The following is a 115,343-nucleotide window of genomic DNA, read 5'->3' as shown; positions in this document are numbered from 1 at the left end:
CCGAGGCGCCCGACCGCGCCCGGACACCGCTCCGCCCTGTTCACGCGTGCTCCCACGGAGTGAGCGACCACCCCGTGGCCGGATCAGGACAGGGCCCGAACGTGACCACAAGCGGTCAGGAACGGCCCCTGAGGCCGTCCTGAACTGGGGCGTTCGGTAGAGTTCCGGGACGGTTCGAACGGTGGGGGCGGGGGCACGGGTGGGCGTTTTCCTGAGTGCCGCGTTCGGATTCCCCACCGTCCTGTTCACACCGATGCTCGTCGTCGTGCTGGGCTACTGGATCCTCGTGATCGTCGGCGCCTCCGACACCGAACTGCTCGACAGCGTGGACTCCGAGGGCGACGCCGTCGGCCTGAGCGCGTTCCTCCGCAGGGCGGGCCTCGGCCGGGTTCCGGTGACGGTGGCCCTGAGCCTGCTGATCTGTGTCGCCTGGTTCGTGAGCATGATGGGAAGCATCTTGACCACCCTCATCGAGACCACCTCCACCCCCTTGGTGTACGCCCTCGGCGCCGTGGTGCTGCTCATCGCACTGGTCGCCGCCTGGGCGGTCACCAGCGGCGTGGTCATGGGCCTCCAACGCTTCCTGCCCCAGCGCCGCCGCGACTCCAAGCACGAGCTGGTCGGCCGCACCTGTGTGATCCGGATCGGTGAGGCCCGCGAGGACTTCGGCCAGGCCGAGATCACCACGGCGGGCGGCGCCGCCATCTCCATCCCCGTACGCACCACCAGCGGTGAGGTCCTGTCCCTGGGCAGCACCGCGCTGATCTTCGACCACAGCCCGGACGACGACGTCTTCCTGGTGACCGCCTTCGACGCCGCCCTGGACCCCGGGCAGTCCTGACCGCCCGACCGGGCACCACCCACCGCGCCGCCGTGCTCCCGGCTCGCCCGTGAGCAGGGACGATCTTCCCCGACCGTGGAACCGTTCGCGCCACGGTCGCGTCCCACACCATGACGAACGCTTCTCACCCCAGGTCGCCGCACCGCCAGCCCCGCGTCGCTCCCCCGGTGCCGGACCGACCACCTTCACCTCGCAGAAAGAGACCCCCACGTGTTGCTGAGCGCATCCTCCACCGGCGGCCAGGAGGCGGCTGACGCGGCCTTCCTGACCTTCGGAGTGGCCCTGGCCATCGGCCTCGTCGTCCTCATCGCCCTCCTGATCATGGTCACGCGCCTCTTCCGGAAGGTCGAGCAGGGCAAGGCCCTGATCATCTCCAAGGTCAGGGACGTCCACGTCACCTTCACCGGCTCCATCGTCCTCCCGGTCCTGCACAAGGCCGAGATCATGGACATCTCCCTCAAGAGCCTGACCCTGGAGCGCGGCGGCCGTGACGGCCTGACCTGCAAGGACAACATCCGCGCGGACATCAAGGTCTTCTTCTACGTCCGCGTGAACGAGACCGCCGAGGACGTCAAGAAGGTCGCGAAGGCGATCGGCACCGCGCGCGCCAGCGACCAGGACACCCTCCAGGAGCTCTTCAACTCCAAGTTCTCCGAGGCGCTCAAGACCGTCGGCAAGCAGTTCGACTTCGAGGAGCTCTTCACCCACCGCGAGCAGTTCCGCCACGCGATCGTGTCGCTGATCGGCACCGACCTCAACGGCTACATCCTGGAGGACGTGGCCATCGACGAGCTGGAGCAGACCCCGCTGCACCAGCACGACGCCAACAACATCCTCGACGCGCAGGGCATCTCGAAGATCACGGAGCGCACCGCCAAGGAGCACAAGCGCACCAACGAGTTCGAGAACGACCGCAAGAAGGAGATCGACCGCCAGAACACGGAGACCGCCGAGACCCTCGCCGAGCTGGAGAAGCGTCGCGAGGAGGCGGCGGCCAAGGCCAAGCGCGAGATCGAGATCATCCGCGCGCAGGAGGAGGCCGAGACCGCCCGGGTCCAGGCCGAGGAGCGGCTCAAGTCCGAGACCGCCAACCTGCGCACCTCCGAGTCGCTGGGTGTCCAGCACCAGAACCAGCAGCGTGAGATCGCGGTCGCGGAGAAGAACCGCGAGCGCGTCATCGCCATCGAGACCGAGCGGATCGAGAAGGACCGCCTCCTGGAGGTCATCGGCCGCGAGCGCGAGACCGAGCTGAGCCGCATCGCGAAGGAGAAGGAGGTCGAGGCCGAGAAGCGCGAGGTCGCCGACGTCGTCCGCGAGCGCGTGGCCGTCGACCGCACCGTCGCGGAGCAGGAGGAGGCGATCAAGAAGCTCCGGGCCGTGGAGGAGGCCGAGCGCCAGCGCCAGGCCATCATCATCCACGCCGAGGCCGAGGCCCAGGAGAACCTGGTCAAGGACATCAAGGCCGCCGAGGCCGCAGAGGCCGCCGCCAAGCACCGGGCCCAGGAGGAGCTCACGCTCGCGGAGGCCCGCCAGCAGGCCGCCGAGCTGGACACCCGCGCCAAGATCCGCCTGGCCGAGGGCATCCAGGCCGAGGCCGCCGCCGCTGGCCTGGCCGACGTCCAGGTGCGCGAGCAGGACGCCGCCGCCGTCGAGAAGCTCGGCCGCGCCGAGGCCGTCGTCGCCCGCGAGAAGGCCGACGTCGAGGCCGACGCGGTGGAGAAGAAGCTGCGCGCCGAGGCCGCCGGTCTGACCGACAAGGCCGCCGCCATGGCCGCCCTGGACCAGGTCAGCCGCGAGCACGAGGAGTACCGCCTGCGCCTGGACGCCGAGAAGGAGGTCCGTCTGGCCGGGATCGACGTGCACCGTCAGGTCGCGGAGGCCCAGGCCGCGGCGATGGCCGCCGGTCTGGAGAGCGCCGACATCAACATCGTCGGCGGCGACGGCGCCTTCTTCGACCGCATGGTCAACTCCATCGGCATGGGCAAGGCCGTGGACGGCTTCGTGGGCAGCTCCGACACCTTGCAGGCGCTGGGCAGCGGCTGGCTGAGCGGCGAGGGCAACTTCGCCGAGGACGTCAGGCGGGTCCTGGCTCAGGCCGACACGGAGGACGTCAAGAACCTGACCGTCTCCGCCCTGCTGCTGAAGCTGATCGCCTCGGGCGGCCCCGAGTCGGGCAAGCTGGACAACCTGCTGAGCACGGCCCGCTCCCTGGGCCTCGACCAGCTCCCCGTGAACGCCCTCGCCCCCGTGAAGCAGTGAGGTAGTCCTCCGTGACCGAGGCCCACTCCCAGGAGACCGAAGGCCCCGGACCCGACACCGAGGACGCGCGGACGCTGGACGCGGGCACCTACGAGGTGCTCCGCGCCCGGCTCCGCGAACAGACCGGTGAGCTGGCCCGGCGGACCGAGGAACTCAACGACCGCCGCCTTGGGGTGTTCGGCGGCACTGAGCTCTCCCTGCGCGGTACCGAGCGCATCCGCACCGAACACAACTGCGTGCCGCGCGACATCGTCAGCGTGGGGCGCTCCGTCGGGGACGACGCCGACGGGGACCTGATCCTCTTCGGCTACAACGTCTACATCGGCATGCAGAGCCAGACGCACGTCTCCGACGTGTTCTCCCTGCACCGGTACGAGCACGACGGTGACTCCTTCGAGTTCACCGACACCGCCGAGGACGCCGTTCCCGGCCTCCTCGCGGACGAGCGGTTCCGCCAGGAGTTCACCCAGCTCTACCGCTACTACCGCGACGCCCGCCTGCTCCAGCTGCGCCGGGTCGAGGACCGGCTGCTCGCCGTCTTCCAGACCGGCCCGCGCACCGAGGACGTGCGGGTGCTGCGGTGGTCGGTCTCGCCCACCGGCGAGCTCTCCTACCTCGACGACCGGGGCGAACGCGACCACGTGTTCCCGCCCTCGCACGACTTCACGTGGACGGAGGCCACCCGCGAGGACCACGTGCAGGGGCGGCACCCGCACATCTCGATCCGCGACGAGCTGTTCGTGGAGACGGTCGGCGGCGACCTCACCATCAAGGTGGAGAACAACACCGAGGTCGGGGAGGGCGTCTACAGCGAGCCCGTGGACGAGCCGTTGCAGAGCCTGGCCGACGCGTCGGTGTTCCACGCGCAGGTCGGCGCGCTGGTCCTGCTGAAGGTCCAGCCGTACAACGAGACGGTCTGGCGCCACCTGGTCTTCAACACGCGCACCAAGGGGGTCGAACGCCTCGACGGGATCGGCCAGTCCTGCCAGCGTCTGCCCGACGACCAGGGGCTCATCTTCCCCGGCGGCTACTACCTGTCCACCGGGGTCGCCCGAACCTTCGACACCGACGTCACGGACCTGGAGTTCGAGCGGGTGGTGCGCTCGCCCAACGGTGAGGACGTGCTGTACGTCTTCCACTCGCGGGCGGACGGCCGCAGCCTGCTGCTGTCGTACAACACCATCCGCAAGGAGGTCGCCAACCCGATCGTCTGCCACGGCTACTCGCTGTTCGACGACGGGACCATGACGGTCTTCCGCGACACCTCCGGTGAACCCACGCGGGTGCACCCCATGCAGGTGTGGCAGACCCCGTACGTGTCCGACGTGTACGCGGCCGCGCAGCCGGTCGGCACCGGGCCGCTGGAGCGGATCGGCAACGCCGAACTGGTCCAGGGCGTGTCCGAGTGCCTGTCGGTGGCGCGGATCTCCGAGGACATGAGGCCCTCCTCCGAGGTGTTCGAGGCGCTCATCGCGGCCTGCCGCCGGGTCCTGGACCGGTTCCACTGGCTGGGCGACGAGGCGCTGGGCGACCTCGCCACCCCGCTCAGCGAGGTGCGGTCCACGGCCGAGCGGGTCCTGGACGAGTTCGAGACCGTCCAGGAACTCACCCGGCAGGCAGACCAGAGCCTCACCGAGACCGAGGAGAGGGTCACCGCGCTCATCCGCCGGTCGCGGGGCGAGACCCCGCGCTCGGCCGAGGGCTGGGTCACCCGGCTGACCGACCTGCGCCGCGCCCAGGGGCAGGCCGCCACGCTGCGCGAGACGCGCTACGCGGACACCAGCCGGATCGACGCGGTGGAGGAGGCCCTGGGCGAGGAGATCGCCTCCGCCGGGCGCCGCACCGTCGCCTTCCTCGAACAGGACGACGCCTTCGACGGCTACCACTCCGAGGTGGAGCGGCTCGTCGGGGAGGCCGAGGCGCTGGAGGCGGTCAGCGCCGCCACCGCCGTGGGCGAGCGCATCGCGGAACAGACCGAGGGCCTCCAGGTCGTCACCGAGGTGATCGGCTCCCTCGACATCGGCGACGCCCAGGTGCGCACGCGCATCCTGGAGCGGATCAGCGAGGTGATGGCCGGGGTCAACCGGGCCCGCGCCACGCTGGAGTCGCGCCGGAGGGAACTGCTCGCCCTGGAGGGCCGGGCCGAGTTCGCCGCCGAGTTCGCCCTGCTGGGACAGGCCATCACCGGGGCGATCGCCGCGGCGGACACCCCGGACCGCTGCGACGAGCAGCTGGGCCGGATCATGCTCCAACTGGAGAACCTGGAGTCCCGCTTCGCGGAGTTCGACGACTTCCTCCAGGAGTTGGCGGACAAGCGCGAGGACGTCTACGAGGCGTTCTCCACCCGCAAGCAGGCGCTGGTGGACGAGCGCTCCCGCCGGGCCGACCGGTTGGCGTCCTCCGCCGCCCGGGTCCTGGAGGGCGTGCACCGGCGGGTCGCGGCCCTGACCACGCTGGAGGACATCAACACCTACTTCGCCTCGGACGCGATGGTGACGCGGCTGCGCCGCACCGCCGAGGAGATGCGCGCGCTCGGGGACACCGTGCGCGCCGAGGAGCTGGAGGGCCGGATCCTGGCCGCCCGCCAGGAGGCGGGGCGGGCGCTCCAGGACCGCACCGACCTGTTCGAGGGCGGTGCCGGCGGGGAGACCATCCGGCTGGGCAGGCACCGCTTCGCGGTCAACACCCAGCCCGTCGACCTCACCCTCACGCCGCACGACGGTCACATGTCGGTGGCGGTCACCGGCACCGACTTCCGGTCGCCGGTCCGGGACGAGGCCTTCCAGGAGACCAGCCACCTGTGGGACCGGCTGCTGGTCTCGGAGAGCCCCGAGGTGTACCGGGCCGAGTACCTGGCCACGTCGATCCTGAGCGCGGCCGAGGAGGGGACCGGCGGGTTCACGCTGGAGGCCCTCAGCGAGGCCGACCTCCACCCCGAGAACGGGGACTCCCTGGAGTCCCTGGTGCGCGGGGCGGCGGAGTCCCGCTACGACGAGGGCTACGAGCGGGGCGTGCACGACCACGACGCCACCCGGATCCTCTCCGCGCTGCTGCGGCTCCGCGCCGGAGCAGGTCTCCTGCGCTATCCGGGTCAGGTCAGAGCCGTGGCCCAGCTGTTCTGGGCGTACGGCGCGGACCAGGAGCGGCGCGGTGCCTGGCGGACGCGGGCGACCTCGCTCGCGCGGGCCCGGAGCGTGTTCGGGGCGCGCGGGTCGGCCGCGATCGACGCGTTGCGCGCCGAACTGGCCGGGGGCGTGGACGCCTTCCTCACCGACACCGGCCTGTACCAGGACGCCGACCTGGAGCTGGTGGGCGACTACCTCTTCGAGGAGCTGGCCCTGGACGGTCCCGCCGAGCGCGGGTTCGTCTCGGGTGCGGGCGCCCGTCAGCTGCTGGACCGGTTCCACCGGGCGCTGGGCAGCACCCGGGAGACCACCCGCAAGGCCTTCGAGGAGGACCTGCGGGGGCTCGGCGACGACCTGGCCGCCCGGCACCAGCTGGTGACGGCGTGGCTGGAGGCGTACGCGACCACCCTGGAGGAGCCGCCCGCCCCGGGCGACCTGCCCGAGGCCGCCGCGATCGCGCTGTGCGAGGTGGACCGGTACGAGTCGTCGGCGGCGGTCGGTGAACGCGTCACCGGGCTGCTGGGGTCGCACCCGAGGATCAGCGAGCGGTCGCTGGAGGTGCGGCTGGACGAGATCCTGCCGCGCACCCGGCGGTTCCGCACGGTGGAGGTGCCCGCCTACCGGGACTTCCAGCGGCGCCGGAACGCGCTGGTGGCGACCGAGCGCGAGCGCCTGCGGCTGGAGGAGTACAGGCCGAAGGTGATGAGCGGGTTCGTGCGCAACCGGCTGCTGGACGAGTCGTACCTGCCGCTGATCGGTGACAACCTCGCCAAGCAGCTGGGCGCGGCGGGGGACGACAAGCGCACGGACCAGAGCGGTCTGCTGCTGCTCATCTCCCCGCCCGGGTACGGCAAGACCACGCTGATGGAGTACGTGGCGAGCCGTCTCGGGCTGGTGTTCGTCAAGGTCAACGGCCCCGCCCTGGGGCACGCCGTCACCTCGTTGGACCCGTCCGAGGCCCCGGACGCCACCTCACGCCAGGAGATCGAGAAGATCTCCCTGGCGCTGGAGATGGGCAGCAACACGATGCTGTACCTGGACGACATCCAGCACACCAACCCGGAGCTCCTCCAGAAGTTCATCTCGCTCTGCGACGGCCAGCGCCGGATGGAGGGCGTGTGGGAGGGGCGGACGCGCACCTACGACCTGCGCGGGAAGCGGTTCGCCGTCTGCATGGCCGGTAATCCGTACACCGAGCAGGGCAAGCGGTTCCGCGTCCCGGACATGCTGGCCAACCGCGCCGACGTGTACAACCTGGGTGACGTGCTCTCGGGCAAGGAGGAGCTGTTCGCGCTCAGCTACATCGAGAACGCGCTCACCTCCAACCCGACCCTGGCGCCGCTGTCCACCCGGGACCGCGAGGACGTGTACACGTTCGTGCGGATGGCCCAGGGCGACGACTCGGTCGGCACGGACCGGTTGAAGCACCCGTACTCGGCGGCGGAGGTGGACCGGATCGTCTCCGTGCTCCAGAAGATGCTCCGGGTGCAGGAGGTGGTGCTGGCCAACAACCAGGCCTACATCGCCTCGGCCGCGCAGTCGGAGGACGCCCGCACGGAGCCGCCGTTCCAGCTCCAGGGCTCGTACCGGAACATGAACCGGCTGTCGGAGAAGATCGTGCCGGTCATGAACGAGGCCGAGGTGGAGGCCGTCATCGACGACCACTACCTGGGCGAGGCGCAGACCCTCACGTCCGGCGCGGAGGCCAACCTGCTCAAGCTGGCCGAACTGCGCGGGGTGATGACCCCCGAGCAGGAGGAGCGCTGGCGCGAGGTCAAGGCGGGCTTCCGTCGCGGCCGCGCGCTGGGCCGGTCCGACGACGACCCGATGACCAGGGCCATCGGCGCGATGGGCCTGCTGGCCGACCGCGTGGGTGAGATCGGCACCGCCCTCGGACGCGGCTCCGAGGGGTAGCCGCCCACCCGAAGGCCGAGGAGGGGCCGCCGACCCGCGAGGTCGGCGGCCCCCTTTCGTGTGTCACGGTCCGACGGCTCCCACGTACGCCACGGCCCTGGGGTGTCCGGCGCCCCCGCACGAGCCCGACATCGGATGAGCCATCCCGGGCCTGTGGAAAAGTCGTCCCTCGCCCCGTGCGTGGCCGTTGGGCTCCTCTAGAGTGGTCCAGGCATAGTGAAGCCAAGCCAGCCCAGGGGGCGCCGCACCAACCGGGGAGCCGAGAGCATGCTGCTGAGTTTTCGGGTGGAGAACCACCGGTCACTGCGCGACGAGCAGGAACTCATCCTCCTCCCCTCGGAGCAGAGCGAGAGCGGCTTCCCTGTACCTGACGAGATCACCCCTCTCCGGGTCACCGGCATCTTCGGTGCCAACGCCTCCGGAAAGTCCGCGCTGGTCAAGGCGCTCCAGTTCATGCGCCGCACCATGATCTACGGTTCCGTTCCCGGCTTCGGCGGGCCCCGCTCGAACTTCGGCACGGAGGACGACGACGAGGACCGCATCCCCCGGGAGCCCTTCCTCCTGGACGAGGACTCCGCCGCCAGGACCTCGGGGTTCGCCGTGGAGCTGCTGCTCCAGGGCATACGGCACTCCTACGGCTTCACGGTCAACGACTCGGAGGTCGCGGAGGAGTGGCTGCACCTCCAGACCGGGGACGGCGAAGAACACGTCGTGTTCGAGCGGGAGGGCCTCGCCTTCACCTACGGCGATCGCGACCCGGACGCGCCGGAACTGACCGACCTGCTCAATCTCGCCCCCAGCGCGCTCCTCATCTCGGTCCTGGCCAACGCCAGTCCGAACATGTTCCACTCCGAGACGGTCCGCGCGCTGAGCCGGGTCAGGAACTGGTTCCGCAGTTCGCTGCGGCTTCGGCAAGGGGACATGATGCGGGGAGGGACAGGCATGCGACGGGCCCCCTCGGACCGCCTCGACCGCCTCGACCGCCTCGCCCTGCTGGCCCAGGCGGTGGACACCGGTATCCGGGGCTACAGCGTCGAGGAGAACCCCCTCACCGAGGAGGAACGCGGGCGGATCGAGGAGACGGTCGGCAAGAAGCGGGCGTCCTCCTTCATCCGACAGCGCGAACGCGGCCGGGTGTCGTTCCACCACCGGGGAACCGGGCAGGACCGGCCCCTGGACTACGCGGAGGAGTCCTCCGGGACCCAGGCCCTCCTCGCTCTGGGGACGGTCATCATGGGCCTTCTGGAGCGCGGCGGCACCCTGGTCGTCGACGAGATCGACACGAGCCTGCACACCCTGCTCTCGGGGAGCCTCATCTCGTTGTTCAAGGACCCGGAGAACAACCCCCACGGCGCCCAGCTGATCTTCACCAGCCATGACACCAGCCTGCTCGGCAGGGTGCACGGGCGGGAGGTGCTCACCGAGGACGAGATCTGGCTGACGGAGAAGGACACCGAGGGGGCCACCTCCCTGTTCCCGATGTCCAGCTACGAGAGCGCCGGAGAGGAGAACCGCGACCGGCGCTACCTCGTCGGCCGCTACGGCGCTGTCCCCTTCGTGGACGAGGACCTCCTGATCCGGGCCCTCCGTCCGCGCACTGACGCACTGGAGAACGACGGCTCCGGAGAGGAATCCCCCCATGAGGAAGGGCCGTAGTCAGGGACGGCGACCGGGTCCGAGGCGCGAGCACGCCAAGGTGCTCATCCTGGGCGAGGGAGAGACGGAGCGCGAGTACTTCACCGGGCTGCGGCGGCACTTCAAGGAGCTCTCGGCGGGCGCCCCCGTCGGCCAGGGGCACGTGCCCGAACCCGTGTCGGTGGAGATCGCCGCCAGGACGGCGGCCAGCCTGATCGTGAAGGAGGCGCTGGACCGCCGGAGCGAGGGCTACTCCGAGATCTGGGCCGTCTTCGACACCGAGGGCGAGAACGTCCACCAGCTGAGGGCCGGTTCGGGACACCAAGTGCTCGAACGCCGAGGCGACCGTGCGCACCGCTGTATCCCATCCCGCGTTCGAGGTGTGGCTGCTGTTCCACCATCTGAACCCCGGTGCCCTGAGCGGCTGCCATCAGCCCAAGGACGCGGAGAGACTCCTGAGGAAGACCGTGCCGCAGTGGGCCAAGGGCCAGGTCAGGCGAGGCAAGACCGGTACGGCGTTCTCCGACTTCGGCAGTGGCCTGAACCGGGCTCGGACACGCGCCGCCAGCACGCGGGTCGACCACTACGACGGCCGTCCCTGGTCCGACGTCCACCAGGTCGTGGACGCGATCGAGCGCCAGTACCGCGAGGGGTCCGGCTGACCATCCGGGGTGCCTTTCCGAGTTGGAAGGCCGTTCGGGTGTTTTCCTCCTGACCACTCAGCCTGTGGAGTCTGGGAGGCGGCGTTCGAGTTCGGGGGCCAGGGTGCGCATGTAGGTGGCGGTGATGTGGCTGGAGTCCCAGTACACGAGGACGTTGCCGACCACCGGGCCGCACAGGTCGGGCTCGCACAGCAGGTCGGTCAGGTCCAGCGGCGTCACGTTGGCGGGGAGCTCCGCCCCTTCCAGGGGCGACTCCTCGGCCAGGGAGTCCGCGGGGCTGACCGCGCACCCCTCGGGGTCGGACTCCGCGAGGCACTCGGGGGCGTCGAAGGGCAGGCGCGGGGTGTCGCGGACCGCGACGACGTCGATGCCCAGGTCCTCCAGCTCCCGCCACCGGTCCACGTAGCCGTCCACCAGCACCTCCTGCCCGAAGCCCGCGCCGGTGTCCCGGCTCGTGGTGGTGCCTGTGGTGAACACCGCGTCCGGGCGCAGCGACCGGAGTTCGTCCATGACGTTGGCGTTCCACTCGGCGCACGCGGTGTAGGGCTCCCCCTTGTACAGCTGGGGCGCGTCGGTGAACAGACAGGCGCCCTTGGTGATGTTGACCAGCCGCCAGTCGCGGCGCTGCGCGATCTCAGCCAGGGCGGGGAACCAGTGGGCGGCGTGCGAACCGCCGACCAGGGCGACCGTACGGTCGGGGTCCGGAGGTCCGTAGGCGCAGGTGAGCGCCTCGGTTCCGGACGTGGACTGGTTGCAGCCGTCGTCGTAGGTGACCGGGAGGTCCAGGGCGGCGGAGGCCGGGGGCGGGTGGACCGGGTCGGGGTACGCTCCCGGGTCGTCGTGGGGCAGCGCCACCGCCCCGGGGTAGCGGGCCGGGTCCGCGAGCAGTTCCTCCAGACGGCGCTGGTCGGCGTCCATGCGGGCCGTCCACGCGCCCGTGGCCAGCAGGACGGGGACCAGGCAGGCGGCGGCGACCACCGGAGGACGCCACCGGGCCCCCGCCCGGCCGAACGCGACGATCCGGTCGGCCAGCGGAGTCGTCACCGCCGCAAGGGCGACCGACAGGGCGAGGACGAGGAAGCCGTCGAGCGGACCGGCGAGGTTCCGGCCGGTGGTCTCCAGGTGGAGGACCAGGATCGGCCAGTGCCACAGGTACAGGGCGTAGGAGAGCGAGCCCAGGTACAGCACCGGGCGGAGGGTGAGCCAGCGGTCCGCGCCCCAGGGGGAACCGGTGGCCCCGGCCACGATGACCGCCGCGGCGGCGAGGGTCGGCCACAGGGCCGCGTGGCCGGGGAAGACCGTGGACACCTGGAGGAGCACGCCGCACAGGACGAGCGCGGCCAGACCGAGCCAACCGAGGAGGATCCGCAGGGCTCGGGGCGGGTTCAGGTGCGGCAGGAGGAGGGCGAGCAGCCCCCCGAGCGCGAACTCCCACAGCCGCGCGCCGGTGTCGAAGTAGGCCCACGGCTGGTCTGCGCGGGTCATCAGCACCGAGTAGGCCAGGGAGAGCGCGAACACCGCGCCCAGGACGGCGAGGAGCGTTCGGCGGGCGGACCGGCCGCGAAGGGTCGCCCACCACGCGGCCACGCCGATCACCACCGGCCACACCAGGTAGAACTGGCCCTGGATCGACAGCGACCAGAAGTGCTGGAAGACGCTCGTGGTGTCGTCGCGGGCCAGGTAGTCGACGGAACCGAGCGCCAGGTGCCAGTTCATGTGGTGGAACGCGGCGGCCACGGCCTCCGCGACGGTGCCCCGCCAGCGGACCTCGGGCAGCAGCAGCCGGGCTCCCAGCAGGGACACCGCGATCACCAGGGCCGCCGTGGGAACCAGCCGCACGGCGAGCCTCCCGAGGAAGGCGCCGTAGCGGAACCCGCCGCGTTCGGCCGCGCGCACCAGGGATCCGGTGACGAGGAAACCCGTGAGCAGCAGGAAGACGTCCACGCCGCCGGAGACCCGGCCGAACCACACGTGGTACGAGGCCACGAGCAGGACGGCGACGGCGCGCAGGCCGTCGATCTCCGGCCGGTGTCCGGGCTGCGGGGGGAGGCGGGGCGTGTTCACGGGAACCCCAGGCTCGCGAGCCGGGGTGACCGCGCGGGGTACGCGGGTCGACCCCCACGGGAACCCGTGGGGAAGGGCGTTCTAGAGGCGGATGGTCTCGCGGGCGGGGTCGGTGATCATCTTCGGGTCGCGGTCGCGGAGCAGCGCCATGATCGGAGCGATCGTGTCGGCCTCCTGGGCGTACGCGCCCTCGTCGGCCTTGAGCCCCACGACCTGGAAGAACAGCACCAGGCCGTTGTCGGTGTCCAGGATGCGCATGTCGGCGTCGGGCACGATCGCGAGCGAGGTCATGTCGCCGTTGGCGCTCTCGCCGCCGAGCGGGGAGCGGGTGATGATCCAGTGACCCACGTCGAGCTGTGCCCCGGCGACGTACTGGTCGGCCAGCGCGTGCAGGACCCGGAGAATCCACGCGGGCACGGTCTCGTCGCCGTCCGCGCGCGGGATGCGGCAGGTGAACTCGAACCCGGCGCCGGAGACCCGCTTCTCCTCGCTGGTCTTCTCCCCCAGCTCGGTGAGGCCGAAGGTGACCAGCAGCCAGTGGCCCTCCATGGGGTAGGCGAGCACCCCGTCGATCCCCTGCTCGGACTCGCGGGCGGGGAACTGGATGGTCAGCGGGTGCACGTCCGGGTAGTGCTGCGCCCACCCCTCGTAGATCTGGGTGAGTCCGGGCAGCAGTTCCAGCATCGTGTGCTCTCCAGGTTCGTGATCGGTGCACCTCAGAGAATATGCGGCCGGGACTCAGCACCGTCCGGGGGCGAGGCGGGGGCGGCGGCGTGGTGGCGCCGCCCCCGCCCTGAGGTCAGACCCCCGCCAGCGCCCGACCGGTGTCGCGCGCGGCGTCGAGGGCCCTGGCTCGCTCCCGCTCCGCGAGGTCCCTCAGCCCCTCCATCCCGGGAGTGGTGGCTGCGAGGGTGAGCTCGCACTTGATCAGGGTGAGGTCGGCCTGCCAGAGGTCGCCGACGACCCGCTCCAGGTAGGGAGTGGAGTGGTCCCAGCCCTCGCGGGGGGTGCCGGGACCGTATCCGCCTCCGGCGGTGGTGACCAGCGCGGTGGGGGTTCCCTTCAGTACCGGGTTGGTGGGCCCGGCACCAGCGATGACCAGGTCGACCCAGGTCTTGAAGTGCTGGGAGACGCCGTAGTTGTACATCGGGACGGCCAGGATCACGGCGTCCGCGCTCTCCAGTTCCCCGGAGAGTCGGGCTGCCAGGGCCAGTGCCTCGATCTGGGCCGGGGTGCGCTCGGGCTCGGGGGTGGCGGAGCCCACGGTGGCCTGGACCCAGGCGTCGGCGGGCAGGGGGTCGGTCCCCAGGTGGCGGCGGTTCACGACGCCGCCCGGGTGCGCCGTCGCCCACTCGGTCTCGGCGCGGTCCGCGATCTCGGCGCTGGAGGACACGGACGGGAAGATGCTGGCGTCCAGTCGGAACAGGTGCATGATTCCTACTTCTCCCATGGGTTCGGTGTGCCGCTGGCCGGACGTGTGCCCGGGTCTCGCGGTGTAACGACAGCTTAAACGGACTATCCCCCGCTTAGTATTCCCGGGGTAGATTGACTCCGTGGATGTGCCAGTGGTCCCCTTCGGAAAGCCGCGCCCCGAACGGGCCGACGCGGCCCGCAACCGCGAGCACCTGCTGCGGACGGTCCGCGCGATGATCGACGAACTGGGGCCGGAGAACGTGACCATGGACGGCCTCGCGGAGCGCGCCGGGCTGGGCAAGGGGACGGTCTTCCGACGCTTCGGCACCCGAGCGGGCATCTTCCAGGCCGTGATGCACGACGACGAGCTGCGGTTCCAGGAGTCGGTGCTGTTCGGCCCGCCGCCGCTGGGGCCCGGCGCCGAGCCCGGGGAACGCCTGATCGCCTACGGCCTGGCCCGCTTCGAGATGCTCAGGACCAACCACGCCGTCATCCGCGAGGGCCTGGACCGATCCGCGCCGACCCCCGCCACCGTGAGCATGACCCCTCCGCACTTCCGGATGCTGCTCCGCCAGGTCAGGCCGTCACTCCCCCACCCGGAGGGCCTGGCACTCCAGCTCTCCGCCGCCCTGGAGGGACCGTTCCTGCTGTACCTGGGTACGGACGACCTCACCGGCCCGGCCGGGGAGCAGGGCTGCGAGCACCTGGCCGACAGCTGGCGGACCCTTGTCGAGCGGGTCCTCGGCGGCTGAGACCGCCCGCCCCGGGGCCGACCGACCGGGGCGTTCCGCCGTGCACACCCCCCTTGCCCCGATGCGGCCGGAGAAAGTGATCCGTCTTTACGCGGAGCGTCGCCCCCGGCGCCTAACGTTCTGTTCCACCCTTCTCAAAGGGACCGTGAACAGGAGCAACGAGTGAACGCCAATCTCGCCCTCGCGGCGGCCGAACCCACGGACGGATTCGTCGGGTGGGTCGTCGGACTGATGGAGGTCCTCGGCGGACCGGGAGTCGGTCTGGCCATCGCGCTGGAGAACCTCTTCCCGCCCATTCCGAGCGAGGCGATCCTGCCGACCGCCGGTTTCGCCGCGTCCCGGGGCGAGTTGGGCCTCGTGGAGGTCCTGGTCTGGGCCACCGTCGGCTCCGTGGTCGGCGCGCTCGCGTTGTACGGCCTCGGCGCCTGGCTGGGCCGGGAACGCTTCAGGGCGGTGGCGAGCCGCGTCCCCCTCGTCAAGCTCAGTGACATCGACCGGACCGAGGCCTGGTTCGAACGGCACGGGCCGAAGGCGGTCCTCATCGGCCGACTCATCCCCGTGTTCCGCAGCTTCATCTCCGTCCCGGCCGGGATCGAGCGCATGTCCCTGCCGCTCTTCCTGGGGCTCACCACCCTGGGCAGCGCCGTGTGGAACACCATCTTCGTCCTGGTCGGATACCACCTGGGCGAGCAGTGGCACGTGGTGGAGGAGTACGTCAGCGCGGGGTCCAAGGTGGTCCTGGCCGTGGTCGCGGTGGCCTGCGTGTGGTTCGTCGTCGCCCGGGTCCGGGAGCGCCGACGGGCCCGCAGGACGACCGGGACGGCCAGCCCGGACGACGAGGAGGACTCCTACTCCCGGCGCTGAACGTCCGGAGCGGTCGGGGAGGGGCCCTTGCCCGAACCGGGGCCGGGAGGTAACTTTCCTCCGAGTCAGACATCCACGTTGGAAACCACCGACAGTGACCCGGCCGGTGAGCCCCCTCCCCTCGAACCCGCTCCAGAGGTGGACACGTGAAGACCCCCCGACCGCCGTTCCGACGGCGTGCCCTGACCACCCTCACCGCCCTCGCCGCCGCCGCGCTGCTCTGCACCCCGCAGACGGCCCTGGCCGCGCCCGACGACCCCGTGGCGTTCGTCCCCACACCGGCCGACACCCCCGCCGAACGCGCCGAGGCGGACCGGGAGGCGGTGGAGGAGAAGCTCGCCAACGCCGCGATCCCGCCCGGACCGCTGAGCTTCGGCGCCGAACCCCTCGCCGCCGCCCGGAACGCCGCCGAGGGCGCGGCCGCCGGGGCCTCCTGCGCGATCACGGCGGAGTCCGCCACCGCGCTGGCCCTGGCCCCCGTCTGGCCCGAGGTCTCCGCGAGCTCGTCCCTGCCCCCGTCACCGATGACCCTGTCGAGGTACGACAACCAGTCCGGCCTGTACGACCCGGCCGGACGCGACGGCCTGTTCTTCAACCCGGGCGTCGGCCTGTGGCAGATGGACTCCGCCGGACTCGGGACCAACAACACGGCGGGCGAGGCGATCGACTCCGTCTGGGTCTCCGACTTCGTGGTGCCCTACATCGTGGACAAGTACTGCGCGGCCATCGAGCGAGGCTCCGCGGCGCCCGCCGCGCGCGCCACCGCGTGGGCCGACTGGAACGCCTGCGCCGGCGGCGACTGTGACACCGTGTACTGGCGGGCGATGAACACGGGGATCGGATCGGACCCGAGCGTGGGCCGCCACGGCGGAGCGCAGCCGCGCACCTGCGAGTTCGAGGGCGCCTCGTACGACTGCCTGTTCGTGGACGTCGCGGACGCCCAGGGAGCCGACTGGTGGACCCGACCGGAGAGCGGCCGCTCCCCGGTGCCGTCACCGTTCTACGTGCTCAGAGCCGGTTCGGGCGACGGCGTCCGGGAGGTGCGCGTGTGGCTCGCCGCCGACTCCGGGCACGGGGTCGACGTGACCGTCACCCGTCCGTTCGGCGGCAACGCGCGGGACTCGCTCTCCTGGACCGACGGTCTGGGACTGTGCGACACCACCACCGGGCGCGGCTCCTGCTGATCACGTTGAGTGTCGAATGAATTCGGGCTCTGGTTCCTCATGGGACCAGAGCCCGTTTCCTTTTCCGGTGTTCCCGCCGTGAAGCACAGAAGAACCAGCGGCCACACCAGGGAAAAGGATCAATACAACCTCTATCTACCCGCCGAAACGCATGTTACTTTCTTACCCGCCCGGGGGATCCGCTAGGAAGATTCAAACGAAGAGGCCACAATGCCCCATTCGACGGCACCCGAGATCGACCTGCCCGAGCTGGACTTCGACGACATGGAGGTGATGAGCGTCCGCGAGGCGGTCGCCGTCCCGGAGACCGGCGCCACCAGTGGCTCCAGCTCCTGCACCTCCACCTCGTGCTGCGGCTCCAGCAGCTGCTGCTCCGGTGGCTCCTGCGGCTGACGGAGTACTCCGGGAAGGCCCCCGCCACCGGAACGCGTGACCGCAGGAACAATGCGTGAATTCGGCAGGGGCGAGCTCCAACGTTTCACGTCAACATCCCCCTCACATCCAGAAGAAGGTGTCCGATGGCGTCGCAGGAAACCCCCACGATCGACCTGCCCGACCTCAACTTCGACGACATGGAGGTGATGAGCGTCCGCGAGGCGGTCGCCGTCCCGGAGACCGGCGCCACCAGTGGCTCCAGCTCCTGCACCTCCACCTCGTGCTGCGGCTCCAGCAGCTGCTGCTCCTCGGGTTCGTGCGGCTGACCCGCTGAACCGGGGCGGCCTCTCGCGGGGTCGCCCCTCCCTCCGCCCCCGAACCCCCCAGAAGAAGCACGACGAGGGCCGCACGTGTACGCGATCGACGCCACGGACATCACCAAGGACTACGGGAAGGGAGAGGTGCTCCACGGCATCTCCTACCAAGTGCCCACCGGACAGATCGCCGCACTGCTCGGCCCCAACGGGGCGGGCAAGACGACGCTGATCGAGATCCTGGAGGGGCACCGGGGACGCACCTCGGGCCGGGTGGAGGTGCTCGGCCTCGACCCCGGGAACCGCCGTGACTTCGCCCAGCTCCGCACGCGCATGAGCGTGGTGCTGCAACAGACCATGCTGGAACCGGGGCTGTCGGTCCGCGACATCCTGCGCCGCCACGCCTCCTACTACCCGGACCCGCTCGACGTGGACGACGCCCTCGCCCAGGTGGAGCTCACCGAGAAGCGGTCCGCCCTGGTCAAGTCCCTCTCCGACGGCCAGCGCCGCCGTCTCGACCTCGCCTTGGCACTGACCGGCCGCCCGGAACTGCTCTTCCTCGACGAACCCACCACGGGGCTGGACCCCGTCTCGCGCCGCCGCATCCGCGGCCTGGTCGCGGGGCTGCGCGAGAGCGGCACGACCGTGGTGCTGACCTCCCACGACCTCACCGAGGTCCAGGAGCTCGCGGACCGCGTGGACGTCATCCGCGACGGCTCCTTCATCGCCTCCGGGAGCCCCGACGACCTCGTCCGGGGCTCGGCGGCGTACACGGTGGTGGAGTTCGCCCGCCCCGAGGGGACGGACGACCGCCTGCCCGAGGGCGCCGAACTGGTCAACGGCAGGGTGCGCATCCTCACCGACGACCAGGACGCGGTGGTGGAGCGCGTGCAGGCCTGGGCCCGGGACGAGGGGACGCGGATCAGCGGCCTCACGATCGTGCCGCCCAGCCTGGACGACGCGTACGTGGCGATGTTGGACAACGGCGTGCTGGAAGCGGAGAAGAGCGAATGAGCGTCACGGGAACCGAACGCGCGCGGAGCACCCGCCGCCCCTCCTCCTTCTGGCTGCACGTGGACGGTGAGCTCAAGGAGTTCTGGCGCTCCCCCATCACCCTGGCGTTCATCGTGCTCATGCCGGTGATGTTCTACGTGGGCTTCGGGCTGGCCTTCCGCTCCCAGGCGGACGAGATCCGCCTCGTGGGCGAACACGAGGTCACCCAGGCCAACCTGAGCTTCGGCGGCATCCTCGGGTTCGCGCTGATGTCGGTGGCCTTCGCCAACGTCGCCATCGGACTGGCGATCCGCCGTCACCACGGCCTGTTCAAGCGCTTCCGCACCACCCCGGTCAGCCCGGCCACGGTGATGGGCGCCTACCTGGTGAACACACTGCTCACCGCCGTGATCGTGCTGGGCGTGGTGACCGCGATCGGCCTGCTCGGCATGGGCGTGACCATCGATCCGGCACGCCTGCCCCAGCTGCTGGCCGCCCTGGTGCTCGGCTTCCTGTGCATGGCCCCGCTGGGCGCCGCCGCGTCACTCCTGCCGCCGAACGCCGACGCCGCCGTGCCCATGGTGAACGGCATCTTCTTCCCGACCGCCTTCCTCGCGGGCGGGTTCGTCATCCTCCCGCTGGGCGACACCGTGGGCGCCGTCGTCGACCTCCTCCCCGGGCGACCGCTGACACTCCTCGTCCAGGGGGCCCTGTCCGAGTCCGGTCCCGTGTGGGACTGGTCCGCGGTGGCGCTGCTGCTGGCGTGGTCGCTGCTGGGCACCGTGGCCGCGCTGCGCTGGTTCCGGTGGGCCTCCGAGCGGGAGCCGCGCGGGTTCGGCTCGTCCCGGCGCAAGGGCGAGGACGAGGCCCCGAAGCCCGAGGAGACCGGGGCTTGAACACTTCCGACGAACCCTCACGGTCCTTCGAGGTCGTGGAGGGTCCCTACCTGGTCTCCCGGGTCAACCCCCACCCCCATCGGCAGCTGCGCGGCACGACGCCGACCGCGCCCCTGCTGCGCTCCCTCGCCCGGCTCGAACTCCAGCGCGAGGACCTGCGTGAAGGACTGCTGGACGCCCTGCACCGGGCCGCGCCCGAGCTGGGCGCCCACCGGAACGCGGCGCTGGCCGCCAAGCGCGCCGTGTTCAACCGCCGCCCTCCCCGGGAGGACCTGTACGACCACCCGGTCACCCGGGAGATCCCCCTGCTCGGCGCCTGGGCGGACCTCTGGCGGGAGTCGCGTGCCACGGCGGCGCTGGTGGACGCCGAACACGAGCCCGCGCTCCGGGCCGAGCGCGCGGCACTGACGGCGTGGGCCCGCGACCCCGGGGTGGACCGGGCCACCGCGCTGTCCAGCCCGGACCTGCACCGGGCGGTCGCCGCCCGCGCGGCCACGGACCGGGACCCCGACAAGCGGATGCGCAAGGCCGAGGCCGCCCTGGTCCGGTACTTCTCGCGCTCCACGGTGAAGGTCAGCCCGTACTCGCTCTACACCGCCGTGCACTTCTCGCCCCTGGAGGCCGAGGTGGCGGAGGACGCCGAGCGACCCCTGGAGCTCACCTCCCACGCCGCGCTCCGCCGTCTGCTCCCCCGGCAGGCGGCGCGGGCCCTGGCCGCCGACCCCGAGGCGCGCCTGGGCCTGGAGTGGGTGCTCACCGGCGGGGCCCGACGCGAGGTGACCGACCAGGGGGAACGCCTGGTCGTGCGCCGTCGCGTGTGGGCGCCCCCCTCCCCCGGTCTGCGCGCGGAGGCCTTCGGTGAGGAGGAGGTCCGCCTGCCCATGACCGGGAGCTGGGACCGCCTCGTCACGGTGCTGGAGAAGCGCGCGAGCACACCCGTGCGGCTGGCCGCCCTGCGCGACGCCGTCGCGGCCGACCTCGGCTGCGGCGCGGACCGGGCGCTGGGCGTGCTGGACCAGCTCATCGGGGTGGGTGTCCTGGTGCCGTGGTCGCCCGTGCCCGAGCAGTCCCCCGACTTCACCCGGCACTGGCACCGGCTGGCGCGCGCCCTGCCCGGCGAGGCGGCGGCCCGGGTGGCGACGGCCTTCGCGGAGACCGAGACGGTGCTGGCCGGGTTCGCCGACGCCGACGGGGCCGGTCGCTCCGGTGACGTGCTGCGGCTGCAACACCTGTGGTCGGCGGCGGTCGGCGTGGAGGGTTCGGCCACCTCGCCCGTGGTGGAGGACTGCCTGGTCTCCCGGGGCGTCCCCGTGGATCGGGCCCGCACCCGCGCGTGGTCGGCCGACCTCGGACGGCTCATGCCGCTGTTGTTCGCCCTGGACGACCAGCGGGTGCTCTCGGGCGCCCTGGAGCAGGTGTTCGTGTCCCGCTACGGCCGGGGCGGGCGCTGCTCCGACCTGGAGGGGTTCGCCCAGCACGCGCGGGCCGCCTTCCCCCTGACCCAGGAGCTCATGGGCGGCGCACCCGCCGCCCTGGCCGGGGCCGACCCGGAACTCACCCGGGTGCTGTCCGCGCGTCGGCGCGCGGTGGACCACCTGGTGGAGCTCGGCCGTTCCGGCGGGGACCGGGTGGAGGTCGACCCGGCGGTGGTGGACGAGGTCGCGGCGATGCTGCCGGACCGGGAGTTCGCGGCCCGCCGCTCCTTCGCGGTGTTCGGGCAGGCCGTCCCGGACGGCCTGGTGGTGAACCACCTCTACGGCGGCCGGGCCCGCTACTTCAGCCGGTTCCTCGGCCACCTGCCGGAGGAGGTCCGGGAGCGGGTCGCCGCGCACGTGCGGCGGCTGGGCCCGGCGGCGGCCGACACCGTGCACATGCGGTCGGCGCTGGGGTTCAACGCGAACCTGTCACCGGCGCTGGCCGACGAGGAACTGGCCCTGCGCGACGAACCCACCCTGGAGCCGGGGCCCTCCACCCTGGACCTCACCCTGGTGCACACTCCGCACGGGCTGCGGCTGGTCCGGGACGACGGCCGCGAGATCGACCCCGTCTACACCGGCTTCCTCGTGCCGCACGCGCTGCCCTACGACGAGATGCTCGTGGCGATGGTCGCGGACTCGCCGTTCTTCTCCTTCGCGGACCTCACCATCGACCTCCACGAACGCTGGACCCGGCACGGGTTCCAGGGCGGGACGCCCCGGATCGGGTTCGGCGCCCTCACCCTGTTCCGCCGCAGGTGGGGCATGGACACCGCCGATCTCTCCCTCCGTCCGGAGGAGTCCGCCGCCCAGCTGCACCGGCGGCTGAACGTGGACCGCGAGGTCCGGGGCATCCCCGAGCAGGTGTTCGTCCGCCCGCTCCAGGGCGGCAGGCTCGGTCCGCTGGAGCGCGCCATGGCGCCCAAGCCCCAGCACGTGGACTTCCTGAGCAGGCTGCACACCGGCACCGCCGCCAAGCGCCTGGCCCACCTGGGCCCGGCGCTCCTGGTGGAGGAGATGCTCCCCGGCCCCGACCACCACCGGGTGCGCGGCCCGGACGGCGCGCACGCCAGCGAGCTGTTCCTCGAACTCTCCACGGTGCCGCGCGCCGCGGGCACCGTCCCCGCTCCCCCTTCCCATCCCCCAGGCGAAGCGAGGCTGACCCCTTGACCGTCGGACTCAGAGTCAACTACCACGACAGCGACAAGAGCGCCCTGCTCGGAGACTGCCTCGTGCCAGCGGCCCGCACGGCCGCCGACCGCGAGGGCGTCACCGCCGCGTGGCTGCACCTGCACTGGCGGCTCGGTCCGCACTGCGTGCTCTACGCGGACGGCGACCCGACCGCGGTGGAGGCCGCCGTGGCCGAGGCCGAGGTGCGGGTCCGCGCCTTCCTGGGCGGCCACCCCTCGCGGCGCGGGCTGGACCCCGTCCGGTACGAGGCGTTCTCCCAGCGCATGGGACGCCTGGAGCTGGTGGAGGGCCCCTACGCGCCGATCGAGCCGGACAACAGCACGCGGCGGCTGGCGGGCGACCCGGTGGACACGTTCCTGCGCGGTCCCGAGGCGGTCGCGCTCAAGGGGCGGGTCCTCACCGACGGCCTGTCCCGGGTGGCCGACCAGGCGGGCGGGCGCGGCGGCGAGCGGGCGGTCTCAGCGAACGTCTTCGCCGGAATGGGCGCGATCGCCACGCGCTACCCCGAGTGGGGTCTGCGCTCCGGCTACCAGGCCTTCCTGTCGCACTGGAAGGAGTACTTCCACTGGTCCGACCCGCAGGGGGCGGCGCAGGAACGGCTGGCGACCGCCTACCGGGCGCAGCGCGAGGGGCTCGTGGAGTCGCTGCGCGCGGTGCACGAGGGAGCCGGAACGGAACCGTACGCCCTGGCCTGGGGCGCGTGGGCCGACCGGTGGCTGCCCGAGGCGATCGCCCTGGCCCGCCAGGAGCACATCCTGCCGTTCCCGCATCCGGAGCGGCAGGAGCAGGCGGCGAAGTTCGGTGACGACGTGCGGGTGCGCTGGAGCGGCTCCGACGACCGCTCGTACAGCGACTTCCACCGCGAGTTCCGCAAGCTCGACTTCACCCGGCTCGGTGACGGGTACGGGTTCGCGGCGTTCCGGTTCCTCATCAACTGCTTCTTCGACCTGCTGCCGCTGATGGGGGTCGCCCCCGTCCAGCGGTACTCGGTGGCGTACCTGTTCACCGAGGCCGCGCAGGAGGTGGTGGGCGAGGGCTGGGAGGAGACCGTCCGCCGGGTCGTCGACCACCAGAGCGCGGACCCGGAGCTGCGGCCGACCCTTCCGTGGGTGGGCGATGCCTGACACCACCGCGACCACCCCGGCGGTGCGGCTCAAGAGCGCCGTCCGCGCCCGATCGCTCGCGTCGGAGGGGGTGGCGCTCAGCATGGGCGCCACCGCCGTCGTCGTCCGGGGTTCCCGGGCCGACACCGTCTGGCGGGCCCTGGAACCGGCCCTGCGCGCCGGGTTCCACCGCAGCGAACTACTGGGACGCTTCCCCGAGGCGGGGCGTCCGTTCCTGGCGGGGATCCTCGACCAGCTGGAGGAGCACCGGTTCCTCCGCGACCTCGAACCCGAGCCCGCGTCCCTCACGGAGGCCGAACGGGCCGCCTACCCGCACCTGGAGTCGGTGACCCACCGCCCCTACGCCGCGCTGGCCGCGCTGCGCACGAGCGTGGTCCGGGTCCGGTCCTCGTGCCCGCTGCTGGAGGCACGGGTGCGGCGGGCACTGGCCCGGGCGGGGTTCGGGGAGGTGCACGCGGACACCGGGCCCGTGCCCGAGGCCCCGGTCCTGCTGACCGCCCGGCTGTCCCCCTCCGGCGACGCGGTCGGTGCCGAGGTGCACGCGGACACCGGGCCCGTGCCCGAGGCCCCGGTCCCGCTGACCGCCCGGCCGTCCCTCCCCGGGGACGCGGCCAATGCCGGGTCCGAACACGTCGTCGCCGCTGGCGACGGCCTCTGGCTGACCGGGCCGCGCGACCGTCCGGGCACCCCGGACCTGTCGGGGCGGTTGCGCGCCTGGTTCGCCGGGAGGGAGGAATCCGGCCCGGACCGCCCGGAGCCGGACGCCGAGGCGCTGGGGGTCACCCGCAGCCTGGTCGCCGCCCAGCTCACCCTGGCCCTGGTGGCCCAGGTGGCGCGCGGTGTGTCCGCGCCCGGGTCGGCTCCGGTGCCGGGGCCGGGCCCCGAGTTCATGGTGACCACGGACGAGTTGGTGAGCGAACCCCACACCCTGCTCGTCGCGGACCCCTTGGACCCGCGCGCGACCCGGCCGCTGCCCAGGACCGCACCGGAGGAGTTCGCCCCGGCGGAGCCGCTGGAGGTCCCCGACCGCCTGGACGCCGTCACCCACCTGTGGGACCGCGTGTTCGGCCCGGTCGGCGAGCCAGCACCGGGGGACCTGTCGCAGCTGCCCGTGGGACTGGCTCGGTCGGGACGACTCGCCGGGTACGGGCTGACCACCGCGCTCGCCCGTGAGAACGCCCTGGTCAACGCCCTGAACGCGGTCGTGTGGGACACCCACGAAACCACTGGCCCCGCTGACGGTGGAACCGACCCCGAGACTCCGGGAACGACCGACGGAACGACCACGACGGGCTCCGCCACGGGCGGTTGGGGACACCGTGCCGACGGGGTCGATCTCCGGGCCGGACACGGGTCGACCACCGTGCCCGCCCGCGAGGACGACCGGCACGAGGCCGTGTGGGCGGGGGCGGGGTCGGGCTCGGGTGGTCCCGACGCGGGACGCTCCCCGAGCGGTTCAGCATCCACCCCCGGCCTCGGGATCGGACTGACCCAGGCCGCCGCGATCGGCGCGGCCGTGGGCGACCTCGTCCTGCGCGCACCCGACACCCGGTGGAAGGACGTGGACCCCCCCTCCCCCTCCCCCACCGCCCGCCGTCTGTGGGCCGCGCTCACCCTGCGGTTCGGGGTGTCGGCCGAGCTCACCCTCCAGGAGCTCGACGGCACCGGTGTGTGGCGGGCCCGCGTGACCTCGGAGGGACGGCCGCTCAGCACGGGCGCCGCACCCGACCCCGTCACCTGCGTGGAGACGGCCCTCCTCCAGGCGGTCGCGCGCGTGCGCCTCGCGGAGGAGGCACCCGACGCGGTCCTTCCGCCCTTCGCCACCGGAGCACCGGGACTGGCGCGATGGGCCCTGGACACGGGTGCCGTGCGGGTGGAGGCGCCCGGCGGGGCCGACAGCTGGCGCGCCCTCGGGGTGCACTCGGCGGTGGCCGCGTGGACCTGATCCCCGACCTCGACGCCCCCTCCCCCGCTGGTGCCACCCTCGACCGGCCGCACACCGTGCGCGTCGCGGGCGGGCTCCTGCACTCCGCGATGAGCGGCGCCCTGGCGGTCCTCGGCCCGTGGACCCCGGACGGCGCCACGGGCTGCGCGCGGTGCGCCGGGCTCTGGCGCTCGGACGTGGAGGGCGAGACGGCCGACGCACCCTCGCCCTCGGACGGCCTCCTCGCCCTGTGGGCCGACGCGTTCGCCGCGCTGGCCGCCACCACCGACCCGGCCGACCTGCGCCTGCGCGTGGTCGCGCTGGACTGCCGCACCGGGGAGGTGACCCGGCACGGCCTGGTCCCCCACCCCTCCTGCGGCCACTGCTTCCCGGAGGGCCGGGGCCTCGGGGTCACGGAACCCGGCGACACCCTCGACCTCGCCGACCCGCTGCCCGTCGTGGGCGACGCCCTGCGCACCCGTGCCATGGACCGCGCCGCCCTCCGCGACCGGCTGCTGGACTTCCGGTTCGGACCGGTCGCGCACGTCTACCGGGACGAGGAGTCGCCCCTGGCCCTTGTGACCTGCGAGACCGTCGCCCCCGGGCACGCGTCCCGCGAGGGCGGATACGGCCGCTCCACCCGCTTCACCGCCAGCGAGGTGCCCGCCTTCCTCGAAGGGGTGGAACGGGTGACCGGCGGGCGGCGGCTGAACGGCGCCGCCACCGTCCACGGGTCCTACGCGGACGTCGCCGACGACGCCGTCGACCCCGCGCGCCTCGGCCTGCACGAACCCGAGTGGTACGGGCACCCCGCGTTCGAGCCGGTCCCGTACACCCCCGACACCCCCACCACCTGGGTGTGGGGCTGGTCCACCCGGGAACGGCGCCGGGTCCTGGTCCCCGAACACGTGGCGTACTGGCACGCGGGCCGCGCCGAGGAACGGTTCCTGTACGAGTCGTCCAACGGCTGCGCCGTGGGCGGGACGTTCGCGGAGGCCGTCCTGTACGGGTTGTTCGAGGTGGTGGAGCGGGACGCGTTCCTGCTCGCCTGGTACTCGCGCACCCGGCTGCGGCTGATCGAGGGCGCCGACGACCCCGACCTCGCGCACCTCACGGACCTGCTCACCGAGCGCGGCCTCACCCCGCGCCTGTTCGACCTCACCTCCGACCTGGGGATACCGACCGTCCTGGCGACGGTCACCGCCCCGGAGGAGGCGGTCCGCGAAGGCCGGGCTCCCGCGCTCAGCCTGGCCACCGGCACCCACCTCGACCCGCGCCGCGCGCTCATGGCGGCGGTGGAGGAGACCGCGACCAACGCGCTGATGTACCCGAAGTGGGTGCGGATGCGCCCGTCCGTCTCGGTGGAGCGGTGTCGGCCCATGCTCGACGACCCGACGCTCGTCCGCACCCTGGAGGACCACACCGGCCTGCACGGGCTGTGGGAGGCCCGACCGATGTGGGAGTTCCTGGAACACCCCAGCGGCGGCGTGCCCCTGGACCGGCTCACCGCCGGGCGGCCCCCCTCGTTCGCCGGAACCGACCTCGCCTCGGTGCTGCGGGACCGGCTCGCGGCCGTGCACGGACTCGGCCTGGACGTGGTGGTCGTGGACCAGAGCAGCGCCCCGTACGCGGCGGCGTCCGGAACCCGGGCGGTCAAGGTGATCGTGCCCGGGGCCCTGCCGATGACCTTCGGCCACACACACCGCCGGACCCGCTCCCTGGAGCGGCTGGCCCGAGCGTCGACGCTGTTCGAGGGAGGGGTTCCATGGGAAGCGCCCGGAAGGACGTACCCGGTTCCGCACCCGTTCCCCTGAGGACCGGGTTCGAGGACGCGCTCGCGCACTTCCACGCGCAGTCCCATGAGAAGGACGTGTCCCAGGTGGCGACGCTGTTCTTCGGCGCCGAGCCCTCGAACGGCCTGGCCCGGCCGGTCCCGGGGCAGGTGCGGACTCCGTTGCCCGCGCTGGGGCCGCTGCGCGACCTCGACGCCGCGACGCCCGCGCTGGGCGGCGGCTGGTCGCCGGTGGAGCGTCTGCTCGCCGCGTGCGTGGAGGCCGTGCGGGTCCGCCGGATCTCGGCGGCCGACCGGTATCCGGTGCACCGCGCCTATCCCTCTCCCCGGGGCCTGTTCGGGGCGGACCTCTTCCTCGTGGCTCCCGGGGACCCCACACCCGGCGGGGGTCCCACATCTCCCTTGGAGACCACCACGCCCGGAGACCCCACACCCCCCGACAGCCCCACGTGGTGCCTGCGGGTCGACCCGCAGTCGCACGCCCTGCAACCGGTCGGGGGTCCGGCGGCCCCCTCGAACCTGGAGGGGGCCCGCCTGGTCGTGGCGGTGGACCAGCACCGGTACCCGCCCGAGTACGGTCGGCTCCGCCCCTCCCTGGCCCGCTTGGAAGCCGGGCACCTCCTGGCCACCCTCGGCCTGACCCTCACCCGGGCCGGTCTACGACCCCGCACCCACCCCGACCCGGCGCACCCGGCCTGCACTGCGGCGGCCCCGCTCCTCCCTCCGGGCATGACCCCCATCGCCGCCGTGACCCTGGACGTGGGCGACCCGGGCACCACCGAGACCACTGCCCACCCGGGCACCTGCGCTCCCTCCGTCACCAGCGGAACCAGCCTCCCCGACGGCTCCGATGTCACCCACAACCCCGGTGGCACCGCCACCCACTCGGGCATTGATGTCTCCTCCGGCACTGCCGCCACACGCCCCCCGCACCTCACGCCCGGCTCCGAGAACGGGGACGGGAGCGCGAACGGAGACGGCCCCGGCGATGGGGTGACCCTCTCCCCCGAGGCCACCGCCCGCGTCGCGGCCTCCGTCGCCCCGGCGGGCCGCACCCTGCGGCGCTGGCTGGACGAGCGGACCAGCGGGGTCTCCACGGCCAACCTGGTGACCAGCGCGTACGTCAGCCCGGAGCAGGGAGCCACGATCACCTCCGGCCTGGTGCACGCGCTCGCCGCCGTCCACGAGGTCCTCCCCCGCAGCCACTCCCTACGGCTCTACCAGCACACGCTGGAGGACGACCGGGTGGACGACCGCGTCGTGCGCGAACTTCCCCCGGACGGACCCCCGGGACCCGCTCGCCCCGTCCCCCGCACCGGCGAGACCAACTTCTCCGCCACCCTCGGCCACACCCTCGCCGTGGACTTCCCCGCCTGGGCGCGTGCCCTGGGCCCGGACCACGCGGAGACGGTCCTGCACACCCTCCTCGGGTGGATCGCCCAGTGGGGGTGCCTCGGCGCCGCCGCCACCGACCTGTGCGTCCGCCCCATGCGCAACTACGCGGAGGCCGACTGGGCCGCCGCCCTCGGCCTGGACCCCGACCAGACCCCCGCCTACCAGCTGTGGGTGCGCGCGGAACGCGGCACCTACCTGGACACCCCCGTCGACGCCGCCCCGGAGACCCCATGACCCGCACCTGGTCCGCCGTGTACGTGTACCTGCACCGCAGCCGCGCCGACATCGACACCTTCCTCCTGGACCACCTGGCCCCCGAGGCGGAGCGGCTGGTCTCCTCGGGGCGCGCCGCCGCCTGGTTCTTCCTCCGCTACTGGGACGGCGGTCCGCACCTTCGGGTCCGGTTCCTGGACGCCGACCCGGACGCCGTGGCGGAGTTCGCCGAGCGTGTGCGGGCGCTGGCCAAGGAGACCTCGGCGGCCGCCCTGGACCTGGACAGCGAGGCCTACTACGCCGACCTCCCCCAGGCCGACCCCGCCCGCTGGTACGCCGACGGCGACGTCACGGAGGCGGTGTACGAGCCCGAGACCGAGCGGTACGGCGGCCCGCGCGCCCTGGAGGCGTGCGAGGACTTCTTCGTCGTGAGCACGCGCATCGCCCTGGCCGTGCTGCGGTCGGCGCCCCACCAGCACCAGCGGCAGGTCGTGGCGGTCGACCTCACCTCCCTGGCCTTCGGGGTGCTGGGCTTCGACGACGTGACGGCGGTCCGGCAGGCGCGCGGGTACTACGCCACCTGGGACTACTCGGCCGAGGTCGCGCGCGGCGGCACCCAGGCGCGGGCCGAGGCGGAGCGGCTGTTCCACTCGGCGCCCGCCCGGTGGTTGCAGCGGCGTCCGCAGGTGGCGCGGCTGGTGTCCGGTGACGGGGCCTCCACCCACCACCTGTGGAACCGGGGGCTGCGGGAGACCGTCGCGCGTCTGCGCCGGATCGACGCCGAGGAGGGGCTGGCGAACGGGCTGGACCGGATCGTCTGGTCGCTGCTGCACATGACGCACAACCGGCTCGGGCTGGACATCGACGACGAGCGCCGGATCGCCTGGCTGCTCTCCCTGGCCTACCCGCGTTGGGAGCCGCCGGGCGACTACTTCGACCCGGGTGTGGGCTCCCCGGACCGCACCTACCTGGAGGCCAGCAAGTACCTCCCGGACACCATGGCCGGGGACCACCTCCCCCGCGAGGTGCCGCCGGAGGGGGTGCGCGAGGGGGCCTCGTTGGCGCCCACGGTCCCGCTCCCCGCGCCCGCCCCGCTCAGCGCGTCCCTCGGTCGGGTGCTGGCAGAGCGCAACAGCGACCACGGTGACTACGGCTCCCACCTGGAGCTGGCCGCCCTCTCCGCGCTCCTCGGGCACGGAGCCGGGATCAGCCGCGTCCGCGCGGACCAGCCGGGCCGCCACGCGCCGCCGCGGACCCACCCCTCACCGGGGGCGGCCTACGCCACGGAGGTCTGGGTGGTGGCGCGGCACGTGGCCGACCTCGAACCGGGGGTCTACCGCTACCAGCCCGAGGGCCACCGGCTGCTGAGGGCGGACGGGGTCCCGGAGACCGACCGGCTGACCGAGCTCTCCCCGTTCCTCCGCGAGCACGCCGACGGCCGTCCCGGGGTCGAGGCGTCCACGACGGGCGCGCTGGTGTTCCTGGTGGGCGACCTGGGCCGGCTCCGCGAGGGGTACGGACAGCGTGCGCTGCGGCTGCTGCTCCAGGAGTGCGGCCACGTGGCGCAGAACCTGTCCCTGTGCGCCGCCGCCCTGGGTCTGCGCTCGCTCGTGGTCTCGGGGTTCGCCGACGACGCGGCCAACGCGCTGCTGCACCTGGACGGGGTGGATCGGACGGTGCTGACCCTGCTCCCGGTGGGCACCTGAGTCACTCGAACCACTCGCGAACTGCGCGGACGTTCGCTTTACCTGACCGTGGGGTGACAAGTGCCCACCCTCACTGGCATCTTGTTCTACTGGGTAGTAACATTGACTTGTTACTAGTCGGTAGATCCGCGTGTACAGACACCGCGGCCAGGGACACAGCGGAGCTGTCCATGACGCATTACAAGAGCAACCTGCGCGACATCGAGTTCAACCTCTTCGAGCTGTTCCGACGCCAGGACGTACTGGGCGACGGCCCCTTCGAGGAGCTGGACGAGGAGACCGCGCGCACCATCCTGGACGAGATCAACCGTCTCGCCACCGGTGTCATCGCGGAGTCCTTCGAGGACGCCGACCGCAACCCGCCGGTCTTCGACCCCAAGACCAACAGCGTCGCCCTCCCCGAGAGCCTGAAGAAGTCCTACCAGGCCTACATGGACGCCGGCTGGTACAACCTCGACCTCCCCCAGGAACTCGGCGGCCTCGGCGCCCCCCGCTCCCTGGTGTGGTCGGCCGCCGAGCTGATCCTGGGCTCGAACCCGTCCGTCCACATGTACTCCGCCGGTCCCGGCTTCGCCAGCATCCTGCACTCCGAGGGCAACGAGGCGCAGAAGAAGTTCGCGGAGCAGGCCATCGAGAACGGCTGGGGCGCCACCATGGTGCTCACCGAGCCGGACGCCGGTTCGGACGTCGGCGCGGGCCGCACCAAGGCCACGGACCAGGGTGACGGCACCTGGCACATCGAGGGCGTGAAGCGCTTCATCACCTCGGCCGAGCAGGACATGACCGAGAACATCTTCCACCTGGTGCTGGCCCGCCCCGAGGGCGCCGGCCCCGGCACCAAGGGCCTCTCGCTCTACCTCGTGCCCAAGTTCCTGGTGAACGAGGACGGTTCGCTCGGTGAGCGCAACGGCGCCTACGTCACCAACGTCGAGCACAAGATGGGCCTCAAGGCCTCCACCACCTGTGAACTGACCTTCGGCGACAAGCACCCCGCCATCGGTTACCTCGTCGGTGACAAGCACGACGGCATCCGCCAGATGTTCCTCGTCATCGAGTACGCGCGCATGATGGTCGGCACGAAGGCCATCGCCACCCTGTCCACGGGTTACCTGAACGCCCTGGAGTACGCGAAGAACCGCGTGCAGGGCAACGACCTCGCCGGGTCCAAGGACTCCCCGAAGGTCACCATCACGCACCACCCGGACGTGCGCCGCAGCCTCATGACGCAGAAGGCGTACGTGGAGGCCATGCGTTCGCTGGTCATCTTCACCGCCACCCAGCAGGACTCCATCCAGATCGCCCACTCCAAGGGCGAGGACGCCTCCCAGCTGGAGGCGATGAACGACCTCCTGCTGCCCATCGTCAAGGGTGTGGGATCGGAGCGCTCCTACGCGCTGCTCGCGGAGTCCCTCCAGACCCTCGGCGGCTCCGGGTTCCTCCAGGAGTACCCGATCGAGCAGTACATCCGTGACGCGAAGATCGACACGCTGTACGAGGGCACCACGGCCATCCAGGCCCAGGACTTCTTCTTCCGCAAGATCGTGAAGAACGGCGGCCAGGCCATCGGCACGCTGTCCGCCGAGATCAGGGCGTTCGCGGAGAGCGACGCGGGCAACGGTCAGCTCAAGGAGGAGCGCAGGCTCCTGCTGTCCGCCCTGGGCCAGGTCGAGAAGATCGTCGAGCTCATGGTCGGCCACGCGATGGGCTCCGCCGAGGACAGCCGCGAGCTGTACAAGGTCGGCCTCAACTCCGTGCGTCTGCTCTTCGCCTTCGGTGACGTGGTCCTCGCCTGGCTGCTGCTCCGCCAGGCCGAGATCGCGCTCGCCAGCATCGACGGCGCCAGCGACGACGACCGGAACTTCTACACCGGCAAGATCGCCGCCGCGCGCTTCTTCGCCGAGCAGTTCCTGCCGCGCGTGGAGTCCGAGCTGAAGATCGCCCAGACCGTGAACCTGGGCGTCATGGAGGTCCCCGAGGAGGCCTTCTAGCCTTCCGGAGGGTCATCAGCGCCTGAGGGGCGGGACGAGCGATCGTCCCGCCCCTTCGCCGTATCCCAGGCCCTGTTCCCCGGAGGTGACTGCCGCTGTTGCGGTGAAATGCGCGACCGGCCTCGACACGAAGACCGGTCAGCGAAGGCCTGGAGGAGGCAGGGCCCTTGCCCCTAGGCTCACTCGTGTCAGCAACGACGAAGGCGGATGCCGGTTTTGTCTGTTTGTCGAAAAGTTGGAAAAACGGCCGCTTGCCACTGGTAAGTTCGCAGGTGAAAGAGTCTGCTCCCCGCGCACGCGGGGATGGTCCCCCTCAGCGCTCACGGGGCGCCTCCTTCTCGTTGCTGCTCCCCGCGCACGCGGGGATGGTCCCGCCGACGCTGGTCTTGCAGCACTGCTTGGCCACTTCTCCCCGCGCACGCGGGGGCTCTCCTCTTACTGAGCGACGGCGACGCGGGCCCGACGGCGGACGAACACGACCAGCACGCAGGTGGCGAGGAAGGTGGCGACGGCCATCGGGGTGAAGGCCCACTGGTAGGCGGTCGGCCCCTCCGGCAGGGCCTGGAGGATGGCCCCCGCCGCGACAGTGCAGATCACGGCCGTGGTGAAGCCGCTCATGTTGACCAGACCGGAGGCGACGCCGGTACGGCTGGCGGGGATGCCGTCGCGGGCGAAGTCGAAGGAGACCGTGGGTGCCATGACCTGCCCGAGGGCGCTCACGGCCAGCACGGCGACGCCCACGGCCACGGGAGCGCCGCCGGGCCACGCCACCAGGAGCAGCCAGCCCAGTGTCAGGGTGCCGCTCAGGGCCAGGGCGAAGTACACCCGCACGCCCGGCCAGCGGCCGACGAGCGCGCCCGCGAGCGGGGCCAGCCACAGCGCCCCGGCGGCCAGACCGGTGAGGGTGAGGGCCGCGGTGCCCTCGGACAGCCCCAGGCCTCCCACGAGGAACGGGTAGCCCCACAGCACCATCATCATCGTGAACGGCGCCATGACGGCCGCGTGGTGGGCCATCCCGATCCGGGGGCCGTCCGCCCTCAGCGCCTCCCTGAGCGCCTCCCACACGGAGATGGGGTCCGCGACCGTGGACCGTCCCGCCGCGCCGACGGGGCGGTCCCGCACCACCAGGAGGACCATCAGGGCCATGAGCACAGTGACCCCGGTGGTGGCGAGGAAGGCCGCCTCCCAGCCGACGCCGTCCAGCGCCCAGGCGAGCGGGGCCGCACTGGCCACCTGGCCCGTACCGCCGACCACCCCGGTCAGGCCGCTGACCAGGGCGTAGCGCGAGCGCGGGAACCACAGGGCGGCGAGCCGGATGACGTTGAGGAACACGAGTGCGTCACCGAGGCCGATGAGGAACCGACCGGCCACGGCCAGTTCGATCCCCGGCGCCAGAGCGAACAGGCAGGAGCCGACGGCCATCGCGATCATCCCCATGCCCAGCGTGTACCGGGGGCCGAGCCGGTCGGCCAGGAGCCCGGCGGGCACCTGGAGGACGACGTACACCAGGAGCTGGAGCATCGGCAGGAGGGAGAGGAGCGCCGGCCCGACGTCGAACCGGCTCTGCGCCTCCAGAGCCGCCACGCCGAGCCCGTTGCGGTGCAGCATGGCGAGGAAGTAGCCGGCGACCGCGACACCCCATACCAGCCAGGCCCGCGCACCACCCACCGGCTCCATGGAAACTCGTCCTGTTACGGATGTCCTGTCACCGGATGTCTGGATTCGCGTCACTTGGCTGCTTCTCTCCTCGTTTACACCGCCTTCCAGTGTCCTCCAGGCCGTCGAGCGCTCATTACACCGGGGGTGACCAGGCGCGCAACCCGGGCGGGAACAGCCCGCGAGGGCGGGGATGCGGAAGTCGGCAAGGAACGGCAAAGACCCGGCAACGCACGCGTTGTCACCCTGGGTGACACGGAGTGCGCCAAGGGTTCCCAAAAGGGGTGAGACCCACGACAACCAGGACGGGACTACGGCCTCTTCTCCGCAAAATCACCACAGGTACAGCAGTCCGAAAAACCCCTTCCGAACTGCACGTTTCTGCTTTAAACAGGTCCATACGCAGTTGTTAACTGTGAGATGCGTCACTTGAGGAAGCCTCGACTACGAGGGGTCAGTTACTGCTAGCATCCGGAGCGCGAAGAATAACTACGAGGTAACGACACCGTTCGGGCCTCGCCAACTTCGCGGAGGGATGTCACCAACTCCGGACGACGGTGCGGTGAACGGAACTCACGCCGCGGCGACGTGGCCGCCACACGCAGCACACACGGTCAGTACACCCGCGGTTCCCGACACACACTGGAGACGACCTTGAGTCACTGGCGCCTGAACAATCCCCGGGCCTCCCGGGCGAAGTCGGCCCTCGCCAGACGAATCAAGCACAAGCCCCGTCACGCGTTCTGCGCTGAGCGCGCGATCACGGCTCTGCTGAGCGAGCTCGCCTCGGTCGCCTCCCGTCCCCTCTACTGGTCTGGCACCTCCGAGATGGCCGTCGCCTCCGTGATGCGCGACGTCAACGTCTGGTGCCGCGACGGCCGCTTCTTCTGGAACGACCTCTTCCAGGGCGGCACGATCTCGCACCCCGCGAGCGACCCCGTCGGTGCCGCCGCCCTCCTGAACCCGTTCGCCCAGGTTCCGGAGCCCGCGCACTACTACACGCACCGCCAGCCGGTCGCCGCCTGACGCCAGCCGCGTCCCTCTCCGCGCGCGACGCACGCGCGCCCTCCTTGGACACCGCCGACGGCGGCGCCCCACGCGTGCCCGCGCCGCTGCCCCGGCGCCGTCGTCCACACCGCACCCCACACGCACCCGTGTCCACAGGAGTGACCGCACGCCCGCACGCCTCCGTGGTCACGGCAGTGACCACACCCTGGCGCGTGCCCACAAGGCTGCCCCGGCGCCGCCCCACACCGCACCCCCGCGCACCCGTGGCCACGGCGGCGCCCCCACCTCTGACTGGTTCCCCTCCACTGCTCCGCACGATCGCCTCCACCACACCTCACGCACCCCGAGGTCGCGACGGTTCACCGTGCGAGCGACCGGTTCGGGCCACACGCCTGGGTGCTTTGTCGTGAACCGGCTACATTGGCGGAGTACACCGACTCCTGGGCCACCCCCGGACCTGCCGTGACACGGACTCCAACGCGGCAGTCGCACGCAGTTAGGACCCCGCCGCGGTGCAACCCCTCTCCTCCGACGACCCGAACGCCATCGGCCCCCACCGGCTGCTCGCCCGCCTCGGCGCGGGCGGCATGGGCCGGGTGTACCTCGCGCGCACCCCCGACGGTCACCTGTGCGCCCTCAAGGTGGTCAAGGAGGACCTGGCCCACGACGCCCAGTTCCGCGCCCGCTTCGCCCGCGAGGTCCGCACCGCCCAACGCGTGCGCGGCCCCTTCACCCCGGCGGTGGTCGACGCCGACCCCGAGGCGCCCGCGCCGTGGATGGCCACCGAGTACGTGCCCGGTCCCACCCTCAAGGAGGCGGTCCGCGAGAACGGCCCCTTCCCCGAGGAGTCGCTGCGGGTCCTCGTCCTGGGCCTGGCCCGCGCGCTGTCCACCCTCCACGCGGCGGGGCTCATGCACCGCGACCTCAAGCCGAGCAACATCCTGCTCTCGCCGCGCGGCCCCCAGGTGATCGACTTCGGCATCGCCCGCGCCGTCGAGGGCACCGTCCTCACCCGCACCGGCCAGACCTTCGGCACCCCCTCCTACACGTCCCCGGAGCAGATCACCGGCCGGAACGTGACCCCCGCCGCCGACGTCTTCTCCCTGGCGGGCGCCGTGGTGTTCGCCGCGAGCGGCGCGCCGCCGTTCGGTTCGGGCAGTCCGGTCAGCACCCTCACCCGGGTCATGAAGGGCGAACCGCACCTGGAGGCCGTTCCCGAGGGCCCGCTGCGGGACCTGATGGCCCGCTGCTTCGCGAAGGACCCGGCGGGGCGCCCGAACGCCGACACCGTCCTGCGGGAGATCTCCGCCCTCCCGCTCCCGTCCGCCGAGCACGGCTGGCTGCCCCCGCAGGTCAACCAGCAGATCAGCGCCAAGGCGAGTGAGACCCAGCGGGCCCAGGGGGCGGAGCGACCGCCGACGCCCGCCCCGGAAAAGGGGAGGAGGCGTGGCCGGACCGCCCTGGCCGTGGGAGCGGGCGCCGCGGCCCTGGTGCTCCTCGGCGGCGGCGCCCTGGCGCTGAACGCCCTCCCCCTCGACCCGGAGGACCCCGCCGAGGAGGCCGCCGAGGCGCCCTCCGGAGAGGCCGAGGACGCGGCGGCCCAGGGCGAGTGGAGCGAACTCGACGCGATCGCCCTCCAGGGGTTCCTCTACGACATCGACTTCTCCGCGGACGGCGAGCTGATGCACGTCTTCGGCTCCAACACGCTCTCCAGCTGGGACTGGCGGGAGGGGGTGGGGGTCGACCACTACACCCCCACGCCGACCGGTGCCATGATCACGCCCCACGGGTTCGCGGCGGGCACCACCAGCGACTACGTCGCGGTGTGGGACGGCGGCAGCGACAACCGGGTCGCGGTGCTCGGCAACGACGAGGACGAGGTGCGGGGGCAGTTCGACATGCCCGCGCTCACCTCCGACGGCACCCGTGTCGCCACACTCAGCTCCGACGACGGCACCGTGGAGGGCGCGCCGCACATCCAGGTGTGGGAGGTCGGCGCCGGGGAGATCGTCAGCGAGTTCCCGATCGGGGGCCTGCTGACCGACCTCTTCTACACGCCGGACGACGCGTCCCTGGTCGGTGTGGTCGCCGAACCCGGCTACGCGACCCACGTCGGCGTGTTCGTCTGGGACCCCGAGACCGGTGAGGAACTCCAGCGGTTCGACGACGCCGACTACTACCAGGTCTCCCTGGCCGCGGACGGCCGGACGCTGGCCATGGCCACGGACAACGCCCGCGCCCACGTCGCGGACATCCAGACGGGAGAGGTCCGCGACCTGGAGGACCCCGACCTGGAGTACAGCGAACTCCACGAGGTCCAGATCTCCGTCGACGGCTCCCTCGTCTACGGCGCCACCTCGGAGTTCAGCGACGAACCGGGGTTCGTCTGGGACGCCCGCGACGGCGACCTCGTGACCCCTGACAACCTGGTCCTCAACCCTCCCCTCGGGGTCCACCCCGACGGTGAGCTCATCGCCACCCCCTCCGCCCCCGAGGGCGGCGTCTACACCATCCTCATCCTGGACGCCGACTTCAACGTCGTCGCCGAGGTGAGCTGACCTCCCGGAAGGCACCATGGAGCACCCCGCCCCCCACGACCCCGGACGGGTCGGCCACTACCGAGTCGTCGCCCTGCTCGGCTCCGGTGGCATGGGACGCGTCTACCTCGGCCTGGACCCCTCCGGTTCCCCCGCCGCGGTGAAGGTCGTCCGGGCCGAGTACGCCTACGACCCCGGCTTCCGGGAGCGGTTCGCCCGCGAGCTCGAACTCGCCCAGCGCGTGCACGGCAACTACACGCCGCGGGTGCTCGCCGCCGACACCTCGGGCCAGACCCCGTGGCTGGCCACCGAGTACGTCATGGGCCCCTCCCTCCAGGACCTGGTCCAGGACACCGGCCCGCTGCCCGAACACGCGGTGCGGTTCATGGGGCGCGGCATCGCCCAGGCCCTGGAACGCGTGCACGCCACGGGCCTGGTCCACCGCGACCTCAAGCCCGGCAACGTCATGGTCTCCCCCTCCGGTCCCCAGGTGATCGACTTCGGCATCGCCCGCGCGCTGGAGGACGCGCGGAGCGGCGAGGAGGAGAGGATCACCGGCACCCCGGGGTACATGGCCCCCGAGACGGTGGAGGGCCGGGAGAGCGGGGCGGCGGCCGACGTCTTCGCGCTCGGCGGGCTCCTGGTCCACGCCCTCACCGGCCACGGACCCTTCGGCGACGGCCACCCCTCGGCGGTGCTCTACCGGATCGCCAACCTGGAACCCGACCTCGACGGCGTCCCCGCTTCCCTGCGCGGCGTCGTCACGGCGTGTCTGGAGAAGGACCCCTCCCGCAGGCCCAACGCGGCCCAGGTGCTCCAGGCCCTCGGCGGGCCCACCGCCCCGGCGGCGTCGTCCGACGTCTGGCTGCCCCCGGCCGCCGCCGCCCGGGTAGACGGCGTCGCCCACGAGTACGGGAACGTGGTCCGCTCGGCGGGCGCGGGCAGCACGGGCGGGACGGTCGGGCGCCGCCTGTTGATCGTCGGAGCCGCCTCCCTGGCCCTGACCATGGTCGGCGGCCTGGGCGTGTGGGCGGCGCGGGACGCCGGTCTGCTCGGATCCGGGTCGGACGCGGCCGCCGGGGAGGAGTCGGGTGTGCCGGACCGAGAGGTCTGTTCGCCCTCCGAGCACCTGGCCCCCGCGTACACCGAGGCGGCCAACGACGAGATGACCGTGCCCAACCAGGGCGACAGCGGCCTCTTCCACACGAGCTTCTCCCACGACGGCGAGGTGCTCGCGGTCGCGGCGACCGGCGGGGTGGCGCTGTGGGACTGGCGGAACCAGGAGGAGCTCGCCCTCATCGAGGCCGAGATCGCGTCCGGGTTCGGCCACCCGGTGTTCAGCCCCGACGACTGCGCGCTCGCCTACGCCTCCGACGACGGCGCGTACGTGTACTCGCTGGAGAGCGGGGAGGTGACGGTCCTCTCCGAGGGGTACGAGGTGGGCGCGGTCGCCTTCACCCCGGACAACGCGCGCCTGGTCGTCGGCAACGGGGACTACGGGGTGGACTCCGGGGTCGTGGAGTACGACCTGGGGACCGGGGAGCTGGCCACCGTCTACGGCGACATCGGGAACACCGTCACGTCGGTCGCCGTCTCCCCCGACGGCGGGTACGTCGCCGCCCAGGACATCCTCGAACGCACGACGGTCTGGGACGCCGCGACCGGTGAGAGCGTCGCCACGGGTGAGGAGATCCCGGGCACCGACCCCTCGGCCCTGAGCTTCGCCGACGAGGAGACCCTGGTCCACACCGACGCGCAGGGAGCGCGCGCCCAGAGCGTGGTCTCCGATGAGAGCGTCCCGTTCCTCACCGAGGAGCTGGACGAGGACCTGTCGCTGCACCAGGTCGCGTACAGCGTGGCGGCCGACCGCGTGTACGCCACCTTCGTCCCGTCGGACTACGACCCCGAGCACGCGGAGATGAGGATCTGGGAGTACTCCACGGGCGAGGAGCTGACCTCCGAGTCCGGCGAGGGCTTCCTGTGGGAGATCAGCGCGCACCCCGGGGGCGAGGTCATCATCGGCGTCCCCTCCTCCGGCAACGGGATGTGGGTCGTGGACCCCCGGGAGATGCGCATCATCGACCGCTTCTAGGGAGTGTCCCGGACCGTCCCGTCCGTCGCCCGCCACCGCTCCTCGACGCGGATTCCAGGGCACAGCGGCGGGCGGGCGCCCACGGACGTCGGCGGAGGCGGGCGGACGACCACCCGCACGCCACACCAGGCCACCCCACCAACCCCGCCGTGCCCACGTCCCCCTCGCCCCTGTCCTCTGGTCACCCCCCCGCCCCGCACGCCACCCCACGACCCGGAAGGGCCCATGTTCCCCCTCCATCCGCACGACCCGCCCTCCGTCGGGCCGCACCGTCTGTACGCCCGTCTGGGCGAGGACGCCTACGCGCGCGTCTACCTGGGCGCCGTGCGCGCGGAGGACCCCGTCGCGGTGAAGGTGGTCCGCCCGGAGTACGCCACCGACCCCGCCTTCCGCTCCTCCTTCACCCACCAGGTGACGTCGGCGGCGGGACTCGCCAGCGCGCACGTGTGCGCGGTCCGCGACGCCGACCTGCGCGGCGCGGTGCCCTGGGTCGCGGTGTCGCGCCCCCTCGGCCCGAGCCTGGCCGAGCTCGTCGCCGCGAACGGCCCGCTCCCGGCGGACGCCCTGCACCCGCTCGCACTGGCCCTCGCCCAGGGGTTGGACGACCTCCATACCTCGCACCGGGCGCACGGTTCCCTGTGGCCGGACGGCGTGCTCCTGTCACCCCTTACCGCCCTGCTGGCCGACCCCGGCCTGGAGTGGGCGACCAGCGACACCGAACGGCGCGCGCCGCACCCGGCCTTCGCCGCACCCGAGGGCGGGGCCACCCCGGCCACGGACGTGTTCTCGTGGGCCTCCACCCTGTGCTTCGCGGCCAGCGGCGTGGAGGGGCCCGACGGGCTGGCCCGGGTGCCCCTGCAGCTGCGCGGCCTGATCGACGCCTGCCTCAAACACGACCCCCGGCTGCGCCCCAGCGCCGACGACCTCGTACGGATGCTCGGCGGCCCGGCGGAGCCCGCCGCCTGGCCTCCCCCAGTGCGGGCGGCGATCGACACGGTCGCCGACGCGCAGAGGGCGATGCTGACACCCACCGGCGACGCGCCCGCCCCCCGGAGACGGGGCCGCGCCCTGGCGCTCGGCGCCGGGGCCCTGGCCCTCGTGGTGCTGGCGGGGGCGGGGGCGGTGTACGCGCGGTTCGGCGGCGAGGCGGCGCCGGAACCCCGGGCCCCCGAAGCCCCGGCCCTGGTCACCGGGGCGGGCTGCCTCGACGGCCCCTGGCTCCCCGCGCCCGAGGAGCCCCTGCCCGACGACACCACGTTCTGGGGCCCCGTCTTCTCCCCCGACGGGGCCGTGCTCGCCGCGACCTCCACCGCCGGGCTCACGGTCTGGGACTGGGACGCCGGAGAGCTGGTCGCACAGCCGACGACGCGCTCGACCTACGGTGTCGAACCGAGGTTCTCCCCGTCCGGCTGCACCGTGACCTCCGCCCAGCCGGTCGAGTACGAGGGCCGTGAGCACCCGGTGAGGATCGGGTACACCCACGACCTGTCCGCGGGCACCACCACCGAGCACCTGGGCGCACAGGAGGGCCCGGACGGCAACGGCCGCTGGCTCCTCAAGCCGAGGGACGTGGAGGCCATGGACTTCTCACCGGACGGCGGCCTGCTGGCGGTGACCCTCAGCGGCACGAGCGGCGAGGACGGCACCGTGGTGATCGACACCGCCACCGGTGCGGCGGGCGAGCCCATGGCCCCCGGCACGCAGTACGGCACGGTGTTCGTGGACGACCGGCACTTCGCCACCAACAGCGGCGGCGAGATCCACGTCTGGGACGCCGAGACCGGCGAGGAGGTCCACGTCGTCGTCGGTGCCTCGAACACCCGGCTCGCCGCGGTCCGTGGTGAGACCCAGGTGGCCTACCTCGACGACGACAGCATCGTCGTCAGCGACTACACCACCGGGGCCGAGGTCACCTCCTTCACCCGGGAGGAGTTCGAGACGGACGACGATCCCTTCCTCACCCGGCTCCTGGTGGACGGTGGACGGGACCGCGTGTACGCGACCTGGCAGGTGGGCACCGGGCCCGGGGCGTGGCGGTTCCACACGTACGTGTGGGACCTGACCAGCGGCGCGGACCTCGCTGAGGGCAGGGAGGCCATCGGTGCCTACAGCGCCCTGGTCCCCCACCCGGACGGCGGGGTCCTCGCCGCCGTCACCGCCGTCGAGGGCGCACTGGTCCTGGTCGACCCCGACACCTTCGAGGTGGTGGAGGAGCTGAGCTGACCGGCCAGGAGAACCCGCCGACCCGTATCCGTCCCCCAGGAGCTGACCACCCCGTGCGTCCCCCGAACCCCACCGACCCCTCTCACACCGGCCCTTCCCCCACCGGTCCCTCCCACATCGGCCCTCACCGCGTCCTCGCCCCCCTGGGCGCGGGCGGCATGGGCGAGGTCCTCCTCGCCCGCACCCCCGAGGGCCGCCTGGCCGCGGTCAAGGTGGTCAAGGAGGACCTCGCCGGGGACCAGGAGTTCCGTTCCCGCTTCGCCCGCGAGGTGCGCACCGCCCAGCGCGTGCGCGGCCCGTACACCCCGGCGGTGCTCAGCGCCGATACCGACGCGGACCCGCCGTGGATGGCCACCGAGTACGTCCCGGGCCCCACGCTCAAGGAGGCGGTCCGCGAGAACGGCCCCTTCCCCGAACCCTCGCTGCGGGTCCTGGCCCTCGGCCTGGCCGGCGCCGTCCAGGCGATCCACGCCGCCGGGCTCATGCACCGGGACCTCAAGCCGAGCAACGTGCTGCTGTCCCCGCGCGGCCCGCAGGTGATCGACTTCGGCATCGCCCGCGCCGTCGAGGGCACCGTCCTCACCCGGACCGGCCAGAGCTTCGGCACCCCCACGTACACCTCACCCGAGCAGGTCAGGGGGCGGGGGACCTCTCCGGCCAGCGACGTCTTCTCCCTCGCCGGCGTGGTGGTCCTCGCCGCCACCGGCCGACCGCCCTTCGGCACCGGCCGCGCGGCCGACGTCCTCCCCCGGGTGGTCGGCGCGGCCCCCGACCTGGACGGCGTTCCGGAGGCCCTGCGCCCGCTCCTGGCCCGGTGCCTGGCGAAGGACCCCGCCGAGCGCCCCACGGCCGACGCCCTCGTGCGCGAGCTCTCCGCAGGGCCCCTGCCGTCCGCCGAACACGGCTGGCTGCCCCCTCGGGTCAGCGAGGCCGTCAGCGCCCACGAGTCGCGGGCGCGCGCCGTGGTCGCCCCGCCGACGCCCGTCTCCCCGGTGCCCGTCACCCCGCCGCGAGGCCGACGGGCCCGCACCGCCCTCGTCGTCGGGGCCGCCGTGGTGGCCGTCGTGGTGATGGCGGCGACCCTCGGCCTCCTGTCCACCGCCCCCTGGCGGAGCGAGGCCGCCCCGGAGGCCGAGGGAGTCCGGGAGACGCCTCCGGAACCCTCCGAGGTCTTCGGGGACCGGCTGCTGGGCGTCGGCTTCGCCCCCGAAGGGGAGAGCCTGTACGTCTCGGGCACGGAGCACCTGGTCGAGGTGGACTGGCGGACCGGGGAGGAGCTCCGCCGGTTCGAGCAGCGCCCCAACCACCTGGCCGTGGGCGCGGACGGCACCGTCGTGGGGACCGTCCTCGACGCCGCCCTGGTCTGGGACCCCGGAGCGGACCGGGCCCGGCACCTGTTCGACGAGGAACTCGGCGAGTGGAACCGGTCCGTGCCGACCGCCGACGGGACACGGCTGGCGGCCTCGGTCAACGACGCCGAGGGCGCGCCCCTGGTCCAGGTGTGGGACCTGGCGGCCGCGGAGGTGGAGTTCGAGATCGGGACCGACTCCCACGCCCGGGACCTGCACTTCAACGCGGACGGTTCCCTGCTGGTCGTCAGCGACTATTCGGGGACCGGCACCTCTCTCGTGTGGGACCTGGACGCCCGGCAGACCGTCCTGGAGCTCCCCAACGAGGACTTCCCCGCCGTGCCCGACGACACGGGGCACCACCTCAAGCACCTGGCCTTCCACCCGACAGATCCCTCGCTGCTCGCCGTCACCACCGGTCCCGAGGACACCGCGCTGTACGACCTCGACAGCGGCGCGACCACGCCCCTGGAAGCGCCCGGGACCAACGGCCACCCGCTGTACGAGATCCACTTCTCCTCGGACGGGTCGCGGCTGGTCGCCAGCGGCGACGACGGCGCCTCGGAGCGGGGAGGGCGCGTGTGGGACACGGCCACCGGGGAGCTGCTGACCGAGGGCGGGGCACCGCTCTACTCGCAGCTGGGCTTCCACCCGGAGGGCACGGTGATGGCGACCGTCACCCCCGACGGGGAACGGCTCCTCATCGTGGACGCCGAGAGCTTCGAGGTCCTGCACGGATTCCCCGAATAGCCCCGCGAAGCCAGTCACCCCACCGACGCGGGAACCGGGAATGCCCCCGCCCCGGCACCGTTCCCGTCACGCCGCCGAGGAGTCGACGGGTGATCGTCCACTCCCCCTCCGAGAGCGGAATGGAAAGCGGAAAGGTGCGAACACCCGGGCGAATTCCTCGAGAAATCAACGCACCGGGATCAGTTGGCTCCGGTCATACCGGCCACGAACTCGAACAGGCCCATTCCCCAGGCGAACATCACGCACATCGCCATGATGACGAGGATCTCGGTCCAGTTGAGGACCCTCCTCAGCGAGGCCCTGGGGACGTCGTTCAGCTTCACCCAGCTCAGGACACTGAGGAGGATGCCTCCGAGGAGCACGGCCACCGGGAGCCAGGGGCCGAACACCGGATACTGCGTGACCACCGCGACTCCCGCCGCGCCCAGGCCCACGACCCCGGCCAGCCGCAGCGGCAGCACGTGCCGAATGCGGTCGAACAGGCGGGAGCGCATCACCAGCAGCACACCGAGGAGAGCGCACAGCAGCAGGTCGGGGATGCTCGAACCGAAGTAGGCGAGGAGGACGGTGACGGCGCCGCCCGCGACGGCGGTGCCCATGACGATCCCCAACAGCAGGCGGTCGCTGTTGGTGAAGGTCTCCTCGAAGCGTTCCGTGGCCACCTGGCCCGACCGCCCGACCTCGTAGTCGAGCCCGGAGAGGCCGCCCATCACCATCGCCACACGCGGCAGGGCGCCCACGCACAGGGTCAGCGCGATACCCATCGCCCGCACCCCCTGTGTCGGATCCACGAAGATCCCGACCAGCACCAGCACACCGGCGGCGAGGGCCACCACCGTGAGCCCCGCGATGTAGGAGAGCCCGGTCTCGTGCAGTGACCAGCCGATCAACGCCACGAGCAGCCCGCCGGACAGCGCGATCCCGGCCATGGTGAGGGGTGACGCGTTGACCACGAGCTGCGCGGTGAGGACCGCCGTGGCGCCTCCCCACACGCAGGCCGTCGCGAAGAGGACGTTCGCGACGACGGGCAGGGGACGGCGGGCGGCCAGCAGCATCGTCCCGACCGTCAGGAGCGTGCCGAAGGCCGCCACTCCCAGATATCCCACCGAGGGGCGCAGCCACATCATGAGGAACAGCATCAGCAGCGGGCCGATACCGCCCACGAGCAGGCCGAACGACAGCGTGGTCGTCGGGTTCCAGATCCACGCGGTCTCGTCCACGCTGTCCTCGACCGCGCCGCGTACGTCGTCGACGTGCGCGGGGCGGCTCGGAGCCACCACGCGGTCGAGGAGGAGGACGTCCCCGTCGTAGACTCCGGCGCCCTCCAGCGGCTCGTCGGACCGCACCGGGTTCCCGTCGACCGTCGTGAGGGACCAGGAGGCCGGGTCGGAGGGCTCATCCTCGGGGACGCACACCTCGATGATGCGCGGCATGAGCGCGGCGACCGGCACGCTCCCCGGTAGCGCCAGATCGGCCCAGTTCTGGGGTCCGGTGATCGTGACCCTGCAGTATCCGCTCACCCGAGACCCTCTTTGTCAATGTGTGTGCTTTTTTCCATGGCTAAGGGCTGTGCCAGACGCGAATTAGGTGATTCGCGATGTTCACGAGATCATCTATAGCGTAGTCACCCAGACTCGAGACCTCACAGGTGGACGGAGAAGGGACCCCCGTGGCGACGAGACCAGTTCCCCGCCCCGCCCGCGACACCCCGCCAGCTCCCGGGAACTCTCCCCTGGTCATCGCGACTCCGCCACAGATGCCGGAGAACGCCCCGGCGGGCAGCTCGGGCGCGATGATCATCATGCCCATCATCACCGGCTCCGGCTCCCTCCTGATGTCCATCACCATGGGACACCGGCCGTTGATGATGGTCGCGGGCGTGATGATCATGATCGCCAGCGTGATCGTCGGCATCATCATGTTCGTCGCCCAGCACAACGGCCCCCGTAAACGCATTCGGGAGCAGCGGGAACGCTACGTCGACTACCTGGACCAGCTGCGCGAGATCGTGCGCGAGGTCGCCGCCACACAACGTTCCGACAACGCCTTCCGGCACCCGCCACCCGACCTTCTCACGGAACCGGCGCGGTCCCGGGCGCGGCGGTGGGAGCGCAGAGCGTCCGACCCCGACTTCCTCGACGTCCGTGTGGGCTCGGGGACCCGCCCGCTCGCCCGACGGCTCAAACTCAAGGTGGACACCTCCTCCCCCCTGATCGTCTACGACCCCGTCTGCCAGGGGGCCGCCGACCAGCTCATCGAGCTCTACGGTGACGTGCCGGAGATGCCGCTGGTCGTCTCCCTGCGCAAGTACGGCGTGATCGCGATCAACGGCGACCGCGCGGCCGGGCGCGGGCTCGCCCGGTCGATGATCGCCCAGCTGTCGGTCTTCCACTCCCCGCACGACCTCCGCGTCGGCGTGGTCCGTGACCAGAAGCTCCGGGACCGGTGGGAGTGGCTGAAGTGGCTGCCCCACAACACCTTCGACGACGCCATGGACGGGCCGATGCCCGCCCGGTTCGTCTCGGGGAACACCGTGCAGATCGCGGAGCTGCTCTCGGACGAGATCGAGCGCCGCACCGTCGACCTGCAACGCCGTCGCGGCAAGCCCCCGGGCCCGGGGACGCAACGGCTCGTGGTGGTCCTGGACGGTGAGTACCAGTCGACCCTGTCCGGTCTGCACGCCGAACCGCCGGTCTCGAACCTGGCCGACCTCGGCATCCACGTCATCACCCTCGTGTCGGACCGCAGGGAGGAGCCCGAGGGCGTGCAGCTCCGGCTGCGGATCGAGGCCGACGGAACCCTCAAGGAGGACACCGAGGGCACCGGGACCGACGACGACCCGACGCACGTCCCCCTGGAGGGCAGGGCGGACCGCTCCGACGTCGCGCGGCTGACGACCCTCGCCCGGGTCCTCGCCCCCTACGGCATCGCGGTGACCGACGGCGACGACGCCATGCACGAGACGGTGGGGCTCCCGGAGATCCTCGGGGTGTCCGACGTGGCCGAACTGGACACGCGCCGTACCTGGCGCAAGCGCAGCACCGGCGACTACCTTCGTGTGCCCATCGGCGTGGGGCCGGGCGGCAACACGGTCCTGCTGGACCTCAAGGAGTCGGCGTTCGGCGGCATGGGGCCCCACGGCCTCGTGGTCGGCGCGACGGGCTCCGGCAAGTCGGAGATGCTGCGCACCATGGTGGCGTCCCTGGTCATCAACCACTCACCGGAGAACCTGGCGCTCCTGCTGGTGGACTTCAAGGGCGGCGCGACCTTCGCCGACACCGACCGCCTGCCGCACAGTGCCGGGCTCATCACCAACCTCGCGGACGACGACGGCCTGGTGGTCCGCTTCCGGGAAGCGACCTTCGGTGAGCTGCTGCGACGCCAGCAGATCCTGAAGAACGCGGGCAACCTGCCCAACCTGCACGCCTACGAGGCGGCCCGGGAGACCAACCCCGAGCTGGAGCCGCTGCCGCACCTGCTCATCATCATCGACGAGTTCTCCGAGCTGCTCACCGCGCACCCGGACTTCGCGGAGCTGTTCGTGGCGATCGGCCGCATCGGCCGGTCCATCGGCGTACACCTGCTGCTCGCCACCCAGCGCCTGGAGTCCGGCAAGATCAAGGGGCTGGAGTCCCACCTGTCCTACCGGGTGGGCCTGCGGACCTTCTCCGAGGCGGAGAGCCGGGAGGCGATCGGTGTCGGAGACGCCTACCACCTGCCGCCGGAACCCGGTTCGGGCTACCTGAAGGTCGACACGTCCGTCTTCGAACGGTTCAAGGCCGCCATGGTCTCCCAGCCCTACGAGCCGCCGGTCAAGGAGGAGAAAACCGAGCACGACCCGGTCCTGCCGCTGCTGTCCTACAACGGGCTGAACAAGGTGACCGGGACCGGTTCGCTGGTGGAGTCCCTCGTGGACTCCATCAGGGCGAAGGCGGAGGAGAAGCCCAAGCAGCAGAAGCGGACCACCCTCCAGGTGACCGTGGACCGGCTGGTGGCCTCGGGTGCCGACCCGGTGCGCCCCGTCTGGCTGCCGCCGATGCCCGAGATGCTGACCTTCGACAGCGTCCTCACCGACCTCGGAGAGGGCGAGGACCTCGAGGGCGAGGGCACCGAACCGGACGCGGCGGAGGCGAAGGCTGTCTTCGGCCTGACCGACATCCCGCGTGAACAGCGCGTGGTCCCCGCCGAACTGGACTTCACCGGCGGCGAGGGCAACATCGTCGTCCTGGGCGGTCCCCAGTCCGGCAAGTCCACCCTGCTGAGGACGGTCATCACGAGCCTGGCCTGGCGGTACCCGCCCGGCCGGGTGGCGGTCTACGCGATCGACTTCGGCGGCGGAGCGCTCCAGGCGATGGACGAGCTCCCGCACGTGGCCGGCGTGGCCGGGCGCTCCGATCCGGAGAGGGTGCAGCGCATCCTCACGGACGTCTCCGGGCACCTGGACCGTCGCCAGCGCGTCTTCCGCAAGCACAAGCTCGACTCCCCCGCCGCCCTGCGCCAAGCCCGGGCGGAGGGCAGGGTGCCGTCCGACGTCGTGGGCGACCTGTTCCTGATGATCGACGGGTGGTCGGCGGTCCGCGACTCCTTCGACGCGGCCGACGACTTCCTGATGGACATCGCGACGCGGGGACCCTCCCTGGGCGTGCACACGATCCTGACGGGCGCGGCGTCGTCCCAGGTCCGGTCCCGGTTGCAGGCGCTCTTCGGCGGGCGGTTCGAGCTGCGCCTGAGCGACCCGATGGACTCGGGGATCGGCCGCAAGATCGCGGAGGACATCCCGAAGGACTCCCCGGGCCGTGGTCTGACGTCGGAGGAGTACCACGCCCAGGTGGCGCTGCCCCGTGTGGACGGTGTCGCGAGCGACGAGGACCTGACCGACGGCATCCAGGACCTGATCAAGCGGGTCCGGGAACGCTGGCCGCAGGCGGCCGTCCAGGGTGTGCGGACGCTGCCCGCCCGCGTGGAACTGGACGACCTGCTCAAGGGCCGCAAGTCCGGCCGCACCCGGTCCCGCGAGCTCGTGCTGGGCATGGCGGAGAGCTCGCTCGCCCCGGCCGTCACGAACCTGGACCGAGACCCGCACCTGGTGGTCTTCGGGGACCCGCAGACCGGCAAGTCCACGCTCATCCGAGGGCTGGTCAAGCAGATCGTGAAGCGCCCGGCGAAGGAGCTGGGCATCGTGATGGTCGACTTCCGCCGGTCCCACCTGGAGCTGGTGCCGGAGGACCACCTGCTCGCCTACTGCACGACGGCGGAGCAGACCAAGGCCGTCGCGGACAACCTCGCCGGTTCGCTCCAGCAGCGCCTGCCCGGTCCGGACGTGACCCCCAAGCAGCTGCGGGAACGCAGCTGGTGGAAGGGGCTCGACCTGTACGTGATCGTGGACGACATGGACATGCTCGCCTCCCGCAGCAACCCGCTGGCGTCCCTGGCGAAGTTCATCCCCCAGGGCGCGGACCTGGGCCTGCACATCATCGCCGCCCGCCGTACCGGCGGCACGGCGCGGGCGATGTTCGAGCCGGTCCTCCAGTCGCTGAGCGACATGGCCACCCCGGGTGTGCTGTTCTCCGGTGACCGGATGGAGGGCCGCCTGGCCAACGGCGCGGCCTCGAAGCAGCTGCCGCAGGGCCGGGCCCAGCTGGCCCTGCGCGGCAAGCGCCCCGACCTGGTCCAGGTCGGCTGGAGCGAACCCCCCGCGTAGGAGTCGGGGCGGTGCCGCGAGCGAACCGCGGTGCCGCCCCGCCCACAGCGCCCCCGCACAAGGAAGTCGTCCCTAGAAGCATGCAGCGTCGTTCACTGGCCATCGCCACGGGCGCACCACGGGCCTCGTCCTCAGCCACACAGCCGCACTCGTCCTCCAGAGGGGCTTCGACCCGTGCGATCCCGGCCTGACCGATCACATCGCATTCAGAGGATGACTGTGGAGCTGAAGAGACAACTGACTGCGATCGCGCTTCTTTCCTTGCTCTCGTCCTGTTCGTTGGCGCCTGAGGGCTGGCAGGAGGGCGAGATCGAGCACGTGGTGTTCCAGGGAACCGCTGAGCCGCTGGAGGTCCCTCGGAGCCTGTCCTCCGTGGGGTGGGACTGGGAGGCCCCCGAGGAGACCGGCATCGTCAATGTGCGTCCCTTCCCCCTCGGCGTGGTCGTTACCGTCTCCGACGGGATCGTCGCCCTACGGGGCGACACAGGAGAAGAGCTCTGGCGGTACCGACGGGTGGGTGAGGCGGTGACGGACGCGAACGTCACGACGAGCGGAGAACGCGTAGCCCTCGCCTACCCCGTCGAGGAGGACACCGATGCCGCGCTCGTGCCGCACGACGTCGTCCTCTTCGACTCCGCCACGGGCGAGGAGCTGAGCTCCCACGTGGAGGACTTCACCGCCGAGGCGCGGATCCCCGGGAACATCAGGACGCTGTCCCCCATGCCGGAGCACCTGGGTCTGCTCTCCGACTCGTCCCGGATCGTCTATCGGGACATGGACGATGGAGGAGACGGCGTGTTCTCTCACGATCTGGAGACCGGCGACGAGTCATGGAGCATCACGGACTTCCGAGAAGAGGGCCAGGAGGGGCGGAACTTCCACCCCAAGGGAGTGGTCGCGTCAGGGGACACCCTCATCCTTTCGGGCAACTTCATGGACGAGGACATCGACTCCCTCGACGAGGTCACGAAAGAGCAGGAGCACACGGTCGTCCTGCTCGGCCTTGACTCCGCTTCGGGAGAGGAGCTCTGGCGCCATGAGGTCGACAGAAACGCTCCCGTCGATCTCCATCCGTTCGATCTCGGCGTTGAGCAGGTCTCCGGCTCCGTGGTCACGGAGGGTGTGGGGGAGTGGATACTCGAACCCGCCACAGGGGAGCACCTGACCGACGAAAGGTTCTTCTCAGACCGAGAAGGCAATGTGATCGGTGTTCTGGAGGACACCGTGGTGAACGAGATCCAGCAGGCAGACGGGGACGAGCTCGAGTACGAGTACATCGACTTCTCCGGCGACACCCGCAAGACGATCCGTGTCTCCGCGCCGTTGGAGCGCCGGTGGCGTGCTTTCGACCTCCCCTTGGAGGAAGCGATCGTCTGGCTCGACGTGAACCGGACCGAGTACTCCCGCGATCCCGAGGAATCCGTCTGGGGCGAGGCACGCCTGGTGGTCGACGAGGAGAACGAGTCCCGTGTGATCGACCTCGGTATCCGGGTCGAGCGCGACTACAAGGAGGACGGGAGTCCCTCGGGCCCGTTCACCGACCCCGCCGACATGACCGTCGCCCCGGGGGCTCTGGTGGTCAAGGAAGAAGTCCCGGGAGGCGCGCGCCGTCTGGTGGGCGTGGTCCCGTAGACCGTCGACGGCGCGGGCGTGGGCCCGGCCCCCGTGCCCGCGCCGCGTGCGGTACCGGGTCCCACCTGGGTGAACGATGAGTCTCGTTACCTACTTGTTCCCTTTGGTATGAAACCCTCGTTGCCTCGTCGTCGTCGCACCAGTCGATCCTGATCTCATCTCTCCCCCACCGGAGAGAGCGCAAGCCGGTTCGTCGGGCCGGTGCGCACCCTCTTCCGAAAGGAGTGCCCCCATGACGGAATCGGGCGCCAATCCGATCGAGGCCATGGAGGGTGGCGAGTACGCGGAGACCCTCGCCGCCGCGATGGCCGGGCTGGCCGACGCTTTCGACATCCTCATGGGCGACGCGGCGACCGCCAGCGGCCACGAGGACCTGCGGGCCGGGTTCACCAAGTTCCGCGAGGAGGCCGACCAGGCCCTCATCGACCTCCAGGAGCACGGCCTCGCCCTGGCCAACAACATCCAGGCCGGAGCGGGCGAGATCGTCAAGAACGACCAGGAGAGCTCGGAGGACTTCCACCCCTGGTCGTCCCACCGCGAACTCAACTTCTGACCCCCGCGACGCGCCGGACCCCCGCGTCCCCCTCACCACCCCGCTCGATCCCCACCCCTGAGGATGTCCGTGGCCACCATCGCCCTCGCCTTCGCCCCCCGTGAATTCTCCGGCAAGCCCGACACCATGTACGAGTGCGCCGCGGACCTGGAGATCCTCAACGCCCGCGTGCTCGGCCGGGCCGACGACCTCGGGGGCGGCTTCGACGCGGCCGCGCAGCAGTTCACCGACATCATCGCCTGGGACATCCGGGGGCAGTCCGAGGAGGACGTCCAGAAGTGGCGGGACGCCGCCGTCACCGTCAGCTACGCGGCCTCGGTCGCGGAGATGTGGGCGGACGCCGTCCAGGCCTTCCAGGACGAGCGCGACGCCCAGGAGTCCGACTGGCGGATCAGCAAGAGCGAGAAGGAGGGGGCCGTCCCCGCCGCTTACCAGGGCGACCGGATCACGGAGTCCCATCCCCAGGCGGACGGCTTCCTCTGGACGGACTGGGGCGCCGGGGACGAGAAGAGGTGCCGCGAGCTGTACGACGAGCTCTCGACCGTCCGCGAGGGCCTCGTCACCCGTGAGCAGACCAACTGGGACAAACTCCAGGAGGTCGCGGAGGACGCCCGGAGGATGCTGGAGGAGGGACCCACCCCCGACAACGTCTCCAAGCTCATCGAGGCGGGCAACGCCAGCTGGGGTTTCCTCAGCCTCGACCCCTCCCGTTACTCCTCGCTGATCGGCGACGACATCGAGATCACGCCCGAGAACGCCGAGGAGTACGCGAACGACCTCGCGGCCTACTGGTCCGGCGACCGGCCCGTCGACGACCGGTACCACGAGCTCATGCTCGTGATGTCCATGCTGGGGACGAGCGCCAAGCAGCACCAGCAGAACGGGACCGAGTTCAGCGCCGACGAGGTCGGGTTCCTGGAGGAGTTCTACAAGCAGCTGGAGGACCCCTACCTCCGCGACGGCGTCGGCGGCGGCCTCATGGTCTATCCCGAGCTCATGGCCGAGTCCGGGATGTCCGACGAGGAGCGCGAGCGGGCCCTCGGGGTGCTCGGAGACGGTCTCCTGGCCCTCTCGGACCCGCGGATCGGCGGCGGCTACGACAACCTGCCCCAGAGCTTCCGGTACGCGGTCGAGGGCCCGTGGATCAACCCCGACGCGGAGGGCAAGCTGCCCGGAACCCCCGTCTCCCTGGGGATGGACATGAAGGCGCTCTCCGCCTTCATGGAGCACACGGACGACGGCCTGGAGGCCGGGTACGGCCTGTCCACCAACCTCCACCTGTCCACCGGGGCGTTCCTGGACGCGTGGGGCGACGAGGTCCACGACTCAAGCGGGGTGCTGCCCGACTCCGAGCAGGTCTCGCACATGATCGACGTGGCCTCCCGGAACAAGGACTCCAACTACTACATCCTGACCGGCGAGCACCTCAACGAGGAGCCGGGCGTCCCCTACGGAGACGCCGACCTGCGCAAGCAGGCGCTGGAGGGGACCCTCACCTTCGAGTGGCACGACCACGGGCACACGGCGAGGCAGCTCACCGACTGGCTCGCGGAGGACGTCCACAGCGAGGACCCGGAGGAGAGCCAGCGCGCGGGCGACGCCTTCGCCGGGTTCATGCGAACCCTCACCGACCCCGACATGCACGAGGCGCTCATCAACACGGGCGTGGACGTCACGGAGGGGGACAACGAATACTCGGACGCCTCGTTCACCCAGTTCAACGGCGCGCTGGCGGACAGCCTGGCCGACATCTTCGACGCGCACATCTACAGCTTCGCGGACAGCGACATCTTCGACGGGAGGGACCCGGTCACGGGGGTGGAGGACTTCGACCCGGAGACGAACTTCGTGCGTATGGGCCCGGAGGAGCGGGCGATGTACATGCAGTTCCTCGCGGGCAATGACGAGAGCGCCGCGAACGTGGCCACCTCGATCGACATCTACCAGCAGATCGAGGCGGCCTCGTACTTCGAGCACGGCCAGGACGAGCAGGCGGCGCGCGGTTCCGGCCAGCTCCAGGCCCTCTTCGAGGAGGGGCTGAAGAGGGACTCGGCCGACCGGTCGGCCGATCTCGACGAGCAGATCAAGCGCGAGGAGCAGCTCGCGGGCTTCGCGGTGACCGAGGCCAGCAACCTGTCCCAGAAGATCCCCGTCATCGGCCAGGGCATCTCGAAGGGGATGTCGCTGGCGAAGGACGACATCGTGAGCGCGATCGTGGACGGCGAGTACGACGTCTCCCCGCGTCACCCGACCTTCACCGGGGCGGAGTTCATCGAGCGCAACTACCGGCTCGAGGGGCTCGACTACCTCGCGCAGCAGTCCCCCGAGACGCTCAACAGCGTCGTCACCCCCGAGGAGTTCCGCACCCTGATCAACGGTGAGGCCATCACCATCGAGCGGGACGGTACCCCGCTCACCGCCGACGACCTCGACGATGACTTCGTCTTCGACGACTCCGTCACCGTCGACGTCGAAAAGAACCCCCAGAACTGGAAGGACAACCAGAACAGGGACCTTGACCGGATGGACTCCGCGGTCAGCAACATCATGGACGACGTGGAGATCACCACCTCCGACGGCCGGACCCACACGGGTGACAAGCGCGTCGACGACGTCATCACCCAGTACAACAACGCGTACAACGACACACGGGGCTACTTCGCGGACAGCAAGGAGAACTGACGCCCGGCCACCCGTGAACGATCCCGACAGCACTTGGAGAGCCGTTGATCCGCCGTGAGGGCCGTGTGCCCGCCTTCCTGGTCGTCGCCGTGTCCGCCGGTCTGGTCCTGACCGGTTGCTCGGACCCCGGCTCCGAGACCGCGGCCGAACCGGACGTCGAGGAAACTGCGGACCACGTCTCGGCGTTCTGGGTGGAACGTGAGGTGCGGGTGCGCACGCTGGACCGGATGTTGACCGAGGGCGACTCCAACGAGGTCGTCGAGAACACCGGTGAGCTGCGGGATCGGTTGTTCGAGTCCCGCATCGTCCGAGAGGAGGGCGACGGCTACGTCGTCGAGCTCGATGAGGACCAGTGGGACACATCGATCAACCTGTCCCGGATCGACGGCGCGTTGAACGACGCCATGTACCACAACGAGGTCACCTGGTGCGGGGGCCCCGTGAGCGGCGAGGAGTTCGTCGACGCGTACCTGGACGAGTTCGACGGGAACCTCGACAGCCACGAGGCCTACGAGGAGAGCATCGTGGACTACGTCGACTGCGGGACCGGTGCCCCGTGACGCCGACCGGCACCGCCTCGTCCCGTCCCGGGATTCTCGTGAAGGCCCTTCCTCGTCGCCGGACGACCGGCCTGACCGCCCTCGCCCTCACCGCAGGGCTGGTGCTGTCCGGTTGTTCCGCCTCCGATCCCGAACCCGAGCCCACGTCCGGCCTGCCCGAGGACTACGTCTCCGTACAGTGGGTCGAACGAGAGGTGCGGGTCCACACCCTGGACCGGATGTTCACCGAGGGGGACTCGACGGAGGTCGTCGAGAACACGGGCGCCGCTCGTGACCACCTCCTGGATTGGGGGGTCGTGTCCGAGGAAGGGGACGGCTACGCCGTCCAGTTGGACAAGGGCTCCTGGGACGACGACATCCACCTGGCCAAGGTCGACGGGGCCCTCGGCGCCGCTATGAACCAGAACGAGGTCGCGTGGTGCGGAGAGGCCGTCAGTGGCAAGGACTTCGTCGACGTCTACATGGACGAGTACGAGGACTCCTTCGACACTCAGGACGAGTACACGGCGAGCGTCGTCGACTATGTGGACTGCGGGACCGGTGCTCCGTGACCGGTATCGGCCACTCCGTTCGCGGAGCCTCGACACCCTCACCCCGAACTCCGGAGGCGCCCGGGACGGCGCGGAATGCCCACCCGATGCGCCCCGTCGCAAAAGGCCCACGCACATTGACCGAAAGGTCTTACCCTTACTAATCTCCCTAGCGCCGTACCTCCCGTGTTCGTCGAGCAGCCAGCGAACACCCTGCCCATGGGGGACAGGCCCACGAACTCACCCATCACCGATTCCTCGAAAGGGTACGGATGTCCAATCACGCCGGTCTTGAAAACGTCAATAGTCTGTCGCAGGGAGGCGAACAGCTCGGCCAGGAGTCCGACGGCCTCCGCACGCAGATGAACCAGCTCATCAACGACATGAGCGGCGACGCCGACTCCCTCCAGGGGCAGGCGCTCCACGACTTCCGTGAGGCCCGGAACAGCCTCACCGAGCGCTTCGACGAGCTCATGACCTGGTGCAGCCAGAACGGCATCAAGCTGAACGAGGGCCAGCAGCAGTTCAACCTCACCGACAGCGAGGCGAGCGACGACTTCGCGGCGTCCGGTCAGGACCTCGGCGGCCTCTCCCGCCCGGTCAACGCCTGATCCGCCCTCCCTACCCGTTCCACCCCCAGGAAAGGCACTCTCATGGGTTCCCAGTTCGACGTCTACGGAAATGTCGGCGGTCTCCAGACGCTGGCCTCCGACCAGCAGGCGCACCTCGGTCGTTTCACCGCGATCATGAGCCAGATCAACGAGCAGTCCGAAAGCACCGTCAGCCAGTGGGAGGGCTCCGGAAGCCAGCAGTTCCAGTCCAAGGCCCAGGAGTTCGACACCCACTTCTCCGAGGTCAACTCCGCGTTCGCGAAGATGATCGACGCCACCAGTGACACCGCCGACAAGTACGGCAAGCTCACCCGGTACCTGGACGGACTGTTCTAGTAGGCTGACCTCCGATGTCCTCCCCACCTTCGCCGCCCTCCACCGACCCCGATCCGCAGCTTCCCGAGGCGTTCCACTACACGCCCGACGAGGAGAAGTACGTCCTCGAGGCGGACGCCCTCCGGCACCGGCAGCTCCGGTCGGCGTTGCTGTACGGGTCCAGTCGCTACTGGCGACGGCGCCAGCGGGTGTGGCCGGCCGTGATCGGCGGGGCCATCCTCATCGCGCTCATCTGTGGGGTCATCGCCCTGGTGGGGGCCTTCGGCCGCCAGCAGGAGATCAACGAGGAACGAGGGTGGGGAGCCAACCGCCAGGTCGGGAGCGCCATGATCGACCTGCCGGCCCCGTCGGACCGTCCCTGACCGCACACGCCATCCCCCGCTCCGTCTGACCGGGCGGGCCTCCACCACGAAGGGGGCGATCTCGCATGTCTGGTTCCGCTCCCCTGCCCGCCTGGGCCCCGGGATACGAGACCTCCACGCAGCTGCGTCAGGGACGCCGTGCCCGGATCTTCCGCGCGGTCCGTGTGACCAGCGGCGCCGAGGTGGTGCTCAAGGTGCTGCCGATGGAGGCGGGGCAGTCCGAGCTCGGGCACCTGCGCACCCTCGACGGGGTGCCCGGTGTGGTGCCCCTGCTGGACGCCGGGTCCACGGCGGACGGTGCGTTCTTCGTGGTCACGCCGTTCTACCCGGACGGTTCGTTCGGGGAGATGCTGGCGCGGAAGGGACCCGCTCCCATCCAGGAGGCGGCGGCGGTCGCCCGCAGTGTCGCGGGGGCGCTGGGAGCCCTGCACGCTCGGGGACTGCTGCACAACGACATCAGTCCCGGCAACGTCCTGCGTGCCGGTCGGACCCCGGTGCTCACGGGCTTCGGTGCGATCTGCCGGATCGGTGAGGCGCTGTCCCCGCCGCCCGCCCAGATGGAGTCGTTCCTCCACTCGCCACCGGAGTCGCTGCGCGGAGAACCCCGCACGGCGGCGTCGGACGTCTACCAGCTCGCCTCGACGGTCTGGACGATGCTCACGGGCCGGGCGCCGTTCTCCACCACGGACGGTTCCCCCTTCGATCCCCGGGCCTACGCCCAGCGGGTGCTCAGCGAGGAGATCGCGCCGGTACCGCGTCAGGACGTGTCCCGTTCCCTGCGCGGGGTCCTCACCCGTGCCCTGGCGAAGGACCCGGCCACCCGCCACGCGAGCCCGGCGGAGTTCGCGGCGGCCTTCGAGAAGGCGCGCTCCGGGCGTCCCGGCACGGCTCCCAGCGGTGCGCAGACCTCGATGCTCGGTGCCCCGGTGGACGCCTCCACCGGTCCTCGCCCCGCGGCCTCGGGGCCCCAGGAACCGCTCGCGCACAGCGGGCCGCAGACACCGCCCGTCTCTCCGGAGACCTGGACCTCGGCGGCCCCTTCGGGGGCACAGGCGCCCTTCCCGTCAGCTTCGGGACCCCAAGCACCCTTCGCCGCGCCGTCAGGACCACAGGCGGCCTTCACCACGCCTTCGGGCCCCCAGGCCCCCATCGCTCCTCCCTCCGGTCCCCAAACAGCCTTCCCGGTTCACCCGTCCGGGGCACAGACGCCCTTCGCCGCACCCTCCGGACCCCAGGCCCCCATCGCGCCCCCGTCCGGTCCGCAGACGCCCTTCGCCGCGCCGTCGGGTCCCCAGATCTCGCACCTGTCCTCGCCGTCGGGGCCGCACACCCCACCGCCCCCACCGCCTCCCTCTCCCCGGCCGCCGCACGCGCCCCCCGTGGAGACGGGTCCCGCCCAACCGCCCTCGACCCCGCCGGAGGACAGGTCCCGTCTGGCGAGCGCGTCGAGTCTGCGTCCGCCCCAGCGCGCCCTGCCCACTCCGGAGGAGCGGGAGCGCCACGGCGCGGTCCCCGAGGCGTCCCCGCACAGCACCGCCGACCTGATGATGGCCAAGCTGCGCGGCGAGGAGGTCTCCCCGCTGCGCGCCTGGGCCCGGCTGGAGGGATGGAAAGGGGACGCGGAGTCCGCGTACCTGCCCGCCGACGAGATCGTCGAGGAACGTTCCTCGGACCCGGAGTGGGACTCGCTCTCCACGCCCCTCGAACCGCCTCGGTGGCGCAAGCAGATGCACATCGGCGTGACAGTCTGCGGGGTCCTCCTGGTCACCGTCGTGGGCAGTGCCTTCGCCGCCAGGACCCCCTCCCAGCCCGTGGTCGAGACCGTGGCCAGCGAGGAGGTCGAGGCGACGAAGGACGAGGAGACGGCCGCGGAGCCGGTGGCGGCGCCCTCACCCCTGCCCGAGGGGAGCCCTCCGTCCGAGGTCAGGCTGGACGACACCCTCAGCGCCGTCACCCTGTCCTGGACCGACCACACGGGCGGCACCGGTTCGTACTTCGTGGTCGGCGGCCCGCAGGGGCACGCCCCGGTGACCCTGGCCAGAACCGGCCCCGGCGCGGTGACCGCGCAGGTCCCCACGGACGACACCCAGGCCGAGTACTGCTTCGTCGTCGTCGCGGTCGACGGGGGCGCGGCCCCCGCCGAGGAGGTCTGCACGACCCGTGCCGCGGAGCGTGCCGCCGAGGCGGAACGCCTGGCCGAGGAGGAGGCCGCTGCGGAGGAGGAAGAGGAGGAGGAAGAAGAACCCGATCCCTCGCCGTCCCCCTCCCCCAACGCCGACGAGTAGCGACCTCGGGGTGCCCAGGCACGTGGAGAGTCGGGCATTCCTTTCGACGGCACACCACCAAGGGAATGGTCCGGACCTTCGCACGCCCCTCCCCCGCATTTCCTTGTCGAAGGGTGAAGGAACGGTGGCCGCCCGCTCAGACCCCTTCTGCCGCGGAACGAAACGGGCGGGCGCGATGACCCCTCGCGATCAGGAAATGGACCGGTTGAGCCTCTTCGGAGTCCGGGCCCCTCTCGACCGGGCCCTCGGATAACGTGAGGTTCGGGGAGAACCGTGACGTGTCGCCGGGGATCCCACACCCTGGAACCACCCGCTCCTCCTTCGTCCCCCGAAAGGCGATCCATGCGGCGTTCACTCGCCTTGGCCTCCGCTGTGTGCCTCCTCGCCGTGACCGCGTGCGAGTCCTCCTCCGGGTCGTCCTCGGACGACGCTCCGGAGACGGTCGAGGAGCTCACCGAGGGCGGCCTGGTGGGTCTGGCCCTGGTGCACCGGGGGTTCGAGGGCGGTGACCCGGAGACCCAGCAGGTCCTGGTCTTCCACGACCCCGCGACCGGGGCGCCCCTCCAGCGAATCGACCTCCCCGACGGGGCCGTCGACCCGATGGCGCCCGCAGTCCCGGTGCACAAGAGGTTCTCGGAGGACTGGCAGTACTTCGCCTTCGTCACCAACGAGCCCAACGCCGTGCACCTGGCGGGTCTGAGCGACCCCGAGGACGCCGAGGAGGAGGGCGAGGAGTTCTCGTACCAGCCGGTCGAGACCATCCAGGCCTCGGGGGACGAGAAGCTCTCGGACCCGGTGATCCACGGGGAGCGGCTCTGGTACGTCTCCGCGCAGGGCCAGGGGCAGCCGCCGCAGGTCAAGTCGGTACCGCTGGAGGCGCCCGCGGGCACCCCCAACCAGGAGGGCAGTCTGGCCCTCGGGGAGGGGCAACGGCCCAGCGACTGGACGATCACTCCGGACGGTTCCCTGCACATCCGCAACAGCGTCCCCACCCAGCAGGTCACCGGGGGCGAGGGCAACCTCGTGGTGCGATCGACCAACGGCACCGTCGTGAACGCGACCCTCACCACCGGGGGCGAGCAGTGGCAGACCTTCGACGACGCGCCGGTCTGGGGCGGTGAGCAGGCCCTGCTCCGCCCGGACGGCGGCGGTGAGGGGGTCACGGGCGCTCACCTGCTCACAGTCGAGGGCCAGAGCTACGGCACGACCCCTCTGCTGGAGGACGCCTCCAGCCCGGTCGTGCAGTACACGCTGGCGCCCGAGCGCGACGCGATCCTGCTCCAGACCGAGGAGGCGTGGTTCCGGGTGGACCTGGAGGAGGGGGCGGTGACGGAGACCGAGGAGACGTTCCCGCGCTACCACGACACCTCCATGGACGGCTGGCCCCTGGTGGTGCGGTGGTCCCAGGAGCCGCCGCCGGACGCCCCCTCGGAAAGCCCCACCGCCTGACACCCGATCCCAGACCGGGTCCTACCCTCGCCCCTCTCCGAGGCCGCGACGCGTACTCCTGCGGATCACACCCGTCCGCCGGGTACGCGTGTGGGTGCCCGGCGGAGTTCCCTCCGGGCACCCACACGATCCCGCCCCGGTACTACTTGATCTCGTCGATCAGCTCGGCCGAGGACATCGGGTAGAACTTCGCGTCGTAGCCACCGGTGGCGTCATTGAGGTCGTCGCCCCGGCGAAGGGCCACCAGGTGCGCCCGCCGCATGACGTCGTCACGCATGCGGATGCTGCCGGAGTTCTCGTCGGCGGAGATCCACGAGTCGCCCTTGCCCGCGATGGCCATGCGCAGGGCGAAGCGAATCTGCTCGTCGTAGACGTGACCCTGCTGGATGCCGGTCATGCTGTTGTTCGAGCCTTCGGCGGCGATGTAGTAGTCGCTGCCCTTGCGCTGCACGGCCCGCTCCCAGGAACCGGTGCGGCCCCGGCGGAAGTGCAGGTTGGTGTCGTCCAGGACCGCCTCGGTCAGCTCGTCGGCCGCCGTGTCGAAGCGGAACTGGAGGATCGAGGACGGGGAGATGCCGTCCTTGAACGCGAAGTCGTGCTTGTCCCCACCGGAACCTCCGAGCAGGCTGACGGGGTAGTAGATGCCCAGGTCGGACCGGTCCCAGTAGAGGATGAAGGCGGTGCCGCCCGCGAGGGTCTCCTTGCGCTTCTCGAATCCGGTGGTGACGTGGGCGTGAATGTGCGCCATGGGTGTTCTTCTCCTTGAGCAGGTGAGGGCCCGCCTGGAACGTGTGATGGAGGAGTGTGGGGGCTCCTCCGCTGCCTCGGGCAACCGCTCTTGTGATGGCCCCTCCGCGTTCGGTGAAAACGATTGGATCCGAAGAATCGTCTGCGGGGGATCGCAAAACATGTCCAATCAGCACTTACCCCTGTGCCTGACGCAGGAATGGTGCGTCCGATTGATGCAGGCTCGCCGTTCCGAAACACGCTTCGGCGTGTACCCACGGCCCGGTGCGGGACCGTGTGCCGCCGGGCGACCACCCGCCCCACCACGCCTGGGCGGACGCCGTCCCCGTGTCCGGTGCCGGAGTGCGTGCCCCAGGCGCCTCCACGGCTCCCGTGCCTCCCAGGGCTCCCGTCCCCTCCCACGCACCCCGCGCACCACCCGGGCCGCTCGGACACACCCGCGAGGTGCTCCTCATCGCGTTCGTGGAGAACCCCCTATAGCGTGAAATCCCGCGACCCCAGGGAGAGGACACCTCGGATGCCCAGGAAACGGAACCAGCGCGGCACCATGGCCGCGCTGACCTCGCTGCTCGACAACACCCGCGCCGTGGCCGGGTCCGCCACGGCCTTCGGCTCCCCGGTGAGTTCGGGAGCGACCACAGTGGTCCCCGTCGCCAGGGTCAGCACCCTGAGCACCATGGGCGGCGGCACCGGCAACCTCCCGTTCTTCGGCGGGGAAGGCGCCGGGGGCATCGGCCTCACCCGGGTCCGTCCCTCGGGCTACCTGGTGGTGGGCCCCGACGGCGCGAACTACCGGCCCATCCGGCAGCCGGCCACCGCGCTGGCCCTCCCCCTGGCGGTGATCACCGCCGTCGCGGTCACCCGCATCGTCTCGGTGTCGGTCCGGGAGGCCCGCCGCCGCAGGATGGTGGACGCCCTCCAGGCCCGGCAGGAGTGCGACCCGGAGCACTGATCGGTCACTTTCCGTGGTGTGACGTGGGCCGTTTCGCTTTGTGACGGACTCCGTTAGCCTCGGCGGGTCGCGGCCGCACGGTTGTTCGGAGGGCGCTCCTTGTCCGGGGTCATCGTCGGGTTCGGGGTCATCGCCAGCATTGTCGTCATCGGCTACATGCTCGGGCGCATACCCCTGCTCGGTCCGGGGGCCAGAGAGGTCCTCAGCAAGCTGGCGTTCTTCGTCGCCAGTCCCGCTCTGTTGTTCACGATCCTCGCCCGGACGGACCTGTCCATCCTGGTCTCGGGGCCGGTCCTCGTGAGCGTGCTGGCCGTGGTCATCGCGGCGCTCGCCTTCCTCGTGGTGGGCGTGGTCCGCCGCTGGGGCGTCGGCCGCACCACCGTCGGCGTGCTGGGCTCCTCGTACGTGAACGCGGGCAACCTGGGCATCCCGATCTCGGTGTACGTCCTCGGGGACGCCTCCCTGGTCGCCCCGATCCTGCTGTTCCAGCTGCTGGTGCTGGCCCCCGTCTCCCTGACCGTCCTGGACCTGGCCAACGGCACCGCGCGCGGGTTCTGGCCGGTCCTCCGGCGCTCCCTGGGCACCCCCGTGCGCAACCCGGTGGTGATCGCCTCCATCGCCGGGGTCGCACTCTCCGCCTCCGGCTGGGTCCCGCCCGCTCCCCTGATGGAACCGTTCGAGCTGATCGGCGGCATGGCCGTCCCGGCGATGCTCCTGGCCTTCGGGATCTCCCTGCACGGCAGCTCCCTGCCGGGTCGCGCCGGACCGGACCAGGTCCCGATCCTGTTGGCGGTGCTCCTGAAGTCGGTGGGGCTGCCGGTGATCGCCTGGGCGCTGGGGTCCCTGGTGTTCGGCCTGGACGGCGCCGCCCTGTTCTCCGTGGTGGTCCTCGCGGCCCTGCCGACGGCGCAGAACGTGTTCAACTACGCCACCCTGTACCGGACCGGCGAGACCCTCACGCGCGAGGTGATCCTGCTGACCACCTTCCTCACGGTGCCGGTGCTGTTCGCCATCACCTTCCTGCTGGGCTGACCGCCGGGGCCACGGGCGGTCGTTGGCGGTCCCCGGTCATCGGGGGCGGTCCCCGGTCACGTGAAGGGGACGTCCTCGATCTCCCCGAAGGGGCCCGCGCGCAGGGTCAGCGTCTCCACGCTCGCGGGCGGGGCCGCGAAGACCGCGATGAGCTGGTACGCGTTGTCCGGCTGCATCTCGTGGACCTCCTCCGCGAAGCCCGAGAAGCTCTGTCCGCCGAAGTTCAGCAGGGTCACGTAGCGGACCAGGTCGGTGCCGGGCTCCAGGAGCTGGAAGCCGCCGAGCGCACCCTGGCTGAACTCGGTCGGGCCGCCCGGGGAGGCCGCGTCCTCGCCGCCCATGTCGGGCGATGCCGGTGCGTCGCCGGTGTTGGTGAGCGTCACCGTGCTGATCACGTAGGCGCCGTCGCGGCGCAGCGGATGCACGTCCAGCCGGATGTCGCCGTCGGTGACGGTGTCCACGACCTCGGCGGTGTCGTCCTCGACGAACGGGGCGGGCGGGTACACGTGCCGCTCGCTGGAGCCGAGACCGCCCTCCTCGGCGTCGCCGCCGGAGGCCCCGTTCCGGTCCACGCGGTACGAGAACTCCACCCGACGGTTGCGCGCCTCGGCCTCCTCGGTGTCGGATCCGCCCTCCTCGGCCACGGGTTCGGCGGCGCCCCGCCCCTCCACGGTGAGGGTGAGGTCCTCCTCCAGTTCCTCCTCCAGCACGTCGCGGACGGTCGCGGCGCGCTCCTCCGAGAGGGTCTGGTTGTAGTCGTCGGTGCCCTTGCCGTCGGTGTGGCCGATCACGGTCACCTCGGGGTCGTCCGGGTCGATGTTGCGCTCCAGGGACGCGGCGGCCTCGCGGACGATCCCCTCGGCCTCGGAGGTGAGTGCGGCGGAGTCGAAGTCGAACATGACGTCGGCCTTCAGGGCGACCGTCTCGGTGTCGCCGTCGCGGGTGGTGGAGGAGACGTCGGAGTCGACGAAGCTCTCCATCTCACCGATCCACTCCTCCCAGCCGGGCGCGGGGCGCTCGTTCTCGAACGCGACCGTCTCGCCCGCCTCGGGGCCGGTCCGGGTGGTCATGCCCGCGCCGTCGGGGTCCACGGGGTCGGCCTGTTCCTCGTCCACGTCCACGACGGGGACGCCGGTCATCGCGCCGAGTCCGCTGCCGACGTGGGTGACCTGCTCGACCTCGTCGGGCAGGCGGGGGAAGTAGGCCCGGTACTGGTTGGTGGCGCCCACCCCGACCGGGAAGACCCCGTCGTCGGGGGGCACGGATCCGTAGGGGTAGCCGTCCGCGTCGGTGAGTTCGGCGTAGGCGCGTCCGCTGACCGGGTCGACCAGGGTGGCGGGCATCGCCAGGTTGCTGACGATGCCCTGGAAGTGGTCGACGTAGGTCTCTTCGTAGTGGAGGACGGTGTACTCGTCGGTGCGCTCCAGACCGGTGATCGAGAAGCGCAGGGTGGAGTCCTGGCCGGTGTCCTGGAAGATCGTGCCCTCACGGGTGTAGGGGAAGTCGGGGTCGACCTCGGGACTCTCCTCCTCGGGCTCGATGACCTCGGTGAGGGGTTCGGGTTCGTCGCCGGACCGGAGGTCACGGACGACGCCGCAGCCGGTAAGGGCCAGTGCGACGGCGGCGGTCAGCGCGGTCGCGGTCAGTACGCGGGTCCGTCGTGTGGGCATGGGGGGGGTGCTCCTCGGCTCGATTCTCCAACACTCTCTAGGACTCGACCAACGCTGTGTTGGTTTTTGCCGGTTCGGGGTTTCTTCCGGGGCGTACTACAGCTGGCCGTACCCGGAGGAGGGTCGCGGGCTCCAGTGCCTCCGAGGGGCCGGATTCCTAGCGTGGGGAGTGACATCGGAACACCTCTTGGAGTCACCAGTTGCCCGCGCCATCCCTGCCCTCCCTCCGCCTCCTCACCGCCCCTCTCGGCCTCGCCCTGGCGGCCGCCCTGGTCCTTCCGGCCGCCGCGAGCGCCGCGCCCGTCGCTCCCCCACCTCCCTCTCCCGGACTCACCGAGGAGACCGCACGGGAGTTCGTCGACCAACGCGTCCCCGAGCTGCTGGCCGAACACGGCGCCCCCGGCGTGGTGGTGTCTGTCGTCGGGGACGGCGCTCCGCTGGCCTCCGCCGCGCACGGGGAGGCCGACCTCGCCACCGGTACGCCGCTGGACCCGGAGGCCCACGGGCTCCCCACCGCGTCCGTCGCCAAGTCCTTCACCGCCCTGGCCGTCCTCCAGCTGGTCGAGCGCGGCGAGGTGGACCCGGACGAGGACGTCAACACCTACCTGCCCGAGGACCTCCGGGTCCCGGACACCCACGAGGGACGGCCCGTCACCCTCCACCACCTGCTCACCCACAGCGCCGGGTTCGACGAGCGCACCGAGATGGACGACCCCGACGACCCGGCGGGCCAGCGCGGCCTGGAGGAGTTCCTGCGGGACAACACCCCCGAGCGGCTGTTCCCGCCCGGCCGGTTCACGGCCTACTCCAACTACGGGACCGGGCTGGCCGGGTTCGTGGTCCAGGAGGTGAGCGGGGTGCCGTTCGAGGAGTACGTGGAGCGGAACGTGTTCGCCCCGCTGGGTATGGACGGCAGCCGGTTCCGGCAGCTCCACGAGGAGGACGGCCTCGTCACCGCCCACCGGTCGGACGGCTCCCCGGTTCCCTACCCCCACATCCCGCTGACCCCGGCCGGGGCCGCCGTGACCACGGGCGACGACATGGCCCGGTTCATGCTGGCGCTGCTCGGCGGGGGTGAGCTGGACGGCGAACGCGTGCTCGGCACGGAGTGGGCCGAGGCCATGCTCGACCGGCGGTTCGAGGTCCACCCGGAGGCCACCGCGATGGGCTACGGGACGTACGAGTTCCGGACCGGTCCGTCCCGGGCCGTGGGCCACGGCGGCGACCTCGACGGCCTCCACACCGGCTACGTGCTCGTGCCCGGGATCGACGCCGGGGTGTTCGTGGCCGTCAACGGGGACGACTCCGGTCCCGACGCGGGCGCCGACCCCCTCCGGGACCTGCGCTTCACCGTGCTGAACGCCTTCGTCGACACCTTCGCCCCGGACGGGGAGACGGACGGGACGGGCGCCGTGAGTTCAGGCGGGACGGTCGCCGTGGGCCCGGACGCGGCGCGTACGGAAGGCACGGACGAAGCGGACACCGAGGGCACGGACGCGACCGAGGCGGGCGCGTACACCGGCTCCTACGTCACCACCCGGCGCCCCGGCTCGGGGAGCGGGCGGATCGTCACGCTGTTCGACAACGTCACCGTGCGGGACGCGGGCGACGGAGCCCTGAGCGTGCGCGGCGGCCTGGTGCCGGACGACCGCTGGGTCCCGGTGGGCCACGACGTGTTCGAGGCCGGGGAGAGCGGCGACCGGCTGGCGTTCGTCATGGAGGACGGCGAGGCCGTCGCCGTGTACCTGGACGCCAACCCCACCAGCGGCTACGACCGCGTCCCGGCGTGGGGGTCCCCCGCCGCGCACCTGGCGACGGTCGCCGTCTCCCTGCTGCTCCTGATCGGCGGGGCCGTCCGTCTCCGCCGCCCGGGAGGAGCGGCCCGGACCGCCGCCGCGGTGTCGTCCGGGCTGACCGCCCTGGCGTGCCTGACCGGGGTGGGACTGGTCGTCTACGCGGTGCTGGACCTCAACCGGCTCCAGGAGTGGCTGCTCGACGGCTCGGCGGCGCTCTCCCTCCCGTTGGGCCTCGCGGTCCCGCTCGCCCTGGTCACCGCCGGGTTCGCGGTCGCCGCCTGGGTGCGCGGATGGTGGGGGCCGGTCCGCCGGGTCCACTACTCGCTGCTCCCGGTGGCCGCCCTGGCCGTCGTCGCCGTGGGCGCCCAGTACGGTCTGGTCTGGCCGTTCGCCTGACCGACGCCGCGTGCCCCCCATGTGCTCCGGAAAAAGCGGGGGTCAAGGGTTGGTCACGCCCCCGTTGCGGGAACACCTCTGAGTAGGACCCGCCCCCACCCCCTTGGGGGCGGGTCCGTCCACACGTGAGGGCCGGTGCGGCCGGGGGTCTCCCCCGACCGCACCGGCCCCTCGAACTTCGACTACCCCCAGGCCAGGGCGGTCAGCTCCGGGTCCTCCAGCGCGGTGCCGACGTCGCGCAGCACCTTGGAGCCCAGTTCACCGTCGACCAGACGGTGGTCGAAGGAGAGCGACAGGGTCGTCACCTTCCGGATCCTCAGCTCGCCCTTGTGGACCCACGGCATGTCGCGGATCTGCCCGAACGCGAGGATGGCGGCCTCACCCGGGTTGATGATCGGCGTACCGGCGTCCACACCGAACACGCCGACGTTGGTGATGGTGATGGTCCCGCCGGACATGTCGGCCGGGGTGGTCTTCCCCGAACGCGCCGTGTCGGTGAGCGCCTTCAGGGACGCCGCCAGCTCCGGGAGGGTCTGGGAGTCGGCGTCCTTGATGTTGGGCACCACCAGACCGCGCTCGGTGGCGGCCGCGATCCCCAGGTTCACGTAGTCCTTGACCACGATCTCCTGGGCCTCCTCGTCCCACGAGGAGTTGACCTCCGGGTGGCGGCGCACCGCCATGAGCAGGGCCTTGGCCACCAGCAGGAGCGGCGACACCCGGACGTCGGCGAAGTCGCGGCGCTCGCGCAGCCGGGACACCGCCTTCATCGTCCTCGTGACGTCCACCTGGAGGAACTCGGTGACGTGCGGCGCCGTGAACGCGCTGTTCACCATGGCGGCGGCGGTGTGCTTGCGCACGCCCTTGATCGGGACGCGCCGCTCACGCGCGGTGCGGTCCGTCGCGGGCGCGGCCTCCGTGACCGTCTCGGCGGCCACCGGAGCGGGCGCGGAGCCGCCCCCGACGGCCGCGTGGACGTCCTCACGGGTCACGATCCCGCCCTTGCCGCTGGGCGCGACCGTGCTGAGGTCCACCCCGAGGTCCTTGGCCAGCTTGCGGACCGGGGGCTTGGCCAGCGGCCGCCCCGGCGCGGGCACGGCCTCGACCGCGGGTGCGGCCTCGGCGGGCCTGGGCACGGGCGGGGACACCGGGCCGGACGGGCTCGGGCGGCGGCGGGCGCGACGCTGGGTGGCGGCGGCCTTCTCCCCGTAGCCCACGAGGGGCTTCTCCCGGGCCTCCTCGGCCTCCCCGGCCTTCTCGGGCCGGGCCGCCCCGGACGTGTCCGGGGCGGCGGCACCGGAACCGCCGGTGCCGTCGTCCACGGTGATGATCACCGAGCCGACCTCCACCGTCTCGCCCTCGGCGGCCAGCAGCTCCCGGACCGTCCCGGAGAACGGGCAGGGAAGCTCCACGACGGCCTTGGCGGTCTCGATCTCACAGATCATCTGACCGTCGGCCACGGTGTCGCCCGGCTTGACGTACCAGGTGAGGAGCTCGGCCTCGACCAGGCCCTCACCGACGTCGGGCAGTGTGAACGCGTGCACGCCGTCGACCGCGGGCGTGCTCTTCTGAATCGCCATGTCTTGCGGTATCCCCGATCTAGTACGCGAACGCCCGGTCAACGCCGTCCAGGACCCGGTCCAGGTCCGGCAGGTAGTGCTCCTCCAGCCTGGACTGCGGGTACGGGGTGTCGAACGCGGCCACGCGGATGACCGGCGACTCCAGGTGGTAGAAGCACTCCTCCGTGACCCGGGCGGCGATCTCCGCGCCGGGGCCGCCGGTGAGGGTCGCCTCGTGCGCCACGACCAGGCGCCCCGTGCGCTTCACCGACGCGGTGATGGTCGGGTAGTCGACCGGCGACAGCGAGCGCACGTCGATGACCTCGATCGAGTGGTCGGTGTCGGCCTCGGCGGCCTGGAGGGCGGTCTTGACCATCGGCCCGTAGGCCAGCAGCGTGCAGTCGGTGCCGGGGCGCGCGACGCGCGCCGACCCCAGCGGGGTGACCTCGTGGATGGAGGCCTCCGTGTCGACCTCGGTCTTCTCGTAGTAGCGCCGCTTGGGCTCCAGGAAGATGACCGGGTCGTCGGAGCGGATGGCCTGCTGGATCATCCAGTAGGCGTCCTCCGGGTTGGCGACGGTGACCACGCGCAGCCCCGCGGTGTGCTGGAAGTAGGCCTCGGGGGACTCGCTGTGGTGCTCCACCGCGCCGATGCCGCCGCCGTACGGGATGCGCATGACGACGGGCATGGCGAGCTTGCCCGCCGAGCGGCGGCGCATCTTGGCGAGCTGGGTGAAGGTCTGGTTCGCGGCGGGGAAGAAGAAGCCGTCGAACTGGATCTCCACGACGGGGCGGTAGCCGCGCATGGCCATACCGATGGCGGTACCGACGATGCCGGACTCGGCCAACGGGGTGTCGATGACCCGGTCGGCGCCGAAGTCCTTGTACAGGCCGTCGGTGACCCGGAAGACGCCGCCGAGCCTGCCGACGTCCTCGCCCATCATCAGGACCTTGGGGTCGTGCTCCATGGCGGCGCGCAGGCCGGCGTTGATGGCCTTGCCGATAGTGAGGTTGGTTCCCATGGCCTAGCGGCCCCCTTCCGCGCCCGCACCCTCGAAGGAGGACAGGTAGTCGGCGAACTCGGCCCGCTGCTGGTCGATGTGGACGTTGGGTTCGGCGTAGACCTCGTGGAAGATGTCCAGCGGCTCGGGGTCGGGCATGGAGCGGCACTGGGTCCGCACCGTCTCACCGACCCTGTCGGACTCCTCGTCCACGGCGGTGAAGAAGGCCTCGTCCGCGAGGCCGTTGGCCTCCAGGTAGCGGCGCACGCGCAGGATCGGGTCCTTGGCCTTCCACTCGTCGAGCTCGGCCTTGTCCCGGTAGCGGGTGGGGTCGTCGTTGGTGGTGTGGGCGCCCATCCGGTAGGTGAACGCCTCGACCAGTGTGGGGCCGTTGCCGGTCCGCGCGTTGTCCAGGGCGGCGCGGGTGACCGCGAGGCAGGCGAGGACGTCGTTGCCGTCCACACGGACGCCCGGGAAGCCGAAACCGGCCGCGCGCCGGTAGATCGGCACGCGGGACTGGCGCTCCAACGGCTCGGAGATGGCCCACTGGTTGTTCTGGCAGAAGAAGACCACGGGGGCGTTGTTCACCGAGGCGAAGTTGAACGCCTCGTTGGTGTCGCCCTGGCTCGTGGCCCCGTCGCCGAAGTAGGAGATGACGGCGGTGCCGTCCTCACCGACCGCGCCGTCGCGCTGGACGCCCATGGCGTAGCCGGTGGCGTGCAGCGCCTGGCTGCCGATGACGATCGTGTACAGGTGGAAGCCGTGCTCGTGCGGGTCCCAGCCACCGTTGCTCGCGCCGCGGAACATGCTGAGCAGTTCCTTGGGCTGGATACCGCGGCACCAGGCGACGCCGTGCTCGCGGTAGGAGGGAAAGGCCATGTCACGGTCGCGCAGTGCGCGCCCGGAGCCGATCTGCGCGGCTTCCTGACCCAGGAGCGAGACCCACAGGCCCAGTTCGCCCTGGCGCTGGAGGGTGATCGCCTCGCTGTCGACCCGGCGCACCAGCACCAGGTCCCGGTAGAGCGCGCGGATCTCCTCCGCGCTGATGTCCAGGGGGTAGTCGGGGTGCTCGGTCAGCTCCCCTTCCGGTGTCAGGAGCTGAATGAGCTCCGGTTCCTCGTGCGCGGCGATGTGCGACACGTCGCTCCTCGGGTTCTCGGGGCCGACTTCGCGTGGGTGAACGCTGATCGGCCGGATCACGGTCCGTCCACCCGGGGTGTTGGGTGGGTGCGGACAGCCCTCCCCATATCGTGACAGAACTCACTATGGAGAGCGCAAGCCCCCAGCGACACCTTTTCCCCTGTCCGACCCATGATCCCGAACCCTGGCGACAGCGCAACTACCAGGGCTTCCTAGCTTTTACAAGGTCTTCCAACTACTTTGTGGCAACGTGTCCGCGCCCCTACGGACGCCGCTGGTCCGAGGGGCCGTGGCACCGCCGCACGGGATGACAGCTGTCATACGACCGGCCGTGTGATTCGCAGCGAAAACGCGTGATTCCGGAGACTGCCGTGTGCGGGGCGGCCGGGCCTAGGTTCGAACCATGCACCCCGAAGACGACCACACACCGGCGCACCCCGCTCCGGCACCCGCCCCCGCCGCACCCCAGGGGCCCGGCGCACCCCACGGCGTGCCGCCGGGCCCGGCTCCACGACGGCGACGCGGCCCCCGTCCGGTTCCCCCGGGACGGGAGTACCACCGGGTCCTGACCACGGAGAAGCGCCAGGTCTGGCGCGGGATCGCCGCGCTCGCGCTCCTCATGGGCGGGATGGTGGTCCTCAGCTTCGGGTTCGCGATCCTCGGCATGCTCATCGACCTGATCCTCGGCCGGGACAGCCTGCTGACCGGCGGCGACGAGTACACGCCGGTGCTCCACGCCGCGACCCTGCTCGGCCTCGCCCTGCTCCTCCCGTGGAGCATGCTGATCCAGCGGTGGCTGTACGGCGTGCGCGGCGCCTCACTGCACTCCGTGCTGTCGGCCTTCCGCATGGAGGTCTTCGGACGGGCGCTCCTGGTGATCCTGCCGCTCTGGACGGTCTACATGGCCGTCCTCACCGTGATGGGACCGGCCGCCCCCGAGGCGGACTACCCGTTCCGGGACCTCGTCGCGCTCTTCGCCCTCACGCTCCTGCTGGCGCCGATCCAGTCGGCCGGCGAGGAGTACGGGTTCCGTGGCCTGGCCTTCCGGGTGGCCGCGAGCTGGGGCCGGGGGCCGCGCACGGCGCTGGCGCTGGGCGTCGTGGTGTCGAGCCTGCTGTTCATGACGGCGCACCTCGCGCTCGACCCCTGGCTCAACCTGTACTACTTCACGATGGGCGTGGCCCTGAGCCTCGTCACGTGGCGCACGGGGGGTCTGGAGATCGCGGTGGTCATCCACGCGGTGAACAACACGATCGCCTTCCTGCTGTCGACCGTCCTGCGCAGCGACTTCGCCGAGGGGTTCGACCGCTCCTCGGGAGCCGGGTCGGCGGTGATGCTGGTGCCGTGCGTGCTGCTGGTGGCGATCACGGCCGTGGTCTGGTTCCGCACCCGGCGGACGGGGCCGGAGCTGACCCCGGAGGAGCGGGCACCTCACCCCTCGGTCGCGGGCGGACCGGCTCCGGGGACGTCGGGAACGGCGGGGGTTCCGGAATCGGGGCGGGCGACGGAGAACGGCCCCTGGGGCCCCTGAACCGTCCACTGGCCCGAACGCGGAGAATGCACCGGTGCCGACCCCGGGTCGCTGCCGGTGCGTTTTCCGTCAGGGGTCCGGTGGGTGGCCGAAGGCGGACGGTCCCACCCGTTTCCGCGCTTCGCCCAGGTCTGTTCCGTATTCACCGGGAGCACTTCTCGGCGCGTGCTCGAACGCCGTTACCGGGTGTGCCCCACGGCCCCGGCGGCGCAGGCCTCCGGACCTTTTCGGGCCCCGGTTTCCGGCCACGGGCGCGGCCGGAGGCGGACGGTCACTCGGACGCGGTCCGCGCTTCCTGGGCGGGGACCCGCATTCCGCGCTCGCGCCCGTAGTCGGCGAGCATCTCGCGGAGCTGGCGCCGGGCCCGGTGCAGGCGGGACATCACCGTGCCCAGGGGCGTGCCCATGCGCGCGGCGACCTCCTTGTAGGCGTACCCCTCGATGTCCACGAGGTAGATGACCTCCTGGAACTCCTCGGGAAGGCGGGCCAGGGCCTGCTTGATGTCGGAGTCGGGCAGGTGGTCCAGGACCTCGGTCTCGGCCGAGCGCATCCCCGACGAGGTGTGCGTCTCGGCGGCGGCCAGCTGCCAGTCCTTGATCTCGTCAGTGGTCTCCTGGCGCGGTTCCCGCTGCTTCTTGCGATAGCTGTTGATAAAGGTGTTGGTCAGGATCCGGTAAAGCCAGGCCCGCAGGTTGGTTCCGGCACGGAACTGGTGGAAATTCGCGAAGGCCTTGGCGAACGTCTCCTGGACCAGGTCCTCGGCGTCGGCCGGATTGCGCGTCATGCGCAGGGCCGTCGGGTACAGCTGGTCGGCGAACGGTGTCACCGCGGTGGCGAAGTCCAGTGTCTGCGCCTCGTCACGGGCCCCACCGGTCGTGGAGATCTGATCCTTTTCGAGAGTCGTCAAGATTCCCCCTCGGGACGACCGAATGATCACTTCCACCCTGTAAGACGCCGCCGCACGCTCCCAATGATGACAGCAATTGTGGTGATACGGGTCACGAACGAGTCGAATCCGTCACCTGTCCCGGCAAGGACCCGGCAAAGGTCCGTGTGGCCCCTGGCCAGGACGCGTGCGCGTCCCCGGGTGTCATACGCTGGCGTCGCCCGCCAGGCGCGTCCGGACGAGGCGCCCTACAGAACGGCGGACCAGTGGCATACCCATTTTTCCTGTGGAGGACCTGTGGCCCGCGTCGTGGTTGACGTCATGCTCAAGCCCGAGATCCTGGACCCGCAGGGCCAGGCCATCGCCGGCGCCTGCCCCCGCCTCGGTTTCGAGGGGATCGAACAGGTCCGCCAGGGCAAGCGCTTCGAGGTCGAGGTCGAGGGCGAGGTGGACGAGGCGAAGCTCGCCGACGTGCGCCGTCTGGCCGAGACCCTGCTCGCCAACACCGTGATCGAGGACTTCGAGGTCCGCCCCGCCTGATCCCGGTTCCCAGGGGCACCGGGGGCCACGGGGTGGGAGCGGCGCACGGCTGGGAAACGGTCGTCGCCAACCGCGTCCCCAGGTCCCCCGAGTGTCGGAAGTGTCCCGGATGTTCAGCCGCGTCCCTTCGAGGGCGCGGCTGTTCGTTTTACCCGCGGCGGCCTCGGGAAGGGTTCCTACCGTGCCGAGCTGGTAACCGACACGGAGCACGAGAGGTACACGGATGGACACCGTTTTCTCGATCTCCCTCCCCAGGCAGGCGTACACGGTCGCCGTCGTACGCGACGTCCTCGGCGCGCTGCTTCGCCGATCGGGCCTGTGCGCCGGGTGTGTCGACGACATACTCCTGGCCGCCTCCGAGGCCTGTTCCAACGCCGTCGAACACGGGGAGACATCCCCCGACTACGAGGTGAGCGTGGAGCTCGCCACCCACTGGTGCGAACTCCAGATCTCCCAGCCCGGGAGGGCCCCTGAGAGCGGGGCGCTCGTCCGGAGATTCGCCTCGGAACACACGCCCCTCCCGGGCCTGACATCGGAATCGGGCAGGGGCATCTCACTGATGCGGTACCTCATGGACGAGGTCGACCTGCGTCCCGAACCCCACACCACTGTCATCCTGCGCAAACGCGTCACCACCTGCGACCCCGCCCATCGGGGGGCCTCGGAACGGGGCCAGCCCTCGACGCGCTTCGCGCTCCTGTAGACCGACCCCGGACCCGGGTCCCCGCCCGTCCCCGCGCGCCGTCCGCGCGGGACGCGGCGTGCGCGGGGGTCACCCCCGCCCAGTGACGTACGCCTCGCGGACTGTCGAGTCGCACACCCGCACCCCCTCCAGACGGGCCTTCCTTGGGAGGATCACACAGGACGAACCCCCTCGAAGGGGGTGAGGGTCGTACCCGAGCACAGGTGAGCGGGTACGCTGCGGATGTGGGGCGTGTTCCGTGGAATCCTCCGCGCTCGCGTCGCCAGGCTGTCTTCCGCCGTCCCGGCGACGGGCCAGCCGCCGACTCCTCCCCGTCGAACAAACAAACTCGGAGTGTGCTCATGACAGCCCGTGTGGGCGTCGTCACCTTCCCAGGCTCCCTTGACGACAAGGACGCCGCTCGCGCGGTCTCCCTGGCGGGTGCCGAACCCGTCGCGCTCTGGCACGCGGACCCCGACCTCAAGGGGGTCGACGCGGTGGTCCTGCCCGGCGGCTTCTCCTACGGGGACTACCTCCGCTGCGGCGCCATCGCCCGGTTCGCCCCGCTGATGTCCGAGCTGGTCCCGGCGGCGCGTTCGGGCGCCCTGCCGGTCCTGGGCATCTGCAACGGCTTCCAGATCCTCTGCGAGAGCCACCTGCTCCCCGGTGCCCTCACCCGCAACTCCTCGCTGCGGTTCGTCAACCGCGACCAGGTCCTGCGGATGGAGAACACCCGGACCGCGTGGACCAACGGCTACGACGAGGGCCAGGAGATCCTCGTCGTCCTCAAGAGCGGCGAGGGCAGCTACGTCGCCGACGAGGAGACCCTGGACCAGCTGGAGTCCGAGGGCCGGGTCGTCGCCCGCTACGTCGGGGGCAACCCCAACGGTTCGCGGCGCGACATCGCGGGCGTCACCAACGCACACGGCAACGTGGTCGGGCTGATGCCGCACCCCGAGCACGCGGTCGAGGCGCTGACCGGACCCTCCACCGAGGGGCTGGGCTTCTTCACCTCGATCCTCGGCCACCTGGCCGCCCCGGCCCAGGCCTGACCCACCACCGAACCGACGCACCCCGACAGGGAGACGATCCTCGCGATGATGGCGCTGCTGCGCTCCCGGAGACTGCTGTACGTACTCGTGGGGCTGGTCGTGGTCGGCCTCGTGGTCTCCGGGGCCATCGGCCTCTTCCAGTCGTTCAACTCGCCCCCGGTGGTCTCCCCGGGTGCCGGCCAGGAGCAGCAGGCCCCCGGGCAGCAGGGCGAGCAGGGCTCTCCCCCGCCGGAGGTCGATGCGCTGGGCAGCCCGCCGTCCGGGTTCACCTACGTCGACCAGGACGAGGCCCACTGCTCCCAGGGGCAGTGCTTCCGCCTCATCGTGATCGCGGGTGAGGAGGGCGAGGAGTTCGACGGCGAGTCCCAGGAGGCGGTCCGTACGGTGTACGAGCACCTGCTCGCCAACGGCTGGCGCCAGGAGCTCCCGCAGGGCGTCGAGTCCGAGGACGACGTCGACCTCGTGGACACCGTGCTCTCCGACGACACGACCCTGGTCGCGAACTCCACCGGCGCCGACCCCGACGCCCAGCCGCTGCTGATGCTCGGCAACGCGGGCACGCCCGCAGACTGATCCGGTGCCGGGCGGCGGACACAGCCAAGGCTCGGCCTCCACCCTCCGCGCAACCCCGCGACACCCGAACGGAAGCACCGCATGTCTGAAGCACCCGGTCTCGACACCGTCGCCACCGCGACAGCCAGTCCGGACACTCCGCAGCCGTACGCCGAACTGGGCATGCCCAGGGACGAGTACGAGCGGGTCCGCGAGATCCTGGGCCGCCGCCCCACCGCCGCCGAGCTGGCCATCTACTCGGTGATGTGGAGCGAGCACTGCTCCTACAAGTCCTCCAAGGTGCACCTGCGCCAGTTCGGTGAGAAGGCCCCGGAGAACGACGCCCTGCTCGTGGGCATGGGCGAGAACGCGGGGGTCGTGGACGTCGGCGACGGCAACGCGGTCACGTTCAAGATCGAGTCGCACAACAGCCCCTCATTCGTCGAGCCCCACCAGGGCGCGGCCACCGGTGTGGGCGGCATCGTCCGCGACATCCTCACCATGGGCGCCCGCCCCGTGGCCGTGATGGACGCCCTGCGCTTCGGCCCCGCCGACGCCGACGACACCAAGCGGATGCTGCCCGGCGTGACCTCCGGCATCTCCTTCTACGGCAACTGCCTCGGTCTGCCCAACATCGGCGGCGAGATCGGCTTCGACCGCAGCTACCTCGGCAACCCGCTGGTGAACGCCCTGTGCGTGGGCGTGCTCAAACACGAGGACATCAAGCTCGCCCAGGCGCCCGGCCCGGGCAACAAGGTGGTCCTGTTCGGTTCCACCACCGGCCCCGACGGCATCGGCGGCGCCTCGGTGCTGGCCAGCGCCTCCTTCGACGAGGAACTGGAGTCCAAGCGGCCCAGCGTCCAGGTCGGCGACCCGTTCATGGAGAAGCTCCTCATCGAGTGCAGCCTGGAGCTGTACGCCCAGGACATGGTCGTCGGCATCCAGGACCTCGGCGCCGCGGGTGTCTCCTGTGCCACCACCGAGCTCGCCGCTGGCGGCACCGGCGGCATGAACATCCAGCTGGACCGGGTACCGCTGCGCGACCACCGGCTCACGCCTGAGGAGATCCTCATGAGCGAGTCGCAGGAGCGCATGATGGCGATCGTCGAGCCCGCCAAGATGCCCGACTTCCTCGCGGTCTGCGACAAGTGGGGCATCCTCGCCGCCGAGATCGGCGAGGTCACCGAGGTCACCCCCGAGGAGGCCGAGCGCGGCGGCCGCCTGGTGATGACCTGGCACGGCGAGACCGTCGTGGACATGCCGCCCCGGACCGCCTCCGACGAGGGCCCGGTCTACCAGCGCCCCTTCGCCCGCCCGGAGAGCCAGGACGCCCTCCAGGCCGACGACGCCGCGAAGCTGCCCCGCCCCGAGGGCGACGCCGAACTCCGCGAGCAGCTCCTGCGGGTGCTGGGCGCGCCGGGCGTGTGCGACCCGACCTGGGTCACCCAGCAGTACGACAGCTACGTGCGCGGCGACACGGTGGTGTCCACCCCGCACGACTCCGGCATGATCCGGATCTCCGACGACTCCGACCGCGGCGTGGCTCTGGCCACCGACGGCAACGGCCGGTACACCCTCCTGGACCCCTACGTCGGCACCCAGCTGGCCTACGCCGAGGCCTTCCGGAACGTCTCCGCCACGGGCGCGCGCCCGCTGGCGGTGACCAACTGTCTCAACTTCGGTTCGCCGGAGGACTCCGGGGTCATGTGGCAGTTCGCGGAGACCACGCGCGGCCTGGCGGACGCCTGCCAGCAGCTGGGCACCCCGGTGACCGGCGGCAACGTCAGTTTCTACAACCAGACCGGTGACGTGGCGATCAACCCGACCCCGGTGATCGGTGTGCTCGGGGTGATCGACGACGTCAACGCCCGGCTGCGCTCCGGGTTCGACACCGACGGCGCCCGCGTGTTCCTGCTGGGTGAGACCCGCGCCGAGTTCGGCGGGTCCGCCTGGGCCGACGTCGTCCACGATCACCTGGGCGGGCTGCCGCCGCAGGTGGACCTGCCCGCCGAGGCGGCCCTCGGTGAGGTGCTGGCCTCCTCCGCCGAGCAGGGCCTGGCCGCGGCGGCGCACGACCTCTCGGACGGCGGTCTGGCCGTCGCCCTCGCGGAGGCCGCCCTGCGCGGCCGCAGGGGTCTGCGGGTCGAGGTGGACGGCGACGCCTTCACTTCCCTGTTCAGCGAGTCCGCCGCCCGCGCGATCGTCGCCGTGAAGCCGGGCCGGGAGGAGGCCTTCGTGGCCCTGGCCGCCCAGCACGGCGTTCCCGTCACGCAGATCGGCACCGTCGGCGGCGAGAGCCTGTCGGTGATCCACCCGGGCGGCGTGGTGGAGATCGGCCTGGACGAGCTCCGCGCCACCTACGAGGAGACCCTGCCCGCCCTGATGAACGGCGTGTAGGCACCCGAGACGACGAGGGGGCACTCCCACACGGGGGTGCCCCTTCCGCGTTCCGGAAGGCGCGCGAGCCCGGGAGTCCTCAGAGCCTCCCGGTCCCGCAGTCGACGTAGTCGACGACGCTCTCCTCGTAGGCCTCGTGGCTGTCGAGTGTCCCCGCGAACGCGTCCATGTAGTCCTCGACGAACTCCTCGGCCTCGACGGCCTCGCCGCACCAGGTGACCTCGTTCTGGCGCATGGTGCCCCCCAGGGCACCGTCGATCCGGTTCAGGTTGAGCGAGGTGTCCCACGTGTCCTTGTCGAGTTCGACGGCGTACCCGTCGCCCTCTTCGTGGACGACTCCGGCGTCGAACAGCACGTCCCTGGTGGGACCCGTGTTCGCGATGACCTCGTGGGAGTCGCCCTCGGTGAACATGCGGTCCAGGGTGCGCACCCGCACCTCACGTTCCACCCAGAACACCGGGATGTGGGACGCGGTCTCCTCGGGCTCCGCTTCGGCTTCGGTGTCGGGGGTGGAACAGCCTGTCAGGAGCAGGACCAGCGGCAGGGCGACGACCAGGAAGGCGGGCACGCGGCCCTCACGGTGGGACAACCTTCTCCTTCGGACGACGGGGCGGAGTCCTCCGCCCATTCTCCCGGTCTCGGGACCCGTCGGGACGGCACCCCGAAACGTGCGTCCGGCTCCACTGGGGTAGGACTGTTCACAGGGAGGTGTCAACGACATGGAACGTGCCAGACGCGGCAGGTTGAAGGGGGCCCTGGGGACCCACGACCGCCCGGCGAGCGCGCTGGGCTTCCGGCTGGTCCTGGCGGTGTTCGGGGCGCTGGTCCTGCTCCTCGGAACGGCGGCGGCCATCGTGCTGACCCACCAGGCCTGGCTCGTGGTCGTCCTCGGGGTCGGGTTCGTCGCCGCGTGCGTGAACGTCTACTGGGTGAGCCGCCGACTCCGCTACGAGCGGCCCGGCCACTGAGCGCGCGGTGAACGCGAAGGAGCGGGGCCCTCCCGGACCCCGCCCCCTCCGGTCACCCGCGGTTCTCGTAACCCTCGGGCAGCCACTTCTCCCACACGTCACGGTTCGCGTTGACCCAGATCTCGGCCGCCTCGGGCGGGGAGATCCCCTGGTCGGCGATCATCTGCGCGACCTCGTTCTGCTGGGAGTTGGTCCACTTCCAGTTGTGGAGGAAGCGGTACGCGTAGTCGTCCTCCTCCACGAAACCGGTCCTGAAGATCTTGTTCAGGTCGTAGACCGGGTAGTCGCAGGGAACGTCGTCCAGGTTGGCGTCACAACCCTCGTGGTAGTCGGGGAAGTCGACCTTGACCAGGTCCACCTCCTCCTGGAACCACTGCGGGTCGTAGAAGTAGAAGAGCACCGGCTCCTGGTTGGCGTACCTGCGCCGCACCTCGGTGATCTGCGCCGCCTCCGACCCGGCGTAGACGATCTCCAGGTCCAGGTCGAAGGCGTTGATCATCCCCTGGTCCTGGCTGACGAACCCGGGAGCCCCCGCCAGGAACTCGCCCCGCTCGCCCGTCTGCGCCGTCCGGAACAGGTCGGTGTTGGCCTTCAGTCCCTCCAGGGTGGTGATCTCCGGGATCTCCTCCGCCAGGTAGGCGGGGACGTACCAGCCGATCACGCCCTCGTTGCCGTTGGGGCCGCCGTCCACGGCCGTGCCGTTGCCGTCGGGACCATAGAGCTCGAACAGGTCCTCGTGACCCCAGTTCTCCACGATCACGTCCATGACGCCCTGGTCGAGGGCCTGCCACGAGGGCTGCTCGTCCACGCGGACGAGCTGGACCTCGTAGCCCATCTCCTCGCGCAGGATGTTGGCCAGCACCTCGGCGCTCGCCTCGTAGCCCACCCAGCCGTTCACGGCGATCCGCACGGTGTTCGGGTCGCGGGCGATCTGGTCGGTGCGCACCGCGCAGGAGCTCACCATCACCAGGGCCAGCCCCGCCGCGAACAGCCGGAGCAGGGCACTCCTCCTCAGAAACCTAGGCACGGGGTGCCCTCCTTCCCTGCGTCACCCGGTCCAGGAACAGACCCAGGGACACGATCGCCAGACCCGAGGCGATACCCAGCCCCAGTTCGTTCTGGGCCAGGCCGAGCACCACGTCGTTGCCGAGCGCGCCCGCGCCGACCAGCGCGCCCATGACCACCATGGACAGCACCAGGATGATGCCCTGGTTGACCGCCAGCAGAAGGGAGCCGCGCGCCATGGGCAGCTCCACCTTCGTGAGCAGCTGCCACTTCGTCGAACCCTGCGACGTCGCTGCCTCGACGGTGCCCACTGGCACCCCCCGGATGCCGTCGTTCACCAGCCGGATCACCGGCGGCAGGGCGAAGATGACCGCGGCCGCCAGGGCGGGGACGGGCCCCAGCCCGAGCAGCGCCACCGCCGGGATCAGGTACACGAACGGTGGCAGGGTCTGCATGAAGTCGAGCACCGGCCGGAGCACCAGGGCGAACACGTCGCTGCGTGACATCAGGACGCCGACGACCACGCCCAGCGCGATGGTGACCACCGTGGCCACCAGCACCTGGGAGAGCGTGTCCATGGCGTTGTCCCACACGCCCAGCAGCCCGATCGCCAGGAAGCACAGGGCGGAGACCAGCGCGACCCGCTTCCCGGCGAAGATCAGCCCGAACGCGGCGGCGGCGAGCGTCACCAGCCACCACGGCGATCCGCTCAGCAGGTTGTCGAGCGGGCCCAGGATCCAGCTCTGCGTCCAGGATCCCAGTGCGGCGGCGGCCGGACCGATCGCGGACTCGATCGCCTTGTCGGCGGCGTTGACCGGGATGTCGAGCCGGATCGACAGGTCGCGCGGCCAGCCGCCCAGTCCGAAGAGGCGCCCCACGGCGGCGGCCGCGACCGCGACCGCGAGCATCCCGCCGAGGAGGGGCATCCTGTACCGTGGCTCGATCCTCGGGGTGTGCGCTCCGTGGCCGACCGCGCCGGTGACGCGGTCCATCGCGATCGCCAGCATGACGATCGCCAGGCCCGCCTGGAACGCCTGGCCCACGTTGATCTTGGAAAGGGCCTGGTAGATGGCGTCACCGAGGCCGCCCGCGCCGATCACCGACGCGATCACGACCATGGAGACCGCGAGCATGATGGTCTGGTTGACGCCCAGCAGGATGGTGCGCTTGGCCAGCGGCAGCTGCACCTTGGTGAGGATCTGGCCCGGGGTGGAGCCCAGCGAGGCGGCCGCCTCGATCGCGCCCTTGTTCACCTCGCGGATGCCCAGCGCGGTGATCCGCACGACCGGCGGGAGCGCGTAGACGGCCGTCACGACGGCGGCCGACGCGTTCCCGATGCCGAAGAGCAGCACGAACGGCAGCAGGTAGGCGAAGGCCGGCATGATCTGCATGAAGTCCAGCACCGGGCGGATGGCCCGGTAGAAGCCCTCGCTCCGCCCGGCGAGGATGCCGAGCGGGATGCCGAACAGCAGGGCGATGAACACCGAGGTGATGATGAGCGACAGCGTCGTCATCGACTCGTTCCACAGCCCCGTCAGCGCGAACACCGCGAAGGTCGCCAGGACCAGCAGGGCCACCCGCCACCCGGCGACCCGCCAGGACGCGACCACCCCGATGACGGTCACGCCGAGCCAGGTGAGCCCGTTCAGGAACTGGTTGATCAGCACGACGGCCGACCCCAGCCCCACCGAGATGTAGTTGAAGAAGTAGAGGAACAGCGGGCTGTCGTTGCGGTTCGCGACGATCCAGGCGTAGACCCCGTCGAGCCAGGCCATGAAACCGTTGCCGATGGCACCGGGGAAGCCGCTGGCCCAGGGGGGCGAGCCCGCCAGACGGGTCAGCTGGTAGCCGACGACGAGGACCACGACCACCAGCAGGGCCTGGAACCAGCTCCTGCGCAGGAGGCCTTCGTCACCCCCCGCGCCACGCGTGCCGGAGTCCGTGGCTCCGGCGGGTTCGGTCACCGTGGCCATGTCACCCACCGTTCCCCGTCGCGTCGGCGCCGCCGTGGTCGACGGCGTCGTCGGAGATCTCCTCCACCGCCTCCTCGACCATCGCGTCGACCTGTTCGGCGCCCTCCAACTGGTCCTCGGCGATGGCGCGCAGCACGTCGTCGCGGCCCACGTAGCCGAGGAGGGTGTCGCCCTCCACGACCCGGACCGGCGCGGTGCTCGCGGCGAGCATCGGCAGGACCTCCGCGAGGACGGTGCCGGGCTCGGTGGTCGGGCCGTCGGTGCGCTCGTCCGGGTAGGCGTCGCGGACCAGCCACCGGGCGGTGAGCACGGTGGTGCGGGCGACGTCGGAGGTGAAGTCCGCGACGTAGGAGTTGACCGGCCGACCGACGACCTCCTCCGGGGTGCCCACCTGGACGAGCTCGCCGTCGCGCATGATCGCGATGCGGTCGCCCAGCTTGAGGGCCTCCTGGAGGTCGTGGGTGATGAAGACCGAGGTCTTGTTCAGCTCCTGCTGGAGCCGGATGACCTCGTTCTGCATGTCGCGGCGGATGAGCGGGTCCAGGGCGCTGAACGGCTCGTCGAACAGCAGCACCTGCGGGTCGACGGCCAGGGCGCGGGCCAGGCCCACGCGCTGCTGCATGCCGCCGGAGAGCTCGCCGGGGCGGGACCTCTCGTACCCGGACAGCCCCACCATCTCGATCATCTCCTGGGCCCGTTCGTAGCGTTCGGCGCGCGGCATCCCGCGCACCTCCAGGCCGTAGGCGACGTTGTCGATGATCCTGCGGTTCGGCAGCAGGCCGAAGTGCTGGAAGACCATCGCCATCTTGTGGCGGCGCAGCTCGCGCAGGCGCTGTTCGGTGGCGTCCCCGATGTCCTCGCCGTCGAGCAGGACCGACCCCGAGGTGGGCTCGATCAGGCGGGTGAGGCAGCGGATGAGCGTCGACTTGCCGGACCCGGACAGGCCCATGACCACGAACGTCTCGCCGGGGCGCACGTCGAAGGACACGTCGCGCACCGCGACGGTGCAGCCGGTCTCCTCCTTGATGCGGTCGCGGTCGGCCCGCTCCAGTTCGGTGCCGATGACGTCGTCGGCGTTCTTCCCGAAGATCTTCCACAGGTTGCGGACGGAGAAGGTGACGTCGGTGGGGCCGGTCGCGGGGGCCGCTTCGGCGGCCGGGGCGCTCATCGGGCCTCCCCCTCGGTGGCGGCCCGATCCTCGCGGATGAGGTCGGCGGCGCGCTCACCGAGGGCGAGCACCATCACCATGGGGTTGGGGGTGGGCAGGGTCGGGAACACCGAGGCGTCCGCGACCCGCAGGCCGCGCAGCCCGCGCACCCTCAGGCGGGGGTCGACCACGGCGTGCTCGTCGTCGGCGGCGCCCATCCGGCACGTGCCCGCCGGGTGGTACACGGTGTGCGCGGCGCGACGGCCGTACTCGGACAGCTCCTCGTCCGTCCGGACCTGCGGGCCGGGGGCGACCTCGCGCTTGATCCAGGAGCGGAACGGCTCGGTCGCGGCGACGTCGCGGGCGATCTTCAGCCCGTCCACGATGGTCTTCTCGTCGTACCCGTCGGGGTCGGTGAAGTACCGGAAGTCCAGGGCGGGCTTGGCGGCCGGGTCGGCGCTGGTGAGGTAGAGCTTGCCGCGCGAGCGCGAGCGCGGGATGTTCGGGGTCATGCAGACCGCCCAGCCGTCCTCGGGCGAGTCGTAGCCCAGCCGCTTCGTGTTGTCGTCGAAGGGGATCTGGTAGATGTGGAACATCAGATCGGGGCGGGGATCGTCGTCGCCGCCGCCCCCCCGCCGCACGAACAGCGCCGCGTCGGAGTGCATCACGGTGTTCTCGGGGACCCGCTTCGTGGTCTCCCACATGATGATCGACTCCGGGTGGTCCTGGAGGTTCTCCCCCACGCCGGGCAGGTGGTGCCGGCTCTCGATGCCGAGCGCGCCCAGTTCCTCGGCGTTCCCGACACCGGACAGCATGAGCAGGCGGGGGCTGTCCACGGCGCCCGCCGCGACGATGACCTCCTGTCGGGCGTTGACGGTGATCCGCTCGCCGTCCTTCGTGGTGGCGCTGACGCCGGTGGCGCGGTCCCCGTCGAACAGGACCCTGCCGACCCACGTCTCCAGGAGCACGGTGAGGTTCTCCCGCACGTCCATGACGGGGTGCAGGTAGGCCACCGAGGCCGAGGAACGGTAGCCGGTGTAGGGGTCGTAGGCGATGGACAGGAACCCGGCGCCGTCGGAGAAGCCGCCGCCGTGGGAGGTCAGGGCGTTGAAGTCCTCGACGACCGGGACGTCCGCCGCCTGGGAGGCCGAGGACACCCAGTCCTTGACCATCGTGTTCCGGTCCTTCTCCGCGATGGGGACGATGTTGCACTTGATGCGGTCGGCGTAGGACTGCACGGTGGCGTTGTCCCAGCCCTCGGCGCCCGCCGCCACCCAGTCGTCCAGGTCCTGGGCGAAGGGCCGGAAGCTGATGAGCGTGTTGTGCGAGGAGCAGCCGCCCAGCACCCGGGCGCGCGAGTGCAGGATGTGCGAGTTGCCGTGGGGCTGCTCGGTGGTGGTGTACCCGTAGTCGAGTTCACTGTCGAGGACGCTCAGCCAGTCGCGGAGCCGGAGCACGTGCTCCAGGTCGCGGTCGTCCGGCCCGCCCTCGATGACGCAGACGGTGGTGCCGGGGTCCTCGGTGAGCCGGTTGGCGATCACCGACCCCGCCGTTCCTCCGCCGACGATGACGTAGTCGTAGGTGGTTTCGTTCGTGGACACGGGCCGAATCCTCTCGTTCGTGTGGCTCAGGGGGATGCCGGGGGAAACCGACCTGTGTGTACTCGGTCTGGCTCGCGGTGCCACGGCGTTCGCGGCACTGGGTGAGGAGGGCACCCGCCGACACGGAGGACGGAACCGCGTCGGCGGGTGGCCTGCGGGTCCGGGCGTTCCCGACGCCCGGACCCCGGGGAACGGTGCGCCTAGCCGAACCAGCGCTGGGGCTCGGGCGACAGGTTCCGGTAGACGTGCTTGGCCTCGCGGTACTCGTCGAGTCCGGCCAGGCCGAGCTCGCGGCCGACGCCGCTGCGGCCGAAGCCGCCCCACTCGGCGCCGGGGAAGTAGGGGCCGTAGTCGTTGATCCACACCGTGCCGTGGCGCAGGGCCGCGGCCACGCGCTCGCCACGGGCGGTGTCGTCGGTCCACACGCCGCCGGAGAGCCCGTAGTCGGTGTCGTTGCCGAGCTCGATCGCCTGGGCCTCGGTCTCGAACCGCTCGACGGTCACGACGGGGCCGAACACCTCGGTCTGGACGATGTCCATGGAGCGGTCGCAGTCCACGAACACGGTGGGCCGGTAGAAGTAGCCGTCCCGGAGGTCGGCGTCCTCGGGGCGCCGGCCGCCCGCGATGATCCGGGCGCCCTCCTCGACGCCGCGCGCCACTGCCTTCTCGACCTTCGCGCGGTGCTCGGCGGAGACCAGGGGGCCACAGCGCACGCCCTCGTTCTGGCCCCGGCCGATGCGGATGGCCTCGGCCCGGCGGGCGAGTTCGGTGGTGAAGGCGTCGTGGATGTCGTTGTGCACGATGAGCCGCGCACCGGCCGAGCACACCTGGCCGGAGTGGAAGAATGCGGCGCTGAGCGCGTAGTCCACGGCGGTGTCCAGGTCGACGTCGGGGAAGATGATGTTGGGGTTCTTGCCGCCCAGTTCCAGGGCGATCTTCTTGACCGTCTCGGCGGCCGACGCCATGATCCGGCGCCCGGTGACGAGGCCTCCGGTGAAGGAGACGAGGTCGACGTCGGGGTGTTCGGAGAGGGGGGCTCCGGCGTCGGGGCCGCTGCCCAGGACGAGGTTGACCACACCGGCGGGGACGCCCGCCTCGGTGGTGAGCTCGACCAGCTTGGCGGTGGTCACCGGGGTGACCTCGCTGGGCTTGACGACCATGGTGTTGCCCGCCGCGATGGCCGGGGCCATCTTCCAGGCGAGCTGGAGCAGCGGGTAGTTCCAGGGCGTGATCATGCCGCAGACGCCGACGGGCTCGTACACGACCTTGCTGTGGACGCCCTCGGGGGCGGACACGAGGCGTCCCGCGTCCTTGTCGGCGAGCCCGGCGTAGTAGCGGAAGACGTTGGTGACGTCGTCGACGTCGATCCCGCCCTCCTCGATGGTCTTGCCGGTGTCCAGCGACTCCATGACCGCGATCTCCTCGCGGTCGCGCTGGAGCAGGTCGGCGATCCGTTCGAGGACGCGGCCCCGCTCGTCGGCGGAGGTGCGGCGCCACTCGCCGTGGTCGAAGGCGCGTCGCGCGGCGGCGATGGCGGCTTCGGTGTCGTCCCTGCCGCCCTCGCTGACGATGGTCAGCACGGAGGCGTCGGCCGGGTCCAGGATCTCCCGGACGCGTCCGTTGCGGGCCGCTCTCCACTCGCCGTCGATGTACAGGCTGGTGGCGGAGGACGCTCCGGGTTCGGACAGGTACGGCACGGTCGGCAGGGTTACATGGGTCTGGTTCACGGACCCTCTCTGCCCAGGATCGCTAGTCACAAACAGCCTCGTCTCGTAGGTCACATACGCCACAACGTTCCCATAACCCCCACTGATCAGGGCAGACAGCGCGTTACGGGACGTCTCGGCCGTGGCTCATATCACCAGCCCACCTGGACAGACCTATGCCCCGGCCCTCCCCTCGGACGGGTGGACACACCACCCTGGGGAAGACCGGGACGAGTTCTTTGACGTGCGTTTGTGTGGAACTCGGATGGTTCCGGACGTTCGGCGCGGGGCCGGGTTCAGGCGGCGGCCTCGTCGGTCACGCGGAGGATGGCCTCGACCGCGACGTCGGGCTGGTCCACGTGGATGTAGTGCCCGCTCTCCTCGGCGGTGCTGAGCCGACTGCGGTCGGAGAGCGCCAGCCACTGCTCCTGGCCCTCGGTCCACACCCGCTCCAGGTCGTCGCCGTACTCCGCGATCTCACCGAGGTAGCGGACCCCGTGCTGGATGACCTCCACCGGGATGTCACCGGCCGGGCGGACCTCCGGGTCGCTGTCGATCACGATGCCCTCCGGGTTCTCACCCTGGAAGATGGCCAGGTTCTGCGCCCGCACCTCGGCGCCCTCCCCGGTGGCCGACTCCGGGATCACGCCGGTGATGTCGTCGATCATCGTCGGGGACGTGGCGTCCAGCAGCACCAGCCCGCTGACGCGGTCCTGGTGGTCGGGGGCGTAGCGCGCGGCGATCAGGCCGCCCAGTGAGTGACCGGCCAGGACCACGGGACCGTCACCGGCGACGTCCTCCAGGACGGCGGTCAGCGTCACCCCGGCGTCGTCGATGCTCTGCTGCCCCTCGGGCTGGTCGCTCTCCCCCTCGCCGAGCCGGTCGTAGGAGCAGACCCGCTCGTCCTCGGCCAGGGTCTCCTGCACGTCGGCCAGGGTGTCCAGGCCGTCACCCATCCCGGCCATCAGCACGATGACCGGCCTGCCGTCCGAGGGCGTGCCGGAGCAGGAGACCTGGACGGAGGCGCCGTCGACGTCCAGCGTCTTGGTCCCGGTGAACAGCTGCCCCTCGGTGAGCACCTCGTTGGCGGCGTCCTCCAGGTCCGACTGCACCTCGTCGGCGGCCGACCCCAGTTCGGTGCCCACCTCGGAGAGCACGCCGCACCCGACCAGACCGGGGACCGCCGCGGCGCAGCACAGGGCGGTCAGGGCGGTCGTCCGGAAGGAGCGGAACATGGGGTGCCTCCAGGCAGCGGGTCCGGCCGCGCGGTGCGGCCGGAAGGGGACGTCGGTATGAGGAGAACGCTACGGAAACCGGAGCTCCGGGTCGTCACCGCTGAGTGGACACCCGCACGTAGCTCGCATGGGGGACAAAGGGCGCGTCGCCGTGGCTCCGCGCGACTACACTGCGTCCGTGACCTGGTTCCGACGTCTCCCCCTCCTGTGGCGGCGGCTCGACGTCACCGTTCGAGACCTGCCCCTGGCACTCCTCCTCCTGTCCGTCTCCTGCGTCCCCGACCTGCACGGATACGGCACCCAGGTCGGCGGTGTGCCGGACCGCCCCCTCGACGCCCTGGGCGTGGTCGCGCTCGCCCTCCAGTGCCTGCCCCTGGCCGGTCGACGGCGGTGGCCCGCGCTGACCCTGGCTCTGGTGGCGGTCGGCTTCGCCCTCGACCAGCTGAGCGGCTACCACCTGATCGCCGGGACCGCGATGCCCATCGCGCTCATGAGCGCGGGCGTCCACCTCGACCGGTACCGGCGCACCACCCTGCTGGCGGGCACGGTGGGGTTCGTGGCGCTGGCCTTGGCCCTGACCCGGCTGGGCGAGGGGGAGACCCCGGCCGAGTGGGTCATCTTCTACTTCGCGCACGGCCTGGCCTGGGGGATCGGCTCGTGGGTGCGGTCGACCCGGGTGGCCGAGGCCGAGCGGCGCCGCCGTCTCGCGGCCGACACCCTGGCCGCCGAACGCGCCCGCATCGCGCGGGAACTCCACGACGTCGTCACCCACCACGTCACCGCGATGGTCGTGCAGACCGAGGCCGCGCGCTACCTGACCGCCGCGCCCGAACACCTCGACCGGACCCTGGGCACGGTCACCGACACCGGCCGCCAGGCCATCACCGACCTGCGGCAGCTCCTGGACGTGCTCGACCCCGCCAACCCCGCGCCCGCCAACGACGAAGGGATGCTCGACGTGGTGGAACGGACCCGCCGGGCCGGGCAGCCCGTGGTGTTCAGCGAGGAGGGCGCCCCGGCCGAGGCCGGGAACGGCGCCGAACTCGTCGCGCACCGGGTCGTGCGCGAGGCGCTGACCAACGCCCTCAAGTACGCGCACGGGAGCCCCACCACGGTGCGCGTGCGTCACCGTCCCGAGGAGATCACAGTGAACGTCGACACCGAGCGCCCCGGACCCCCCGGGGTCTCCCCCGGCGGCAGCGGACGGGGCCTGGTCGGGCTGCGCGAGCGCGTCGAGGTCATGGGCGGCGAGTTCTCCGCCGGACCCCGCGGTGAGGGGTTCACCGTGCACGCCCGCATCCCCGCGCGGCCATGAGCATCCGGGTGCTGGTCTGCGACGACCAGGTACTGATCCGCACGGGGCTGGTGACGATCATCGGCGTGCAGCCGGACATGGAGGTCGTCGGTGAGTGCGGTGACGGCCGCGCCGCCGTGGAGCTCGCGGGGCGCCTGCGGCCGGACGTCGTGGTGATGGACGTGCGGATGCCCGAGCTCGACGGGATCGAGGCGACCCGGCTGCTGGCCGGATCGGAGGTGGAGCACCCGGTGAAGGTCCTGGTGGTCACCACGTTCAGCCTCGACGAGTACGTCTACGAGGCGCTGCGCGCGGGCGCGAGCGGGTTCCTGCTCAAGGACGCTCCCCCGGACCAGCTGCTGCACGGCATCCGCACCGTGGCCTCCGGCGCCGCGCTGCTGGACCCCGAGGTCACCCGCCAGCTGGTGGGCCGCTTCGCCGCCCGGATCCGGCCCACCCACGCCCCCGAGACGGACCTCCCCCTCACCCCCCGCGAACGGGAGGTGCTGGGGCTGATCGCCAACGGGCTCTCCAACGGCGAGATCGCCACGAGCCTGTTCATCAGCCAGGAGACCGTGAAGACGTTCGTCTCGCGCATCCTGACCAAACTCGACCTGCGCGACCGCGTCCAGGCGGTGGTGTACGCCTACCGGCACGGCCTGGTGGCGTAGGCGGGGAAGACATATCGGACGCCATCACGTACATTAGGTGTACCTAAGTCGGTTGGTCCGAGTCCCCCCGGGGACCGCTGACCGCACACCCCACCGAGGATCGTATGCAGCTGGAACAGGAACGTCGCGACGTCTGCCTGACCGCCCGCGCCATCGCCCAGCACCCCGGGACGGCGCCCGGCGAGGCCGGGACCGTCAGTGTCCGCAGCGGCGACCTGGTGGTCGTCACCCCGCACGGGGTGCCCCTGGACCAGATCCAGCCGATCGACTGCCCGGTGATGTCGCTGGACGACCGGATGCTGGAGGGTCGGCGCGACCCCGCCGCCGAGACCACGCTCCACATGGCGGTGCACCGCCACGCCGCCGAACAGGGCCGGGAGGCCCTCGCCGTGGTCAACGCGTTCACCGCGGACACCGTCGCGGTCTCCTCGGTGTTCCCCGAGCTTCCCCCGATCCACCACCGCGCCGCCGGTCTGGGCGGCGCCGTCAGCGTGACCCCGTACATGCCCTACGGCACCGGCGACATCGCCGACCAGGCGGTCAAGGCCCTCAAGGGCCGCGACGCCGCCCTGCTCGCCAACCACGGCGGACTGGCCCTCGGGCGCGGCCTGGAGCAGGCCCTGGCGAACTTCCGGCTGCTCGACTGGCTCTGTGCCGCCTACCTGCGCGCCCGCCAGGTCGGAGAGCCCCGCGTCCTGAGCGAGGACGAGCTCGCCGAGGCCCGCCAGCGCGACACCCACGGCTGGGCGGGCCCCGACCCCTTCCTGTAGGCCACCGGGCGTCGTCGAGCTGCTCGTCGGGCTGGGGAGGGGCGACACGGGTGGCCGGATCCGGCCATGCGTCATCCGGGTACGGATACTCAGGTGTACGGCATGCTCGGACCCGAGAATGGTGCCGACCACCCAGCCCGCACGGCAGGAGGCCCCCATGCGCTGTAGCTACATCCGGCTCCTCGTGAACGACTACGAGGCCTGCTTCCGTTTCTACGCCGACGTCCTCAAGCTCCCCGTCCTGTGGGGCGACGAGGTGAGCCGCTACGCCGAGTTCGACGTGCGCTCCGGGACGCGACTGGCCCTCAACCAGCGCGAGGTGATGGCCGAGGCCCTGGAGACGGACACCGCCGATCCCGCCCTCCCCCACCAGGACCGGCTCGCGGTGATCTTCGAGGTGGACGACGTGGACGAGACGGCCGCCGGACTGGTGGCGAGCGGCGCCCGCCTCGTGATGGAGCCCCGCGACTGGACGGCGTGGGGCATCCGCGCCGCGCACTTCCGCGACCCGGACGGCTACCTGCTGGAGGTCAACAGCCCCCTGGTCCCGCTGGTCTGACTCAGGCCGCGACGTGCTCCGCGAGCAGTCGGTTGACCCGGTCGGCGCGTTCCACACCGAGCAGGTGCGCGGCGCCGGGGACCACCTCGAACCGCGCCTGGGAGATCCCGTCGGCCAGGCGCCGCCCGTGCCCCGGGGGCAGCAGGGGATCGTGCGCGGCGGAGGCGACCAGGGTCGGCACACGCACGCCGGAGACCAGGTTGCGCTGGTCCATGGCGGCCAGGGCGTCGCAGATCGAGGCGTAGGCGTGCGGGTCGACGGAGCCGAAGTCCTCCGTGAACCGGGCCGCCACCTCCGGGCGGTCGTCGGTCAGGTCGGGGGTGAACCAGGGCAGGACCACCTCGGCGGTCACCGCGTCCATGCCGCCCTCGCGGACCTGGGAGGCGATCCGGTCCCAGCGGTGCGTGGGCGGGGTCCGGGACGTTCCGGCCAGGAGCACCAGCCGCTCCAGCGTGCGCGGCGAGTTGGCGGCGATCCACAGCAGGAGGGCGCCGCCAAGGCCGCCGCCGACCGCCGAGACCCGCGTGAACCCCCGGTCCTCCAGGAGTCCGAGGACGTCCAGCGCCAGGTCCTCGACCGTGTAGGGGCCCTCGGGCGCTGGTGAGAAGCCGTGGCCCCGGTGGTTGATCCGCAGCACCTGGCGGTTCCGGGTGAGCTCGGGCATCTGGGGTTCCCAGACCGACATCTTCGTACCGAACGGCGGAACGAGGAGCACGACGGGCGCGTGCCTGGGGCCGTCGAGCCGGTACTGGAGCGGAATCAGGGCCATGGAACCTCCGGGTCGCCAGACCGCCAGGCTATCCGCAGAGCTTTCAAGGAAGCCAGAAAACCCGGTCATGCCCGGTACATGGAGGACAGTGGCTGACCGCCTCGCTCCCTAGGGTCGAGACATCCGAACGGACCGACGTAGGAGTTTCCATGGGCGCGACGAACAACCAGGTCAACGCCGAGCGTGAGTCGCTGCTGACCTTCCTGGCCCAGCAGCGCGCGTTCCTGCTCACCACCCTCCGGGGGTTGGACCAGGAGGAGGCCACCCGGCGCACCACCAGGAGCGAGCTGTGTCTGGCCGGGATCGTCAAGCACGTGACCCAGATGGAGGAGGGGTGGGTCAGGTTCATCGAGGAGGGCCCGCAGGAGGTCGACTACGAGTCCCAGGAGACCCTGGACCATCACGAGAACAGCTTCCGGCTGATCGGTGAGGAGACCCTGGAGGGGACGCTCGCCGCCTACGAGCGGCAGGCCGAGGCGACCGACGCGTACGTCCGCGGCCTGCCGGACCTGGAGGTCAGCCAGAAGCTCCCGGCCGCGCCGTGGTTCCCGGAGGACACGTCCTGGACCGCCCGTGACGTGGTCATCCACCTGATCCGCGAGACCGCGCAGCACTGCGGGCACGCCGACATCATCCGGGAGTCCCTCGACGGCCAGAAGACGATGGGCTGACCGACACCACCCTCGGTAGTGCGCGCGCCACCCTCCGCATGCGGGACGATGGGCCCCGACCCCATCCCGAGCGGCGAGGAGCGCGGAGTGAGCCCGACCTGGATCGACATCGACGACGAGGCCCTGCGGGAGGCCATGCGTTTCTCGGGCGCGCGCACCAGGGACGACGCGGTCAACCTGGCACTGCGCGTGTACGCGGCGCGCCACCGGAGCCGCACGGAGGCCTCGGGGGAGCGCCGCCGGACCGAGCCGGGGAACCCCCGGAGCCAGCGGTCGTGAAACGACGACGGGGACGTTTCCACTGAACAGTGGAAACGTCCCCGTCTACGAGGTGGCGAGGGTCGCCTCCGCATCCCCCCTCAAAGTACGGAGGCAACCCTCGCTCTGGGAAGCGGCCTGCGACTCCTCCCCCCTGGAGTCGCGGCCTGAAGGTCTGCCACGTGGAAGCGATCTTGTCGTTCCGCGTTGATAGAGACACTACCCACCACACCCACGAATAACAACCCTGTGTCACGAGAAACTACTTAAAGTGATCGTCATTCCTGGGCCGTGGCCCGGCCAAGCGGGGTGTGGGCATCGTCAACACGGGGTCATGAGTGGGCGCTCCGAGGGCGGACATAGCCTGGTCGGGTGAGATCTCCGCTCTTCAGCCCACGCTGGCTCGGTCTGCACCTGCTGGCCGTCCTGGTGGTCGCCGTGTGCGTCGCGGGCACCTACTGGCAGGGCACCAGTGCCTTCGAGCCCGACCGCGACGTCATCACCAACCCGGTCGAGGACCTGGCCGACGCCATCCCCGTCTCCGACCTCGGTGAACCCGGCGAGTTCCTGCATCCCAACCTCACGACCAACACGGCGGTCGAGGTGTCCGGGCGCTACGACGCCGAGGCGCAGCTCCTCGTGCCCCGACGCCTGGACGGGGTCGACGGGTACGTGCTGGTCCTCCCCCTCGTCACCGAGGACGGGGCGGCCATGACCGTGAGCCGCGGCTGGACGGAGGACGGCACCGGGCTCCCGGCCGTCCCCGAGGGGGACGTCACCGTCACCGGGTGGCTCCAGCCGCCCCAGGACGCCGCGGAGGGGTTCGTCCCGATGGGCTCCCCCGAGGTCGGGACGGTCGAGCGGATCGCCCCGTCAGTGCTGGTCGGTGAGTGGGACCACCGCCTCTACGCGGCCTACGTCACCCTGCCCGAGAGTGAGCCCGCCGTCGACGGGCTCACACCGGTGCCTCCGCCCGAGCCGCCCACGGAGTTCACGGTCAACTGGCGCAGCCTCAGCTACGCCGTGCAGTGGGCCATGTTCGGGGTCTCCGCCGTGATCTTCTGGATCATCCTCGTGCGCCGTGAACTGGCGGAGGGATCCCGGGAGGATCAGCCCGTGGCGGCGGGTTCCTGAGGCTGGTCGGCGGCGATCTCCTTCGCCTGCTCGGACCGGACCACGCGGTGCTCGACCACGAAGCCCAGGACCGGGACGGTGCCCGCGAGCACGACGCCCAGGGTGCGGCCCGCCCCCCAGCGGCGGTCCAGGGACACCCACAGGACGACCAGCACGTAGGCCATGTAGATGTAGCCGTGCGGCATGACGACGTAGAGCATCAGCGGCGACTCGGGGCCGAACCAGTGCTCCCACCCCTCGGGGGCGCCGACCAGGTGGAACATCGAGTCCTCGCCCACCAGGTACTTCGCGGGCATGGCCAGGAAGGTCAGACCCAACAGGAAGACTCCCGTGATGTACGCGAGCACCCGGTACAACGCGAACGACACACGCCTCTTGTCCACTGCGACTTCACCCATTCAACGACTGCGCCCCGAGGAGGGTCGGGTCCCCTCCATCGAGGCTAAGCGGTGTCCGGCACGGCGGGCCCCTGGGGTGGTCATGCTCGGAGAATCTCACATTTCCGCAGGTCGAAGCGGCTACCCGGGGTCCCGCCGGGAGACCCGGGTGGGGCTGCTCCACCGGCCGTCGGACCTGGCGGTCCAGGCCTTGGGGATCATCCGCAGGGCCAGGTAGGAGTCCACGATCCGGATCGGGAAGAAGAACAGCCCGTAGAACAGGTACGAGGGCCGCCGCCGCACCATGGTCATGACGCAGGTGAGCACGTAGTCCGGCACGAGCAGGCCGATGGCCAGGGCCGTCAGTGGCAGGAACGCCGTGACCGCCGTGAACCCCTCGGAGAGGAACGGCACCCCGGTCAGCGCCTCCCCGGCGAACGTGCCCAGGAGCACGAACAGCGCGATCGCCACGGTCACCAGGAACAGCGCCGAGACCAGCACGACCTCGACGATGTACAGGGCCAGGGCCACCCAGAAGAAACTCGGCCAGACCCTGTGCCGCCGCACCGTCTGCCAGAAGCCGAGGGTCCAACGACCCACCTGCTTGCGGTAGTCCCGGAACGTGAACGGATCCTGGCTGTAGGCCTTGGTGTCCGGCCGCATGGAGACCCGCCCGAGGCGCTTGTGGTGCACCTCGAAGGTCATGTTGAAGTCCTCGATCACCAGCCCCGGGGGGTTGACGGTGATCTCCCTCAGCGCCCGGCTGCGGTACACGCTCGCGAACCCCGGCACGATGAAGGCCACGTTGGTGCGCTTCCAGGTCTGCCCGAAACGCATGAGGTACTGGAGCATGAAGTACAGGCGGTCCCGGTAGGCCGAGATGACCCGTCCGACCAGGCCCCGCTCCGCGGGCTTCCACTCCGAGACGACGAAGCCCGCGACGGCCGCCACCTCCGGGTCCCTGAGCTGCCGTCTGGCACCCTCGACGTACCCCGGGTCGAGCTCCGTGTCCGCGTCCAGGATCAGTACACCGTCGTAGTTCTCGGTCAGCGAGAACTCCTCGATGACCGCCTCGATGGCCCCCGCCTTGCCCCGGTTGGTGAGGAGTTCGAGGACGTTCACGCCGGTCCGCGCCGCGATGTCGGCGGTCGCGTCCCCGGACGAGTCGGAGACGACGTAGACGTCCCAGCGGTCGAACAGGCCCAGGGCGGAGGAGATCGCGGCGCCGATCACCGGCTCCTCGTTGTGGGCCGGGATGATGACGGCGAGGGTGGCGTCCCCGGGGGTCTCCGCCACCAGCGGGCCGCCGCCCGGGGTCACGGTGTCGACCGTTCCCCCCTCGGCGGACCCGGCCGTCTCGCCGCCGGTCAGCGCCTCGGCGTTCCCGGGGCCGCCCGCGCCGACGAGGAGGGGTCGCCGTTCACGGTTCCCGGCGACGCTCGCGCGCCGGCCCTCGGGGCGTCGGCGCAGCGCCGCGCGCGCCCCGTCCTCGGCCAGCCTGAGCAGGCCGACCACGGTCCACAGCAGCAGGTTCAGGCCGAAGGCCATCCACAGGAAGACGTACCCGAGGGCGCCGAGTCCGGCGGCCGCGGCCATGGACGACGCGAAGTCGAACCAGTAGACGAAGAGGGCGACGGCCAGCACCAGGGCGATGAGCCCGGTGAGCAGCCCACCGATGAAACGCACGATACGCACAGCCCTGGGACCCTTCGAATGTCCTCGGTTTCGGACCGACATGAAACCACAAAGTCGGCGTTGGGTTGACGCCTTACGCGGACGACGGGTTCACCCGGGTTCGCGTCCTATGTAGGCCACGCAAATCGTATACATGGGCTTGCGTGAGGTGGTACCCATTAGAAGATATTTGCGACGAGGTGCCCGGGGGTGACCGCCACCCCCGGTTGAGGGGACGCATGGGGTTTCGGTAAATCCCCGTCGTCCGTCCGACGAGCTAAGGAGAACGCCCGGCGTGATCGGCGAGCCACGATCCCCCGCGCCAGATCCCGCGCACGGCGACCCGGGATCCGCCCCCGGAGGGACCGCCCTGACCAGTGACGACGACGCGCGCGTGCGCGTGGCCGTCCACCAGCCGCACTACTGGCCCTGGCTGGGGCTGATCGACAAGATCGACCGTTCCGACCGTTTCATCATGCTTGACACGGTTCAGTTCGAACGTCGGGGTTGGCAGAACCGAAACTACGTCGCGGGGCACGGTGATCCTGTGCTGCTTACCGTGCCCGTCGCCCAAGGGAGCCGCGACGAGCTCATCCGCGACAAGAAAATAGACAAATCACAGAAATGGCGCAGCAAGCACTTCAGAGCACTCTCTGAACACTGTTACCGCAAGGCACCCTTCTGGGCCGATTACCGGGAGGAAATCGCCCGACTCTACGAAACGGAGTGGGACGACCTCGCGGACCTCGCCATCGCCACCACGCGCCTGCTGACACGCGGATTCGGCATCGACACACCCGTCCTGCGCGCGAGCGAGCTCGGGGACTTCCCCGGGCACAAGAGCGAGCTGTTGGCCCAGATCTGCGCCAAGGCGGGAGCGGACACCCTGCTCTCGGGCGACGGCGCGCGGGGCTACCTGGACCCCGCGGTCCTGGGCCGCTACGGAGTCGCCGTCGAGTGGCAGGAGTTCCGCCATCCGGTGTACCGGCAGCACACGCGCGGCCCCTCCGACGACTTCGTGCCGCGCCTGTCGGCGATCGACCTCCTGCTCAACGCCGGACCGGACGCGCTGGGCGTGCTCCGTCAGGCGCGAGCCCGCGACTGACACCGATCAGCGAGCGCGGGCACCGTCCACCCGAGCCAGCGGGCGCGGTGGGCCCGGCGGCCCGGGCGGCGACAGATCGCCCCACTTCGGCAAAGAACGGGAAACCCGCATGACGACGGACTGGTCCCAGGAGCGCCTCCTGGTCTACTCCCCCCACCCCGACGACGAGACCCTCGGCTGCGGCGGCCTGATGCACAAGGCCAAGCGCGCGGGCGCGGAGGTCTTCGTGCAGTTCCTGACGGTCGGCGACACCGCCGACCAGTCACCGAAGGGCTTCTCCACGGCCGAGGAGCGCCACACCGAGATCAAGAAGGTCGCGGAGCACTTCCGCTGGGACGACTGGCACATGGCGCTGCCCGGCGACGAGCACCACCTGCGGCTGGACACGCTCCCCCGGGTGGACCTGACGCGGCTGATCGAGCGGGAGAGCCCGCTCTCGATCGCGCTCCTGCGGCCCACCGTGGTGCTCGTGCCGCACCGCACGAGCTACAACCAGGACCACCAGGCCGTGGCGGAGGCGGTGCACACCGCCCTGCGCCCCTCGAACACCGGTCTGCGCCACCACCCCGCCCTGGTGCTCTCCTACGAGGAGGCCGCCGACCAGTGGCGGTCCGAGCCCGTGGACTCCCCCAACCTCATCGTCGAGCTCTCCGACGCGGACCTGGAGGCCAAGCTCCAGGCCATGGAGCTGTACGGCTCCCAGAGCCACGAGCACCCCCACACGCGTTCGGAACTCACCCTGCGCAGCCTCGCGGTCCTCCGGGGCATGCAGGCCGGGGTGGCCCTGGGAGAGGGCTACCACGTCCTGCGGCACCTGGCCTGACCGGACGCACGGCGCGAACTCACCGCTCCCCCACCCGTCACACGAAACCCACCCCCCGTGAAGTGCGGAACGCCCGCACCACCCGTAGTGGAGGGAAAACCATGAAGGCCGTCATCACCGGTGGAGCCGGGTTCATCGGCTCCCACCTGTGCGACCACCTGGTCGCCCGGGGACACGAGGTCACCGTCCTGGACGACCTCTCGACAGGGTCGCTGTCCAACCTGTCCCAGTTGAAGGGTTCTCCCGCCTTCCGGTTCGTCCAGGGGGACATCCTCGACCGGGACCTGGTGGACCGGCTCGTCTCGGAGGCGGACACCGTGTTCCACCTGGCCGCCGCCGTGGGCGTCTACAACATCGTCGACAACCCGCTCCGCTCGCTGCGGATCAACCTGCACGGCACCGAGAACGTCGTGGAGGCCGCGGTCCGGCACCGCGTCCCGTACATGGTCGCCTCGACCAGCGAGGTCTACGGCAAGAACGACGCGGACGGCATCAGGGAGGACGCCGACCGGATCTACGGCTCGGCCACCAAGAGCCGCTGGTCCTACGCCGCCGCCAAGGGGCTGGACGAGCTGGTCGCCTACGTCCACGGCGCGGAGTCCGGCGTGCCCTGCGTCATCACCCGCTTCTTCAACGTGGTGGGCCCACGGCAGACCGGCAGATACGGGATGGTCGTGCCCCGGTTCGTCGACCAGGCGCTGTCCGGCGAGCCCGTCACCGTCTACGGGACGGGCGACCAGCGCCGCTGCTTCGGTTCGGTGTTCGACGTGGTGCCCGCGATGACCCGGCTGATGGACACCCCCGAGGCCCACAACCAGGCGGTCAACCTGGGCGGGCACGAGGAGGTGTCGATCCGGGGCCTGGCCGACCGGGTCGTGGGCCTGACCGGCTCGGGCAGCGCGGTCACCTACATGGAGTACGAGGAGGCCTACGGCGAGGGCTACGAGGACATGCAGCGCCGGTACCCGGACACCTCGCTGGCCCGGCGGCTGATCGGTTACGAGCCCACGCGCGACCTCGACGCCATCATCGGGTCCATCATCGAGCACCGCCGCTCGGACCGACCGGTCCCGGCACCCGCCCCGGCCTAGGGGCGCGCCAGCGGGACCGCGGTCCCGCGACGGCCGCGACAACCACTGACGGGAGGTCGTCCCCCGGGTGCCCCGCCGCCCGGCCCCTCCCGTCCGTCTCTCCTCCGTGCGGGGACGGGTCCCGACGGAGGTCGCGACGACGCCGACGAGGCCCCGCCCCCGCCTCACGGAGAACAGCGCGACTCCGGCGGCGCGCTCACGGCAGGAGCACGGTCGCCACCACGACCAGGGTCAGGACGAGGACGCCCGCGCTGAGCAGGACCATCGCCCACGGGCGGGCCACACTCAGCGGCGCCCGCCCCGTCCCCGGTTCCCGGAGCCCGTACTCGGTGCGCCGCCACCGCAGCCACAGGTGCAGCCCGAGGCCGGTGCCCAGCAGCAGGGTGAAGGCCATGACGGCCGCCCGGAGCGCGGGCGCCACCTCCGGGACGACGCCGGAGGCGGGGTCGAGCGGCCCCCGCAGGTAGACCAGGCCCACCACGGCGAGCAGGATGAGCGCCCGCTGCCAGGACAGCAGGGTGCGTTCGGGCTGGAGGCCGGGGTCCCGACGGACCTCCCGGGGTCTCACAGCAGGTTCCCCAGCAGGACCAGGAGGCACACCGCCGCCACGGCGAACGTGGTGACCAGCGGGAGCAGGCTCATCGGGAGGGGTTCGCCCCGGCTCATCACCCGCTGCACGCGGTACCAGCGCAGCGGCGCGTACACGGTGACGATCCCGGCGAGGACGGCCAGCAGCAGTCCCACCAGGGTGCGCGGCGCCTCGTCCCAGCCCAGGGGCAGCAGGTGGAGGACGGCGACCGCACCCGCGAGCAACGCCAACGCGGTCCGGATCCACGCCAGGAAGGTACGTTCGTTGGCGAGGGTGAAGCGGTAGTCCACGCCCTGTTCGTCCCCCGGCGCCTCGGAGCTCATCGGTCCCCCCGGTTTTCGGCGTTCGACCCACAACGGAAGCTCTGGTCACGACAATGAACCCGTGCCCCGCAGGCCGACACTAACCGTGTTCGCCCTTTCCTCCCAAACAGGTCGACAACACGCGTTGTGTCGGAAACCACCGGTCGGCGGCGCGTGCGCGCACCGCCTCCGAGGCATGTGGAACAAACGAGTGGGCACGACCGCTGTAGCACCCAAGAGGATGGCAGTTGGCCACAGGTCGACACCAACAACGAACGAAGAGCAGGAGACCACGTGTCCACCGTCGAACTCACCAAAGACAACTTCGCGGAAACGCTGAAGGACAACAGCTTCGTCCTGATCGACTTCTGGGCTGACTGGTGCGGTCCCTGCCGCCAGTTCGCCCCCGTGTTCGACAAGTCCTCGGAGAAGCACACGGACATCGTGCACGCCAAGGTCGACACCGAGGCCCAGCGGGAGCTCGCCTTCGAGTTCAAGATCCAGTCGATCCCCACGCTGATGATCGTGCGCGACCAGACGGTCATCTACAACGAGCCGGGTGCCCTCCCCTCCGAGGCCCTGGAGAGCCTGATCACCCAGGCCCGGGAGCTGGACATGAACGAGGTCAAGCAGAAGATCTCCGAGCAGGGCGAGGGCTCCGCCCAGTAGCGGACCCTCCCAGCGTCGACCGCCCCGACGACCGTGCCACGACCGGCACGGGCGTCGGGGCGTTCGTGTGCGGGGGCGGTCCGGGGCCCGTGACCGCTCCGACCGGGGAGGACACCCGAACGTCACCGGGGGCTTCCTACTCCACCGCCCACGTTCATCTTGGCCACGGGGTTCGTTCACCCTGGCTTCACGCGGACATATTTGCATGGGAATCGACCGCACTCCGCGGGTTTCATCCCCTCACGCACACCGAGCTCCGTCCGAACCGGAAGTGGCCCCATGTCTGTCAGCAACACCGCGACCCCGCGAGGCACCGAGTCCGGCCGCGGCATCGCCCCCGACACCGTCCGGTACAACCGCGAGGTCCCCGGCCTGGGCGACCCCGTCTTCGACATCAGCGACCTGTCGATCCACTACGGGTCCAACAAGGCCGTGCGCGACGTGGACATGAAGGTGGGCCCGCGCCAGATCACCGCGATGATCGGCCCCTCCGGCTGCGGCAAGAGCACGGTCCTGCGCACGCTCAACCGGATGAACGACCTCATCCCGGGCGCGCGGGTCGAGGGCCGGGTGACCTACCACGGTGAGGACCTGTACGCCTCCGACGTGGACCCGATCGAGGTACGCCGCCGGATCGGGATGGTCTTCCAGAAGCCCAACCCGTTCCCCAAGTCCATCTACGACAACGTCGCCTACGGCCCCCGGATCAACGGGACGCGCGGCAACATGGACGACCTGGTCGAGGAGACCCTCACCAAGGCCGCCCTGTGGGACGAGGTCAAGGACAAGCTCAAGGAGAGCGCCTTCGCCCTCTCCGGCGGTCAGCAGCAGCGCCTGTGCATCGCCCGCACCATCGCGGTGAACCCCGAGGTCATCCTCATGGACGAGCCCTGCTCGGCGCTCGACCCGATCGCCACCCTCAAGATCGAGGACCTCATGTACGAGCTGGCGGCCGAGTACACGATCGTCATCGTCACCCACAACATGCAGCAGGCGGCGCGCGTCTCGGACCGCACGGCCTTCTTCACCGCCAGCGTGGACGACGCGGGCGACCGCTACGGCAGCCTCGTGGAGTACGACGAGACCGCGACGATCTTCAGCAAGCCCTCCGACCAGCGCACCGAGGACTACATCTCGGGCCGCTTCGGGTAGACCGGCCGGTCGAGCTCCACCCGCCCCCGTAGCTCTCGACGAACTGGACCCGCCCATGCCCGCGCTCACCCGCTCCGCACCGGTCCCCCCGCCCACCGGCGCGCCGGACGACGAGACGACGCGGCGCACGGAGGGTCCGTTGAGAGTCCTGCTGGTGGAGCCCGAGTCCGAGCAGTCGCACCAGCTGGTGCTCTCGCTGAGCGGACACGACGTGGACATCACGGTGTGCGTGGACGGCGCCGAGGCCCTGCTCCGGGTGGGGATGGTGCGGCCGGACACCCTGCTGACCAACGCGGCCCCGCCCGAGGTGGACCTGGAGACGCTGGTGCGGGTGACGCGCCGGGCCATGGACATCCCGATCCTGATCGGGGTGGGCGCGGGCGACTCGCAGCGGGCGATGCGGGCCCTCTCGGCGGGGGCCACCGCCTGTGTGAACCGCCCCTACCGCATCCCCGAGCTCGCGGCGCTGCTGCGCGGTTCGCTTCCGGGGAGCGAGACCGCCCCGTCATCCGCCCCCGGCGGACCGGTGGCACTGCGCTCGGGCGACCTGGAGCTGGACGCGCTGGGGCACCGGCTGTTCGTGGACGGCCAGCCGGTCAATCTGGCGCTGCGGGAGTTCGGGATCATGGACTTCCTGCTCCGGCACAGCGGCCGGGTGGTCAGCAGGGAGGAGCTGTGGACCGAGGTCTGGCGCAAGCCGCTCCCGCCGGTGAACAACACGATCGCCGTGCACATCCGGCGCCTGCGTCACAAGCTGGGTGACTCGGAGGCCCAGCCCCGGTTCATCCACACGGTCCGGGGCATCGGCTACCGGCTGGACACGACGAGCGCCAGGTAGGCGGACAAAGGAGATCGCGCACTTTTTCGAGGCCTCTCCGGCCGGCGCCGGAGTGGCCCGACGTTCATGTGCGCGTCACCTTTTACCGAAGCCCACGAAACGGTGACGTCCGAAGAATGCGAAGTTGTCTCCCCCTGCATCACCGACACCGACAGCACTCTCGGAAACGATCCCATCACAGCAGGTCAGAGCGGACACGAGCGGACCTCCGAGGAACGCCCGCACGACCGCGCACACCCCCGCACACAGCGCCCGTTATCAAACAGTAACCCCCATTCACCTGGCATTCACTGTTCTTCTACCCAACCGCCTCTATTTCGATGACACCGCGACTTTCTACGCGCCTAGTGTCGTTTCACGTCAGCCCCGACAGCGGTCATTCAACGAGGAGAACCACGACATGCGCAACGGGCGTTCCAAGCTCGCCGTCCTGGCGGCCATCCCCCTGCTCGCCACGGCGTGCGGCAGCGGCTCCGACGGCGCGGACGACTCCGCCTCCGGCGGGGACCTCAGCGCCTCGCTGACCGGTGCCGGGGCCAGCTTCCCCGACCCGCTCTTCCAGGACTGGATGCACACCTACAGCCAGGAGGTGCAGCCCGGCGTCAGCATCAACTACCAGAGCGTGGGCTCCGGCGCCGGCATCGAGCAGTTCCTGGAGCAGACGGTCAACTTCGGCTCCTCCGAGCGCTACCTGACCGACGAGGACCTGGCCACCGCCGCCGACGGCCGCGGCTGCGAGGCCCTCCAGTTCCCGGTCGTGTTCGGCTCGGTCGTCATCGCCTTCGACAACCCCGACCTCGACGGTCTGGTCCTGGACGCCGAGACCATCGCCGGCATCTACTCCGGCGACATCACCTCGTACACCGACCCGGCCATCGCGGACCTCAACCCGGACATGGACCTGCCGGACGACGAGATCATCCCGGTCCACCGTTCGGACAGCTCCGGCACCACCGAGGTCTTCACCCACTACCTCTCCACCGAGGTGGACTCGTGGGCCGACGAGTACGGCTCGGGCGGCGAGATCGACTGGGCCCCCGGCCTGGTCGGCGGCCAGGGCAACGACGGTGTCGCCCAGGGCATCAGCCAGAACCCGGGCGGCGTGGGCTACGTGAACCAGGCCTTCGCGCAGGAGGCCGGCCTGGCCTCCGCCCACGTCATCAACGCGGACGGCGAGCCCATCGCGCCGACCCTGGAGTCCACCACGGCCGCCTCGGAGGAGGCGGAGATCCCCGAGGACTTCCGGTTCAGCATCGACGGCATCGGCGGCGCGGGCTACCCGATCGCCGGTACCAACTGGATCTTCACCTACACCTGCGGCTACGAGCAGGCCGAGGCCGACGCGATCATCGACTTCTGGACCTGGGCCCTGACCGACGAGGGCGCCAACGAGATCGTCGCGGAGCTGGGCTACGCCCCGCTGGGTGACGAGCTCAAGGAGCGCGTGCTCGCCGAGATCGAGCGCACCAACTCCGAGAACGAGGGCGGCGGCGACACCGAGGCCAACGCCGACGCGAACGCCGAGGACGACTCCCAGGAGTAGCCCTCACCGGGGCCGGGGCCGGAGCGCCCCGGCCCCGCCCCTCTGCCCCCACCGGGGCGCCACCGCATCTCCCACTCCCACGAAAGCCATCAAGAGGAGAAGCACCATGTCCACTGAGGCCCCAGAGGCCCCGGCCCCGGAGGATCCCCGGCGGGGCACGACGCTGAGGTCGAGCAAGGGGAGGATGGCCGACCCCCTCTTCAAGTGGGCCGTCGCGTCCTGCGGCACCATCGTCCTGGTCATCCTGGCCCTGATGGTCCTGCGCACCACCACCGAGGCCTGGCCCGTCTTCGCGAAGGAGGGCTTCTTCGGCTTCCTCACGGGGGAGCAGTGGCAGTCGGGCAACTCGCGGTCCGAGATCACCGGCACCTACGGCGCCTGGCCGTTCATCTACGGCACCCTGGTGACCGCGACCATCGCCATCGTCATCGCGCTCCCGCTGGCGATCATGGTGTCCTTCTACCTCACCCACATGGCGCCGCGTCGGATCGCCAAGCCGCTCTCCTACACGGTGGAGCTGCTCGCCGCGGTCCCCAGCGTCATCTTCGGCCTGTGGGGCCTGCACTGGTTCCTGCCGAACGTGCTGCGGCCGTTCTTCGAGTTCCTGGAGGGCGTCCTCGGCTGGTTCTTCCTCTTCGAGGGCCCGATCCGCGGGGTGGGCTACCTGTCCGCCGGGATCGTGCTGGCCATCATGATTCTGCCGATCATGACCGCCATCATCCGCGAGGTCATCGCGGTGCACCCGGTCGAGCAGCGGATGGCGGCGTACGCGCTGGGCTCCACCCGCTGGGAGGTCCTGCGCAACGTGGTCCTGCCCGCCAGCTTCTCCGGGATCGTGGCCGCCGCCATGCTCGGCCTGGGCCGCGCGCTGGGCGAGACCATCGCCGTTCTCATGCTGATCGGCGGATCCCAGTCCTGGGGCGCGAGCCTGTTCGGGACGGGCAGCAGCATGGCCTCGCACATCGCCGCGACCTTCGGCGAGGCCACCCCCGAGTCCAGGACCGCCCTGATGGCCATCGGTGTGGCCCTGTTCCTGGTCACGATGATCGTCAACATCCTCGCCCGCGTCATCGTCTGGCGTCTGGGACGCATGACGGGAGACGCCGCCGTATGAGCACCCTGACCTCGACACCCCCCAGCAGGCACGCCCCCCTGAGCCAGCGCCCCCCGGGCTCCTCCTTCCGGCGCTTCAAGGACCGGAGCGCCACCGTCGTCCTGACCGCCGCCATGGTCGTCGCGATGATCCCGCTGGTCCTCATCGTCTTCGAGGTGACCCGTCGCGGCATCGGCGTGGTCAACCTGGACTTCGTCACGCAGGTCGAGCCCCCGCCCCGGCGCGAGGGCGGCGGCTACGCGGCCGGGTTCTTCGGAACGCTGTACATCATGGCGCTGGCCGTCCTGATGTCGATCCCGTTCGGCATCGCCACAGCCGTGTACATCGTGGAGTACGGGCCCAACCGCCTGACCTCGGCGATCCGCTTCTTCACCGACGTGATGACCGGCATCCCCTCGATCTTCGTGGGCCTGTTCGTGTACGGCCTGCTGGTGATCGGCTGGGGCGGCATGGGCTTCGGCACCTTCGTGGGCGCGGTGGCCATCGCGGTGATGATGCTGCCCATCGTGACCCGGTCCTCGGAGGAGATGCTGCGGCTGGTCCCCAACGAGATGCGCAACGCCAGCTACGGCCTGGGCGCGCGCAAGTGGCAGACGATCGTGCACACGGTGCTGCCCGCCGCCGCGCCGGGTCTGACCACCGGTTCGATGCTGGCGATCGCGCGCGGCATCGGTGAGACGGCGCCGCTGCTGCTCACCGCCTTCGGCACGGGCCTGGTCGTGACGACCTTCCAGGGCGACCCGCAGGGCGCGGTCCCGATGCAGCTGTACCGGGGCGCCACGCAGCCCTTCGAGGCCGGGATCGACCGGGCCTGGGGCGCCGCACTGTGCCTGTTCGTCCTGGTCCTGGCCTTCACCGTGGTCGCCCGCTGGGTCGGCTCGAAGGCCTCCACGAACGCACACTGATCCCCGGAACGACCCCTGGGAGGGGCCGTGTCCCGCCCGGTGGGCGGGCGCGGCCCCTCGCGCGTGTTCCGGGTCGGGGACCTGCCGGTGGCCCCGCGCGGCGTCCGTCGGTAGCCTGGCGCGAGCCCTTTCCCCAGCAGGAACCGGAGAGCCCCCGATGGCCGACACCACCGAGTACGCCGCCACCTTCACCCTCGTGGACACCGACAACGACGGCCTCATCTCCGCCCAGGAGCTGGCCGCTCTGATGCGCAACCTCGGTGACCAGACCACCGACGAGCAGGCCGCCGAGGTCGTGCGCGCGATGGACGGAGACGGGGACCAGCGGATCTCCCTGGAGGAGTTCGCCCGTTACATGTCCCGCAACCAGGGCTGACCTCGCCTCAGAGGGGGTCGGAGGCCAGGTAGACCATGTCCGGGACGCCCCGGGCCACCACCACCTCCACGGCCTCCACCGTGGCGAAGCGACCCCGCAGCAGGGCCTCGAAGCTGTCCACGGCGTTGGCGCTCCAGAACGAGAGCACCCCGCCGGGGGTGAGCAGCCGGGTCAGCTGTTCGAGCCCGGCCGCCTCGTACAGGCGGTTGTTGTTCTCGACCACGGTCCAGTCCGGTCCGTTGTCGGTGTCCAGGCAGATGACGTCGAAGCGGCCGGGCTGGTCGGCGGCGGAGGCCTCCGCGATCCAGGCGACGATGTCGGCGTTGTGGATACGGCAGCGGGGGTCGCGGTGGACGTACTCGGCGGCCTCACCGAGCTCGTCCTCGTGCCAGGCGATCACCTGCGGTTCGAGCTCCACCACGTCCACTCGGGAGACGCGGGGGTTGTCGAGCGCCTCGCGGGCGGAGAAGCCCACGCCCAGCCCGCCGACCAGCACACGGGCGTGCGAACGGCCCGGGGGAAGCGCGGCCAGGCTGGCGCGCACCATCTCCCGCTCCGACGTGCCGTCGCGGGTGTCCATGAGGAAGAGTCCGTTGGAGTAGATCTCGTAGTGCGCGCCCACCCGGCGCAGCACCAGGTCACCGCCGGTCTCACCCGTCACTCTGGCCAGGGTGACGGAGTCAGCCTCGACTTCGGGGTCTCGCGTTGGCTGGTTCATGACCCACATTGTGCCCGTTCCCCGCGCGTCGGGCCGGTGGAATCCGGTTCGGCGGGCCGGTGGGGGCCTCCGCCTGACTCACGAGTAGTTTGGGTTCCGGCGCGTCACGTGAGGAGTGTGTATGTCCATGGGTGAACGCCTGGAGAAGCTGCGCGGAGCGGCCCCGCTCGCTCTGGGAGCGATGTTCGTGAGTTCGGGGGTGCTGCACTTCGCGGCCCCACGGCCGTTCGAGGCGATCATGCCGCGTCGGCTGCCCGCGCACCGCGCGTTCGTGTACGGCAGCGGCGTGGCCGAGCTGGTCTGCGGCGCCGGACTGCTGACTCGCCGGAGGTGGGCCGGACCGGCCAGCGCGGCGCTGCTGCTGGCCGTGTGGCCCGCCAACGTCCGGATGGCGCTCGACTCCGGTTCCGGACGCCTGCCCTCCGTGGCGGACAACCGGGCCGTCGCCTGGGGCCGCGTCCCGCTCCAGGTGCCCCTGATCTGGGCCGCCCTCCAGTCCCGCCCCAGGCAGGAGAAGCCCGGGGCCTGAGCGCCGACGGGAGGGTCAGACTCCCGGTGACGGGTCCTCGGATGTTCCATGCCCCCGGTGGGCCGCCATCGCCTCGGCCGCCCGTCGCCGGGGAACCGCCGTCTCGTAGACCGCGTACGCCGCCAGGAGGAGGGCTGGCACCCCCGCGAGTGTCCCGAGGTCGGGATCGGTGGCGAAGGCGGCGCCGACCAGGGACAGGGCCAGCATCGCGACGGTCAGGGAACCGATCCCGCGCGGCTGCCAGGGGTTGAACGTGTACCAGTGGCGTTCCCACGCCAGCAGGTAGACGACCCGGCCCAGCTCCGGATCGCTCACTCGTTCGCCCGCACGGATCGCGCGGGCCGCCCTTCGGCGGCGCTCGGAGAAGAACGGCGCCATGCCGAGCAGGCGTTCGCGGTGGGCCTGCCCCCGGGCGTAACCGCTCTCGGGGGCGACCCGCGTGCGTACGGCGAACGTCACCAGGGCGGTGGTCGCCACGACGAGGACCCAGGGGGCCCAGGCGGGAAGGAAGCTCGGATCGGGGTTCAACCGAGGACCTGCTCTCCGTGGGGGACGAGAGGGGTTGATCCCCCGACGGACACGGTCGAACCCTCGTCCCGGGTCCGGGACCGGCCCCCCACGGGCGGAGGCGTCCGACCGCCTCGCCCCTAGTGCGTGACGGCCTCCGGGCGGGTGAGTCGGTGGGTCAGGGCCGCCGGTACGGCGCACACCCATCCCAGGCAGACCGCCCACAGCAGGCCCGTCAGGGCTCCGGCGAGGGCGTAGGAGAACAGGGCCGCCGGGCCCGCGCCCACGGCCAGGACGGCGGCGGACGCGCGCAGGGCGTTGGCCAGTGCCAGCCCCAGGGCCACTCCGGACCAGGCGGACAACAGGGTCCGCCAGGCGTTCGCCCCGGGGCGGGCCCGGCGTGCCCGGTGGACCCGCCGGGCGGTGACGGCGGCCAGGACCGCGACGGCGAGGAGTTCGGTCGCCAGGTGCCAGCCCGGCTGGCCCGCGAGGGTGGTGAGGCTGAGCCTCGGGAAGGCGAAGGGGACGCCCAGTGACGTGGGCAGCGTCAGCCAGGCGGCGCGGGACCCCAGCCAGGTGAGGAAGGCGGCGTTCCCGAAGAGCAGGCAGGGGACGAGGGTCGCGGCCCCGGCGACGCCGGGGACGAGGAGGGGGCGGGGGGCCGGGGGGCTGTTGCGAATAACATTCACCTTTTGCATGATAGTGACCCAGGTCTCATCGCACACCTCCCGGAGTCACCCTCCCCCCAGGAGCGAGATTGCACCGCAGGCTCGTCACCGCCGCCCTGGCCGCGCTCGTGCTGGCAGCCGGTGGCCTCACCGCCGCCGCCACCGCGCACGAACCGGGGCCCACCCGGTACCTCACCGACGACCAGGGCAGGGCGCTCTTCCTCCACGGCCTGAACACGTCGGGGTCGGCCAAGGGCGACCCGGACCGGCTGCCGTGGATCACGGAGGACGACGTCCAGGCCGAGTACGACGCCATGGGCACCAACTTCGTCCGCTTCCTCATCCAGTGGCAGGCGCTGGAACCCGAGGAGGGCGTCTACGACGAGGAGTACCTGGACGCCGTCGCCGAGCGCGTGGAGTGGTACGCCGACCGCGGGTACCACGTGCTGCTCGACATGCACCAGGACCTGTACGGCCGCCACACCAGCCCCGAGGAGCACTCCGGCAACGGCGCCCCCGAGTGGGCCACCCACGACGACGGGCTGCGGGTGGAGAGCCGGGAGATGTGGGAGCTGGTCTACCTGGAGCCCGGGGTCGTGCGCTCCTTCGACCACTTCTGGGGCACCACCGGGGAGCACCCGGGACTGATGGACGCCTACGCCGACGCCTGGGGCCACGTGGCCGAGCGCTTCTCCGGCCACCCGGCGGTGATCGGCTACGACCTCATGAACGAACCCTTCGGCGGCAGCCTCCAGGGCGCCGACTTCGAGGCCGGGCCCCTCGCGGAGCTCTACCGCCGGTCCGTCGCGCGCGTCCGGGAGGTCGACCAGGACACGTGGATCTTCGTGGAGGGCCAGGCCGTGGGCGTGAACTGGGGCCTGCCCTCGTTCCTGCCCCGGATCGAGGACCCCCGCGAGGGCGAGCCGAGGATCGTCTACGCCCCGCACATGTACGCCCTGCCCATGGACCTGGGCCAGCCCTACGCGGGCGGGGCCCGGGAGCGGATCGACGCCAGCGTGGACCTGTGGTCCCGCAACGTCCGGGTGGTGGGCGAACGCCTGGAGGCACCGATCGTGCTGGGCGAGTTCGGCCTGGACATGTCCGGCGCGGGCGCTCCGGAGTTCGTCGGCCGGATGCTGGAGGAGACCGAGGCGATGGCGGCCGGGCGCGCCTACTGGTCCAACGACCACGACGGGTGGGGTCCCTGGGAGGACCGGGCCGAGGGTGACGAACTCACCCCCGGCCCCTTGGCCCACGTCATGAACCGGGCCTACCCGCGCGCGGTCGCGGGCCAGCCCCGGGAACTGCGGCACGACGACGCCACCGGGGCCCTGACGGTGCGCTACGCCGGGAACGGGGCGTCGGGGTCCACCGAGCTGTACCTGCCCGAGGACGTCTTCGGCGCCGGGTACGAGCTGACCGTGGACACCCCGGCCGGGGACGACGGCTGGACGTCGCGCTGGGACGACACCCGGCGGGTCCTGCACGTCACCGTCCCGGACGCCGCCGACGGCGACGAGACCCTGCTGACCGTCGCCCCCGGCTGAGCGGGGTCGCGCTCAGAGGCGGCAGGCGTAGATGTCGGTGACCAGGATGGCGCGGGCGCCGAGCTGCCAGAGGTCGTCCATGATCCGCTGGGCCTCCTTGCGCGGCACCATCGAACGGACCGCGACCCAGCCCTCACGGTGCAGCGGGGAGACCGTCGGTCCCTCCATGCCCGGGGTGAGGGCGACCGCCGCCTCCAGGTTCTCGGCGTGCACGTCGTAGTCCATCATCACGTAGTCGCGGGCCACGAGGACGCCGCGCAGACGGCGCAGCAGCTGGTCGATCTGCCGGTCCTCGGGGGCGTCCGTGGGCCGGATGACGACGGCCTCGGAGACCAGGATCGGGTCGCCGAAGGTCTCCATCCCCGCGTTGCGCAGCGTGGTGCCGGTGGAGACGACGTCGGCCACCGCGTCGGCCACCCCGAGCTGCACGGAGCTCTCCACGGCGCCGTCCAGGTGGATGACGCGCGCGTCGATGCCGCGCTCCTCCAGGTAGGCGCGGAGCAGGCCGTCGAAGGAGGTGGCGACGCGCTTGCCGTCGAGGTCGGAGACCTTCATCGTGCCGCCGCCGGGCGCCGCGAAGCGGAAGGTGGAGCCGCCGAAGCCCAGCGGCAGGACCTCGTCCACCGGGGCGCCGGAGTCCAGCAGCATGTCGCGGCCGGTGATCCCCGCCTGGAGGATCCCCTCTCCGACGTAGACGGCGATGTCCTTGGGGCGCAGGAAGAAGAACTCGGTGTTGTTGTCGGGGTCGACCAGCACGAGGTCGCGGCTGCTCTTGCGCTGCCGGTACCCGGCCTCGCCCAGCATCTGGACGGCGGGTTCGGACAGCTGGCCCTTGTTGGGCACGGCGATGCGGAGCATGTCGGGCATGACGGGTTCCTTGTCAGTTCTGGCGTGGTTCGGGGACGTCCGGTGGGCCGGTCCGCGCACGCGCCCGGTGAGGGGCGCGGGGTTCCGGCCTACAGATGCTTGTAGACGTCCTCGAGGCGCAGGCCACGGGCCAGCATCAGAACCTGGAGGTGGTAGAGGAGCTGCGAGATCTCTTCGGCGGCCTCGTCGTCCGACTGGTACTCGGCGGCCATCCAGACCTCAGCGGCCTCCTCGACGACCTTCTTGCCGATGGCATGGACGCCGGCGTCGAGTTGGGCGACGGTCCCGGACCCCTCGGGGCGGGAGCGTGCCTTCTCTGACAGCTCGGCGAACAGCTCTTCGAAGGTCTTCATGGTCTCTTTCCTCGACCGGCAGTGCGGTACCAGGGTAGGCGCAACCGACGGCCCGTGACCAACCGGGGACCGAATGTCTCAGAATGTGGGAGACCCAGGTCAGGCCATCCGGCGGGCGACGGCGCGAACGAGGGGGCGGGGCAGGAGACGCAGGATGCCGTCCGCGGCCTTGTACTGGGCCCCGGGGATGACCGCCGGGCGCCCGGCGGACCAGGCGGCCAGGGAGTCGCGGACGATGTGTTCCTTGGGGACGAAGGCGAAGGCGGGCATCCCCTGTTCCTGGACGCCCCGGGTCATGTCGGTGCGCACGAAGCCGGGCAGGACCACGGTCACCTGGACGCCGTGCCTGCGCACCTCGGCGGCGACGCTCTCGCTCCACAGGGTCACGAACTTCTTGCCCGCGCCGTACACCGATCCGCCCGGGTTGGCGGGGATCTCCCCGGCCATCGAGGCCACGTTCACCACGCCCAGCGGTTCCGTGTACCCGTGCGCGCGGCGGGCGATCTGCACCGGCAGGACCGCGCGGGCCAGGTGGAGGACGGCACGGACGTTGAGGTCGATCATGGCGTCGATCTCGGCGGGGTCCTGGTCCGTGAAGGTCCCCCCGTCGCCGCGCCCGGCGTTGTTGACCAGCAGGTCCACCGGCGCGAGCTCACCGGTGCCGTCCTCGGTGAGGCGGGCGGCGACGGCGGCGACGCCCTCGGAGGTGCCGAGGTCGGCGGGCAGGACCTCGACGGAGGTTCCGTACCGCTCCCGGACCTGCTCCGCGAGCTCGTCCAGGAGGTCGTGGCGGCGCGCGGCCACGACGAGGGCGTAGCCGCGCTGGGCGAGGCGCCGGGCGTACTCCTCCCCGATCCCGCCGGAGGCCCCGGTGACCAGTGCGGTCCGGGGGTGGGAGGGTCCGGGGGTCGTGGCGGCGTCGCTCATGCCCTCAGGGTAGGCCGTGGCGCCGTGCCCGGTCGGCTCAGGCGCCCCCGGTTCCCGTTCCGGTGGTGGTGATGGCCACGCGGTGTTTCCGGGACAAACGGCCGCGCGGTCTCCCCTGGGACACACCGACGCGTTAGCGTTCAGTCATGTCCGAGACCCAGAGCCCCACCGGACCCCTGGCCGCCCTCAGGCTGGAGGAACGTCTGCGTGACACCAGACTCTTCTTCAGCCAGGCGTTGCGCACCTTCCATGCGACGGGTTCCATCGTGCCCAGCAGCAGCGCCCTGGCCCACGCCATGGCCGAGCACATCCGCCACCGACCCGATCCCGACGAGCCGTTGCGCATCCTGGAGGCGGGTGCCGGAACCGGCGCCATCAGCCGCGGGATCGCGGCGGCCATGCGTCCGGGTGACACCGTGGACTTCGTGGAGGCCAACCCGGAGTTCGCCGCCTACGTGGAGCACCTGCTGGAGACCGATCCGGTGATGTCACCGATCGCGGACAGCGCGGAGGTGCACGCCTGTCTCGTGGACGAGATGGGCACCGACCGCACCTACGACGTGATCGTCTCCGGCCTGCCGTTCGCCAACTTCACCGCCGACACCGTGCGCGGCATCCTCGACTACTACTTCACCGTGCTCCGCCCCGGCGGGACGCTCTCCTTCTACGGGTACCTGTACACGAAGGAGGTCAAGGCGGTGATCGCCCGCCGCGAGGACTACCTCCGCCAGGCGCGGACCAGCTGGGTGGTGCAGGACTGGCTGGACCGTTACGGAATCGGCTCGGAGAAGGTGTTCGCCAACATCCCGCCCGCGTGGGTCCACCACCTCCGCAAGCCGGAATGGGAGTCGTCGAGCTCCTGACCGGCGCTTCGGCGCACCCCCGATCACTCCCCGTCCTCCGCGCACCCCGTCCACCGGCCGTGGACCCCGTTCCACGGCCCGGGGGCGGGGTTCGACGTGTCCGACCCCCCTCACCTATGCGTGATCTGCATCACTCCCTTCACGTGCACGCGCACGTGTAGGTCGCAGGTAGTCTCGCGTTGACTTCTGAGGCACCTGATCTTTTACAGAACAGCACGGATGACCGTTTTATCCGTTTGAATGCCAAATGTTCTTTAGGTCTACTCAAAGGCCCGCGAAGTTCATCCCGCGCCATGCCCACCTGGTCTACGTTCTCCCTACGAGACCCGGGTGATCCGGACACATGCGCGCGGAGTCCTACATCTCACCTATTTCCCAGGTCGGTAATGGACCAGTGGAGGAGGCAACGTGACGCTCACCCAGGTGGTCAGAGCGACTCCGGCGGTCCCGCAGGGACCAACCGACACGACCCTGGAGACCATGCCCCTCGACGTCCGGCAGCGCGTCTCCGCGTTGGCCCGCACCTCACGCCTGCTCGTGGCCTGCGACTACGACGGCGCCCTGGCCCCGGTCGACTCCACCCACCGGGGCCCGCTCCCCGAGGCCGTCCGCGCCCTGCGCGACCTCGCGGACCTGCCCGGCACCGTGTGCGCGGTGATCTCCGCGCGCCCCCTGCGTGACCTGGCCGCCCTCTCCCGGCTGCCCGCCGAGGTCCGCCTCGTGGGCGCCTACGGCACCGAGTTCGACACCGACCTCACCATCGACCCCGGACACCCCGGCACCGGCCCCGACGCGCCGCCCGCCGACAAGTCCGCCGCCCTCGAACTCCTCCGCGAGCAGGTCGAGGCCACCGCGATCCTCTACATCGGCGGCGGCGAGGGCGAGGAGTCGGTGTTCGTGAACCTGCACGCCGGGGCCGACGCGGGCGTGCGGGTCGGTGAGGAGACCACCGAGGCCGCGCACAGCGTCCCGGACACCCCCACCGCCGCGTCCCTGCTCTCCCTCCTGGCCACCGAGCGCCGCTCCTGGGTGTTCGGGGAGCGCCCCACGCCCATCGAGCGCATGTCGATGCTGTCCAACCAGGCGTCCGTCGCCCTGGTCGGCCCGGACGCGCGTCTGCTCTGGTTCTGCCACCCCGAGCCGGACTCCCACGCCCTGTTCGCGGAGGTCCTGGGCGGCCGCCAGGCGGGCGTCTTCGCGATCTCGCCCGCCCACGGCGGGCTCCCCCTCGGCCAGCGCTACCTGCCGGGCACGATGACCGTGCGCACCCGCTGGTCCCGCCTGGAGGTCACCGACTACCTCGCCCACGACACCGAGCCCGGCCGCACCGACCTCGTCCGCGTGATCGGCGGCGTCACCCCCGCCACCGTCGAGTTCGCCCCGCGCCCCGACTTCGGCCGCGCGCCCATCCGCATCACCGTCGAGCCCGAGGGCCTGCGCGTGCAGGGCGCCGACTTCCCCATGGTCCTGCGCTCCCCCGGCGTGGAGTGGCGCGTGGACCACGACGGCACCGACGACGTCGCCCGCGCCACCGTCCACCCGAGGTCGGAACGGCCCGTGGTGCTGGAACTGCGCTGCGGCACCGACTCCCTCGCCGCCGAGGAGCGCACCGAGGCGGAGCGCCAGGAGCAGGCGGCCCTCCACTGGTCCTCGTGGGTGCGGGACCTGGACCTTCCGCGCACGGAGAACGTCCTCGCCGCC

94 protein-coding genes and 1 pseudogene are annotated in these 115,343 nt (G+C 71.3%); 66 read left to right on the top strand and 29 right to left on the bottom strand.

Going from position 1 to position 115,343, the window contains the following annotated elements:
• Nucleotides 1-199 precede the first annotated feature (199 nt).
• The 5 genes and pseudogenes from ACRWK8_RS03945 to ACRWK8_RS26575 all read left to right on the top strand — a co-directional run bounded on the left by ACRWK8_RS03945 (nucleotide 200) and on the right by ACRWK8_RS26575 (nucleotide 10,436).
• Nucleotides 200-841: a DUF1449 domain-containing protein gene (locus tag ACRWK8_RS03945; protein ID WP_378738206.1), complete on the top strand. Its 642-nt coding sequence runs from the start codon at nucleotides 200-202 to the stop codon at nucleotides 839-841.
• A 210-nt stretch (nucleotides 842-1,051) separates the two neighbouring features.
• Complete coding sequence (locus ACRWK8_RS03940; protein ID WP_431868395.1) at nucleotides 1,052-3,100, top strand: flotillin family protein; 2,049 nt, start codon at nucleotides 1,052-1,054, stop codon at nucleotides 3,098-3,100.
• Nucleotides 3,101-3,111: 11 nt separating this feature from the next.
• The gene (locus ACRWK8_RS03935; RefSeq protein WP_431868393.1) at nucleotides 3,112-8,139 is read left to right on the top strand and encodes a DNA repair ATPase; all 5,028 of its coding nucleotides are present in this window, start codon (nucleotides 3,112-3,114) and stop codon (nucleotides 8,137-8,139) included.
• Between the two features lie 267 nt (nucleotides 8,140-8,406).
• Nucleotides 8,407-9,795, top strand: a complete 1,389-nt coding sequence (locus ACRWK8_RS03930) for an AAA family ATPase (protein ID WP_431868391.1) — start codon at nucleotides 8,407-8,409, stop codon at nucleotides 9,793-9,795.
• Nucleotides 9,779-10,436: pseudogene (locus ACRWK8_RS26575) on the top strand (RloB family protein). The gene ACRWK8_RS03930 and the pseudogene ACRWK8_RS26575 overlap by 17 nt, the downstream one beginning before the upstream one ends.
• Nucleotides 10,437-10,493: 57 nt before the next feature.
• On the opposite strand, the gene ACRWK8_RS03915 reads toward ACRWK8_RS26575, so the two are convergent.
• The 3 genes from ACRWK8_RS03915 to ACRWK8_RS03905 all read right to left on the bottom strand — a co-directional run bounded on the left by ACRWK8_RS03915 (nucleotide 10,494) and on the right by ACRWK8_RS03905 (nucleotide 13,950).
• Nucleotides 10,494-12,500, bottom strand: coding sequence for an acyltransferase family protein (locus ACRWK8_RS03915; protein ID WP_431868389.1), 2,007 nt, complete (start codon nucleotides 12,498-12,500; stop codon nucleotides 10,494-10,496).
• An 81-nt stretch (nucleotides 12,501-12,581) separates the two neighbouring features.
• Nucleotides 12,582-13,184 carry a suppressor of fused domain protein gene (locus ACRWK8_RS03910; RefSeq protein WP_378738219.1) on the bottom strand — a complete coding sequence of 201 codons (603 nt, stop codon included), beginning with the start codon at nucleotides 13,182-13,184 and terminating at the stop codon, nucleotides 12,582-12,584.
• A 115-nt stretch (nucleotides 13,185-13,299) separates the two neighbouring features.
• Entirely contained in the window at nucleotides 13,300-13,950 is a 651-nt protein-coding gene (locus ACRWK8_RS03905) for an FMN-dependent NADH-azoreductase (RefSeq protein ID WP_378738221.1), read from the bottom strand.
• A 103-nt stretch (nucleotides 13,951-14,053) separates the two neighbouring features.
• Between ACRWK8_RS03905 and ACRWK8_RS03900 the strand changes: the two genes are divergently transcribed.
• From ACRWK8_RS03900 to ACRWK8_RS03835, 14 genes are all read left to right on the top strand, one after another.
• Nucleotides 14,054-14,665 carry a TetR/AcrR family transcriptional regulator gene (locus ACRWK8_RS03900; RefSeq protein WP_431868386.1) on the top strand — a complete coding sequence of 204 codons (612 nt, stop codon included), beginning with the start codon at nucleotides 14,054-14,056 and terminating at the stop codon, nucleotides 14,663-14,665.
• Nucleotides 14,666-14,896: 231 nt separating this feature from the next.
• Nucleotides 14,897-15,529: a DedA family protein gene (locus tag ACRWK8_RS03895; protein WP_378738326.1), complete on the top strand. Its 633-nt coding sequence runs from the start codon at nucleotides 14,897-14,899 to the stop codon at nucleotides 15,527-15,529.
• Nucleotides 15,530-15,675: 146 nt separating this feature from the next.
• Nucleotides 15,676-16,713, top strand: a complete 1,038-nt coding sequence (locus ACRWK8_RS03890) for a hypothetical protein (protein ID WP_378738225.1) — start codon at nucleotides 15,676-15,678, stop codon at nucleotides 16,711-16,713.
• Between the two features lie 210 nt (nucleotides 16,714-16,923).
• Complete coding sequence (locus ACRWK8_RS03885; protein ID WP_378738228.1) at nucleotides 16,924-17,106, top strand: thiazolylpeptide-type bacteriocin; 183 nt, start codon at nucleotides 16,924-16,926, stop codon at nucleotides 17,104-17,106.
• A gap of 125 nt (nucleotides 17,107-17,231) precedes the next feature.
• Complete coding sequence (locus ACRWK8_RS03880) at nucleotides 17,232-17,414, top strand: thiazolylpeptide-type bacteriocin (RefSeq protein WP_378738231.1); 183 nt, start codon at nucleotides 17,232-17,234, stop codon at nucleotides 17,412-17,414.
• Between the two features lie 84 nt (nucleotides 17,415-17,498).
• Complete coding sequence (locus tag ACRWK8_RS03875; protein ID WP_378738233.1) at nucleotides 17,499-18,416, top strand: ABC transporter ATP-binding protein; 918 nt, start codon at nucleotides 17,499-17,501, stop codon at nucleotides 18,414-18,416.
• Nucleotides 18,413-19,291 (top strand): ABC transporter permease, encoded by an 879-nt coding sequence (locus ACRWK8_RS03870; protein WP_431868383.1) that lies wholly within the window; start codon nucleotides 18,413-18,415, stop codon nucleotides 19,289-19,291. The genes ACRWK8_RS03875 and ACRWK8_RS03870 overlap by 4 nt, the downstream gene beginning before the upstream one ends.
• A complete protein-coding gene (locus ACRWK8_RS03865) occupies nucleotides 19,288-21,936 on the top strand; it encodes a lantibiotic dehydratase (protein ID WP_431868381.1) in 2,649 nt (882 codons plus the stop codon). The genes ACRWK8_RS03870 and ACRWK8_RS03865 overlap by 4 nt, the downstream gene beginning before the upstream one ends.
• The gene (locus tag ACRWK8_RS03860; protein WP_431868379.1) at nucleotides 21,933-23,081 is read left to right on the top strand and encodes a hypothetical protein; all 1,149 of its coding nucleotides are present in this window, start codon (nucleotides 21,933-21,935) and stop codon (nucleotides 23,079-23,081) included. The genes ACRWK8_RS03865 and ACRWK8_RS03860 overlap by 4 nt, the downstream gene beginning before the upstream one ends.
• Entirely contained in the window at nucleotides 23,074-25,026 is a 1,953-nt protein-coding gene (locus ACRWK8_RS03855; protein ID WP_431868377.1) for a hypothetical protein, read from the top strand. Before ACRWK8_RS03860 ends, ACRWK8_RS03855 begins: the two co-directional genes overlap by 8 nt.
• Nucleotides 25,017-26,819 carry a TOMM precursor leader peptide-binding protein gene (locus ACRWK8_RS03850; RefSeq protein WP_431868375.1) on the top strand — a complete coding sequence of 601 codons (1,803 nt, stop codon included), beginning with the start codon at nucleotides 25,017-25,019 and terminating at the stop codon, nucleotides 26,817-26,819. Before ACRWK8_RS03855 ends, ACRWK8_RS03850 begins: the two co-directional genes overlap by 10 nt.
• On the top strand, nucleotides 26,771-28,426 hold the full coding sequence (locus ACRWK8_RS03845; protein WP_431868373.1) for a hypothetical protein: 1,656 nt from the start codon (nucleotides 26,771-26,773) through the stop codon (nucleotides 28,424-28,426). The genes ACRWK8_RS03850 and ACRWK8_RS03845 overlap by 49 nt, the downstream gene beginning before the upstream one ends.
• Entirely contained in the window at nucleotides 28,423-30,111 is a 1,689-nt protein-coding gene (locus tag ACRWK8_RS03840; RefSeq protein ID WP_431868371.1) for a thiopeptide-type bacteriocin biosynthesis protein, read from the top strand. Before ACRWK8_RS03845 ends, ACRWK8_RS03840 begins: the two co-directional genes overlap by 4 nt.
• Before the next feature lie 170 nt (nucleotides 30,112-30,281).
• A complete protein-coding gene (locus tag ACRWK8_RS03835) occupies nucleotides 30,282-32,099 on the top strand; it encodes an acyl-CoA dehydrogenase (protein WP_378738251.1) in 1,818 nt (605 codons plus the stop codon).
• 435 nt (nucleotides 32,100-32,534) lie between these two features.
• On the opposite strand, the gene ACRWK8_RS03830 is transcribed toward ACRWK8_RS03835, so the two are convergent.
• Complete coding sequence (locus ACRWK8_RS03830) at nucleotides 32,535-33,776, bottom strand: MFS transporter (RefSeq protein ID WP_431868368.1); 1,242 nt, start codon at nucleotides 33,774-33,776, stop codon at nucleotides 32,535-32,537.
• Nucleotides 33,777-34,409: 633 nt separating this feature from the next.
• Between ACRWK8_RS03830 and ACRWK8_RS03825 the strand changes: the two genes are divergently transcribed.
• The 5 genes from ACRWK8_RS03825 (at nucleotide 34,410) to ACRWK8_RS03805 (ending at nucleotide 43,714) form a co-directional block, all read left to right on the top strand.
• Nucleotides 34,410-34,781, top strand: a complete 372-nt coding sequence (locus tag ACRWK8_RS03825; protein ID WP_378738253.1) for a hypothetical protein — start codon at nucleotides 34,410-34,412, stop codon at nucleotides 34,779-34,781.
• Between the two features lie 494 nt (nucleotides 34,782-35,275).
• A complete protein-coding gene (locus ACRWK8_RS03820; protein ID WP_431868366.1) occupies nucleotides 35,276-37,321 on the top strand; it encodes a WD40 repeat domain-containing serine/threonine protein kinase in 2,046 nt (681 codons plus the stop codon).
• Between the two features lie 16 nt (nucleotides 37,322-37,337).
• Nucleotides 37,338-39,392: a serine/threonine protein kinase gene (locus ACRWK8_RS03815; RefSeq protein ID WP_431868364.1), complete on the top strand. Its 2,055-nt coding sequence runs from the start codon at nucleotides 37,338-37,340 to the stop codon at nucleotides 39,390-39,392.
• A 225-nt stretch (nucleotides 39,393-39,617) separates the two neighbouring features.
• Nucleotides 39,618-41,615: a protein kinase gene (locus ACRWK8_RS03810; RefSeq protein ID WP_431868362.1), complete on the top strand. Its 1,998-nt coding sequence runs from the start codon at nucleotides 39,618-39,620 to the stop codon at nucleotides 41,613-41,615.
• A gap of 53 nt (nucleotides 41,616-41,668) precedes the next feature.
• Nucleotides 41,669-43,714 (top strand): WD40 repeat domain-containing serine/threonine protein kinase, encoded by a 2,046-nt coding sequence (locus ACRWK8_RS03805; protein ID WP_431868360.1) that lies wholly within the window; start codon nucleotides 41,669-41,671, stop codon nucleotides 43,712-43,714.
• 179 nt (nucleotides 43,715-43,893) lie between these two features.
• Here ACRWK8_RS03805 and eccD read toward each other — a convergent pair whose 3' ends face one another.
• Complete coding sequence (gene eccD / locus ACRWK8_RS03800) at nucleotides 43,894-45,234, bottom strand: type VII secretion integral membrane protein EccD (protein ID WP_431868358.1); 1,341 nt, start codon at nucleotides 45,232-45,234, stop codon at nucleotides 43,894-43,896.
• 218 nt (nucleotides 45,235-45,452) lie between these two features.
• On the opposite strand from eccD, the gene eccCa reads away from it, so the two are divergent.
• From eccCa to ACRWK8_RS03745, 11 genes are all read left to right on the top strand, one after another.
• Nucleotides 45,453-49,415: a type VII secretion protein EccCa gene (eccCa, locus tag ACRWK8_RS03795; RefSeq protein ID WP_431868471.1), complete on the top strand. Its 3,963-nt coding sequence runs from the start codon at nucleotides 45,453-45,455 to the stop codon at nucleotides 49,413-49,415.
• A gap of 174 nt (nucleotides 49,416-49,589) precedes the next feature.
• Nucleotides 49,590-51,047: an outer membrane protein assembly factor BamB family protein gene (locus ACRWK8_RS03790; protein ID WP_431868356.1), complete on the top strand. Its 1,458-nt coding sequence runs from the start codon at nucleotides 49,590-49,592 to the stop codon at nucleotides 51,045-51,047.
• Between the two features lie 232 nt (nucleotides 51,048-51,279).
• Nucleotides 51,280-51,600 (top strand): hypothetical protein, encoded by a 321-nt coding sequence (locus tag ACRWK8_RS03785; protein WP_431868354.1) that lies wholly within the window; start codon nucleotides 51,280-51,282, stop codon nucleotides 51,598-51,600.
• 69 nt (nucleotides 51,601-51,669) lie between these two features.
• Nucleotides 51,670-54,282 carry a TPR repeat domain-containing protein gene (locus tag ACRWK8_RS03780; protein WP_431868352.1) on the top strand — a complete coding sequence of 871 codons (2,613 nt, stop codon included), beginning with the start codon at nucleotides 51,670-51,672 and terminating at the stop codon, nucleotides 54,280-54,282.
• Between the two features lie 44 nt (nucleotides 54,283-54,326).
• Nucleotides 54,327-54,842, top strand: a complete 516-nt coding sequence (locus tag ACRWK8_RS03775; RefSeq protein ID WP_431868350.1) for a hypothetical protein — start codon at nucleotides 54,327-54,329, stop codon at nucleotides 54,840-54,842.
• A 38-nt stretch (nucleotides 54,843-54,880) separates the two neighbouring features.
• A complete protein-coding gene (locus ACRWK8_RS03770; protein WP_431868348.1) occupies nucleotides 54,881-55,393 on the top strand; it encodes a hypothetical protein in 513 nt (170 codons plus the stop codon).
• Nucleotides 55,394-55,644: 251 nt separating this feature from the next.
• On the top strand, nucleotides 55,645-55,983 hold the full coding sequence (locus ACRWK8_RS03765; RefSeq protein ID WP_431868346.1) for a hypothetical protein: 339 nt from the start codon (nucleotides 55,645-55,647) through the stop codon (nucleotides 55,981-55,983).
• Nucleotides 55,984-56,025: 42 nt separating this feature from the next.
• Nucleotides 56,026-56,319: a WXG100 family type VII secretion target gene (locus ACRWK8_RS03760; RefSeq protein ID WP_431868344.1), complete on the top strand. Its 294-nt coding sequence runs from the start codon at nucleotides 56,026-56,028 to the stop codon at nucleotides 56,317-56,319.
• A 14-nt stretch (nucleotides 56,320-56,333) separates the two neighbouring features.
• Nucleotides 56,334-56,681, top strand: a complete 348-nt coding sequence (locus ACRWK8_RS03755; protein WP_431868342.1) for a hypothetical protein — start codon at nucleotides 56,334-56,336, stop codon at nucleotides 56,679-56,681.
• Nucleotides 56,682-56,746: 65 nt separating this feature from the next.
• Nucleotides 56,747-58,966 (top strand): serine/threonine protein kinase, encoded by a 2,220-nt coding sequence (locus ACRWK8_RS03750; RefSeq protein WP_431868340.1) that lies wholly within the window; start codon nucleotides 56,747-56,749, stop codon nucleotides 58,964-58,966.
• 342 nt (nucleotides 58,967-59,308) lie between these two features.
• Nucleotides 59,309-60,415: a hypothetical protein gene (locus ACRWK8_RS03745; RefSeq protein ID WP_431868338.1), complete on the top strand. Its 1,107-nt coding sequence runs from the start codon at nucleotides 59,309-59,311 to the stop codon at nucleotides 60,413-60,415.
• 142 nt (nucleotides 60,416-60,557) lie between these two features.
• Here ACRWK8_RS03745 and ACRWK8_RS03740 read toward each other — a convergent pair whose 3' ends face one another.
• Nucleotides 60,558-61,163: a hypothetical protein gene (locus ACRWK8_RS03740; protein ID WP_431868336.1), complete on the bottom strand. Its 606-nt coding sequence runs from the start codon at nucleotides 61,161-61,163 to the stop codon at nucleotides 60,558-60,560.
• A gap of 516 nt (nucleotides 61,164-61,679) precedes the next feature.
• On the opposite strand from ACRWK8_RS03740, the gene ACRWK8_RS03735 reads away from it, so the two are divergent.
• Complete coding sequence (locus ACRWK8_RS03735) at nucleotides 61,680-62,114, top strand: hypothetical protein (protein WP_431868334.1); 435 nt, start codon at nucleotides 61,680-61,682, stop codon at nucleotides 62,112-62,114.
• A gap of 99 nt (nucleotides 62,115-62,213) precedes the next feature.
• Complete coding sequence (locus tag ACRWK8_RS03730; protein ID WP_378738289.1) at nucleotides 62,214-63,146, top strand: AEC family transporter; 933 nt, start codon at nucleotides 62,214-62,216, stop codon at nucleotides 63,144-63,146.
• Nucleotides 63,147-63,202: 56 nt separating this feature from the next.
• On the opposite strand, the gene ACRWK8_RS03725 is transcribed toward ACRWK8_RS03730, so the two are convergent.
• A complete protein-coding gene (locus ACRWK8_RS03725; protein ID WP_431868332.1) occupies nucleotides 63,203-64,816 on the bottom strand; it encodes an OmpA family protein in 1,614 nt (537 codons plus the stop codon).
• Between the two features lie 200 nt (nucleotides 64,817-65,016).
• Between ACRWK8_RS03725 and ACRWK8_RS03720 the strand changes: the two genes are divergently transcribed.
• Nucleotides 65,017-67,008: a serine hydrolase domain-containing protein gene (locus ACRWK8_RS03720; RefSeq protein ID WP_431868330.1), complete on the top strand. Its 1,992-nt coding sequence runs from the start codon at nucleotides 65,017-65,019 to the stop codon at nucleotides 67,006-67,008.
• 182 nt (nucleotides 67,009-67,190) lie between these two features.
• Here the strand turns inward: ACRWK8_RS03720 and ACRWK8_RS03715 are convergent, their stop codons facing one another.
• From ACRWK8_RS03715 to pdhA, 3 genes are read right to left on the bottom strand one after another with little or no spacing between them, the layout of a single operon-like run.
• A complete protein-coding gene (locus ACRWK8_RS03715; RefSeq protein WP_431868328.1) occupies nucleotides 67,191-68,585 on the bottom strand; it encodes a dihydrolipoamide acetyltransferase family protein in 1,395 nt (464 codons plus the stop codon).
• 19 nt (nucleotides 68,586-68,604) lie between these two features.
• Entirely contained in the window at nucleotides 68,605-69,585 is a 981-nt protein-coding gene (locus ACRWK8_RS03710) for an alpha-ketoacid dehydrogenase subunit beta (RefSeq protein WP_378747220.1), read from the bottom strand.
• 3 nt (nucleotides 69,586-69,588) lie between these two features.
• Nucleotides 69,589-70,704 (bottom strand): pyruvate dehydrogenase (acetyl-transferring) E1 component subunit alpha, encoded by a 1,116-nt coding sequence (gene pdhA, locus ACRWK8_RS03705; RefSeq protein ID WP_378747224.1) that lies wholly within the window; start codon nucleotides 70,702-70,704, stop codon nucleotides 69,589-69,591.
• A gap of 403 nt (nucleotides 70,705-71,107) precedes the next feature.
• Here pdhA and ACRWK8_RS03700 point away from each other — a divergent pair, with 403 nt between their 5' ends.
• Nucleotides 71,108-72,235 carry a CPBP family intramembrane glutamic endopeptidase gene (locus ACRWK8_RS03700; RefSeq protein ID WP_431868325.1) on the top strand — a complete coding sequence of 376 codons (1,128 nt, stop codon included), beginning with the start codon at nucleotides 71,108-71,110 and terminating at the stop codon, nucleotides 72,233-72,235.
• 271 nt (nucleotides 72,236-72,506) lie between these two features.
• Here ACRWK8_RS03700 and ACRWK8_RS03695 read toward each other — a convergent pair whose 3' ends face one another.
• Nucleotides 72,507-73,142: a sigma-70 family RNA polymerase sigma factor gene (locus ACRWK8_RS03695; RefSeq protein ID WP_378747235.1), complete on the bottom strand. Its 636-nt coding sequence runs from the start codon at nucleotides 73,140-73,142 to the stop codon at nucleotides 72,507-72,509.
• Between the two features lie 276 nt (nucleotides 73,143-73,418).
• Here ACRWK8_RS03695 and purS point away from each other — a divergent pair, with 276 nt between their 5' ends.
• The 5 genes from purS to purL all read left to right on the top strand — a co-directional run bounded on the left by purS (nucleotide 73,419) and on the right by purL (nucleotide 78,344).
• Nucleotides 73,419-73,661 (top strand): phosphoribosylformylglycinamidine synthase subunit PurS, encoded by a 243-nt coding sequence (gene purS / locus ACRWK8_RS03690; RefSeq protein ID WP_017546939.1) that lies wholly within the window; start codon nucleotides 73,419-73,421, stop codon nucleotides 73,659-73,661.
• A gap of 223 nt (nucleotides 73,662-73,884) precedes the next feature.
• Nucleotides 73,885-74,364, top strand: a complete 480-nt coding sequence (locus ACRWK8_RS03685) for an ATP-binding protein (protein WP_378747244.1) — start codon at nucleotides 73,885-73,887, stop codon at nucleotides 74,362-74,364.
• 341 nt (nucleotides 74,365-74,705) lie between these two features.
• Nucleotides 74,706-75,395, top strand: a complete 690-nt coding sequence (purQ, locus tag ACRWK8_RS03680; protein WP_017546937.1) for a phosphoribosylformylglycinamidine synthase subunit PurQ — start codon at nucleotides 74,706-74,708, stop codon at nucleotides 75,393-75,395.
• Between the two features lie 45 nt (nucleotides 75,396-75,440).
• Nucleotides 75,441-75,968 carry a hypothetical protein gene (locus ACRWK8_RS03675; protein ID WP_431868322.1) on the top strand — a complete coding sequence of 176 codons (528 nt, stop codon included), beginning with the start codon at nucleotides 75,441-75,443 and terminating at the stop codon, nucleotides 75,966-75,968.
• A gap of 81 nt (nucleotides 75,969-76,049) precedes the next feature.
• Nucleotides 76,050-78,344, top strand: a complete 2,295-nt coding sequence (gene purL, locus ACRWK8_RS03670; RefSeq protein WP_431868320.1) for a phosphoribosylformylglycinamidine synthase subunit PurL — start codon at nucleotides 76,050-76,052, stop codon at nucleotides 78,342-78,344.
• Between the two features lie 79 nt (nucleotides 78,345-78,423).
• Here purL and ACRWK8_RS03665 read toward each other — a convergent pair whose 3' ends face one another.
• Entirely contained in the window at nucleotides 78,424-78,933 is a 510-nt protein-coding gene (locus tag ACRWK8_RS03665; protein WP_431868318.1) for a hypothetical protein, read from the bottom strand.
• Nucleotides 78,934-79,063: 130 nt separating this feature from the next.
• On the opposite strand from ACRWK8_RS03665, the gene ACRWK8_RS03660 reads away from it, so the two are divergent.
• Nucleotides 79,064-79,312, top strand: coding sequence for a hypothetical protein (locus ACRWK8_RS03660; protein ID WP_026129673.1), 249 nt, complete (start codon nucleotides 79,064-79,066; stop codon nucleotides 79,310-79,312).
• 52 nt (nucleotides 79,313-79,364) lie between these two features.
• Here ACRWK8_RS03660 and ACRWK8_RS03655 read toward each other — a convergent pair whose 3' ends face one another.
• The 6 genes from ACRWK8_RS03655 to ACRWK8_RS03630 form a co-directional block, all read right to left on the bottom strand.
• A complete protein-coding gene (locus tag ACRWK8_RS03655; RefSeq protein ID WP_017546930.1) occupies nucleotides 79,365-80,339 on the bottom strand; it encodes a glycine betaine ABC transporter substrate-binding protein in 975 nt (324 codons plus the stop codon).
• The gene (locus ACRWK8_RS03650) at nucleotides 80,332-82,290 is read right to left on the bottom strand and encodes an ABC transporter permease (protein ID WP_378747273.1); all 1,959 of its coding nucleotides are present in this window, start codon (nucleotides 82,288-82,290) and stop codon (nucleotides 80,332-80,334) included. Before ACRWK8_RS03650 ends, ACRWK8_RS03655 begins: the two co-directional genes overlap by 8 nt.
• A gap of 1 nt (nucleotide 82,291) precedes the next feature.
• Nucleotides 82,292-83,458 (bottom strand): quaternary amine ABC transporter ATP-binding protein, encoded by a 1,167-nt coding sequence (locus ACRWK8_RS03645; protein WP_378747279.1) that lies wholly within the window; start codon nucleotides 83,456-83,458, stop codon nucleotides 82,292-82,294.
• Nucleotides 83,455-85,038, bottom strand: coding sequence for a GMC family oxidoreductase (locus ACRWK8_RS03640; RefSeq protein ID WP_431868314.1), 1,584 nt, complete (start codon nucleotides 85,036-85,038; stop codon nucleotides 83,455-83,457). Before ACRWK8_RS03640 ends, ACRWK8_RS03645 begins: the two co-directional genes overlap by 4 nt.
• A gap of 200 nt (nucleotides 85,039-85,238) precedes the next feature.
• The gene (locus ACRWK8_RS03635) at nucleotides 85,239-86,765 is read right to left on the bottom strand and encodes an aldehyde dehydrogenase family protein (RefSeq protein WP_378747293.1); all 1,527 of its coding nucleotides are present in this window, start codon (nucleotides 86,763-86,765) and stop codon (nucleotides 85,239-85,241) included.
• A gap of 275 nt (nucleotides 86,766-87,040) precedes the next feature.
• A complete protein-coding gene (locus tag ACRWK8_RS03630) occupies nucleotides 87,041-87,979 on the bottom strand; it encodes an alpha/beta fold hydrolase (protein ID WP_431868311.1) in 939 nt (312 codons plus the stop codon).
• Nucleotides 87,980-88,157: 178 nt separating this feature from the next.
• Here ACRWK8_RS03630 and ACRWK8_RS03625 point away from each other — a divergent pair, with 178 nt between their 5' ends.
• From ACRWK8_RS03625 to ACRWK8_RS03610, 4 genes are all read left to right on the top strand, one after another.
• Nucleotides 88,158-89,294, top strand: a complete 1,137-nt coding sequence (locus ACRWK8_RS03625) for a sensor histidine kinase (protein WP_431868309.1) — start codon at nucleotides 88,158-88,160, stop codon at nucleotides 89,292-89,294.
• Entirely contained in the window at nucleotides 89,291-89,944 is a 654-nt protein-coding gene (locus tag ACRWK8_RS03620; protein WP_378747317.1) for a response regulator, read from the top strand. The genes ACRWK8_RS03625 and ACRWK8_RS03620 overlap by 4 nt, the downstream gene beginning before the upstream one ends.
• A gap of 104 nt (nucleotides 89,945-90,048) precedes the next feature.
• Nucleotides 90,049-90,714 carry a class II aldolase/adducin family protein gene (locus ACRWK8_RS03615; protein ID WP_378747321.1) on the top strand — a complete coding sequence of 222 codons (666 nt, stop codon included), beginning with the start codon at nucleotides 90,049-90,051 and terminating at the stop codon, nucleotides 90,712-90,714.
• A gap of 157 nt (nucleotides 90,715-90,871) precedes the next feature.
• Entirely contained in the window at nucleotides 90,872-91,273 is a 402-nt protein-coding gene (locus ACRWK8_RS03610) for a VOC family protein (RefSeq protein ID WP_378747325.1), read from the top strand.
• Between the two features lies 1 nt (nucleotide 91,274).
• Here ACRWK8_RS03610 and ACRWK8_RS03605 read toward each other — a convergent pair whose 3' ends face one another.
• Nucleotides 91,275-92,042, bottom strand: coding sequence for an alpha/beta fold hydrolase (locus ACRWK8_RS03605; protein ID WP_431868306.1), 768 nt, complete (start codon nucleotides 92,040-92,042; stop codon nucleotides 91,275-91,277).
• A gap of 149 nt (nucleotides 92,043-92,191) precedes the next feature.
• On the opposite strand from ACRWK8_RS03605, the gene ACRWK8_RS03600 reads away from it, so the two are divergent.
• The 3 genes from ACRWK8_RS03600 (at nucleotide 92,192) to ACRWK8_RS03590 (ending at nucleotide 94,105) form a co-directional block, all read left to right on the top strand.
• A complete protein-coding gene (locus tag ACRWK8_RS03600) occupies nucleotides 92,192-92,713 on the top strand; it encodes a DinB family protein (RefSeq protein ID WP_378747335.1) in 522 nt (173 codons plus the stop codon).
• Nucleotides 92,714-92,800: 87 nt separating this feature from the next.
• Entirely contained in the window at nucleotides 92,801-92,992 is a 192-nt protein-coding gene (locus ACRWK8_RS03595; RefSeq protein ID WP_378747339.1) for a type II toxin-antitoxin system VapB family antitoxin, read from the top strand.
• A 351-nt stretch (nucleotides 92,993-93,343) separates the two neighbouring features.
• Nucleotides 93,344-94,105, top strand: coding sequence for an SURF1 family protein (locus ACRWK8_RS03590; RefSeq protein WP_431868304.1), 762 nt, complete (start codon nucleotides 93,344-93,346; stop codon nucleotides 94,103-94,105).
• Here ACRWK8_RS03590 and ACRWK8_RS03585 read toward each other — a convergent pair.
• Both ACRWK8_RS03585 and ACRWK8_RS03580 read right to left on the bottom strand, forming a co-directional pair.
• Nucleotides 94,081-94,503: a DUF3817 domain-containing protein gene (locus ACRWK8_RS03585; protein WP_378747346.1), complete on the bottom strand. Its 423-nt coding sequence runs from the start codon at nucleotides 94,501-94,503 to the stop codon at nucleotides 94,081-94,083. The two genes, ACRWK8_RS03590 and ACRWK8_RS03585, sit on opposite strands and share 25 nt — an antisense overlap.
• A gap of 120 nt (nucleotides 94,504-94,623) precedes the next feature.
• The gene (locus ACRWK8_RS03580; protein ID WP_431868301.1) at nucleotides 94,624-96,177 is read right to left on the bottom strand and encodes a glycosyltransferase family 2 protein; all 1,554 of its coding nucleotides are present in this window, start codon (nucleotides 96,175-96,177) and stop codon (nucleotides 94,624-94,626) included.
• Nucleotides 96,178-96,526: 349 nt separating this feature from the next.
• Here ACRWK8_RS03580 and ACRWK8_RS03575 point away from each other — a divergent pair, with 349 nt between their 5' ends.
• From ACRWK8_RS03575 to ACRWK8_RS03565, 3 genes are all read left to right on the top strand, one after another.
• Nucleotides 96,527-97,261: a WbqC family protein gene (locus ACRWK8_RS03575; protein WP_378747478.1), complete on the top strand. Its 735-nt coding sequence runs from the start codon at nucleotides 96,527-96,529 to the stop codon at nucleotides 97,259-97,261.
• Between the two features lie 109 nt (nucleotides 97,262-97,370).
• Nucleotides 97,371-98,084 carry a PIG-L deacetylase family protein gene (locus ACRWK8_RS03570; RefSeq protein ID WP_378747360.1) on the top strand — a complete coding sequence of 238 codons (714 nt, stop codon included), beginning with the start codon at nucleotides 97,371-97,373 and terminating at the stop codon, nucleotides 98,082-98,084.
• Between the two features lie 101 nt (nucleotides 98,085-98,185).
• The gene (locus ACRWK8_RS03565) at nucleotides 98,186-99,175 is read left to right on the top strand and encodes an NAD-dependent epimerase/dehydratase family protein (RefSeq protein WP_378747370.1); all 990 of its coding nucleotides are present in this window, start codon (nucleotides 98,186-98,188) and stop codon (nucleotides 99,173-99,175) included.
• A gap of 196 nt (nucleotides 99,176-99,371) precedes the next feature.
• Here the strand turns inward: ACRWK8_RS03565 and ACRWK8_RS03560 are convergent, their stop codons facing one another.
• Both ACRWK8_RS03560 and ACRWK8_RS03555 read right to left on the bottom strand, forming a co-directional pair.
• The gene (locus ACRWK8_RS03560; protein WP_378747375.1) at nucleotides 99,372-99,743 is read right to left on the bottom strand and encodes a DUF202 domain-containing protein; all 372 of its coding nucleotides are present in this window, start codon (nucleotides 99,741-99,743) and stop codon (nucleotides 99,372-99,374) included.
• A complete protein-coding gene (locus tag ACRWK8_RS03555) occupies nucleotides 99,740-100,087 on the bottom strand; it encodes a YidH family protein (protein WP_378747380.1) in 348 nt (115 codons plus the stop codon). The genes ACRWK8_RS03560 and ACRWK8_RS03555 overlap by 4 nt, the downstream gene beginning before the upstream one ends.
• A gap of 273 nt (nucleotides 100,088-100,360) precedes the next feature.
• On the opposite strand from ACRWK8_RS03555, the gene trxA reads away from it, so the two are divergent.
• The 7 genes from trxA (at nucleotide 100,361) to ACRWK8_RS03520 (ending at nucleotide 106,663) form a co-directional block, all read left to right on the top strand.
• Nucleotides 100,361-100,735 carry a thioredoxin gene (trxA, locus tag ACRWK8_RS03550; protein WP_378747387.1) on the top strand — a complete coding sequence of 125 codons (375 nt, stop codon included), beginning with the start codon at nucleotides 100,361-100,363 and terminating at the stop codon, nucleotides 100,733-100,735.
• Between the two features lie 279 nt (nucleotides 100,736-101,014).
• Entirely contained in the window at nucleotides 101,015-101,887 is an 873-nt protein-coding gene (gene pstB, locus ACRWK8_RS03545; RefSeq protein WP_378747393.1) for a phosphate ABC transporter ATP-binding protein PstB, read from the top strand.
• A 55-nt stretch (nucleotides 101,888-101,942) separates the two neighbouring features.
• Nucleotides 101,943-102,725 carry a response regulator transcription factor gene (locus ACRWK8_RS03540; protein ID WP_431868297.1) on the top strand — a complete coding sequence of 261 codons (783 nt, stop codon included), beginning with the start codon at nucleotides 101,943-101,945 and terminating at the stop codon, nucleotides 102,723-102,725.
• A 400-nt stretch (nucleotides 102,726-103,125) separates the two neighbouring features.
• Nucleotides 103,126-104,268 carry a phosphate ABC transporter substrate-binding protein PstS gene (pstS, locus tag ACRWK8_RS03535; RefSeq protein ID WP_431868295.1) on the top strand — a complete coding sequence of 381 codons (1,143 nt, stop codon included), beginning with the start codon at nucleotides 103,126-103,128 and terminating at the stop codon, nucleotides 104,266-104,268.
• Between the two features lie 106 nt (nucleotides 104,269-104,374).
• Complete coding sequence (pstC, locus tag ACRWK8_RS03530; RefSeq protein WP_378747421.1) at nucleotides 104,375-105,382, top strand: phosphate ABC transporter permease subunit PstC; 1,008 nt, start codon at nucleotides 104,375-104,377, stop codon at nucleotides 105,380-105,382.
• Complete coding sequence (pstA, locus tag ACRWK8_RS03525; protein WP_378747426.1) at nucleotides 105,379-106,287, top strand: phosphate ABC transporter permease PstA; 909 nt, start codon at nucleotides 105,379-105,381, stop codon at nucleotides 106,285-106,287. Before pstC ends, pstA begins: the two co-directional genes overlap by 4 nt.
• A 157-nt stretch (nucleotides 106,288-106,444) precedes the next feature.
• On the top strand, nucleotides 106,445-106,663 hold the full coding sequence (locus ACRWK8_RS03520; RefSeq protein WP_378747430.1) for an EF-hand domain-containing protein: 219 nt from the start codon (nucleotides 106,445-106,447) through the stop codon (nucleotides 106,661-106,663).
• 7 nt (nucleotides 106,664-106,670) lie between these two features.
• On the opposite strand, the gene ACRWK8_RS03515 is transcribed toward ACRWK8_RS03520, so the two are convergent.
• Nucleotides 106,671-107,381: a spermine/spermidine synthase domain-containing protein gene (locus ACRWK8_RS03515; RefSeq protein ID WP_488186444.1), complete on the bottom strand. Its 711-nt coding sequence runs from the start codon at nucleotides 107,379-107,381 to the stop codon at nucleotides 106,671-106,673.
• A 121-nt stretch (nucleotides 107,382-107,502) separates the two neighbouring features.
• Between ACRWK8_RS03515 and ACRWK8_RS03510 the strand changes: the two genes are divergently transcribed.
• On the top strand, nucleotides 107,503-107,910 hold the full coding sequence (locus ACRWK8_RS03510; protein ID WP_431868291.1) for a DoxX family protein: 408 nt from the start codon (nucleotides 107,503-107,505) through the stop codon (nucleotides 107,908-107,910).
• A 15-nt stretch (nucleotides 107,911-107,925) separates the two neighbouring features.
• On the opposite strand, the gene ACRWK8_RS03505 is transcribed toward ACRWK8_RS03510, so the two are convergent.
• Together ACRWK8_RS03505 and ACRWK8_RS03500 are read right to left on the bottom strand one after the other, a co-directional pair.
• A complete protein-coding gene (locus tag ACRWK8_RS03505) occupies nucleotides 107,926-108,438 on the bottom strand; it encodes a hypothetical protein (protein WP_378747442.1) in 513 nt (170 codons plus the stop codon).
• A 119-nt stretch (nucleotides 108,439-108,557) separates the two neighbouring features.
• Nucleotides 108,558-109,115, bottom strand: coding sequence for a hypothetical protein (locus tag ACRWK8_RS03500; protein WP_431868289.1), 558 nt, complete (start codon nucleotides 109,113-109,115; stop codon nucleotides 108,558-108,560).
• Nucleotides 109,116-109,174: 59 nt separating this feature from the next.
• On the opposite strand from ACRWK8_RS03500, the gene ACRWK8_RS03495 reads away from it, so the two are divergent.
• Complete coding sequence (locus ACRWK8_RS03495; protein WP_378747451.1) at nucleotides 109,175-110,632, top strand: cellulase family glycosylhydrolase; 1,458 nt, start codon at nucleotides 109,175-109,177, stop codon at nucleotides 110,630-110,632.
• A 12-nt stretch (nucleotides 110,633-110,644) separates the two neighbouring features.
• Here ACRWK8_RS03495 and hisG read toward each other — a convergent pair whose 3' ends face one another.
• The 3 genes from hisG to ACRWK8_RS03480 all read right to left on the bottom strand — a co-directional run bounded on the left by hisG (nucleotide 110,645) and on the right by ACRWK8_RS03480 (nucleotide 112,779).
• Complete coding sequence (hisG, locus tag ACRWK8_RS03490) at nucleotides 110,645-111,499, bottom strand: ATP phosphoribosyltransferase (RefSeq protein ID WP_378747458.1); 855 nt, start codon at nucleotides 111,497-111,499, stop codon at nucleotides 110,645-110,647.
• A gap of 89 nt (nucleotides 111,500-111,588) precedes the next feature.
• Nucleotides 111,589-111,852 (bottom strand): phosphoribosyl-ATP diphosphatase, encoded by a 264-nt coding sequence (locus tag ACRWK8_RS03485; RefSeq protein WP_211715077.1) that lies wholly within the window; start codon nucleotides 111,850-111,852, stop codon nucleotides 111,589-111,591.
• Between the two features lie 99 nt (nucleotides 111,853-111,951).
• The gene (locus ACRWK8_RS03480; protein ID WP_378747468.1) at nucleotides 111,952-112,779 is read right to left on the bottom strand and encodes an SDR family NAD(P)-dependent oxidoreductase; all 828 of its coding nucleotides are present in this window, start codon (nucleotides 112,777-112,779) and stop codon (nucleotides 111,952-111,954) included.
• A gap of 146 nt (nucleotides 112,780-112,925) precedes the next feature.
• Between ACRWK8_RS03480 and ACRWK8_RS03475 the strand changes: the two genes are divergently transcribed.
• Both ACRWK8_RS03475 and ACRWK8_RS03470 read left to right on the top strand, forming a co-directional pair.
• Nucleotides 112,926-113,642: a class I SAM-dependent methyltransferase gene (locus ACRWK8_RS03475; RefSeq protein WP_378747471.1), complete on the top strand. Its 717-nt coding sequence runs from the start codon at nucleotides 112,926-112,928 to the stop codon at nucleotides 113,640-113,642.
• 408 nt (nucleotides 113,643-114,050) lie between these two features.
• A partial coding sequence (locus ACRWK8_RS03470) for a trehalase-like domain-containing protein (protein WP_431868285.1) occupies nucleotides 114,051-115,343 on the top strand: 1,293 nt, incomplete at its 3' end.

The organism is Nocardiopsis eucommiae (assembly GCF_965344335.1).
Classification (GTDB): domain Bacteria; phylum Actinomycetota; class Actinomycetes; order Streptosporangiales; family Streptosporangiaceae; genus Nocardiopsis; species Nocardiopsis eucommiae.
The sequence above is the reverse complement of the archived record's forward strand: the minus strand, read 5'-3'. Positions and strand labels throughout refer to the sequence as shown.

Coding starts and splice junctions, on each gene's coding strand:
- ACRWK8_RS03930 (WP_431868391.1), top strand. CDS start 8,407: ATGCTGCTGAGTTTTCGGGTGGAGAACCACCGGTCACTGCGCGACGAG.
- ACRWK8_RS03910 (WP_378738219.1), bottom strand. CDS start 13,184: ATGCTGGAACTGCTGCCCGGACTCACCCAGATCTACGAGGGGTGGGCG.
- ACRWK8_RS03905 (WP_378738221.1), bottom strand. CDS start 13,950: ATGGGAGAAGTAGGAATCATGCACCTGTTCCGACTGGACGCCAGCATC.
- ACRWK8_RS03895 (WP_378738326.1), top strand. CDS start 14,897: ATGGAGGTCCTCGGCGGACCGGGAGTCGGTCTGGCCATCGCGCTGGAG.
- ACRWK8_RS03885 (WP_378738228.1), top strand. CDS start 16,924: ATGCCCCATTCGACGGCACCCGAGATCGACCTGCCCGAGCTGGACTTC.
- ACRWK8_RS03880 (WP_378738231.1), top strand. CDS start 17,232: ATGGCGTCGCAGGAAACCCCCACGATCGACCTGCCCGACCTCAACTTC.
- ACRWK8_RS03870 (WP_431868383.1), top strand. CDS start 18,413: ATGAGCGTCACGGGAACCGAACGCGCGCGGAGCACCCGCCGCCCCTCC.
- ACRWK8_RS03855 (WP_431868377.1), top strand. CDS start 23,074: ATGCCTGACACCACCGCGACCACCCCGGCGGTGCGGCTCAAGAGCGCC.
- ACRWK8_RS03845 (WP_431868373.1), top strand. CDS start 26,771: ATGGGAAGCGCCCGGAAGGACGTACCCGGTTCCGCACCCGTTCCCCTG.
- ACRWK8_RS03840 (WP_431868371.1), top strand. CDS start 28,423: ATGACCCGCACCTGGTCCGCCGTGTACGTGTACCTGCACCGCAGCCGC.
- ACRWK8_RS03835 (WP_378738251.1), top strand. CDS start 30,282: ATGACGCATTACAAGAGCAACCTGCGCGACATCGAGTTCAACCTCTTC.
- ACRWK8_RS03830 (WP_431868368.1), bottom strand. CDS start 33,776: ATGGAGCCGGTGGGTGGTGCGCGGGCCTGGCTGGTATGGGGTGTCGCG.
- ACRWK8_RS03815 (WP_431868364.1), top strand. CDS start 37,338: ATGGAGCACCCCGCCCCCCACGACCCCGGACGGGTCGGCCACTACCGA.
- ACRWK8_RS03810 (WP_431868362.1), top strand. CDS start 39,618: ATGTTCCCCCTCCATCCGCACGACCCGCCCTCCGTCGGGCCGCACCGT.
- ACRWK8_RS03785 (WP_431868354.1), top strand. CDS start 51,280: ATGACGGAATCGGGCGCCAATCCGATCGAGGCCATGGAGGGTGGCGAG.
- ACRWK8_RS03765 (WP_431868346.1), top strand. CDS start 55,645: ATGTCCAATCACGCCGGTCTTGAAAACGTCAATAGTCTGTCGCAGGGA.
- ACRWK8_RS03760 (WP_431868344.1), top strand. CDS start 56,026: ATGGGTTCCCAGTTCGACGTCTACGGAAATGTCGGCGGTCTCCAGACG.
- ACRWK8_RS03755 (WP_431868342.1), top strand. CDS start 56,334: ATGTCCTCCCCACCTTCGCCGCCCTCCACCGACCCCGATCCGCAGCTT.
- ACRWK8_RS03750 (WP_431868340.1), top strand. CDS start 56,747: ATGTCTGGTTCCGCTCCCCTGCCCGCCTGGGCCCCGGGATACGAGACC.
- ACRWK8_RS03745 (WP_431868338.1), top strand. CDS start 59,309: ATGCGGCGTTCACTCGCCTTGGCCTCCGCTGTGTGCCTCCTCGCCGTG.
- ACRWK8_RS03740 (WP_431868336.1), bottom strand. CDS start 61,163: ATGGCGCACATTCACGCCCACGTCACCACCGGATTCGAGAAGCGCAAG.
- ACRWK8_RS03735 (WP_431868334.1), top strand. CDS start 61,680: ATGCCCAGGAAACGGAACCAGCGCGGCACCATGGCCGCGCTGACCTCG.
- ACRWK8_RS03725 (WP_431868332.1), bottom strand. CDS start 64,816: ATGCCCACACGACGGACCCGCGTACTGACCGCGACCGCGCTGACCGCC.
- ACRWK8_RS03715 (WP_431868328.1), bottom strand. CDS start 68,585: ATGGCGATTCAGAAGAGCACGCCCGCGGTCGACGGCGTGCACGCGTTC.
- ACRWK8_RS03710 (WP_378747220.1), bottom strand. CDS start 69,585: ATGGGAACCAACCTCACTATCGGCAAGGCCATCAACGCCGGCCTGCGC.
- ACRWK8_RS03700 (WP_431868325.1), top strand. CDS start 71,108: ATGCACCCCGAAGACGACCACACACCGGCGCACCCCGCTCCGGCACCC.
- ACRWK8_RS03685 (WP_378747244.1), top strand. CDS start 73,885: ATGGACACCGTTTTCTCGATCTCCCTCCCCAGGCAGGCGTACACGGTC.
- purQ (WP_017546937.1), top strand. CDS start 74,706: ATGACAGCCCGTGTGGGCGTCGTCACCTTCCCAGGCTCCCTTGACGAC.
- ACRWK8_RS03675 (WP_431868322.1), top strand. CDS start 75,441: ATGATGGCGCTGCTGCGCTCCCGGAGACTGCTGTACGTACTCGTGGGG.
- purL (WP_431868320.1), top strand. CDS start 76,050: ATGTCTGAAGCACCCGGTCTCGACACCGTCGCCACCGCGACAGCCAGT.
- ACRWK8_RS03660 (WP_026129673.1), top strand. CDS start 79,064: ATGGAACGTGCCAGACGCGGCAGGTTGAAGGGGGCCCTGGGGACCCAC.
- ACRWK8_RS03650 (WP_378747273.1), bottom strand. CDS start 82,290: ATGGCCACGGTGACCGAACCCGCCGGAGCCACGGACTCCGGCACGCGT.
- ACRWK8_RS03645 (WP_378747279.1), bottom strand. CDS start 83,458: ATGAGCGCCCCGGCCGCCGAAGCGGCCCCCGCGACCGGCCCCACCGAC.
- ACRWK8_RS03630 (WP_431868311.1), bottom strand. CDS start 87,979: ATGTTCCGCTCCTTCCGGACGACCGCCCTGACCGCCCTGTGCTGCGCC.
- ACRWK8_RS03620 (WP_378747317.1), top strand. CDS start 89,291: ATGAGCATCCGGGTGCTGGTCTGCGACGACCAGGTACTGATCCGCACG.
- ACRWK8_RS03615 (WP_378747321.1), top strand. CDS start 90,049: ATGCAGCTGGAACAGGAACGTCGCGACGTCTGCCTGACCGCCCGCGCC.
- ACRWK8_RS03610 (WP_378747325.1), top strand. CDS start 90,872: ATGCGCTGTAGCTACATCCGGCTCCTCGTGAACGACTACGAGGCCTGC.
- ACRWK8_RS03605 (WP_431868306.1), bottom strand. CDS start 92,042: ATGGCCCTGATTCCGCTCCAGTACCGGCTCGACGGCCCCAGGCACGCG.
- ACRWK8_RS03600 (WP_378747335.1), top strand. CDS start 92,192: ATGGGCGCGACGAACAACCAGGTCAACGCCGAGCGTGAGTCGCTGCTG.
- ACRWK8_RS03585 (WP_378747346.1), bottom strand. CDS start 94,503: ATGGGTGAAGTCGCAGTGGACAAGAGGCGTGTGTCGTTCGCGTTGTAC.
- ACRWK8_RS03570 (WP_378747360.1), top strand. CDS start 97,371: ATGACGACGGACTGGTCCCAGGAGCGCCTCCTGGTCTACTCCCCCCAC.
- ACRWK8_RS03565 (WP_378747370.1), top strand. CDS start 98,186: ATGAAGGCCGTCATCACCGGTGGAGCCGGGTTCATCGGCTCCCACCTG.
- ACRWK8_RS03555 (WP_378747380.1), bottom strand. CDS start 100,087: ATGAGCTCCGAGGCGCCGGGGGACGAACAGGGCGTGGACTACCGCTTC.
- pstB (WP_378747393.1), top strand. CDS start 101,015: ATGTCTGTCAGCAACACCGCGACCCCGCGAGGCACCGAGTCCGGCCGC.
- ACRWK8_RS03540 (WP_431868297.1), top strand. CDS start 101,943: ATGCCCGCGCTCACCCGCTCCGCACCGGTCCCCCCGCCCACCGGCGCG.
- pstS (WP_431868295.1), top strand. CDS start 103,126: ATGCGCAACGGGCGTTCCAAGCTCGCCGTCCTGGCGGCCATCCCCCTG.
- pstC (WP_378747421.1), top strand. CDS start 104,375: ATGTCCACTGAGGCCCCAGAGGCCCCGGCCCCGGAGGATCCCCGGCGG.
- pstA (WP_378747426.1), top strand. CDS start 105,379: ATGAGCACCCTGACCTCGACACCCCCCAGCAGGCACGCCCCCCTGAGC.
- ACRWK8_RS03520 (WP_378747430.1), top strand. CDS start 106,445: ATGGCCGACACCACCGAGTACGCCGCCACCTTCACCCTCGTGGACACC.
- ACRWK8_RS03515 (WP_488186444.1), bottom strand. CDS start 107,381: ATGAACCAGCCAACGCGAGACCCCGAAGTCGAGGCTGACTCCGTCACC.
- ACRWK8_RS03510 (WP_431868291.1), top strand. CDS start 107,503: ATGTCCATGGGTGAACGCCTGGAGAAGCTGCGCGGAGCGGCCCCGCTC.
- ACRWK8_RS03500 (WP_431868289.1), bottom strand. CDS start 109,115: ATGCAAAAGGTGAATGTTATTCGCAACAGCCCCCCGGCCCCCCGCCCC.
- hisG (WP_378747458.1), bottom strand. CDS start 111,499: ATGCCCGACATGCTCCGCATCGCCGTGCCCAACAAGGGCCAGCTGTCC.
- ACRWK8_RS03485 (WP_211715077.1), bottom strand. CDS start 111,852: ATGAAGACCTTCGAAGAGCTGTTCGCCGAGCTGTCAGAGAAGGCACGC.
- ACRWK8_RS03480 (WP_378747468.1), bottom strand. CDS start 112,779: ATGAGCGACGCCGCCACGACCCCCGGACCCTCCCACCCCCGGACCGCA.
- ACRWK8_RS03475 (WP_378747471.1), top strand. CDS start 112,926: ATGTCCGAGACCCAGAGCCCCACCGGACCCCTGGCCGCCCTCAGGCTG.